The sequence below is a fragment of the Kitasatospora sp. NBC_00458 genome, assembly GCF_036013975.1.
In the GTDB taxonomy this organism is placed as follows: Bacteria; Actinomycetota; Actinomycetes; order Streptomycetales; family Streptomycetaceae; genus Kitasatospora.
On record NZ_CP107904.1, the window covers coordinates 4385977 to 4501319 of the forward strand.

At 74.1% G+C, this 115343-nt stretch carries 89 protein-coding genes, 7 tRNA genes and 3 pseudogenes (2 of these 99 only partly in view); 49 read left to right on the top strand and 50 right to left on the bottom strand.

The window, feature by feature from the left end:
• Positions 1-161 carry the 5' portion of a hypothetical protein gene (locus OG550_RS18015; protein WP_327678791.1) on the bottom strand. The gene continues 34 nt to the left of window position 1, outside the view, so the window shows 161 of its 195 coding nt (coding positions 1-161); its start codon is at positions 159-161; the stop codon falls past the left edge of the window.
• Positions 162-455: 294 nt separating this feature from the next.
• On the opposite strand from OG550_RS18015, the gene OG550_RS18020 reads away from it, so the two are divergent.
• Positions 456-1421: an aldo/keto reductase gene (locus OG550_RS18020; protein WP_327678793.1), complete on the top strand. Its 966-nt coding sequence runs from the start codon at positions 456-458 to the stop codon at positions 1419-1421.
• 87 nt (positions 1422-1508) lie between these two features.
• Here the strand turns inward: OG550_RS18020 and OG550_RS18025 are convergent, their stop codons facing one another.
• The 3 genes from OG550_RS18025 to OG550_RS18035 all read right to left on the bottom strand — a co-directional run bounded on the left by OG550_RS18025 (position 1509) and on the right by OG550_RS18035 (position 7632).
• A complete protein-coding gene (locus OG550_RS18025; RefSeq protein ID WP_327678795.1) occupies positions 1509-2630 on the bottom strand; it encodes a C40 family peptidase in 1122 nt (373 codons plus the stop codon).
• Entirely contained in the window at positions 2627-3901 is a 1275-nt protein-coding gene (locus OG550_RS18030) for an SPFH domain-containing protein (protein ID WP_327678797.1), read from the bottom strand. The genes OG550_RS18025 and OG550_RS18030 overlap by 4 nt, the downstream gene beginning before the upstream one ends.
• 185 nt (positions 3902-4086) lie before the next feature.
• Positions 4087-7632 (bottom strand): Ig-like domain-containing protein, encoded by a 3546-nt coding sequence (locus OG550_RS18035; protein WP_327678798.1) that lies wholly within the window; start codon positions 7630-7632, stop codon positions 4087-4089.
• 311 nt (positions 7633-7943) lie between these two features.
• Between OG550_RS18035 and OG550_RS18040 the strand changes: the two genes are divergently transcribed.
• A complete protein-coding gene (locus OG550_RS18040) occupies positions 7944-8360 on the top strand; it encodes a globin domain-containing protein (RefSeq protein WP_327678800.1) in 417 nt (138 codons plus the stop codon).
• Positions 8361-8371: 11 nt separating this feature from the next.
• Positions 8372-9592 (top strand): globin domain-containing protein, encoded by a 1221-nt coding sequence (locus OG550_RS18045; RefSeq protein WP_327678802.1) that lies wholly within the window; start codon positions 8372-8374, stop codon positions 9590-9592.
• A gap of 63 nt (positions 9593-9655) precedes the next feature.
• On the opposite strand, the gene OG550_RS18050 is transcribed toward OG550_RS18045, so the two are convergent.
• The 3 genes from OG550_RS18050 to OG550_RS18060 all read right to left on the bottom strand — a co-directional run bounded on the left by OG550_RS18050 (position 9656) and on the right by OG550_RS18060 (position 10238).
• A tRNA-Arg gene (locus tag OG550_RS18050) sits at positions 9656-9731 on the bottom strand.
• Positions 9732-9762: 31 nt separating this feature from the next.
• Positions 9763-9838: transfer RNA gene (locus tag OG550_RS18055), tRNA-Arg, on the bottom strand.
• 309 nt (positions 9839-10147) lie between these two features.
• A tRNA-Ser gene (locus OG550_RS18060) sits at positions 10148-10238 on the bottom strand.
• A 179-nt stretch (positions 10239-10417) separates the two neighbouring features.
• On the opposite strand from OG550_RS18060, the gene OG550_RS18065 reads away from it, so the two are divergent.
• The gene (locus OG550_RS18065; protein WP_327678803.1) at positions 10418-14254 is read left to right on the top strand and encodes a response regulator; all 3837 of its coding nucleotides are present in this window, start codon (positions 10418-10420) and stop codon (positions 14252-14254) included.
• Between the two features lie 163 nt (positions 14255-14417).
• On the opposite strand, the gene OG550_RS18070 is transcribed toward OG550_RS18065, so the two are convergent.
• Positions 14418-16079, bottom strand: coding sequence for a long-chain fatty acid--CoA ligase (locus OG550_RS18070; protein WP_327678805.1), 1662 nt, complete (start codon positions 16077-16079; stop codon positions 14418-14420).
• An 873-nt stretch (positions 16080-16952) separates the two neighbouring features.
• Positions 16953-17831: a DUF1906 domain-containing protein gene (locus OG550_RS18075; protein ID WP_327678806.1), complete on the bottom strand. Its 879-nt coding sequence runs from the start codon at positions 17829-17831 to the stop codon at positions 16953-16955.
• 152 nt (positions 17832-17983) lie between these two features.
• Between OG550_RS18075 and OG550_RS18080 the strand changes: the two genes are divergently transcribed.
• Positions 17984-19051, top strand: coding sequence for an EamA family transporter (locus OG550_RS18080; RefSeq protein WP_327678808.1), 1068 nt, complete (start codon positions 17984-17986; stop codon positions 19049-19051).
• A 130-nt stretch (positions 19052-19181) separates the two neighbouring features.
• Here OG550_RS18080 and OG550_RS18085 read toward each other — a convergent pair whose 3' ends face one another.
• The 8 genes from OG550_RS18085 to OG550_RS18120 all read right to left on the bottom strand — a co-directional run bounded on the left by OG550_RS18085 (position 19182) and on the right by OG550_RS18120 (position 28904).
• Positions 19182-19814, bottom strand: coding sequence for a pyridoxine/pyridoxamine 5'-phosphate oxidase (locus tag OG550_RS18085; protein WP_327678809.1), 633 nt, complete (start codon positions 19812-19814; stop codon positions 19182-19184).
• A gap of 742 nt (positions 19815-20556) precedes the next feature.
• Positions 20557-20886 carry a hypothetical protein gene (locus OG550_RS18090; RefSeq protein ID WP_327678811.1) on the bottom strand — a complete coding sequence of 110 codons (330 nt, stop codon included), beginning with the start codon at positions 20884-20886 and terminating at the stop codon, positions 20557-20559.
• 483 nt (positions 20887-21369) lie between these two features.
• Positions 21370-22734: an FAD-binding oxidoreductase gene (locus tag OG550_RS18095; RefSeq protein ID WP_327678813.1), complete on the bottom strand. Its 1365-nt coding sequence runs from the start codon at positions 22732-22734 to the stop codon at positions 21370-21372.
• Positions 22735-23134: 400 nt separating this feature from the next.
• A complete protein-coding gene (locus OG550_RS18100; protein ID WP_327678814.1) occupies positions 23135-24547 on the bottom strand; it encodes an MFS transporter in 1413 nt (470 codons plus the stop codon).
• A gap of 58 nt (positions 24548-24605) precedes the next feature.
• A complete protein-coding gene (locus OG550_RS18105; RefSeq protein WP_327678816.1) occupies positions 24606-25436 on the bottom strand; it encodes a MerR family transcriptional regulator in 831 nt (276 codons plus the stop codon).
• Positions 25437-25580: 144 nt separating this feature from the next.
• Entirely contained in the window at positions 25581-26690 is a 1110-nt protein-coding gene (locus OG550_RS18110; protein ID WP_327678818.1) for a peptidoglycan-binding protein, read from the bottom strand.
• Positions 26691-26911: 221 nt separating this feature from the next.
• Positions 26912-26999: transfer RNA gene (locus OG550_RS18115), tRNA-Ser, on the bottom strand.
• Positions 27000-27065: 66 nt separating this feature from the next.
• A complete protein-coding gene (locus tag OG550_RS18120) occupies positions 27066-28904 on the bottom strand; it encodes a S1C family serine protease (protein ID WP_327678820.1) in 1839 nt (612 codons plus the stop codon).
• A 607-nt stretch (positions 28905-29511) separates the two neighbouring features.
• Here OG550_RS18120 and OG550_RS18125 point away from each other — a divergent pair.
• The 4 genes from OG550_RS18125 (at position 29512) to OG550_RS18140 (ending at position 34086) form a co-directional block, all read left to right on the top strand.
• Positions 29512-30810 (top strand): purine-cytosine permease family protein, encoded by a 1299-nt coding sequence (locus OG550_RS18125; protein WP_327678823.1) that lies wholly within the window; start codon positions 29512-29514, stop codon positions 30808-30810.
• Between the two features lie 113 nt (positions 30811-30923).
• Positions 30924-31748, top strand: coding sequence for a glycerophosphodiester phosphodiesterase family protein (locus OG550_RS18130; protein ID WP_327678824.1), 825 nt, complete (start codon positions 30924-30926; stop codon positions 31746-31748).
• Positions 31749-32153: 405 nt separating this feature from the next.
• Positions 32154-32756, top strand: coding sequence for an ATP-binding protein (locus tag OG550_RS18135; protein WP_327678826.1), 603 nt, complete (start codon positions 32154-32156; stop codon positions 32754-32756).
• Positions 32757-33099: 343 nt separating this feature from the next.
• On the top strand, positions 33100-34086 hold the full coding sequence (locus tag OG550_RS18140) for a DUF5926 family protein (RefSeq protein WP_327678828.1): 987 nt from the start codon (positions 33100-33102) through the stop codon (positions 34084-34086).
• Between the two features lie 226 nt (positions 34087-34312).
• Here OG550_RS18140 and OG550_RS18145 read toward each other — a convergent pair whose 3' ends face one another.
• On the bottom strand, positions 34313-34966 hold the full coding sequence (locus OG550_RS18145) for a bifunctional DNA primase/polymerase (RefSeq protein WP_327678830.1): 654 nt from the start codon (positions 34964-34966) through the stop codon (positions 34313-34315).
• Positions 34967-35745: 779 nt separating this feature from the next.
• Here OG550_RS18145 and OG550_RS18150 point away from each other — a divergent pair.
• From OG550_RS18150 to OG550_RS18165, 4 genes are all read left to right on the top strand, one after another.
• A complete protein-coding gene (locus OG550_RS18150; protein WP_327678832.1) occupies positions 35746-37350 on the top strand; it encodes a PP2C family protein-serine/threonine phosphatase in 1605 nt (534 codons plus the stop codon).
• Positions 37351-37623: 273 nt separating this feature from the next.
• On the top strand, positions 37624-39126 hold the full coding sequence (locus OG550_RS18155; protein ID WP_327678835.1) for an aminopeptidase P family protein: 1503 nt from the start codon (positions 37624-37626) through the stop codon (positions 39124-39126).
• Positions 39127-39422: 296 nt separating this feature from the next.
• Positions 39423-40460, top strand: a complete 1038-nt coding sequence (locus OG550_RS18160) for a DJ-1/PfpI family protein (RefSeq protein WP_327678836.1) — start codon at positions 39423-39425, stop codon at positions 40458-40460.
• A gap of 318 nt (positions 40461-40778) precedes the next feature.
• Entirely contained in the window at positions 40779-41786 is a 1008-nt protein-coding gene (locus tag OG550_RS18165; protein ID WP_327678838.1) for a hypothetical protein, read from the top strand.
• Between the two features lie 82 nt (positions 41787-41868).
• Here the strand turns inward: OG550_RS18165 and OG550_RS18170 are convergent, their stop codons facing one another.
• Entirely contained in the window at positions 41869-42666 is a 798-nt protein-coding gene (locus tag OG550_RS18170) for a MerR family transcriptional regulator (protein WP_327678840.1), read from the bottom strand.
• Positions 42667-42843: 177 nt separating this feature from the next.
• On the opposite strand from OG550_RS18170, the gene OG550_RS18175 reads away from it, so the two are divergent.
• The gene (locus tag OG550_RS18175; RefSeq protein ID WP_327678841.1) at positions 42844-43596 is read left to right on the top strand and encodes an aquaporin; all 753 of its coding nucleotides are present in this window, start codon (positions 42844-42846) and stop codon (positions 43594-43596) included.
• 15 nt (positions 43597-43611) lie between these two features.
• Here OG550_RS18175 and OG550_RS18180 read toward each other — a convergent pair.
• The 8 genes from OG550_RS18180 to OG550_RS18215 all read right to left on the bottom strand — a co-directional run bounded on the left by OG550_RS18180 (position 43612) and on the right by OG550_RS18215 (position 51178).
• Positions 43612-44462 (bottom strand): IS5 family transposase gene (locus OG550_RS18180; RefSeq protein ID WP_442906156.1). Its coding sequence is split into 2 segments (ribosomal slippage): positions 43612-44126 and positions 44126-44462, totalling 852 coding nucleotides; the frame shifts between segments, so codons are not numbered across the junction.
• Between the two features lie 31 nt (positions 44463-44493).
• Complete coding sequence (locus OG550_RS18185) at positions 44494-45675, bottom strand: hypothetical protein (RefSeq protein ID WP_327683952.1); 1182 nt, start codon at positions 45673-45675, stop codon at positions 44494-44496.
• A gap of 282 nt (positions 45676-45957) precedes the next feature.
• Positions 45958-47256, bottom strand: coding sequence for an LPXTG cell wall anchor domain-containing protein (locus tag OG550_RS18190; protein WP_327678844.1), 1299 nt, complete (start codon positions 47254-47256; stop codon positions 45958-45960).
• 358 nt (positions 47257-47614) lie between these two features.
• Entirely contained in the window at positions 47615-48199 is a 585-nt protein-coding gene (locus tag OG550_RS18195; RefSeq protein WP_327678846.1) for an NAD(P)H-dependent oxidoreductase, read from the bottom strand.
• A gap of 204 nt (positions 48200-48403) precedes the next feature.
• A complete protein-coding gene (locus OG550_RS18200) occupies positions 48404-49330 on the bottom strand; it encodes an NAD(P)-dependent oxidoreductase (protein ID WP_327678848.1) in 927 nt (308 codons plus the stop codon).
• 193 nt (positions 49331-49523) lie between these two features.
• On the bottom strand, positions 49524-49949 hold the full coding sequence (locus OG550_RS18205; protein WP_327678850.1) for a YunG family protein: 426 nt from the start codon (positions 49947-49949) through the stop codon (positions 49524-49526).
• A gap of 43 nt (positions 49950-49992) precedes the next feature.
• Complete coding sequence (locus tag OG550_RS18210) at positions 49993-50409, bottom strand: PPOX class F420-dependent oxidoreductase (RefSeq protein ID WP_442906157.1); 417 nt, start codon at positions 50407-50409, stop codon at positions 49993-49995.
• Between the two features lie 208 nt (positions 50410-50617).
• The gene (locus tag OG550_RS18215) at positions 50618-51178 is read right to left on the bottom strand and encodes a GlcG/HbpS family heme-binding protein (RefSeq protein WP_327678854.1); all 561 of its coding nucleotides are present in this window, start codon (positions 51176-51178) and stop codon (positions 50618-50620) included.
• A gap of 255 nt (positions 51179-51433) precedes the next feature.
• Here OG550_RS18215 and OG550_RS18220 point away from each other — a divergent pair, with 255 nt between their 5' ends.
• From OG550_RS18220 to OG550_RS18230, 3 genes are all read left to right on the top strand, one after another.
• A complete protein-coding gene (locus OG550_RS18220; protein ID WP_327678856.1) occupies positions 51434-52933 on the top strand; it encodes a sensor histidine kinase in 1500 nt (499 codons plus the stop codon).
• The gene (locus tag OG550_RS18225; protein WP_327678858.1) at positions 52930-53574 is read left to right on the top strand and encodes a response regulator transcription factor; all 645 of its coding nucleotides are present in this window, start codon (positions 52930-52932) and stop codon (positions 53572-53574) included. Before OG550_RS18220 ends, OG550_RS18225 begins: the two co-directional genes overlap by 4 nt.
• 490 nt (positions 53575-54064) lie before the next feature.
• Positions 54065-54736, top strand: coding sequence for a TetR/AcrR family transcriptional regulator (locus OG550_RS18230; protein WP_327678859.1), 672 nt, complete (start codon positions 54065-54067; stop codon positions 54734-54736).
• Between the two features lie 235 nt (positions 54737-54971).
• Here the strand turns inward: OG550_RS18230 and OG550_RS18235 are convergent, their stop codons facing one another.
• Together OG550_RS18235 and OG550_RS18240 are read right to left on the bottom strand one after the other, a co-directional pair.
• Positions 54972-57458: an ABC transporter permease gene (locus tag OG550_RS18235; RefSeq protein ID WP_327678861.1), complete on the bottom strand. Its 2487-nt coding sequence runs from the start codon at positions 57456-57458 to the stop codon at positions 54972-54974.
• On the bottom strand, positions 57455-58189 hold the full coding sequence (locus OG550_RS18240) for an ABC transporter ATP-binding protein (protein ID WP_327678863.1): 735 nt from the start codon (positions 58187-58189) through the stop codon (positions 57455-57457). The genes OG550_RS18235 and OG550_RS18240 overlap by 4 nt, the downstream gene beginning before the upstream one ends.
• Positions 58190-58275: 86 nt before the next feature.
• Between OG550_RS18240 and OG550_RS18245 the strand changes: the two genes are divergently transcribed.
• Positions 58276-58884 (top strand): response regulator transcription factor, encoded by a 609-nt coding sequence (locus OG550_RS18245; protein WP_327678865.1) that lies wholly within the window; start codon positions 58276-58278, stop codon positions 58882-58884.
• 115 nt (positions 58885-58999) lie between these two features.
• Here the strand turns inward: OG550_RS18245 and OG550_RS18250 are convergent, their stop codons facing one another.
• Positions 59000-61171 carry a sensor histidine kinase gene (locus tag OG550_RS18250; protein ID WP_327678867.1) on the bottom strand — a complete coding sequence of 724 codons (2172 nt, stop codon included), beginning with the start codon at positions 61169-61171 and terminating at the stop codon, positions 59000-59002.
• 177 nt (positions 61172-61348) lie between these two features.
• A complete protein-coding gene (locus tag OG550_RS18255) occupies positions 61349-61942 on the bottom strand; it encodes an MBL fold metallo-hydrolase (protein WP_327678869.1) in 594 nt (197 codons plus the stop codon).
• Between the two features lie 145 nt (positions 61943-62087).
• Between OG550_RS18255 and OG550_RS18260 the strand changes: the two genes are divergently transcribed.
• The 4 genes and pseudogenes from OG550_RS18260 (at position 62088) to OG550_RS18275 (ending at position 66137) form a co-directional block, all read left to right on the top strand.
• Entirely contained in the window at positions 62088-62996 is a 909-nt protein-coding gene (locus OG550_RS18260) for a GlxA family transcriptional regulator (protein WP_327683954.1), read from the top strand.
• 1216 nt (positions 62997-64212) lie between these two features.
• A pseudogene (locus OG550_RS18265) lies at positions 64213-64812 on the top strand (replication initiator); the annotation flags it as partial.
• Positions 64797-65009: an excisionase family DNA-binding protein gene (locus OG550_RS18270; RefSeq protein WP_327678872.1), complete on the top strand. Its 213-nt coding sequence runs from the start codon at positions 64797-64799 to the stop codon at positions 65007-65009. The pseudogene OG550_RS18265 and the gene OG550_RS18270, both read left to right, overlap by 16 nt.
• Positions 65010-66137, top strand: a complete 1128-nt coding sequence (locus OG550_RS18275; protein ID WP_327678874.1) for a tyrosine-type recombinase/integrase — start codon at positions 65010-65012, stop codon at positions 66135-66137.
• A gap of 80 nt (positions 66138-66217) precedes the next feature.
• Here the strand turns inward: OG550_RS18275 and OG550_RS18280 are convergent.
• A tRNA-Gly gene (locus OG550_RS18280) sits at positions 66218-66291 on the bottom strand.
• A 267-nt stretch (positions 66292-66558) separates the two neighbouring features.
• Between OG550_RS18280 and OG550_RS18285 the strand changes: the two genes are divergently transcribed.
• A complete protein-coding gene (locus OG550_RS18285) occupies positions 66559-66795 on the top strand; it encodes a hypothetical protein (RefSeq protein WP_327678876.1) in 237 nt (78 codons plus the stop codon).
• A gap of 82 nt (positions 66796-66877) precedes the next feature.
• Positions 66878-67453, top strand: a complete 576-nt coding sequence (gene dcd, locus OG550_RS18290) for a dCTP deaminase (protein ID WP_327678878.1) — start codon at positions 66878-66880, stop codon at positions 67451-67453.
• A gap of 132 nt (positions 67454-67585) precedes the next feature.
• Here dcd and OG550_RS18295 read toward each other — a convergent pair whose 3' ends face one another.
• The 4 genes and pseudogenes from OG550_RS18295 to OG550_RS18310 form a co-directional block, all read right to left on the bottom strand.
• Positions 67586-68476, bottom strand: a complete 891-nt coding sequence (locus OG550_RS18295; protein WP_327678880.1) for a metal-dependent hydrolase — start codon at positions 68474-68476, stop codon at positions 67586-67588.
• 153 nt (positions 68477-68629) lie between these two features.
• Positions 68630-69640, bottom strand: a complete 1011-nt coding sequence (locus tag OG550_RS18300; protein ID WP_327678882.1) for a Yip1 family protein — start codon at positions 69638-69640, stop codon at positions 68630-68632.
• A gap of 214 nt (positions 69641-69854) precedes the next feature.
• A pseudogene (locus OG550_RS18305) lies at positions 69855-70928 on the bottom strand (sugar phosphate nucleotidyltransferase); the annotation flags it as partial.
• Positions 70929-71284: 356 nt separating this feature from the next.
• A complete protein-coding gene (locus OG550_RS18310; protein WP_327678884.1) occupies positions 71285-73504 on the bottom strand; it encodes a (Fe-S)-binding protein in 2220 nt (739 codons plus the stop codon).
• Positions 73505-73965: 461 nt separating this feature from the next.
• On the opposite strand from OG550_RS18310, the gene dnaK reads away from it, so the two are divergent.
• From dnaK to OG550_RS18340, 6 genes are all read left to right on the top strand, one after another.
• Positions 73966-75804, top strand: coding sequence for a molecular chaperone DnaK (gene dnaK, locus OG550_RS18315; protein ID WP_327678886.1), 1839 nt, complete (start codon positions 73966-73968; stop codon positions 75802-75804).
• On the top strand, positions 75801-76445 hold the full coding sequence (grpE, locus tag OG550_RS18320; RefSeq protein ID WP_327678888.1) for a nucleotide exchange factor GrpE: 645 nt from the start codon (positions 75801-75803) through the stop codon (positions 76443-76445). The genes dnaK and grpE overlap by 4 nt, the downstream gene beginning before the upstream one ends.
• A gap of 143 nt (positions 76446-76588) precedes the next feature.
• Positions 76589-77740: a molecular chaperone DnaJ gene (gene dnaJ / locus OG550_RS18325; protein ID WP_327678890.1), complete on the top strand. Its 1152-nt coding sequence runs from the start codon at positions 76589-76591 to the stop codon at positions 77738-77740.
• Between the two features lie 7 nt (positions 77741-77747).
• The gene (locus OG550_RS18330) at positions 77748-78275 is read left to right on the top strand and encodes a heat shock protein transcriptional repressor HspR (protein ID WP_327678892.1); all 528 of its coding nucleotides are present in this window, start codon (positions 77748-77750) and stop codon (positions 78273-78275) included.
• A gap of 194 nt (positions 78276-78469) precedes the next feature.
• The gene (locus tag OG550_RS18335; protein ID WP_327678894.1) at positions 78470-79474 is read left to right on the top strand and encodes a helix-turn-helix domain-containing protein; all 1005 of its coding nucleotides are present in this window, start codon (positions 78470-78472) and stop codon (positions 79472-79474) included.
• 512 nt (positions 79475-79986) lie between these two features.
• Positions 79987-80613 carry a hypothetical protein gene (locus tag OG550_RS18340; protein WP_093861139.1) on the top strand — a complete coding sequence of 209 codons (627 nt, stop codon included), beginning with the start codon at positions 79987-79989 and terminating at the stop codon, positions 80611-80613.
• A 7-nt stretch (positions 80614-80620) separates the two neighbouring features.
• On the opposite strand, the gene OG550_RS18345 is transcribed toward OG550_RS18340, so the two are convergent.
• The 6 genes from OG550_RS18345 to OG550_RS18370 all read right to left on the bottom strand — a co-directional run bounded on the left by OG550_RS18345 (position 80621) and on the right by OG550_RS18370 (position 87336).
• Positions 80621-81619, bottom strand: a complete 999-nt coding sequence (locus OG550_RS18345) for a LuxR C-terminal-related transcriptional regulator (RefSeq protein ID WP_327678897.1) — start codon at positions 81617-81619, stop codon at positions 80621-80623.
• The gene (locus tag OG550_RS18350; RefSeq protein ID WP_327678898.1) at positions 81612-82583 is read right to left on the bottom strand and encodes a LuxR C-terminal-related transcriptional regulator; all 972 of its coding nucleotides are present in this window, start codon (positions 82581-82583) and stop codon (positions 81612-81614) included. The genes OG550_RS18345 and OG550_RS18350 overlap by 8 nt, the downstream gene beginning before the upstream one ends.
• A complete protein-coding gene (locus OG550_RS18355; RefSeq protein ID WP_327678900.1) occupies positions 82576-83544 on the bottom strand; it encodes a LuxR C-terminal-related transcriptional regulator in 969 nt (322 codons plus the stop codon). The genes OG550_RS18350 and OG550_RS18355 overlap by 8 nt, the downstream gene beginning before the upstream one ends.
• Positions 83537-84463 carry a LuxR C-terminal-related transcriptional regulator gene (locus tag OG550_RS18360; RefSeq protein ID WP_327678902.1) on the bottom strand — a complete coding sequence of 309 codons (927 nt, stop codon included), beginning with the start codon at positions 84461-84463 and terminating at the stop codon, positions 83537-83539. Before OG550_RS18360 ends, OG550_RS18355 begins: the two co-directional genes overlap by 8 nt.
• Positions 84450-85493, bottom strand: coding sequence for a helix-turn-helix transcriptional regulator (locus tag OG550_RS18365; RefSeq protein ID WP_327678904.1), 1044 nt, complete (start codon positions 85491-85493; stop codon positions 84450-84452). The genes OG550_RS18360 and OG550_RS18365 overlap by 14 nt, the downstream gene beginning before the upstream one ends.
• Positions 85494-86205: 712 nt before the next feature.
• Complete coding sequence (locus OG550_RS18370; protein WP_327678906.1) at positions 86206-87336, bottom strand: TDT family transporter; 1131 nt, start codon at positions 87334-87336, stop codon at positions 86206-86208.
• 70 nt (positions 87337-87406) lie between these two features.
• Here OG550_RS18370 and OG550_RS18375 point away from each other — a divergent pair.
• From OG550_RS18375 to pyrE, 8 genes and pseudogenes are all read left to right on the top strand, one after another.
• Positions 87407-88312: pseudogene (locus OG550_RS18375) on the top strand (LysR family transcriptional regulator); the annotation flags it as partial.
• Positions 88313-88573: 261 nt separating this feature from the next.
• Positions 88574-91180, top strand: a complete 2607-nt coding sequence (gene clpB / locus OG550_RS18380) for an ATP-dependent chaperone ClpB (protein ID WP_327678908.1) — start codon at positions 88574-88576, stop codon at positions 91178-91180.
• Positions 91181-91431: 251 nt separating this feature from the next.
• The gene (locus tag OG550_RS18385; protein ID WP_327678911.1) at positions 91432-91995 is read left to right on the top strand and encodes a YbjN domain-containing protein; all 564 of its coding nucleotides are present in this window, start codon (positions 91432-91434) and stop codon (positions 91993-91995) included.
• A 140-nt stretch (positions 91996-92135) separates the two neighbouring features.
• Positions 92136-93296, top strand: coding sequence for a pyridoxal phosphate-dependent aminotransferase (locus OG550_RS18390; protein WP_327678912.1), 1161 nt, complete (start codon positions 92136-92138; stop codon positions 93294-93296).
• A 475-nt stretch (positions 93297-93771) separates the two neighbouring features.
• Positions 93772-94299, top strand: coding sequence for a DUF2617 family protein (locus OG550_RS18395; protein ID WP_327678914.1), 528 nt, complete (start codon positions 93772-93774; stop codon positions 94297-94299).
• A gap of 136 nt (positions 94300-94435) precedes the next feature.
• Complete coding sequence (locus OG550_RS18400) at positions 94436-96082, top strand: polyamine aminopropyltransferase (protein WP_327678916.1); 1647 nt, start codon at positions 94436-94438, stop codon at positions 96080-96082.
• Between the two features lie 131 nt (positions 96083-96213).
• On the top strand, positions 96214-97491 hold the full coding sequence (locus OG550_RS18405; RefSeq protein WP_327678918.1) for a hypothetical protein: 1278 nt from the start codon (positions 96214-96216) through the stop codon (positions 97489-97491).
• Positions 97492-97572: 81 nt separating this feature from the next.
• On the top strand, positions 97573-98109 hold the full coding sequence (pyrE, locus tag OG550_RS18410; protein ID WP_327678919.1) for an orotate phosphoribosyltransferase: 537 nt from the start codon (positions 97573-97575) through the stop codon (positions 98107-98109).
• A 153-nt stretch (positions 98110-98262) separates the two neighbouring features.
• Here pyrE and OG550_RS18415 read toward each other — a convergent pair whose 3' ends face one another.
• Complete coding sequence (locus OG550_RS18415; protein ID WP_327678921.1) at positions 98263-98982, bottom strand: DedA family protein; 720 nt, start codon at positions 98980-98982, stop codon at positions 98263-98265.
• 435 nt (positions 98983-99417) lie between these two features.
• On the opposite strand from OG550_RS18415, the gene fbaA reads away from it, so the two are divergent.
• The 4 genes from fbaA (at position 99418) to OG550_RS18435 (ending at position 103013) form a co-directional block, all read left to right on the top strand.
• A complete protein-coding gene (gene fbaA / locus OG550_RS18420) occupies positions 99418-100440 on the top strand; it encodes a class II fructose-bisphosphate aldolase (RefSeq protein ID WP_327678923.1) in 1023 nt (340 codons plus the stop codon).
• A 57-nt stretch (positions 100441-100497) separates the two neighbouring features.
• Complete coding sequence (locus tag OG550_RS18425) at positions 100498-100911, top strand: DUF3151 domain-containing protein (protein WP_327678925.1); 414 nt, start codon at positions 100498-100500, stop codon at positions 100909-100911.
• 446 nt (positions 100912-101357) lie between these two features.
• Positions 101358-102182 (top strand): DUF3152 domain-containing protein, encoded by an 825-nt coding sequence (locus OG550_RS18430; protein ID WP_327678927.1) that lies wholly within the window; start codon positions 101358-101360, stop codon positions 102180-102182.
• Between the two features lie 75 nt (positions 102183-102257).
• The gene (locus OG550_RS18435) at positions 102258-103013 is read left to right on the top strand and encodes a hypothetical protein (RefSeq protein ID WP_327678929.1); all 756 of its coding nucleotides are present in this window, start codon (positions 102258-102260) and stop codon (positions 103011-103013) included.
• A gap of 87 nt (positions 103014-103100) precedes the next feature.
• Here the strand turns inward: OG550_RS18435 and OG550_RS18440 are convergent, their stop codons facing one another.
• The 4 genes from OG550_RS18440 to purS form a co-directional block, all read right to left on the bottom strand.
• Positions 103101-103928 carry a maleylpyruvate isomerase family mycothiol-dependent enzyme gene (locus OG550_RS18440; RefSeq protein WP_327678931.1) on the bottom strand — a complete coding sequence of 276 codons (828 nt, stop codon included), beginning with the start codon at positions 103926-103928 and terminating at the stop codon, positions 103101-103103.
• A 65-nt stretch (positions 103929-103993) separates the two neighbouring features.
• Positions 103994-106249, bottom strand: a complete 2256-nt coding sequence (purL, locus tag OG550_RS18445) for a phosphoribosylformylglycinamidine synthase subunit PurL (protein ID WP_327678933.1) — start codon at positions 106247-106249, stop codon at positions 103994-103996.
• Complete coding sequence (gene purQ / locus OG550_RS18450) at positions 106249-106926, bottom strand: phosphoribosylformylglycinamidine synthase subunit PurQ (protein WP_327678935.1); 678 nt, start codon at positions 106924-106926, stop codon at positions 106249-106251. The genes purL and purQ overlap by 1 nt, the downstream gene beginning before the upstream one ends.
• Positions 106923-107177, bottom strand: coding sequence for a phosphoribosylformylglycinamidine synthase subunit PurS (purS, locus tag OG550_RS18455; protein WP_327678937.1), 255 nt, complete (start codon positions 107175-107177; stop codon positions 106923-106925). The genes purQ and purS overlap by 4 nt, the downstream gene beginning before the upstream one ends.
• Before the next feature lie 466 nt (positions 107178-107643).
• Here purS and OG550_RS18460 point away from each other — a divergent pair, with 466 nt between their 5' ends.
• From OG550_RS18460 to OG550_RS18490, 7 genes are all read left to right on the top strand, one after another.
• The gene (locus OG550_RS18460) at positions 107644-107961 is read left to right on the top strand and encodes a histone-like nucleoid-structuring protein Lsr2 (protein ID WP_327678940.1); all 318 of its coding nucleotides are present in this window, start codon (positions 107644-107646) and stop codon (positions 107959-107961) included.
• 131 nt (positions 107962-108092) lie between these two features.
• Positions 108093-108165, top strand: a tRNA-Gly gene (locus tag OG550_RS18465).
• Between the two features lie 40 nt (positions 108166-108205).
• Positions 108206-108281 (top strand) — tRNA-Gly (locus OG550_RS18470).
• Between the two features lie 178 nt (positions 108282-108459).
• A complete protein-coding gene (locus OG550_RS18475; protein WP_327678942.1) occupies positions 108460-109461 on the top strand; it encodes an ABC transporter ATP-binding protein in 1002 nt (333 codons plus the stop codon).
• Positions 109458-110291, top strand: a complete 834-nt coding sequence (locus OG550_RS18480; protein ID WP_327678944.1) for an ABC transporter permease — start codon at positions 109458-109460, stop codon at positions 110289-110291. The genes OG550_RS18475 and OG550_RS18480 overlap by 4 nt, the downstream gene beginning before the upstream one ends.
• 92 nt (positions 110292-110383) lie before the next feature.
• Positions 110384-111610, top strand: coding sequence for a sensor histidine kinase (locus OG550_RS18485; protein ID WP_327678946.1), 1227 nt, complete (start codon positions 110384-110386; stop codon positions 111608-111610).
• A gap of 26 nt (positions 111611-111636) precedes the next feature.
• The gene (locus OG550_RS18490) at positions 111637-112257 is read left to right on the top strand and encodes a response regulator transcription factor (RefSeq protein ID WP_327678948.1); all 621 of its coding nucleotides are present in this window, start codon (positions 111637-111639) and stop codon (positions 112255-112257) included.
• Between the two features lie 40 nt (positions 112258-112297).
• Here the strand turns inward: OG550_RS18490 and OG550_RS18495 are convergent, their stop codons facing one another.
• From OG550_RS18495 to OG550_RS18505, 3 genes are all read right to left on the bottom strand, one after another.
• Positions 112298-113197 carry a phosphoribosylaminoimidazolesuccinocarboxamide synthase gene (locus tag OG550_RS18495; RefSeq protein ID WP_327678950.1) on the bottom strand — a complete coding sequence of 300 codons (900 nt, stop codon included), beginning with the start codon at positions 113195-113197 and terminating at the stop codon, positions 112298-112300.
• A 106-nt stretch (positions 113198-113303) separates the two neighbouring features.
• Entirely contained in the window at positions 113304-114845 is a 1542-nt protein-coding gene (locus tag OG550_RS18500; RefSeq protein WP_327678952.1) for a N,N-dimethylformamidase beta subunit family domain-containing protein, read from the bottom strand.
• A gap of 222 nt (positions 114846-115067) precedes the next feature.
• Positions 115068-115343 carry the 3' portion of a hypothetical protein gene (locus tag OG550_RS18505; protein WP_327678954.1) on the bottom strand. Its footprint extends 1296 nt past the window's final position, so only the last 276 of its 1572 coding nucleotides appear in the window; its start codon lies beyond the right edge, outside the window; the stop codon is at positions 115068-115070.

The window sequence follows — 115343 nt, forward strand, 5'->3', positions numbered from 1 at the left end:
ACGACGAGGGCGACGACGGCGACCAGCGCGATCACGCCGGTGCGGTTGTTGCTGGTGCCGTAGGTGTTGACGGAGCCCGGCGCCTGGGGTGCCGGGGTCTCGTCGACGAAGGCCCGGAACATCTGGGTGCTGCCGGCGGGGTCGTAGTCGTTGTCAGCCATGGCACGGACTCTAACGAATCCCGGGACCCGGCCGACACCCCGGTGTGCCCTCCCGGGCAGTCCCGGTGCGGGGCTCCGGCCGGACCCGCCCCGCACCACCCCGGCGCCGGGCCCGCGTCCGGCCCGCGTCCGGCCCGCGTCCGGCCCGCGGCACACCCGCGGCACGCCCGTGGCAGGGTCCCAGGCCCGTGCCACGGGCGTGCGCCACGGGCATGCGCTACGGGCGTGCGAAAAGCCTGTGAAGTCTGCCGGACCCGCGGAATGACCGCCCACCCGATCCGGTTGACTCGGATCATGACCGGAATCCACAGCGACGCCCCCCGTTATGTGCGGCTCGGCACGTCCGACCTCTCGGTGTTCCCGATCTCCCTCGGCGGCAACGTCTTCGGCTGGACCGCCGACGAGTCGCAGTCCTACGCCGTCCTCGACGTCTACGCGGAGGCCGGCGGCAACTTCGTCGACACCGCCGACACCTACTCCTCCTGGGTGCCCGGCAACGCCGGCGGCGAGTCCGAGACGATCATCGGCAACTGGCTGCGCAAGCGCGGCAACCGCGACTCCGTGGTCATCGCCACCAAGGTCGGCCTCCACCCCGAGGCCCGCGGTCTGAGCGCCGCCAACATCAAGGCGTCCGCCGAGGGTTCGCTGCGCCGCCTCGGCGTCGACCACATCGACCTCTACTACACCCACCAGGACGACGACACCCCGGTGGAGGAGTTCGTCACCGCCCTGGACGAGCTGGTGCGCGAGGGCAAGGTGCGCGCCGTCGCCGCCTCCAACATCGGCGCCGAGCGGCTCGCCGAGGCCCTCGACTTCGCCGGGCGCGAGGGCCTGGCCAAGTACTCCGCCGTCCAGCCGCACTACAACCTGGTCTCGCGCGGCACCTTCGAGGGCCCGCTGGCCGACGTGGTCGCCGAGCACGGCCTGGCCACCGTGCCGTACTACGCGCTCGCCTCCGGTTTCCTCACCGGCAAGTACCGCCCGGGCGGCGAGGGTGTGGACAGCGCCCGCGCCGAGGGGGCCAGCCGCTACCTGGCCGACGCGCGCGGCCCCAAGGTACTGGAGGCGCTGGACACGGTCGCCGCCGAGCAGGGCGTCGAGCCCGCCTCCGTCGCCCTGGCCTGGCTCGCCGCCCGCCCCACGGTCGCGGCCCCGATCGCCAGCGCCCGCACGGTCGGGCAGCTCCCGCCGCTGCTGGCGGCCGCCTCGCTGGAGCTGACCCCCGCGCAGACCGCCCTGCTGGACGCCGCCTCCGCCTGAGCGCCGCGGCCTCGACAGCACGGAGGCTGTGGACGGACCCGCACGGGGCGGCGGGCCCGTCCACAGCCTGTGGACGACGCGGCCGCGCTACGGCCGACCGAAGTGGGTCGGGTGGAAGCCGCTGCTGATCGTCGACACCCGGACCGTCCTGCCCGGCCGCGGCGCCTCGACGAACTTGCCGCCGCCCAGGTAGATCCCCACGTGGTGGATGCCCGAGGCGCGGCCGCTGTCCGACCAGAACAGCAGGTCACCGCGGCGCAACTGGCCGGCCGTGATCGGCGTGGTCGCCGCGTACTGGTCGTCGGCCACCCGCGGCAGGCGGATGCCCGCCCGCCGGTACGCCTGCTGCACCAGTCCCGAACAGTCGTAGCCGGACGGGCCGTTGCCGCCCCAGACGTACGGCTTGCCGAGCTGGGCGAGCGCGTAGTCGAGCGCCGACTCGACGTTCCCGGAGGCCTGCGCGGCGTCCGGGAACGGCCGGGGGGCCGGTTTCACGGGTGCCGGCGACGGTGCCGGGCCGCCACCGGACAGGCCGGTGCGGCTCAGGTAGACGTCCAGGTGGCTGGTGTACCGCCACTCGCCGGCGCTGTTCTTGAACCAGTACTTCGACCCGTCCCAGCCCTGCCGCACCCCTGGGGCCCCGGCCGCCGGGCCGTTGGAGACGATCGCCTTGCCGCTGGCCCCGGACGCCGGGCCTGAGCCGGCCGCGGCCCCCGGACCCGACCCGGAACCGGCCTGGGCCGCTCCGCCGGAGCCGCCCGTCTTTCCGGTGCGGCCGAGGTAGACCTCGTAGTGGCTGGTGTACCGCCACTCACCGCTGCCGTTCTTGAACCAGTACCTCGAACCGTCCCAGCCCTGCTTGCCGGGCGCCGCGTGCGCGGCCCCCGCACCGGCGGTCAGGCCGACCACCCCGGCGCCGGCCAGCACGGTGGTGGCCAGGCAGGTACCGCGCACCGCGCGGTGTATTCGCCCGCCGCCGGACGACTCCGCCACCCGGGCACCGCGCGGCCGGACCGCGCAGGCCGGGCAGGCACAGCCCGCGACCGCCGGGCCGCTGCCGAAGCTCTCCTCGAAGCCGATCAGCGCCGCGTCCGCGTCGAACGCGGACCCGGAGTCGGCTCCAGGGGCGGGGGCGGGGGCGAACCCGGAGTCGGCTCCGGGCCCGGGACCGAGGGCGAATCCGGCGTCCGGGCCGGTGGCTATCCTCATGCCGGTCGTCCTTCCTTCCGCCCGGCCCTGACGGCCGGGGACGGTACCGAGGCGGCCACTCCGGCCGGGGCGACGAAGGCGACCAGCAGCTGCTCCATCAGCGCGCTGCGGGCGGACTCGTCCAGTTCGTGCGCGGTGGCCCGCTCCAGCCGGCGGACGGCGAGTGCCGCCGCCTCGACCGCGTCGTCCACCAGCACCGTGCGCAGACCAGCGTCCAGATCGGCCAGCCGGCGGCGGCGCATCGACTCGGCCACCTCCGGCGCGTAGTCCAGCGCCAGGGGCTGCGCCGAGTACACCTCCAGCCCGGCCGGGGCGACCTCGGCGGCCAGCGCCCGGGTCAGCTCGTCGGCGAACCACTGGCCGTCACGCAGCGCCGGGCCGGGAGCGGCGTTGCTGTCGCACGGCAGCGTGGAGGCGGTCCGGGTGAGCACCGCCTGGACCTGCTCGCGCAGGTAGCTCTCGTGGTCCTCGATCGCCAGCATCGCGCGGGCGGTGTCCTTGACCCGCCAGACGATCAGCAGCCGGACGACGATCGGGGTGCCGGTGCGGTCGACGACCTTCACCGGCTCGCTGCGCCAGTGCCGCAGCCGGACGTCCACCCGGCGGCGGCGCAGCAGCGGGTTGACCCAGACCAGGCCGGTGCGGCGGACGGTGCCCCGGTAGCGGCCCCAGCGGGTGAGCACCCGGGTCTCGCCGCCCGCGTTGGCCAGCAGCCCGGCCAGGGCGAGGACCACCAGCAGCCCGGCGGCGGTGACGGCGGCCACCGAACCGGTGCTCACCCCGGCCGTGCCGCCGGCCCGGACGGCGGCGGTGCGCAGGTCGGGGAGCGTGTCCCAGTACGGGATGACGCCGTCGCGCAGCAGCACCAGCAGGACGGCCGCCGTACCGAGCAGCAGTCCGAACAGGGCGACCCAGCCGGGCAGCGCGGCAGCGGCGTGCTCGCGCAGCGCCTGGTCCGCGCGCGGGGGACGGCGCGCGGTACCGGCGGTGGGCGCGCCCACGGGGAGCACCTCCGGCTCGACCGGGCCGTCCGGCCCCGTGTACTCGGCCGCCTCCAGCGGATCGCGCAGGTCGACCGGCACACCGGCCGGTCCCGGGACCACCGCCAGCGGAGTGGTGGCCGGTCCGTTGTCGACCGGCCCGGCGGGCTTCGGCGGCTTGGGCGCCCTGACCAACGGGCTGGAGCCGGAGGCGGAACGTTCCGGCAGCACCGGGGGGAGTGCCTTGGGCGGGTTGTCGGGTCGCTGCGAAGAATCGCGGGTGACGTCCATGCACGGATCCTCAGGTTCAGTGTGTCGCGCAACGGGCGGCCCGGATCTGACGGGCAGTGCCAGAGTCAGGCTAAGTTCATACGTCATCAAATGCGACATTTGAGCTACTGCGTGTCGACATTTACTGACGAATCATCTGAAGCCGGACCTGACGCGCAGGCACGTGAGCGGATGGTGGGAGCGGTTCAGCGCCGTCGGGCGCCGGGACCGCGGGCGAGCACCCGGCGGGTGATCAGCGCGACGCCGGTGAGCACCAGCAGGACTCCGGCGAACGCGCCGCGCCAGCCGTCCGACCGCTGCCGGTCGGACACCGCGGACGACGACGCGCCCGGCCCGGCGGGCGGCTGCTGCTGCTGTTCCCGCGCGGGAGGCGCGGCCAGTGCCCGGCCGGCACCGGTGGAGGCGTCCGCCTCGGCGGACACCTGCCCGGCGCCCCGCGCCTCCGCGACCCCGGCCGCCGGGGCGGACGCGGTCTCAGGGGCGGACGCGGCGGCCGTGGGCGCCGGGGTGACGGACGGGATCGGGGACGGGGACGAGGAGGGGACCGGGGACGAGCCCTGCGACGGGGACTGGGTGTGCGACGGGGAGTGCGACGGGGAGGGGGATGGCGAGTGGGACTGTGAGGGGACCGCGGACGGGGACGGGACGGACGAGCGGGACGGGGACGCGGTCGGGGACGGGCCGGCGGTCGGGCTCGCCTTGGCCGTTCCGGCAGCACCCGCCGTTCCGGCCGCCCCGGCCGCCCCGGGCACGGAGGTCACCGAGGGCGACGCCGTCACGGGGTGCGCCGAGGGCGACGCCACCGGCCCGACCCCTCCACCCGTGACCGGCGGGACGACGATCGGCAGCAGCCCCGGTGGGACGGAGTCGAAGACCGGCTCCGCCGTGGGTGCGGACGAGGCCCCGGGAGAAGCCGCCGAGGTCGGCACGACCGGGGACGGGGACGGGGACGGCGTGGGAGCCGTGGGTGTACCGGTCGGCCCCGACGGAGCGGGTGCCGACGGCGAAGGGACGCCCGGCGTCGGTGCCGCCGGAGCCGCCGGCCCCGACGAAGGTGCGGGGGAGGAAGGGACGGCCGAGGGCGAGACCGTCGGAGGCGAGACCGTCGAAGGCGCGGGTGCACTCGGCGCACCGGTGGTCGGCGCGACCGGCGACGGCGCCCCGGCCGACGGCGTGGCGGCCGTGGGAGCCGCCGGTGCCGGTACGGACACCGCCCCCGTCGACGGCGCGGCCGACGGCGACGCCGGGGCCGACACCTCCGCACCCGGTACGGGAGCCTGCGTGGGCACCGCCGTCGGCACCGCGGTCGTCGGCACGGCGGTCGCCGTCGATGCAGCGGTCGCCGTCGGCGTGGCCGTAGCCGTAGCCGTAGCCGTCACCGTCGGAGTGCCCGTCACCGTCGGCGTGGCCGTCACCGTGGGTACGGCCGCCGTCGGCACCGCGGTCGCCGTCGGCGTGGCCGTCGGGGTCGGCACGGCCGTCGGCACCGGGACCGTCGGCGGCTGGACGGCCGCCGCCTCCACCCGGACCGCCACCGCGTCACCCGCCGTCCCGTTGCCCGCCTGGTCGGTGGCCGTGACGACCAGCCACTGGTCGCCGTCCGGCAGGTCGCGGTTGGCCGTGCAGGTCCAGCCGCCGTCGATGGCGGCCGTCGCCCCGCAGGCGACGATCCGCTCGGTCGAGGCCTCGCTCCCGGAGCGCGCGGTGACGATCACCCGCGTTCCGGGCTCCGCCTTACCGGCGAGCCGGGGCCGGGCGGCCCTGACGGTCTCTCCGGCGGCCGGCTCGGTAAGCACCGGGCGGTCCGGCGACACGGTGTCGACGATCAGCGTGACCGTCCGTCCGGCCGTCCGGTTCCCGGCGAGGTCGGCGGCGGCGGGGGTGAGGCTGTGCCGCCCGTCGGCGAGGTTCTCCACCGGCAGGCAGGACCAGCCTCCGTCGGGGCGGACGGCCGTGCCGCACAGCTCGGCCGCGTCGGCGGCCGGTGCGCCGGCGGGCCGGTCGGTGATCGTCACGGTGCTGCCCGGTTCACCGGTGCCGGTCAGCTGCAGCCCCGGGTCGTTGGTGAACTCGGGGAGGGTGAGGTCGGGCGCGGCGGGGGGCGCGGTCTTCACGGTGATCCGGACCGGTTCGCCGCGCAGCACCAGGCCGCCGGCGGTGGTCTCGACCGGGGTGAGGCTGTGGGCGCCGCCGGAGAGCGCGGTGTCCGGGCGGCAGGACCAGCCGCCGCCCCGGGCGACCTTGCTCCGGCAGACCGCCGTGTCGCCCTCGCGGATCTCCACCGTGGCACCGGCCACCGCACCCTCGCCCGAGATCCGGGGGCGGGTGTCGGCGGTCGCCGTGCCGTCGACGGGTTCGGCGATCTCCGGCCGGGAGGCGCCGACGGTCAGCCGGATCCGCTGGTCGGAGACCTGCCCGGAATCGGCGAAGCCGCCCGCCGCGACCAGTTGGGCGGCGTCCCGGCCGATCCTCAGCCGGGCCCAGGTGTCGCCGGACGCGGCGTTGCCGGGGACGGTCCACTCCAAGGTGGCGCTGCGCCCTCCGGCGGCGACCTCCGTCTGCACCCGCTCGACCGGGTCGAACCGCCCGTTGCGGTCGAAGTCGACCCAGCCGGCCAGGGTGGCGGACGCGTCCCCGACCGCGACCGGGACGGCGAGCCGGTAGTAGTGCCCGATCCCCGCCTCCGTCGGGTAGCCGACGGCCGGGTCGGCGCCCTGGTACTCGCCGCGACCGGGCTGGAGCTGGGGCGGCGGCGGGCTGGACCAGACGCTCCGGCCGTCCTCGCCGTGCTCGGTGCGGACCAGCGGCTCGCCCGCCCGGTCCGCCGGCTGCTCCCCGGCCGGTTCCCCCGCCGGAGCTCCGGCGGGCCCGCCCGCGCGGCCGGCGTCGGGCTGCTGGAACACCCGGACGGGCCGTCGGGCGTCGCGGGCCGCCTGGGTGGCGTCGCTGCCCAGGAAGAGGTCGGTGACCAGGTGGGAGGCGTTGCCGTAGCGCTGCGGGGCGGTGCCGACGCCCTCGTCCAGGGTGACGGTGGAGGCCAGGGTGAGCGGGAGGGGTGCGGTGGTGGAGCCGGCCCGCGCGGTGGAGCGCTGTTCGACCCGGAAGACCGCCGAGGTGAAGGTGCCGGCGAGTTCCAGGCTGCCCTCGGAGGCGGACCCGGCCGCCCCGTCCGCCGTGCCGTCCGCGCCGGCGGGGGCGAGCACGTTGCCGTCGACCGTCCAGCCGGGCCAGTCGGTGCGGTTGACCAGGGTGGGTCCGCTCGGCGTTCCGCCGGTGAGGGTCAGCCGGGTCGCGGTGCTGGTGCTGCCGGATTTCCCGGTGGCGATTCCGGCCAGTCCGCTGAGGTGCAGCCGGGGATTCCGGACGGCCCGGGAGAATGCCAGCCGGAGCGTTCCGACGGTCCGCCAGGAACCGTCCGCCTGCGGACGGTTCTCGGAGATCCGGAAGGTCTGCGCGGGATCTCCGGGCCGGACTCCGTCCGTGTAGAGCGCGGCGGAGCGGCCGCCGCCCCTGCGGTCCGCCAATTCGCCGGGTTCGGCGGTCACGGCCGTCCCGGGCGAGGCGGAGAGGTCCAGTTGGACGGAGAGTCCGGAGGGCAGCACCGCGCGGTGCTCGCCCGACCAGGCGCCGGGCGACTGCTGGGCGGCCGAGGGCGGCGGGTTCCAGCCGATCAGCAGCCCGGCCGCGAGGACCACGGCGGCGCCGGCCGCGGCCGGGAACTGTCGCCTCATCCGGCTCTCCTTCGGTATCGGCTGCCGGCATCGCCGTGATCACCGGGCAGTCTGGACACAAGATCTGACAAAACGGAATCACGATCCTGGGCCGGTCATACTGCGACACCTGCACCATTGGCCGTATGACACCCGATTGGCGGCCCTCCGACCGGCAGGACGGGATGTACCCGAAAGGGCTGTATTTCATCCATTAGGCGGCGTATCGCGGGGAATACCGACGAATCCAGCCGGCGGTCACGGCGCAGTATCTGACCATTCATCGGACAACTCTGTTCGAATTACCGGCACGCTCAGTAGAGTCGGGGCCCGTGACCATCAACCCCGTTCTCATCAAGAGCAGTTTCGCGGTCGTCGAACCGCACGGCGTCGTCGTCGCCGAGTACTTCTACCAGCACCTGTTCGAACACAGCCCCGGGGTCCGCGGGCTCTTCGCCGAGCACATCGACGAGCAGCGGGACCGGCTCTGGGCGGCGCTCGGCGTGGTGGTCGCCCACCTGGAGGAGACCGACACCCTGGTCGGCGTCCTCCGCGACCTCGGCGCCCGGCACGCCCGCTACGGGGCGCTCGTCGAGCACTTCCCCGCCGTCGGCGCCAGCCTGCTCGCCACCCTGGCGCACTTCGCCGGGGAGGCCTGGACCGAGGAGACCGAGGCGTCCTGGACCGCGGTCTACGGCGTGATCACCGACACCATGGGCCAGGCGCTCACCACCGCGCAGAACGCCTAGGGCGCGCCGCGGTGCCCTTCGACCCCGCGGTCATCCGCGCCAGCTTCGCCGTCGTCGAGCGCCGCGCCGACCACATGGCCAAGTACTTCTACGCCCACCTCTTCGCCCACAACCCGGGCGTGCGGGCACTCTTCCCCCGGGAGATGGCCGAACAACGGGACCGGCTCTTCGCCGCGCTCACCCAGATCGTCCTCCGGCTGGAGGAGCCCGAGCAGCTCACCGGGTACCTCCGGGCGCTCGGGCGCGACCACCGCAAGTTCCAGGCCGCGCCCGAGCACTACCCCGCCGTCGGGGCCAGCCTGATCGCCGCCCTGCGGCACTTCTCCGGACACTCCTGGACACCCGGGATCGAGAAGGCCTGGACCGAGGCCTACACCGTGATCGCCCAGACGATGGCCGGGGCCGCCGCCGAGACCCGCCCCGAGGCCCCCGCCTGGTGGGAGGCCGAGGTGGGGGCCCGCCGGCGGGCCGCCCCCGACATCGTCGTGCTGACCCTGGTGCCGATGCGCCCGTACCCCTTCGTCCCCGGTCAGTACCTCACGCTCAGCAGCCCCCGGCTGCCACGGGTCTGGCGCCCCTACTCGATCGCCAACGCACCGCGCTCCGACGGCACCCTGGACGTGCACGTCCGCCGGGTGCCCGGCGGCCTGCTCAGCACCGCCCTGGTCGAGGACGCGATGCCCGGCGAACTGCTGCGGCTCGGTCCTCCGCTCGGCGACGCCGTGCTCGACCCGGACTCGCGCCGCCCCCTGCTCGCGGTGGCCGGCGGCACCGGCTGGGGCCAGGTCCGGGCGCTGCTGGAACAGCTCGCCGCCGGCCCGGCCGAGCGCGACGTCACCGTGCTGCTGGCCGCCCGCTCGGAGGCCGAGCAGTACGACCTGCCCGCGGTGGAGCGGCTGCTCGCCCGGTACGGCCGGCTGCGGGTGTTCCCGACCTCGCCCGCGCGGGGCCACGGCCGGGGGCACGACCGGTGGCACGAGGACGCCGCCGCCCCGGTCCGCGACGCGCTCACCCGGCACGGCCACTGGTCGGGCTGGGACGTCCACCTCAGCGGGCCGCCGGGCCTCGCCCCCGCGCTGGCCGCGCTGCTCACCGACCTGGGCGCCGACCCGGACCTGATCCGGTACGACCCGGCACCGGTGACCTTCAACCGGGCCAGACCGCTGACCTCCTCGGAGTGGTTCCTGGACCGGCGCGACGTCCCCTGGATCAACCGGACCGAGCTGGGATGACCGCCGCCCCGGCCCGGCGGCGGAACGCCAGGAGCCCCCGGCCGATGGCCGGGGGCTCCTCACTGGTGCGCTCAGCAGGATTCGAACCTGCAACCTCTTGATCCGTAGTCAAGTGCTCTATCCGTTGAGCTATGAGCGCAAGTACCGGGCGGACCCGGTCTTGCGGGGTTTGGTGCGCTCAGCAGGATTCGAACCTGCAACCTCTTGATCCGTAGTCAAGTGCTCTATCCGTTGAGCTATGAGCGCTCGCCCTGGTGAACGTGCCAGCGGGGCGTTGCGGGGACAACATTACATGACCTGTGACGCGGGGCGAAATCGATTGATCCGGGCGCCGGACGCGCGGCCGGCCCCCGGCGCTTCCGCGCAGCACCCCCGGCACCCGGGAGCCCCACCGGCAGCCCCGCGGGCGACCCCGCCGTGAGACGCCCAGGGACGGCCGGGGGAACGGCCGGCAACCGTCCGGGGAATCCGCTCCGGGAAACCCGGAACGGCCGGAACCGGGCCCGGAGACGCGAAGAGCCCCGCCGACGTGACCGTCGACGGGGCTCCCGGCTGCGGAGGCTGAGGGATTTGAACCCTCGATCAGGAATAACCCCGAAACCGCATTAGCAGTGCGGCGCCATAGACCGGACTAGGCGAAGCCTCCTCCACATGGAGCAAGCCCGCGTGCGCGGACCCGTTCCTTGTGCCTGTGATGATGCCACAACCCGGGGGCCCGGCACCAACCGCCGACAACGTTACTAGGCGGGTCGTCCCCGCCGCAAAGAAGAATGAGATACTGCCTTCTCCGGAGAGAGCTGCCCTGAGCCGAGGAGACCTGTCGACGTGAGCAGCAGGCCGATCCGAGGCGCTGCTCGCCTCGCCGCCATACTCGACGCCCTGCCTGACGCATTGCTGCTGGTGAACAGCAACGGCACGGTCGTCGACGCCAACAACGCGGCCGTGCACGCGCTCCAGACGCCCGGCACCTCGTTGGTCGGGATGGGAGTGCTGGACCTCCTGCCCGAGTTCGACCCGAGCCGGATCCCCGGTTCCATGCGGCCCGCCGCCCGCGAGGACGACGCCCTCGACCGGCCGGTGCGGATGACCGCGCGCCGCACCGACGGCAGCACCTTCCCGGTCGAGGTCTCGGGCAACGACTTCGACGACGACGGCAGCGGCGGCAGCGACGGCCGGGGCTACGCGCTCTCCCCGCTCGCGCCCTACGACCCGTACCGCGAGGGCTCCCGCTCCTCCGACCTGCTCCTGCTGCTGGTCCGCGACCTGTCCAGCCGGCTCGGCGTCGAGGCGGAGCTGCGCCGGCAGCACAAGCAGACCGAGATGATCCTGCGGGCCGCCGCCGAGGGCGTGCTCGGCGTCGACCTCGAAGGCCGCTGCGTCCTGGTCAACCCGGCCGCCGCGCACATCCTGGAGTACCGGGCCAGCGAGCTGGGCGGGCGCGAGCTGCACCCGCTGATCCAGCACTCCCGGGCCGACGGCACCCCGCTGGCGCTGGAGGAGTCCGCACTCCTGGACACCCTGACCTCCGGCCGCAAGCACCGGGTGCGCGGCACCGTGCTCTGGCGCAAGGACGGCCGGCCGGTCACCGTCGACCTCACCACCGCCCCCGTCCGGGACGGCGACCAGCTGGTCGGCGCGGTGATGACCTTCACCGACCGCAGCCGCGAGCTGGCCCTGGTCGCCCGCAACGAGCACCTCACCGCCGTTCTGGAGAGCGAGCTGGGCGGTGCGCTGACGGCGCTGCACCGGCGGATCGACGCGCTCGCCGCCGACCCGGCCGGACAGCTCTGGCCGGAGGCGAACTGGACCCTGCGCCGGCTGGCCGACGAGTGCCGCCGGTTCGGCAAGCTGATCGACGGCGTGCTCGCCCACCAGCGTTCCGAGGCCGGCGAGTGGGCCCACGCCTCCGGTGCCGCGGGCGGCGGCCCCCTGGGCTCCGACGGCCCCGGCTCCGCCGCCGAGGGCAAGGCGGAGGACAAGACCGGGAAGAAGGCCGCCGACCGGGTGCCGGTCGCCCTGGACAAGGTGGTCCGCCGCGCGGTCGAGCACGCGGGCGAACTGGTCGGGGCCGGCCGGGTGCGGTTCTCCGTGCACGCCGCCGCCGTCGAGGTCATCGCCGACGAGCAGCGGCTCGCGCAGGCGCTGGCCCACCTGGTCGCCGACGTCAGCGGCGTCGGGCTCTCGCTGGACGCCGACCCCGGCCACCCCTCCCCCGGCCTGGCCGGCCCCGGGCTCGACCCGGCCGGCGGCGCCGCCCTGCCCCCGGGCGGCGGGGAGGCTCCGATGGTGGTGCTCGCGGCCGCCCAGCGCGGCGAGGTCGCCCGGGTGGAGATCCGCGGCCCCGGCCGCGGCGGCAGCCCCGTCCACCTGCCGATAGCCCGTGCGGTGGTCGAGCGGCACGGCGGCGTGCTCCAGCCCCACGAGCTGCCCGGACGCGCCGGCACCACGTACGTCGTCGAGCTGCCGCTGGACCCGGCCGCGGCGAAGGCCGCCGCCGAGCGCGCGGGCGCCGAGGGCCGGTCCGACCGGCCCAAGGAGAGCGACAGCGCCGTCCTGCCGGACCTGCCCGGCATCCCGCAGCTGCCCACCGCGCGCGGCGAGGAGTCCGCCGCCGAGCCGGCGGCCGGAACACCCGGTGCCGAACCGACGGCGGAAACCGGGGGCGGCGCCATCGCCCTGCCCGCCGGACCGTCCGGGCCCACCGACCCGGCCGGACCCGCCGGACCCGAGCGGGCCGCCGAGGGTGCCCCGGCCGAGGAGCCGCCCGCCGAACGGCGCGGACGCCGCGGCCGGCCCTCCGCCGAGGAGGCCCCGGCGGACCGGACCGCGGACCAGTCGCCCCCCGGGCACGCCCCGGGACAGCCCGACCAGCCCTCCGAACGGCTCACCGAACGGCCCGCGGGCCAGGACGGCGCACCCGGCGACGCCCCGGGCGCTTCCGCCCCCGTCCCCTCCTCCGCCGCCGTCCCGGCCGACCAGTGGCCGAACGCCCCGGCACGCATCGAGCGGGCCGTCCCCGAGCAGTGGAACGGCACCGGGAACGACCCCGCGTACGGGCGGCAGGGCCTCGGCGGCCCGGCCGGCCCCGACAGCGACCCGTGGGGCAAGGACGACGGCCGCTCCGGCACGGCGTACGCGGTGCCGGTCGGCGCCGGCCGCTCCGACGAGCACACCGAGGGGCACGCCGAACGGCGCGGCGACGGCCGTGGGCCCGGCGGCGACACCGCTCCGCGCGGCCCGTTCGCCCTCGGCCCGGGCACCGGCGCGACCGGTGCCGACGGCCCGACCGGCGCCGACGGTGCGGCGACCGCGCCCGCCGGTCCCGGCCTGCCCGGTGCGCCCGGTGCGCCGGGCGGCCCGGAAGGCGAGGCCGGCCAGGAGCCCAAGCCGTCCGGGCGGCGCCGGGCGCTGCCGGGCGCCGAGGACTCCTCCGGCGGGTTCGCCCTGCCCGGCGTCACCGACACCCCCCTCTACCCGGGCCTGGAACACGCCCTGCCCGTCGGCCCCGCGCCCGTCCAGCCCGAACCGGCCGCCGCGCCCACCGGCCGGCGCCGCCGGCTGGCCGTCCCGCCCGGCCCCGGCGCCGAGACCGCCGGTGCACCGGACGCCGCCCCGGCCAACCCGTCCGCGCTGCCCGCGCTCCCCCCGGCTCCCCCTGCCGCCCCGGCCCCCGACGCCCAGCGGGAGGACGGCCCCCGCCCGGTCGGCACCGGACTCGGCGAGCTGACCCCGCCGCGCCCCCTCGGCGCGCCGGGCCTCCCCGCCCCCGGAGCCACCCCGGTCGGGCCCGTCGCCATCGCCCCCGACGCGCCCCAGCCCGCCGCGGAGAACCGGCCGGTCCCGCGCCCGATGGCCGAGCTGCCCGCCGCGCCGAGCTCCCGCGACGAGGCCGGCGGACACACGCCGATGCCCACCCCGGCCCCCGACGGCGGCCCGCGCCGCCTGCTGGTCTGGCCCGAGCCCGACCCCGCCACCCGGCAGGCGCTCCAGGAACGCGGCTACCACCCGGTGATCGTCCGCTCCCGTGAGGAGGTGGACGCCCAGGTCGCCGGATTCCCGGCCGCGCTCTTCGTCGACCCGCTGACCGGCCCGATCACCCGCACCGCGCTGCAGTCGCTGCGCACGGCGGCGCTCAACAGCCGCGTCCCGGTGCTGGTCACCGCCGGCCTCGGCCAGGCCACCCGGGACGCCGCGTACGGCGCCGACCCGGCCGTCCTGCTGCGCGCCCTCGCCCCGCGCGACGGCGAGAACCACGCCCCGCGCGTCCTGCTGGTCGAGGGCGACCCGGACATCGCCGCCGCCATGATCGGCAGCCTGGAGCGGCGCGGCATGCACGTCGAGCACGCGGTGGACGAGAACGACGCCGTCGCCCGGGCCAGCAGCGTGCAGCCCAACCTGGTGGTGATGGACCTGTTCCAGATCCGCCGCCGCCGGGTCGGCCTGCTCGACTGGCTGCGCGCCAACGACCGGCTGCACCGGACCCCGCTGGTCGTCTACACCTCGGTGGACCTCGACCCGCGCGAACTGCCCCGGCTGCGCACCGGCGAGACGGTGCTCTTCCTCGCCGAGCGCTCGACCGGCGCCGACGTCCAGTCCCGGATCGTCGACCTGCTCGGGCGGATCGGCACCATGGGCGAGGCGGGCGTCGCCGCCGCCGGCTGACCTGCCGAGCGGATCCCGCCCCTCGTGTCCGGCCCCTCGTGTCCGGCCTGTCGTGTCCGGCCCCTCGGGCCGGTCGCAGGGCACTGCCGGGAACGGCGAGGGCCGGCCGCCCCGGTCGGGGTGGCCGGCCCTCGCCGGTCGGGTCGCCGCCCGCCGCTCCGGACTACTCCTTGCCGAGCAGGGAGACGTCCAGCCGCTCCGCCGCGTAGTCGGCGCGGATCACCTTCTTGTCGAACTTGCCGACCGAGGTCTTCGGCACCGCCTCGACCAGCGCCCAGCGCTCCGGCAGCTGCCAGGAGGCGATCCGGCCCGCCAGGAACGCCCGCAGCTCCGCGAGACCGGCCGTGGCACCCGGGCGGAGCACCACGGTGGCCAGCGGCCGCTCGCCCCACTTCTCGTCCGGGACCGCCACCACCGCGGCCTCGGCGACCTCGGGGTGGGCCATCAGGTGGTTCTCCAGGTCCACCGAGGAGATCCACTCGCCGCCGGACTTGATCACGTCCTTGGCCCGGTCGGTGAGGGTCAGGTAGCCGTCGGCGGTGATGGTGCCGACGTCACCGGTGCGCAGCCAGCCGTCCTCGGAGAACTTGTCGTCCGGGCGCTCCGGGTCGTTGCCCGCGCCCCCGTAGTACGCCCCGGCGATCCACGGCCCGCGCACCTCCAGCTCGCCCGCCGAGGCGCCGTCGTGCGGCATCCGCTCGCCGCCCGGGCCGATCAGCCGGGCCTCGACGGAGGCCGGGAAGACGCCCTGGGTGACCCGGTACGGCCACTCCTCCTCCGGGGTGAGCCCGCCCGGCGGCTGGGCGAAGGAGCCGAGCGGCGAGGTCTCGGTCATCCCCCAGGCGTGCACGACCCGGATCCCGTGGCGCTCCTCGTAGCCCTGCATCAGCGACGGCGGGCAGGCCGAACCGCCGATGACCACCATGCGCAGGCTGGACGTGTCGTAGTCGCCGGCGTCCAGTTCGTCCAGCAGGCCGCTCCAGATGGTCGGCACCGCGGCGCTGACGGTGGGCCGGACCGCGGCGATCATCGCGGCCATCGGCTTGGGCTGGAGGAAGCGGTCCGGCATCAGCAGGCTCGCGCCGGACATGAAGGCGGCGTGCGGGATGCCCCAGGCGTTGACGTGGAACATCGGGACGACCGGCAGCGCGGTGTCGCGCGGGGTGAAGGCGAAGTTGTCGCCGGTGTTCACCTGGAGACAGTGCAGGTAGACCGAGCGGTGGCTGTAGAGCACGCCCTTCGGGTCACCGGTGGTGCCGGAGGTGTAGCAGAGCACGGCGGCCTGGCGCTCGTCGAGGTCGGTGAGCCACGGGTAGGAGGCCGGCCGGCCGGCGATCAGCTCCTCGTAGTCGTGCACGGTGCCCGCGAAACCGTCCAGCACGGAACGGTCGCCGGGGCCGCTGACCACGATGTGCCGCAGCGTCGGGTTGAGCTCCGGGAGGACCGCGGCCAGCAGCGGCAGGACGGTGCCGTTGACGATGACGACCCGGTCGGCGGCGTGGTTGACGATGAACGACAGCTGGTTCGGCGGGAGCCGCAGGTTCAGCGTGTGCAGCACCGCGCCCATCGCCGGCACCGCCAGGTACGCCTCCAGGTGCTCCGCGTTGTTCCACATCAGGGTCGCGACCCGGTCGTCCGCCGTCACGCCGAGCTCGTCCCGCAGCGCCCACGCCAGCTGCGCGGCCCGCGCGCCCACCTCCGCGTACGTGCGGACCACCGGGCCGGTCCCGTCCCAGGTGGTGACGGTCGAGCGCCCGTGGATGGTCGACCCGTGCTCCAGGATCCTGGCGACGGTGAGCGGTACGTCCTGCATCGTGCTGAACACGGGTCCTCCTCGACCTGGGCGGCACTGCGGCTGCTGCTGCCCCTGACTCCCGCCCCCGGCCGCCGGGCGGCTACTGGGCGGTAATGCGGGCAACCGAGCCCGATTGTGCCCGGCCACCTGCCCGATGTCAGCATCCCGGCCCCGTTGCCCCCGTCACGACTTCATCCCGGTCGCCGCGGGCCGACCGCTGCCCGGGGTCCGCGGACCGCCGCGCCGCAGCCGTCCCACCGCCTGCGGCGCCGGGGGCCGGGGCCCGGGCGGAGCCGCTCGGCGCCGGGGGACCGGGGTACGCGGCCCGGAGTCCGCGGCCCCGGGCGCACCGCACCTCCCCTCCCCTCCCCGGTTCCGATACTCCCGGCACTCCGACCGGAGGGGGCCGAGGTGCGGGCGGAACGGGCGGGATACTGGGGCCATGGGTGACGGACGTGGCGAAAGACGGGCGGGGCGGGGGCCGGTCGACTTTCGGATGCCGTGCCCGTGCTGCTCGGGCGGGATGCGGACGCAGGCACGGGTGGGGGTCCGAGGGGACCGGACCGGGACGGGCTACATCCCGGAGACCTGCCGCTACTGCGAGGGACGCGGCTGGCTGACCCTCGCACTGAAGGAATGACGGGCCGACAGGCGGCCGGACCGGCAGGCGACTCGCGACCGTCGCCGTCGGCGGCCCGCGGCTGCCCGCGTCGGCGCCCGGGCCGCACTCGTACGCGGTGATGACCGGCTGAAGCCCGGGCCCGGAGTTCTGGGTCCGGAGTTCTGGGTCCGGCGCCCACGAGCAGACGGCCGAGGTGGAGGCGCCCACGGAGCCCGGCACCTCGCGCTCCCGCCCGGTCGCCCCGTCGCGCCCCGGCGGGGCGACGGCGGGGCGACGGCCGGTCAGCCGGCCAGCGGCGCGTCGACCTGGTTGCGGTCCACGGTGAGCGTCGCGCCGCCGTACGTCTCCTCGACGTTGCCGCGGTACTGGTGGACGCGCTGGTGGTCGGCCCAGAGCTCGGGGCTGAGCGGCCCGCCCCCGACGGTGTCGGCGTGGTCGTCCCAGCGCGCGTACCAGAGGGTGTCGGGCAGCGGCGAGCTGCCGGCCCGCGCGGCCGCCGCGAGGTCGGCGATGCCGGAGTCGAGGCTGGAGTAGAAGCCGGACCGGTAGCCGGCCGTGTGCAGGCCCTGGGTCCAGCCGAGGGTGAAGTCGACGACGGCCTGACCGCAGGCGGGGTCGCTCATCGGGTAGGCCTCGATGTCCAGGAAGACCGGGCTGCCCCCGCCGAGCCCGACCGCCTGCAGGCCGCCGACCGCCTCGGCCGCCTCCTCGCGGCCCTGCTGGACGGCGCGGGCCGGGTCGATCCGCTTCGGCTTGCGCTTCAGGTCGCTGCACGGCGCCTGCAGGCCGACGTGGACGGGCAGGAACCGCCACCCCATCTCGCGGGCCTGCCGGACCCAGTCGGCGGTGAGCCGCGGCTGGGTGCAGCCGCGCTGGCCTCCGCTGGTGTAGATGCCGAGCGCGCCGTACGGCGAGGCTCCCCGCCAGGCGCGCAGGGTCTCCAGCGGCGGCGCGGTGCAGGCGTCGAAGGCGGCGCCGGTGTAGAGGTCACGGGTGCGGAGGGCGGGCGGCCCGAACCGGTCCGGGAGGAGGGTGGGGCGGATGCGGGGGACGGCGGCGGCCGCCGGGGCGGCCTCGTCGGCGCTCGCGCCCGGCCCTCCGGCGGCCAGCAGGAGGACGAGGGAGGCGGCGGCGAGGGCCGCGGGGCGGAGATAGCGCACGCCGCCTTGATACTGACGGACCGTCGGGCGTGCCCGGCTGCCGCGCCGCACGCGCCCCGGAAGCTCACCCTTTCGGACGCACCCGTCCGTATCCGTCCCGATTTTTGTAACGAGCTTGCCGCCTAGTGGCTCCTTACGGCAAACTCGCCACTATGCCCACGCCCAACCCCAGCGAAACCGCCGCCCCGATGTCGGCCACAGCCGTCGCCGAGGCCCTTGCCATGCCGCCCGCCCCCAAGGGCGAGCCCGCCGGCGAGCGCGGTGGCTGGCGACGAGGCGAGGCGCCCGGCGACGGGCTGCCACCGGACGCACGACCCGGCCGACCGTCCGACCGACGGTTCCCGAACTTCCTGCGGCGCCCGGAGCGAATCCCGGCGCCGCTTCTCTGTCTGACCGCGATGTTCCTGGTGCAGACCGGGATCGCCTTCTCCAAGCCCCTCTTCGGCCCGCTCGGGGTGAGCGGCACGACCTTCCTCCGGCTGAGCTTCGCGGCGGTCATCCTGCTGGCCGTCACCCGGCCGCGGCTGCGCGGTCGCCGGCCGCGCGACCTCGCGGCCGCCGCACTGCTCGGCATGGCCTCGGCCGGCATGACCCTGCTGTTCGCCGGGGCGATCGACCGGCTGCCGATGGGCACCGCCGCGACCATCGAGTTCCTCGGCCCGCTCGCGGTGGCGCTGTTCTTCGCCCGCCGCGCCAGCCATCTGCTGTGGGCGCTGCTCGCCGCCGGCGGGGTGGCGCTGCTGACGCTGCTCGGCGAGGGCGGGGAGGGGGCCGGGCTCGACCCGGTCGGCCTGGTCTACGCCTTCGGGGCGGCCGCCTGCTACGCCGCGTACATCCTGTTCACGGACAAGGTCGGGGCCGCGTTCCAGGGCTTCCAGGGGCTGGCCGTGTCGATGACGGTCGGCGCGCTCGCGGTGGCGCCGTTCGGGCTGGGCGAGGCCTGGGACGGCCTGACCGAGCCGGGCGCCTCGCCGCTGACGCTGCTGCTCGCGGTCGCGGGGGTGTCGCTGCTGCTGCCGGTGATCCCGTACGCGCTGGAGATGACGGCACTGCGGCGGATGCCGCAGCGGGTGTTCAGCGTGCTGGTGAGCCTGGAGCCGGCGGTCAGCGCGCTGGTCGGACTGGTCGTACTGGGGCAGCTGCTGGGAGCGTCGCAGCTGGCCGGGATCGGGTGCGTGGTGGCCGCGAGCGTCGGCGCGACGCTCACCGGGCGGCGCTGAGACGTCCGGAGGCGACGAGCGAGGAGGGGCGCGTACCGAGCCGGTACGCGCCCCTCCTCGTCTGCGGTGGCACCCCGGGGGCGCCGCCGCCCCACGGCCTGCGGCCCTATGGCCCTGCGGCACTGCCGTCCTACGGCCAGAGCAGGGTGCGCGACCACTCCGGGGTCCGGACGGGGCCGGTCCGGGTGTAGCGGAGCCGGACGTGGTGGCGGTCCGCGTGCCCCTGCCAGAACTCCACCTCGTGCGCCCAGAGCGTGAAGACGGCGTGCCCGGCGGCGACCGTGTCCGGGGTGGCCTCCAGCCTGCGCCGGGCGACCGCCACCGCCTCCTCGTACTCGGCCGGTGAGGCCAGCGGCTCGCTCTGCCGGCCGACCAGCGCACCGATCCGGGCGGCCGGGGAACGCGTCGCGAACTCGGCGGCCGCGACCTGGTCGGCGGCCCGCTCGACGGTGCCGCGGACCCTCACCTGGCGGCCCAGCTGCGGCCAGTACACGGTGATCGCGGCAGCCGGGTGGTCACCGAGCTGGCGGCCCTTGGGGCTGTCGGCGGCGGCGGAGAAGACCCAGCCGGTGCCGGAGGGGTCGACGTCGCGCAGCACCAGCACCCTGGCGTCCGGCATGCCGTCGGCGTCGACCGTGGAGAGCGTGACCACCTGCGGGTCCAGCACTCCCGCGTCGAGCGCGGTGGCGAGCCAGTCGACGAAGAGCGGGCCGGGCTCGGCCGGGGCCGCCTCGGCGTCGAAGACCGGCAGCGGACGGGTCATCGGCGGCCGGCCGAGCATGAGCTCGGGTACGGACCTGGGCTCGGTGCGGTGTTCCGCGGTCGGCGCAGGGGCCGGTGCAGGGGCCGGCTGCCCGGACGGCTCCACCGCCGACCCGGGGGTCGGCTCACGGCCCGACTCAGGGCCCGGTGCCGGCCTGGTCTCGCCCGGGCCGGTCAGGCCCTCCTCCTCCGCTGCCATCGCGCCCTTCCCTCCGGTTGCCGCGGTCGCAGCCCCTCGCCGGGCGGGCCACCGGGGCCCCGGGCGCGGGGGTGCGCTGTCGGAGCGCAACCGTACCGCCGCCCGGTGACGGACACGGGCGCGGGCCCCTCGACCGGGGCTCGGCCCGGGGCCCCGTCCCGGTCCCGCGGCGGCGGCCGCTCCCCGGGGAGGCCCGGACCCCGCGGCGGCCCGGCCGGTCCTGCGGCGGCGGCCGGGCCTCCCGTGCACCGCCCGGGTCCTCCGTGCACCGCCCGGGGCCTCCCCCGGACCGGCCGGGTCCTCCCGACGGGCGGCCGGACGCGCCCGTGGGCGGCACCGACCTGCGGTGCCGCCCACGGGACCGGTTCGCGGTGACCCTTTCCGCTACCCGGTCGTGCATTTCGCGATCCGTTCCGACCGCTTCGCTTCGATCCGATGTCACTGTCTGTTTCGAACCCCGCCGTGGATGCTCAGCTCATCCTCGGCCGCCCCTTCGCCGGCGCCCCCGCCGGCGATGGTTCCCTGGTTCCCGGTCGACCGACGCTCAGTGGAAGATCGGGGCGAAGACGACGTTGAAGTTCTTGTTGGACTGGCCGGCCAGGATGGTCCCCGAGTTGTCCTTCACCGCGAGGGTGTTGGCCTGGTTCGAGGCACCGGCCCCGGTGGCCGTCTGCTGGTTGGAGACGTAGTTGCCGTCGACCGAGCCGAAGATGTTGCCGGTCCCGATGTTCGACACCACGCCGCTGTTGGACCCGTCGTTGGCGAGCGCGCCGTTGTCGGCGGCGGCGACGCCGGCACCGGCGAGCAGCAGCCCCGCCGCGAGCGGAGCAGCCACCAGAAGACCGGCCACCTTGCGGGAGCGGATGCGAGCCATGAGAGCCTCCAAGAAACGGTAAATCGTGCAATGTGTGCGGGAGTTCGCCGGCCAGACGAACACCTGCGGGCTGCGACGCCGAGGGAAAGACTTCCGCAACAAATCGACAAAGCACCACCTCCCGGCGGCCTTTTCGCCCTTTAGCGTGATATCCAGCAGCCCGGCGCATAACCGGAGCAGAAACGGAAAGCGCGCCGACACACCGCCACCCACCTGGCATGTCGCCCGAACGGTCGGACACGACCGAAGATCCTCCGGCGGCGTGAAGGGGAGCACACGGACGACCCGGCGCACCACCCTGGCGCACGACACCGGCGAACACGCCCCCTAAAAGTTCGGTCGCGCCACCATGTCGACAAATCAAGCCATTCCGCGACAGTCCTAAAATACGGTGATCAGCAGATCCACCGAGCCGCTGAGCGGCCGATTCATTGAGTGGCCGAGTCATCGAGTGACTGATATTCAGATCTGCCGAGAATACGGTCAGACCGCCTTACCCGGGTTGAGAATGCCCAACGGGTCGAAGACCGCCTTCAGCTGCCGCTGCAGCTCCGACGCCACCGGGCCGATCTCCCGCGCCAGCCACTCCCGCTTGAGCAGGCCCACCCCGTGCTCCCCGGTGATCGTGCCGCCCAGCTCCAGCCCCAGCGCCATGATCTCGTCGAAGGACTGCTGTGCCCGCGCCGACTGCTCGGCGTCCGCCGCGTCGAAGATGACGATCGGGTGGGTGTTGCCGTCCCCCGCGTGGCTCACCACCCCGATGGTCAGCCCGTGCCGTTCGGCGATCGCCGCGACGCCGGTCAGCATCTCGACCAGCCTGGACCGCGGCACCGCCACGTCGTCGATCATCGTGGTGCCCAGCCGGTCCAGCGCCGGCAGCGCCAGCCTGCGCGCCTCCAGCAGCATCTCGGACTCCGCCTGGTCCTCGGCCGGCACCACCTCGGTCGCCCCGGCCGCCCGGCAGATCTCCCCCACCTCGGCCAGCCGGTCCACCCGGTCCGGACCGTCGAAGGCCACCAGCAGCAGCGCCTGGGTGGACTCCGGGAGACCCATCTTCGCGAGCTCGTTGACCGCCCGCACGCTCACCGCGTCCATCAGCTCCATCAGCGACGGCGCGAACCCGCGCGCCATCACCTCGCAGACCGCTTCGCCCGCCGCCGCCGCGCTCGGGAACTCCGCCGCCAGCGCCAGCTGCGGCTCGGGCGCCGGCCGCAGCGCCACCACCGCCCGGACCACCACGCCCAGCGTGCCCTCCGAGCCGACCAGCAGCCGGGTCAGGTCGTAGCCGGCGACGCCCTTGGCCGTCCGGCGCCCGGTCGACAGCAGCCGGCCGTCCGCCAGCACCACGTCGAGCCCGAGCACGTACTCGCTGGTCACGCCGTACTTGACGCAGCACAGCCCGCCCGCTCCGGTCCCGATGTTCCCGCCGATCGTGCAGGACTCCCAGCTCGACGGGTCCGGCGGGTAGGCGAGCCCCGACGCGGCGGCGGCCCGGGAGAGTTCGGCGTTCACCACTCCGGGTTCGACCACCGCGATCCGGTCGACCGGGTCGAGCTCCAGGATCCGGTTCATCTTCACCATCGAGAGCACGATGCAGCCGTCCACCGCGTTGGCCGCGCCGGACAGACCCGTCCGCGCCCCCTGCGGGACCACCGGGACGCGCAGGGCCGTGGCGGTCCGCATGACGTGCTGCACCTGCTCGACCGTTTCCGGGAAGACCACCACGGCCGGGGTGCCGGCCGCGCAGAAGCCCGCCATGTCGTGGCGGTAGGCGGCCGTCACGTCCGGGTCCACCGCCAGCGCGCCGGGCGGGAGCCCCTCCGCCAGTCGGTCCGTCAGGTCACTCATCCGCCGCCTCCGTTCACGCCGCCCGGTCCTACCGCACCGCTGCCGCCGTTGTCGCCGCTTCGCTTCCGTGCCGCTGCTGCCACCGACGCGTCCGCCGCCGAGCCGCGGCCGTCTCCGTGCTGCCCGCACCGCACCGCCGGTACCGCCGGTACGGTCGGCACCGTCGGCGGCCGCGCCACCGCGCTGCCGCCGCCGTGGACGTCCGGGTCGCGGAACGAGGCCACCGGCCCGAACCAGTCGGGCGGCCGCGTCCGGCTCTCGCACTCTGCCCGGCACCCGGCCGCCCGGCAAGTACGCCGCGCCCCACCGGTCCCCGGGGACGCTCGGGCACGGGGCGGGGCAGGCGGCCCGGACGGGACGCAGCGGGCGTCCGCGTCCCGCCCGCTACTCAGCCCCCCGCTCAGGCCCGCCGCAGCCTCCGGGCGCTCAGCGCGACGAGTCCGGCCGCGCCGGTGGCCAGCGCGCAGAGCACGGTCGGCAGCCGGGCCCCGGCCGCGTCGGCGAGCAGGCCGAGCATCCCCGTCGAGGCCACCAGCGCCGCACTCTGCACGAGCGTCAGCAGTGCCTGTACCCGGGCGAGATGCCCTTCCTGTGCGCTGCCCAGCACCAGCGGGCCGATCCGGCAGGCGAACAGCCCCGTGCCCACGCCCGTCACCACCCCGCCCGCCGCCGCCAGCAGCGGACCCGGCGCCCAGGCCAGCAGCGCGGTGCCCGCCGCCGCCGTACAGAGCCCGGCTGCCGCACCGGCCCACGCACGCCCCCACGCCCCGCTCCGCGCACCATCCCGGCGCCGGCCCCCGTCACCGTCCTCATCGCCGTCCCCACCAGTGCGCCAGGAGAGCAGGGCCGCGACCGCCAGGACCCCCGCGCCCTGCCCGCCCGTCACCAGCCCGGCCGGTCCGGCGCCCCACCCGCGTTCCCGGGCCAGCAGCGGCACGAGCAGCGAGACCACCGGCAGCAGCGCCCCCGCCGCCGCCCCGGTGAGCAGCAGCGCCGCCCGCAGCCGCCGGTCCCGCACCGCCAACCGCACCCCCGCGACCGCCTCCCGCAGCAGCCCGGGCGCGGCAGCCGCGCCCGCCGGGGCCTCCTGAGCCGAGGACTGCGGAGGAACGTCCGGGGACGTCGCCGGGGCTGCCGCCCCCTCGGCCCGGACCCGCACCCCCACCCGCAGCAGCACCAGCAGGAGGACCGCGAAGCTCACCGCGTCCGCCAGCGCCACCCCCGGCAGCCCGCCCGCCGCGACCAGCGCCCCGCCGAGCGGCGCCCCCAGCAGGTTCGCGGTCTGCGCTCCCGCCTGACGCAACGCCAGCGCCCGCGGCAGCTGCCCGGCACCCACCAGCAGCCGCGGCATCGCCCCGCTCGCCGGGAGGTAGAACGCGTCGACCACCCCGATCACGGCCGCCGCCACGACCAGCAGCCAGAGCGGCGTGCCCCAGCCGCCGGCGGCGCCCGCCAGCGCGAGCGTCGCGGCGAGCATCACCGTGTCCCCCGCGAGCATCACCCGGCGGGCGCCCAGCCGGTCCGCCAGCGCGCCGCCCAGCAGGACCAGGGCGGTGCGAGACACCGTGATCACCGTGAGCACCAGGCCGGCGGCGCCGCCCCCGTGTGCCGTGGCGGCCCAGCCCAGGGCGAAGTACATGGCGGCATCACCCAGGGCCCCGGCCTGGGCACCGGCCAGCCAGAGCAGGTAGGGCCCGGGCAGCCCCGCCCGGCCCCGGCGTCCGGCCCGCGCCGTGCGGGCCGGACGGCCGCCCCGTGCCGTGCGGTCGTCGCGGTCGGCCGCCCCGGGCGTGGTGGCCCCGTTCATCGTCATGTCGGCCGACGCTAGGACCCTCGACCCGGTCGAGGGCAAGCGCCACACCGTGGCCCGACTACCCCCGGACCACCGGCTCCTGCAGCTCGGTCACCCACCCGGCCCGGTCGTCCGGGCACTCCAGGTAGAGCTCCCGGGCGTACCCCGCCGAGCGGTAGCCGTTCTCGTCGATGAACCGCGCCAGCGCCTGGACGGAGCCCAGCGTGTCGTCCATCGACCCGCGGTGCACCACGGTCGCCGCCTCCTCGATCGCCGGCAGGTCGACCACCGCGAAGCCGTGCCTCCCGTCCGCCTCCACCGCGGCCCCGACCGGCACGGCCACCCTGACCAGCACCGCGCCGTCCCCGTCCGGAACGTCCTCGTAGCGGGCGACGGACGGCCCGGTCTCCGCGACCCCGGCCGCGGCCAGCAGGCCGCAGAGCTCCTCGAAGAGCGGACCGATCACCGGCCCGACGTCCTCCGGCCCGTAACTCGCCGCGACCGCCGTCAGTTCGGCCGCCCGCACCGACGGCACGCGCTTCACCACGACATCGTGCGTGGACATGGTCCCCTCGCTCTCGATCGTCCGGAGCCTCGCCTCGACCCGGGTCAGCCGCTCCGCGTCCGCCGCCATCGCCGCGGCGAGTTCGGCCCGCCGCAGCCGCAGCATCCCGCGCAGCTCCGCCGCGTCCACCTCCTCGTCCAGGACCGCCCGCACCTGTTGCAGCGAGAAGCCGAGGTCCTTGAGGGCGATGACGCGGTTGAGCCGGGCGAGCTGGGCGGCCTCGTAGCAGCGGTAGCCGCTGACCGGATCGACCCGGGCGGGGCGGAGCAGCCCGATGGCGTCGTAGTGCCGCAGCATGCGGACCGACACCCGGCCGTGTTTGGCGAAGTCTCCGATGTTGAACATGATGCCTCCAGTGCAGACCCTCACACCGTGTCATGGTCAAGCACCGGAGCTCCGCCCTCCGCTCGCCGGCCGCCCCGACGTCCCCCCTCCGCCCCTCCGCCCCTCCGCCCCGCCGGTCACCCGGTCACCCGGCCGCCCCTCCGCTCAGTCCGTCACGTCGAACCCCCGCCGGTCGCCCAGCACCCGCAGGCTCCGCTGTCCGGGGATCCCGTTGGCGTCCGTGCCCGAGTAGCCGAGGCTGCGCTGGAACGCGGCGTACGCCTGCACCGTCCGGGTGCCGAGCGACCCGTCCACCCAGCGCTGTTCCAGGAACCCCTCGTCGGCGAGCGCCTGTTCGACGATCCGGACCTCGCCGCCGTACGTCTGGTGGCCCTGCTCGGCCCCCGGGTCGGTGCGCGCCGCCGCCGCCACGTGGGCCGCCGAGACCCGCCGCGGCGAGGGCAGCCGGCCGAGCAGCCGACGCAGCGACCCCTCCCCCGGCACCCCGTCCGCGTCGGGGCCGGAGTAGCCCAGACTCTGTTGGAAGTCCTGGTAGTTGAGGGTGTCGGCGTCCCGCCAGTCCTGGTCGGGCCCGGACTGGTAGTGCCGCCCGAAACCCTGCCGGACCAGCGCCTGCCCCACCTCCAGGACCTGCGGCCCGTGCGCTCCGTAGCCGTACTCCAGGCCGTTGACCGTCACCCGGTAGCGGGCCGGCCCGGTGTCCGCGCGCGGCGGGGGCAGCGGCGCGCCGCCCGAGGCCGCGGCGATGCCGGGCAGCACGACCTCGCGGAACTGCCGCGCCCGGACGTCCCCGGGGCAGGCCGTCCCGCCGTCCGACCACTCCGGGAACATCCGGTGCACCCCGAACCCCGGCGCGTCCCAGGACGGGCAGACCCGCAGCGGGACGCCGTGCCGCTGGTGCAGCCAGACCCCGAGCGCGACCAGCGCCCCCACCTGCGCGTCCGTCCACGGGTCGGTGCTCCGGTCGTCGCTGGCCGACTCGATGCTCACCGCGCCGGTGCCGTCGGCGCGGCGGTTCGCGTGCATGTTGGCGTCGGCCCGGGTCTCGGTGCCGACGAACTGCCCCACGCTGCCGTCGTACCCGACCCCGAAGTGCGACTCCAGGTTGGTGGAGTCCCGCCAGTACTCGTACATCCGCCGCGGCGTCCACGGCGCCGCCACACTGTGGAAGATCACCTGCGTCGGCGTGATCGCCGTCTGCTCGTCCGACTCGGGCTGGAGCTCCATCTTCTCCGCGCCGGGGTACCAGGCCATCCGTCTCTCCTCGCCAGGCCCAGGGCAGTCCGCCCCTTGCTCCCGGCTAAACGAGACCCACACCCCCACACGAGGACACCTCGTCCCCAAACCCCCCGTTCAGGTGAAACCGGACACTCCGTACCCGTCCCGCCCCACCTCCACCCGCCCCCGAAAACACCGAAGGCGGGTGCCGGCGTGATGCCGGCACCCGCCTTGAGCAGGTGGTTTTCTCCAACCAGCGGAGAGCGTGGGATTCGAACCCACGGTACGGGGTCACCGCACGACAGTTTTCAAGACTGTTCCCTTAGGCCGCTCGGGCAGCTCTCCAGGCGGAGGTCAGCCTAACGGGTCCGGCGGGGTTCGGTGCACCGGGTTTTCGGGGGCGGGCGGGGGTCAGTCGCCGACGCGCTCGGCGAGGGTGACCTTGGTGTTGAAGGTCTGGCCGTTGCGGGTGTACTCGACGTCGACGATCTCGCCGGGCTTGTGCGTCCAGATCTTGCTGACCAGGGCCGGGCCGTTCTCGATCGGGCTGCCGCCGAGCTTGGTGATGACGTCGCCGGGCTTGAGGCCCGCCTTGTCCGCGGCGCCGCCGGGGGTGACGGCGGGGGTGCCCTGGATGTCGCGGGTCTGGATCTGGGCGCCGTCGCCCTTGTAGTCGTCGTTGCGCAGGACGTCCAGCTTGGCGTAGACCGGCTTGCCGGTCTTGATCAGGGTCTCGGCCACCCACTTGGCCTGGTTGACCGGGATCGCGAAGCCCAGGCCGATGGAGCCGGCCCGGCCGGTGCTGGAGGTGTTGGACTGGATCGCCGAGTTGATGCCGATCACCGCACCGCCCGAGTCGAGCAGCGGGCCGCCGGAGTTGCCGGGGTTGATGGAGGCGTCGGTCTGCAGGGCGTTCATGTAGGAGGACTGGGCTCCGGTCTCGTCGCCGGAGGCGACCGGGCGGTCCTTGGCGCTGATGATGCCGGTGGTGACGGTGGACTCCAGGCCGTACGGGGCACCGATGGCGATGGTGGAGTCGCCGACGTTGACCTTGTCGGAGTCGGCCAGCGGAAGCGGCGTCAGCTTGCCCTTGGGCGGGCTGTCGAGCTTGATGACCGCGACGTCGTAGCCCTCGGCGCGGCCGAGCACCGACGCGTTGTAGGAGGAGCCGTCGGCGAACTTGACGGTCAGTTTGCCGCCGCTGGACGCGGGCGCCACCACGTGGTTGTTGGTGAGGATGTGGCCCTCGGTGTCGAAGACGAAACCGGTGCCGGTGCCGGACTCGCCGTTGCCCTGCGCCTTGATGGTGACGACGCTGGGCAGCGCCTTCTGCGCGATGCCGGCCACCGAGCCGGGGGCGGCCTCGTTCTTCTGGGAGTTGTTGGCCTGGACGGTGGTGCTGGTGCGGTCGGCCGCGGCGCTGACGCGGTCGTCGTCACGGTCCGCGACGACCACGCCGACCGCGCCGCCGGCCACGCCGGCGACCAGGGCGACGGCCGCCACCAGGGCGATCAGGCCGCCGCGCTTCTTGCGCGGGCCGCCGGGCGCGGGGGCGCCGGGGTACTCGGCCGGGTAGCCGAGCGGGCCGCCGGGGCCACCGGGAGCGCCCGGGCCGCCGGGGGTGATGTCGTGCCCGCCCCAGCCGCCGAGCGGCTGGCCTGCGCCGAACGGGTGGTGCTGGCCGGTCGCGCCGTGGGCGTGCGGCGCGGCCGGGGCGCCGTACGGGTCGTGGGCGGCGAGGGCGGCGAGGGCGGCGAGGGCGGCCGGCGGGACCGGGGTGCCGGGGGCGGGGGTGGCGTACGGGTTGCCGACCTGCGCGGCGGGCGCCGGGGCGGCCGGGGCCGGCGCGGCGGGCGGCAGGACCGGCGGCGGGGCGTCGAGGTAGCCGGTGTCGGCGACCGGGGCCGCCGGAGCCGCCGGAGCGGCCGGGGCCGCCGGAGCCGGCTCGGGCGCACCGACCTTGCCGAAGGCCAGGGTGGGCGTGAACCCGCCGTTACCGCCCTCGGCGGGTGCGGCGCCCGGTGCGGCCTGGCCGGACGGGTACTGGCCGGACGGGTACTGATCGGACGGGTACTGATCGGACGGGTACTGATCGGACGGGTACTGGTCGGCAGCGGGCGTCGCCACGGGGGCGTGGCCGGCCGCGGACTGCTGCGCCGGACCGTCGGGAGCGGGAACCGCCACCCCCTGGCCGCCGGAGGGCTGCTCCCCCTGCGGCCCGGTGGACCCAACCTCGCGCTCGGTGCTCACGGACGACCTCCATAGCTGACAGGACCAACAACCATAGTTTTTCGCACACTCGATTCGATTGCCGTAAGGACCCTTCTGAAGAAGTCATAAGAATCCTTAGCCCGGCCAGACAGAGCCTGCTGGAAAGCCTCGCCCGGCGGGGCTCCGCGCGCTGCGGCGGCGCACCCGGGAGCGCGGTCGCCCCGCACCCCCGCGACACCTCCGCCGCACCCGTCGGCCCCCTTCGACCCCCCCGTGCGCGGTCCTCTGGCCTTGGCGTTCTCCGCCCCGCCCGCTAGCCTGTCGCTCCAAACTGACACGCGGGAGCTTGGACCCACCAGGCTGAGAGTGCGCCGGTCGACCGTACGCCACGGGATCCGTGGGCGGGGCGTCGAGGGGGCGCAGACCGCCGGAACCTGTCCGGGTAATGCCGGCGTAGGGAGTATCGGCCATGCCGCCTGCTTCGCCATCCTCGTCCCCGGGTGCGCCCTCCTCCGAGGGTCTCCCCCCGTCGTCCGACGCCGGGGGCGCCCTCCCCGGTTCCCGGACGGCCTCCGCCGGTTCCGCCGGCACCGCCGTCCTGGACCGCCCCGGGGGCCCGGCCGGCGCCCGTGTCGAGGCACCGCTGGTGCTGGACACCGAGCCGCCGCGCACGCTCCGCTTCCGCGACCACTTCGCGCTCTGGATGAACCTCGGCGTCTCGCTGATCGGCTTCACCACCGCCGCCACCGTGCTCGGCGCCCCGGGAAGCGAGCTGTCGCTGGCCGCCGCGGTGACCGCGATCGTGGCCGGCACCGTGGTCGGCACCGCGATGCTCGGGGTGGCCGCCCTGATCGGCGCGCGGACCGGCGCGCCGGCCATGGCCAACCTGCGCGGGCTCTTCGGGACGCGGCTGTCGTACGTGCCGACGGTGCTCAACATCGTCCAGTGCATCGGCTGGGGCGTGTACGAGCTGCTGGTCATCGCGATGGGCGCGCAGACCGTCGTCGGCACCGAGGGCTACCGCTGGATCTTCGTCGTCCTGGCGGGCGCCGTGACCACCGCGCTCACCATCTGGCCGCTCGGCGCGATCGCGGTGCTGCGCCGCTTCGTCGCCGCCGCGGTGGCGGTCGCGATGGTGTACTTCACCGTCCAGCTGGGCCGCAACGGCGTGTCCGACCCGGGCGCGGGCAACTGGCACGGCTTCCTGAAGGCGACCGACGCGATGATCGCAGTGTCGATCTCCTTCGTGCCGCTGGCCGCCGACTACACCCGGCACTCGCGCACCCCGCGCTCGGCCTTCTGGGGCAGCTTCTCCGGCTACACCGTGGCGCAGGTCTGGTGCTACGTGCTCGGCCTGTTCGCGCTGCTCCAGGCGGACGGCGACGCCACCCGGATCTTCGACTCCTTCCTGGGCGTCTGGGCCGGCTGGCTGTTCCTGCTGGTCCTGGTGCTGCGCGAGACCGACCAGTCGTTCGCCAACGTGTACTCGACCGCGATGTCGATCCACAACCTGCTGCCGAAGGTCGACCGCCGGGTGCTGACCGGCGGCACCGGGCTGCTGATCACCGTGCTGGCCCTGCAGATCACCGAGTTCACCGACTCGTACTACGCCTTCCTCGGCCTGATCGGCTCGGTCTTCGTGCCGATGTTCGCGGTGCTGGCGGTCGACTTCTTCCTCGGCGCCGGGCGGCGCGGCTGGAACCTCTCCGCCGACGCGCCGTCCCGCTGGCTGATGCTGCTGCCGTGGGTGCTCGGCTTCGCCGTCTACCAGCTGATCGCGCCGACCGCGATCGCCGGCTGGTGGACCGACTTCTGGACCTCCGCGCAGGAGGCGCTGCACTTCACCCCGCAGGAGTGGACCTCGGCCTCGCTGTTCGGCTTCCTGGTGCCGGCCCTGGTCACCTGGGCGCTCACCCCGCTCACCCGGGGCGCCGCCGCACGCTGACCACCGGGTGTGACCACGGCGCGTGACCACGACCGCGACCGTGCCCGAAGACGGCCCCACAGGTTGGGGCCGTCTTCGTCTCCGTGTCACTTCCGCGGCCTATCGTGGAGGGCGTGACCAGCCCTGACCTCTCGCCCGCGACGGCACGCACCGCGTCGCCCGTCCAGGTGATCGCCCACCGCGGTTCCTCGCACGCCCTGCCCGAGCACACGCTCGCCGCCTACCGCCGGGCCCTCTCCGAGGGCGCGGACGCGCTGGAGTGCGACGTCCGGGTGACCGCCGACGGGCAGCTCGTCTGTGTGCACGACCGGCGGATCGGCCGGGTGTCGGACGGCCGGGGCACCGTCTCCGCGATGACGCTGGCCGAGCTGGAGGCGCACGACTTCGGCGCCTGGAAGACCGGCCGGCCCAGCGAGGACCCGGAGCTGCGCGGAGTGCTGCGGCTGGAGAGCCTGCTGGAGCTGGTCAGCGACTGCGGGCGCCCGGTGGACCTCGCGATCGAGACCAAGCACCCGGTCCGGTTCCGCGGCCGGGTGGAGTCCGAGCTGCTGCGGACGCTGGACCGGTTCGGGATCGGCGGCACCGGGGAGGGCGGGCGGGCGCGGGCCCGGATCATGAGCTTCTCCTCACTGGCCCTGGCCCGGGTGGGCGCGGCCGCGCCGGAGTACCCGCGGGTGTTCCTGTTCGAGCGCGGACTGGCGCTGCGCGGGCGGCTGCGCCCGGGCGCGCCCCTGCCGGGCGGCGCACGGATCGCCGGTCCCGGCATCGAGCTGGTGCGGGCCCGGCCGGGGCTGGTGACCAGGCTGCGCGAGCTGGGCCACCAGGTGCACGTCTGGACCGTCGACGAGCCGGCCGACGTCGAGCTCTGCCTGGAGCTCGGGGTGTCCGCGATCATCACCAACCGCCCGGCGGAGGTGCTGGCCCAGCTCGGCCGCTGACGGGTCCGGCTGCCGACGGGTCCGACCGCTGACGGTCCGGGCTCTGACGGTTCGGGCCGCCGCCGGGTCCGGCCGGCGACCGGTCCGGCCGCCGCCGGAATAGGTGATCGGGCCGCACGGAACCGTCCGGTGAACCGTTCAACCACCCGGCTCCGTTGATCGTCTTGGTAGGGACTCAAACCTTCCGGTGGCGATTTCTGACGCAATTACGGCACTTTCACGACGCAGGGTGAGTATCGAATCACCTGTCGCGCACCGTCTGTCGACCGGCTTGAAATGTCCGTGCGGGATCGCCGTCCGGTCGTTTCCGACGTATTGCCAAGGGGCATCCATCCCTCGGCATACGCTGAAGGAGGTCCGGGGGTGGCGTTGATGGTGGCGCGTGAAGTGCCGACTTCATCGACCATGGCAGTGCCGCACGGCCCAGCGAGCGTCGGGGCCGCGCGGCGCCGACTGCGTCGAGATCTGGGTGACCGGCAGATACCGGAACCGGTCATCGATGATGCTGTTCTGATCCTTTCCGAACTGCTGAGCAACGCGTGTCGTTACGCGCGACCGCTCGGCCCGCTGCCCGCGCTCGGTCACGGCGCCCGGGCCGAGGTCGTGGAGCCGCTCCTGGTCGGCGTGCCGTCCCGGACCGCCGGGGCGGGCGAGAGCCGGTCCGCGGTCCCGAGCGGCACCGGCGGCGGCACCGGCGGCGGCAGCGGGGACGGCAACGGCGGCACGGGCGGCAGCGGGGACGACGGGGACGGCGGTGTCCTGGTCCGCTGGCAGATGCACGCGGACGGCGTGCTCACCCTGGAGGTGACCGACGGCGGGGCGCAGACCCGGCCGTCGCCGGCCAGTCCGTCGCTGACCTCGCACGGCGGTCGCGGGCTGGGCATCGTGGACCAGCTGGCCAGCGACTGGGGCGTGCGCGACGCGCCCGGCGAGGTGACGGTGTGGGCGGCCCTGCCCGCCCGGGCCCGCCACGCGAGGCGGACCGGCGGCGCACCGCGCAGCGCCTGAGCGACCGCGGCACCCCGGCAGCCGAACGGCACGCACCCGCCGCGACCGCGGCACCCGCCACGCCGCACGCCGGCCGACCGGCGGGCGTGCCACTGCCCCCCGCGCACCGGTCCGGCCACCGGGTTCCGGCCACCCGGCCCTCCCGCGCACAGGCACCCGGCGGGCCCCGAAGCGCCCCGGCACCCCGCCGCACCCCCGCCCGCCCGGCCGTGCCGCACCCCGCCGGACCTGCGACGGCGCCACCCGGCCGAGCGCCCCCGCACCCCGGCGTGCGCCCACACGCCCGGAGAACGTCAGTAGGCTGCCCGGAGCACAACACCACCGTCCCCGGGAGAGCCGCACCATGGGCAAGAAGGCCGCCAAGAAGGCGCCGCAGCGCAGCCAGTCCACCACCGCCGTCACGGGTGAGGTCCCCGTGGTCGGGGCCCGCGAGAACTGCCCCTGCGGTTCGGGCCGCCGGTACAAGGCCTGTCACGGCCGGGAGGCCTCGCACGCGGTGCAGGAGCTGGTGCACCGCCCGTTCGAGGGCCTGTCGGGCGAGGCCGACTGGGTGGCGCTGCGCGAGCTCGTCCCGGCCGCGACCGTCCCGCTGACGCTGGCCGAGGGCGTGGCCGCCACCGCCAACGGCGAGGTGCCGTCGGTGACGCTGGCGACCGTCCTCCCGCTGGCCTGGCCGGCGCTGCGCCGCCAGGACGGCTCGATCCTGCTGGGCCTGCAGACCCAGTCGGCCTCCGGCGACCTGAGCCGCGACCTGGCCGACGCCTTGGAGCTGGCCCTCGCCGCCGAGCCGGGCAGCCCCGTGCCGGCCCGCCGGACCGTTCCGGGCGGCCGACGGCTGCAGGACCTGCTCGACGCGGACGCCCCCTTCGAGCCGGCCGTGCACACCGGCTTCGAGTTCTGGCTGGAGGACGCCGAGACCGCCACCGGCGAGGTCGCCGCCTCCCTGGAGCGCGCCAACGCCTCGGCCATCCCGACCGAGAAGCTCACCGGCGTCGACTCCGCCTACTGGTGCGGCACCCCGGACAAGAACCACCTGCGCTGGGTGATGACCGTGCCGGAGGAGCAGCTGCTGGACGCGCTGGCCCGGCTGACCGCCGCCGAGCGGTCCTCGCTCGGTCAGGACACCCGCCTGGTCGGCTCGTTCCGCGCGCACGGCCTGACCGTTCCGGTCTGGGACCTGCCGCTGACGATGACGGCGGCCGACTGCGAGAAGCCGGCCGCCGAGTTCGCCGAGCGCCTCGCCGAGACGCTCGCCGACCCCGCTCCGCTGACCGCCGAGGAGCGGCGGGCCCGGGCGAACCTGGTGAACCGTCAGGTCACCTTGAACTAAAGGTGTACGGAAGGCGGACGGGCCGCGCGGAGATCCACGTGATACGCGTCACATTGTCCGCCGCGACCCGCAATTTCCGGGCTGCGCGGGCGTCTTGGAAATTGGCGCGGGCGCGGATCCTTGTTACTGTCTAAAGAGTCCGGTCGCTGGTGCATCCCCCGTCGCCAGCGGCCGGATCTTTTGTTTTTCCGGACGACACTCCCCGGAACGGGTGGGCCGTGCCCGATCAGTACGTGGACCGACCACTGTCCAGCTGGACCGCCGCCGCCACCAACTCGCCCAGCAGCGGCCCGACCTGCGGCAGCCAGACGCCGCCGTCGGCACCCTGACGGGGCGGCAGCACCCAGCGCACCCGGTCGCCGGCGCCGCCGCCGGGCGGCAGCGGCAGGAAGCCCCCGCTCCCGTGGTAGCGCAACGAGCCCGGCACCCAGGGGAGTTGGGCCAGCATCTCGCCGAGTGCGTCGAGCGAGTAGGGCGCGACCAGCATCGCGTACCGGCCGGGCATCGCCATCACCGGCCCCAGCGGCAGCCGGAGCGCGGCGAGGAAGGCGAGCGCCCGGGCCCCGGCCGCCGCCGGCAGGCTGACCGCCGAGACGGTCCTGCCGGTGGCGACCAGCAGCGGGGCGTCCGGACAGCGCTGCTCCCACCACCAACGCACCATCCGGGCATCGGTGGTGGCCGCGAGCAGCGGCGGGTCGTGCGGGTGCGCGCCGGGCACGGGGCAGTCCGGATCACCGCAGGAGCACTGACCGCCGACGGCCAGCGTGCCGGGGACGACAGGCCAGCGGTGCTCGGTGGCGGCCGTCAGGGCCGCGGCCAGCCTGGTCGCCCGGGCCGCCGACCGGCTCCTCGGGTTGTCGCGCATGGGGTTGTCACGCATTGGCACCCGTTCCTTTCCGTGACCGCTCGGTTGGCTCCGGACCGCGGGCTCCGGGACCGGCCCGCCGGCGCGCGTCCGGGAACGCCGCACCGGCCCGGATCCGGGCGGCGGGCAGGGCGAACGGCAGGGTGAACGGCGGTGCGGGCGTGGAGCACGCAGTGGAGCAGGACGTGAAGGGCCGTGGATTAGAACAGCCCTTGGAACGAGAATCCCGTATGCGACCGGATGGACGCCGCCCGGGCGCGGTTGGTTCCACCGTACGAGTGAGTCACTTCCGGCCGACCCGGCCAGCGGACGGCGAAAGCATACGATCCGGACGGCCGCCGGACCGTCCTCACGGTTCTGCCCGCTCCCCGGTTGCTCCATGCCCGGACGGCGGGGCCGTCGCGCTCGGGAGACGGGACGGTCACACCCCGTCGCGCCCACGGGCGGGGCGGGGCGGGGCGCCGGGAGCGCGACCGGGCGAGGACCGGACCGCGACCGGACCGCGACCGGACCGCGACCCGCTGGCGCCCCGGGGCGAAAGACCGGCGCGCGCACGAACCGAACACGCCCCCAGGCCGGGCCCGGGAGCACGGCGAACCGGCCACCAGCCTTGTCATGGCTCTGGACATGCCCCGAATGGCCTGTGTAGAAGTGGTGGCATTGCTGTCGATCAATGACGAGTAGTAGCGAATCGAGGCGAAACGCGCCCTTTCGGCCGTGATCGCTCCAAACGGCCGTACATGGGGGTTCCGCATGATCCGCGTGACACGTACCACCGCGTCAGGAGTGGCGGCATGACCGAGTCCCACCCCCCGTCGACCTCCTCCGAGCCCGCCGACCCCGGCGGCGCGAGCGGGCTCTCGGTGCTCGACCCACCCGGCTTCGCCGGCCCGGTGCCCGGCACCGCGGAACCCGGCGGCCCCGACGGAACGTCCGACGGCCGGACCACGGCCGACGGCCACGCCCCGACGGGCGGACCGGACGGACCGGACGGACCGGACGCGACCGGTGAGCCGGGCTCCTCCGGCGACCGGGTCCCGGCCGGTGCGCAGGGCACCGCCGGTGCACAGGGCACGTCCCCGTCCGCCGTGCAGGACCGTTTGGCCGGACGGCTGTCCGATTTCACCAGCCTGCACGAGCACACCGAGCTGCTCGCCCGCGCCCGCGGCCTCGACGCCACCCTCGCCGCCGTACTGGCCTCCGGCACCGCGCTGCTCGGTGCCCGCCGCGCCCTGCTGGTCAGCCGGCTGCCCGGCGGCGGCCCCAGCCAGCCGCTCGGCCTCGGCCTGGACCGCGCCAGCCTCGGCTCGCTGGAGACCGTCCCGCCCGACCAGAGCCTGGTCGCCCGGCTGCTGCGGGAACACGACCGGCCCGCCGAACTGCGGTCCCGCGACCTCGCCCGCGACCCCGTCGTCGGCGCCCGGCTCCGCGAGCTCGCCGGCGGCCTCGGCCTGGGCGGCTGCTACGGCCTGCCGCTCGTCACCGAGGAGGACGGGCCGCTCGCCGCCGTCCTCTGGTTCTACGACGAACCCGCCGAGCCCACCGACCGCCAGCGCGAGCTGGCCCGCCGGTACTGCGAGGTGGCCGCCCCGCTGCTGGCCAAGCAGCTGGACGCGGAGAAGGTCCGGCGCACCACCGAGGCCCTGCGCCGCGGCCTGCTGCCCGACCGCCTCCCCCAGCCCGCCGGCCTCCGGCTGGCCGCCCGGCTGGTCCCGGCCGGGCTGGACCGCTCCTCCGGCAGCGACTGGTACGACGCCATCCCGCTGCCGGACGGCACGGTCGGCCTCACCGTCGGCTCCGTCTCCGGTGACGGACCGGGCGCCGGCCCGGGCGCCGCCCCCGGCGCGGCCGCCGCGATGGGCCGGGTCCGGTCCGCGCTGCGGGCGTACGCGGTGCTGGAGGGCGAGGACCCGGTGTCCGTCCTCGGCGACCTCGAACTGCTGCTCAAGACGACCGAGCCGGCCCGCAGCGCCACCGCCGTCTACGCCTGGGTGGAGCCGGAGGAGCGCCGGATCACCCTGGCCGGGGCAGGCCACTGCCCGCCGGTGCTGGTCACCCGGCACGGCGCCGAGTTCGTCGAGACCTCGCTCTCCGCGCCGCTCGGCATGCTGTCCTGCTGGGAGGCGCCCGGTGTCGAGCTGACCGCCGAGCGGGGCGACTCGCTGGTGCTCTACACGGAGGGCCTGGCCCGCCGGTTCGGCCCGACCCTGCACGCCGGGCAGGCCAACCTGCGGCGGGCCGCGGCCGACGCACCGCGTGACGTCCGGATCGACCCCGACCGGCTCTGCGCGCACCTGCTGGCGGTCTGCGCGGGACGCGAGGCGTCGGCCCGCCCGGGCTCCCCCGCGCCCGGCCCGGCCACCGACGACCTGATGCTGCTGGCCGCCCGGTTCGAGTGACGCCGGCCGGGCCGGAGCACCCGGCCGGACCGCTCCGGCCGACGCGGCGCACGGCTCCGGCCGACCGTCGCCGCAGCGCTCCGGCCGACGCGGCGGGGCCGCCCGGCACCCGGCCCGGTGGCCGGTCCGGACGGCCCCGAACGGACCCGAACGGCTCCGAACAGCCCCGAACAGTCGAGCGGCCGGGCGTCCGTACCATGGACGCACGGCCGCCCACGGGTGTCGCGATCCGACATGACCGAGGCGGCACCACCCCGCAAGGAGGCGACGTACGTGACCGAGGACCGCACCCCGGCGGTGGCCGAGAACCCCGAGGCCGCCGGCGGCGACGAGGAGCCCCAGCAGTTCAAGGGCCGCAAGAACGGCCTCTACTCCGAGGTCTCCGACGAGCTGGCCGCCTCGATGAAGTCCGGCTGGGCCGACACCGAGCTGCACGGCCTGACCCCCGTCGCCCAGGCCCCCTACGCCGCCGAGCGCCGCGCCCGGCTCTCCGCCGCCTACCCCGGCGAGCGCCTGGTGATCCCCGCCGGCACCCTCAAGATCCGCTCCAACGACACCGACTACGGCTTCCGCGCCGCCAGCGAGTACGTGCACCTCACCGGCGACCAGACCGAGGACGCCGTGCTGGTCGCCGAGCCCACCGGCGACACCGGGCACGAGTTCGGCCTCTACCTGCTGCCCCGCTCCGACCGCGAGAACGGCGAGTTCTGGCTGGACGGCTACGGCGAGCTGTGGGTCGGCCGCCGGCACAGCCTCACCGAGCAGGAGCAGCTGCTCGGCCTGCCCGCCCGCGACGTCCGCAAGGCCGCCGACGAGCTGGCCGGGCGGGCCAAGGACGGCAGCGCCCCGACCCGGATCGTCCGCGGCTACGACGCCGGCCTGGAGGCCGCGCTCGGCGAGGTGCTGGACGCCGACCGGGACGCCGAGCTCAAGGAGTTCCTGAGCGGCCTGCGGCTGGTCAAGGACGAGTGGGAGATCGGCGAGCTGCGCGCCGCCTGCGCCGCCACCGTCAACGGCTTCACCGACTGCGTGCGCGAGCTCGGCCAGGCCGTCGCCACCTCCGAGCGCTGGATCGAGGGCACCTTCTGGCGCCGGGCCCGCGTCGAGGGCAACGACGTCGGCTACGGCTCGATCTGCGCGGCCGGCCCGCACGCCACCACCCTGCACTGGGTCCGCAACGACGGCGACGTCCGCCCCGGCGAGCTGCTGCTGCTCGACGCCGGCGTCGAGACGACCACCCTCTACACCGCCGACGTCACCCGCACGCTGCCGATCGACGGCCGCTTCGACGAGCTGCAGCGGAAGATCTACGACGCGGTCTACGACGCGCAGGAGGCCGGTATCGCGGCCGTGAAGCCCGGCGCCCGCTTCCGCGACTTCCACGACGCCTCGCAGCGCGTGCTCGCCGAGCGCCTGCTCGCCTGGGGCCTGCTGGACGCCTCGGTGTACGACGTCGAGAAGGTCCTGGAGCTGGGCCTGCAGCGCCGCTGGACCCTGCACGGCACCGGCCACATGCTCGGCCTGGACGTCCACGACTGCGCCCACTCCCGCACCGAGGAGCACGTCGACGCGCTGCTCGTGCCGGGCATGGTGCTCACCGTCGAGCCCGGCCTGTACTTCCAGCTGGACGACCTGACCGTCCCCGAGGAGTACCGCGGCATCGGCGTCCGGATCGAGGACGACATCCTGGTCACCGCCGACGGCAACGAGAACCTCTCGGCCGGCCTGCCGCGCCGGGCCGAGGACGTCGAGGCGTGGATGGCCTCGCTCGCCTGAGCCCGCCCGACCGCACACCCGGCCGCGCGCCCGACCGCGCGCCGGCCCGTGCACCCCGCCGCCCGACCGGCGGACACCGCGGGGCCCGGTTCACCTCTCCGGAGGCCGACCGGGCCCCGCTGCGCTGCCCGGCGGCACCGGGGGTCGCGGTCCGCAGGTCCGCGCAGGTCCGGGAAGGCCCGCGCAGGTCCGGGAAGGCCCAGGAAGGTCCGCGCAGGTCCGGAAAGGTCGGCTCTGGCCGGGACGACTACACTCACCGGCATCCCGCCAGCCGACGCCCAGCCCGAGGGGACCTCATGGCCGACCAGCAGACCACCGGTCCGGTGGCCGTCACGATCGGCCGGCGGCCGGAGCCGGTGCACGACGTCGCCGTGTACGCCTTCGACGGCATGACGCCGTTCGAACTCGGCGTGGTGGTCGAGGTGTTCGGGCTGGCCAGGCCGGAGCTGAACGGACTGCTCGCCGCCCCCTGGTACGGACTGAGGGTGTGCGCCGACCGGCCCGGCACCCCGCTCCGCTCCGTCGGCGGCTTCTCCCTCACCGCCGAGCACGGCCTGGACGAACTCGCCGCCGCCGACACCGTGGTGGTGCCCGGCGTGCCGAACGCCTTCAGCGGCGAGGTCTCCCCCGGCCTGGTCACCGCGCTGCGCACCGCGCACGACCGCGGCGCCCGGATCGTCTCGATCTGCTCCGGCGCCTTCGCGCTCGCCGCCGCCGGCCTGCTGGACGGCCGCGAGGCCACCACCCACTGGCGGTACGCCGACCTGCTCCAGCGGCGCCACCCGGCGGTCCGGGTCAACCCCGACGTGCTGTACGTGGACAGCGGCTCCGTGCTGACCAGCGCCGGCAGCGCCGCCGGGATCGACCTCTGCCTGCACCTGGTCCGCCGCGACCACGGCGCGCGGGTGGCCAACAGCGTGGCCCGCCGCTTCGTCGTGCCGCCCCACCGGGACGGCGGCCAGGCCCAGTTCATCGAGGCCGCCGTCCGGCCGGTCGAGGAGGAGGACGACGGGATCGCCCGCTCCATGCAGTGGGCCCTGGACCAGCTCGCCTCGCCGCTGACCGTCTCGCTCCTGGCCCGGGCCGCCCGGATGTCCGACCGGTCCTACCTGCGGCACTTCACCGCCCGCAACGGCACCAGTCCGATGCGCTGGGTGATCAGCCAGCGCGTCGCCGCCAGCCTGCCCCTGCTCGAATCGCCCGACGGCACCGTCGAGGAGATCGCCACCGCCGTCGGCTTCGAGAGCGCCGCCACCTACCGCCACCACTTCGGCCGGGTGATGCGCACCTCCCCGACCGCCTACCGCCGCTCCTTCGGCCGCGGCGCCGCCTGACGGCCACCGGCCGACGACCGACGACCGACGACCGCATCACCGGAGCCAGTCCGAGCCGTCGACCGTCCACCGCACGTCTCACCGAACTCGGCTGCGCCTCCTGGCGGGAACCGGCGGGTCGCCCGTTCCCGCCCTGCACGGCGGCCGTGCGCTGTCGGCTCCGAACGCACCCGGACGATCGGCCTCCGTCGGCGAACCGACCCCTTCGGCGAACCGACCCCTTCGGTCCCCGGCTTCCCGCTACGTTGGGCCGGGGCGGCTTCGAACCGGCTGCCTGACACCACGACACTCGGATCCCCAGGAGAGGAGATACGGACGATGCTGCGCAGGGAGGGCGACGGGGTCACGTGGTGGATCCGTCGGGAGCAGCTTGAGGGCCGCACCGGCGTGCCGCACCGGAGCCTCGTGCTGACGCTCGCCACCCGGGGCGGCGCCGACGAGCAGGCCCGACTCGGTTCGCTCCTCCTGGAGTTGCTGGAGGACGGGTTCCAGGAGGCCGGAGCTTCCGCCGTGTTCCGCGGGGCCGCCGTCACCCGGCACGACTTCGGCCGCGAGCCCTTCGGTGAACGCCACTTGCTGGACGGGCTGCTGGACGTGCTGGCCACCGGGGAGGTGTTCCAGAGCAACTGGCTCTGGACGGTGACCGGGACCGGGGTCGCGGAGGAGGCGAAGCCCGGCCACGTCGGACTGGACCTCCGGGGCGGCCGATTCGGGTCCGACATCTGGCAGTGGCAGATCGACGCCGGCGCGGAGACCGGATCGGACGCCTTCCTCGACCACCTGGCCGTCCTCTGGGCCGACAGCCTGCGGGTCGTCGGTGAGCGCACCGACCTGCTCTGGGGCGGCGTCTACCACGACGTCTACGCGATGAGCGAGCCCCCGTACGAGCGCTACCACGGCATCCTGCAAGGGCTGCAGACGGCCGACCGGCATCCGCGCGGCTACTACTGGTGCAACCACCTGTCGGCCGGTCAGCTCGACCGGCTCGGCGGGATCGACACGGTGGCGAGGCGCGCCGCCGAAGCGGGCCTCGCGGCCGAGCCGGTCCTCCGGGCCGGCGCACCGGCGGGGCTGCTGGTCACCGTGCGGGAGCCGGTGACCGCCCTCTCGGACGAGGCGCTCGCGGCCGTCCGGGACCTCGTGGCCCCGGCGCTCCACCCGCAGCCGTACCACTGGTACGGCGGCCCACCGCTGCGGGTGCTGAAGGAGCCGGGAACGGCGTTCCGACCGATCCCGGCGGACATCATCGAGCCCTGGTTCGAGAACGATCCGCCGATCGAGCCCGACGGCGGGATCGCCCGGCGGCTGGTACCCGACGAGGACTGAGCCCGGCCGGGAAGCCCGCTCGACCCACCGGCCCCGGTCGGACCCCACCCCGTGGGAGTCCGGCCGGGGCCGTGTCGTGCGGTCAGGCCTGTCCGCCGGTGCGGCGGGCGGCGTTGGCGAGGATGGCGTCGTGCAGCCACCGGGCGAGGCCCGGGGCGAGTTGCTCGTAGACGGCGGTGAAGCGCGGATCGGCGACGTACATCTCGGCGAGGCAGCAGTGCATCTCGTGGCCGCACTCGTAGAAGTTGCCGGTGATCTGCTGCCGGTGCTCCTCGGCGAGGCCGGTCGCCGGGCCGCCGTCGGCCGGTTCGCCGGCCGTGAAGGCCTCGACCAGACGGGCGTTGAGCGCGTCGCCCTCCGCCTTGATCCGCTCCCAGTCGGCCTTGTCGTAGCCGCCGGTGCGGCGCTGCGACTCCGCCCAGGCCCCGGTGGAGCCCCAGCGCTGTTCCGCCTCGGTCTCCCACTCCTCCCGGTAGGAGTCGCCGAAGACCTCGAACTTCTCCTCCGGGGTCAGCTGAATGCCCATCTTCTCTGCCTCCATGGCGTGTTCGACGGCCGCGGCCAGTTCCTGGAGGCGGGCGATGCGGTCGGTCAGCAGTCGGTGCTGGCGCCGCAGGTGCTCGCTCGGGCTCACCGAGCCGTCGTCCAGGATGGCCGCGATCTCCTCCAGGGGGAACCCGAGTTCGCGGTAGAACAGGATCCGCTGCAGCCGGTTGAGGTCGCCCTCGTCGTACCGGCGGTAGCCGGCCCGGGTGCGGCCCCGGGGGTTCAGCAGGCCGATCTCGTCGTAGTGGTGCAGGGTGCGGACGGTCACCTTGGCGAGCCTCGCCACCGTGCCGACCGCGTACCCCGCGCCGCCGGCTCCTTCGCCGCCGTTCATCCGGGTGCTCCCTTCGTGCTGACCACGACCCTCCTTCCTCCCGTTGCGTGAGGGTCAAGTCCAGTGTCACCGGGTCGGCCGGTGGACGAGTCTCCGAGCGGACCGGCCGGTCGCCGCTCCGGATTGGACGGTCCCGACGATTGCCGGGCCGTGCGGGCGGCCGTCAGCATGTGGCGCATGACCACTCCCCCCGCCCCGTCCCTGCGCCGACGGCTCGCCGCGGAGGCGGTCGGCACGGCCGTGCTGGCCGCCGTGGTGGTCGGCTCCGGCTTCCAGGCCGACGCGCTGACGACGGACGCCGCGCTGCGCTTCCTCGCGAACGTCGGAGCCTCGGCGGCCGCCCTGGCCGTGCTGATCGACCTGTTCGCCCCGGTCTCCGGCGGGCACCTCAACCCGTTGGTGACGGCCGGTGCCTGGTGGGCCGGGCGGGGCACGCCCGCCGGTCTGCCGCTGCGCGAGGCGGCCGGGTACGCCGCGGCGCAGGGCCTCGGCGCGGTCGCGGGCACGGCGCTGGCCGACGCGATGTTCGGGCATCCGCTGCTCGGGCCGTCCGCGGTGCCGCGCGACGGCGGTGCGCTCCTGCTCGGCGAGGCGGTGGCCGCCGGAACGCTGCAGCTGGTGGTGGCCTGGGCGACGGGCGGCGGGAGCGGGCGTCCGGCACCGGGGTCGGTCGGGCTGTGGGTCGGGGCGGCCTGCTGGGCGACCTCCTCGGGCGGCTTCGCCAACCCGGCCGTCACGTTCGGCCGGATGTTCACCGACGGCTGGACCGGCATAGCCCCGGGCTCGGTCCCGGGATTCCTCCTCGCGCAGGCCGCCGGCGCGGCGGCCGGGCTCGCGCTGGCGGGCCTGTTCTTCGGCGGCGGCGGCGGGCGGCGGAAGGCCGTCGACCGGCCGTGCGGGAGGGCCCGGGGCCGGACCGGCCCCGGCTAGACCCTTTCTTTTGGATCAGCGGGCGGACCAGATGAAGATGCCTGCGATGTGGAGTCCGGCCCGGTAGACGGTGGCAGTCTTCTCGTAGCGGGTGGCAAGGCCGCGCCAGTTCTTCAGGCGGTTGATGCACCGTTCGACGGTGTTGCGCTGCTTGTAGGCCTCGCGGTCGAAGGCTGGCGGGCGACCGCCTCGGCGGCCCTTGCGTTTGCGGTTGGCGATCTGGTCGGCGGGCTGCGGGATCACCGCCCGGATGCTGCGCCTTCGCAGGTGTTCGCGGATGGCCCTCGACGAGTAGGCCCGGTCCGCCAGGACCACGAGGGGCCGGGTGCGTGGTCGTCCGACCGGCCTGGGCACACGCAGGGCGGCCATGACGTGCTCGAACGCGGGCGCGTCGCCGGCCTGGCCGGGCGTGAGCACGAAGCACAACGGGCGGCAGCGGCTGTCCGCTGCCAGATGGATCTTCGTCGTCAGCCCGCCGCGGGAACGCCCGACGGCGTGGTGGGCGGGTTCGTCGGCCGGGGCCCCTTTTGACGGGCCCCGGCCGCGTTCTGGTGTGCACGAACGATCGTGGAGTCGACCGCCACGACCCAGTCCAGGTCGCCCTCGGCGTCGGCCTGCGCGAGCAGGGCGGTGAAGACCCGCTCCCAGGTTCCGTCGATCGCCCAGTTCCGGAGCCGGGTGTAGGCGCCCTTCCACGAGCCGTACTTCTCGGGCAGGTGCACCCACTGCGAGCCGGTCTGGAACTTCCACGCGATCGCGTCGATCACCTCCCGGTGATCACGCCACCGCCCGCCCCGCCTCGGCGTCCGGTCCGGCAACAACGGCTCTATCCGCGCCCACTGCGCGTCAGTCAACGGCACGACCAGACCAACGATCCGATGATCGGAAAGAAACGCCCTAGACCGCCACCGGTTCCCGGGTCTCCTGCGGCCCGGCGGAGCCCGTAACGCGCCGGCCCCGGTCACCTCGGCCCCGGTCACCCCGACCCCGGTCCCGGGGGCCGCGCCGCCGCTGGGTGGGCCAGAGCAGCACGTACCCGGCCGACACCACCACGAAGGCCACCCGGACCAGGCCGCGCGCCGAATCGGACGGGAGCAGCAGCGTGCCCCCGTACAGCGAGGCCAGGGCGATCCAGCTCCACCACGGCACCAGCCGCTGCTGGCCGACCGCGTCCCAGAGCAGCGTGCCGAGCAGGATCGACGCGGTGTAGTACGTGTAGACGCTCGGGTCGAGCAGGATCCGGGCGTCCGCCCCCAGCAGGACGACGGCCGGCCAGCGGCCGCGCCAGACCGCCAGGCCGCCCAGCGCGAGGCCGAGCGCGAACTGGGCCGGGCGGTCCCACCACGGGGTGGCCGGATCGGTCACCCCGAACCAGCGCAGCGCGGACGCGGGCTGGTTGGGGATGGTGAACTTGGCGGCCGCCATGGTGTCGAGGTCGCCCAGGTAGAACGGCAGCCAGGCGACGGCCACCAGTCCGGCGAACCAGAGCGCCGTCCGCAGCCAGGCGGGCCGGGGCAGGGCGAGGATCAGCGGCGCGAACGCGAGCGCCCACGGTTTGGAGTCCACCGCCATCGCCAGCCAGACGCCGACCAGCCAGGCCCGGCCCCGGCTCAGCTCGTGCACGGCGAGGGTGGTGAAGAAGAGCGCCAGCACGTCGTCCAGGTGCGCGAAGCGGACGGACACCTCGACCCACATCGGGATGAACGCCAGTCCGGCGATCAGCAGCCGCTGCTGGAGCCGGCGGTGGTTGGTGCCGGTGCCCAGGTAGTGCCGGGCGGCGGTGCGGCCGACCAGGACCAGCATGGCCAGGCCCAGTCCGGACATCACCGCTTCGGCGAGCAGCTCGCCGGTGTGCGCGGGGAACGGGTTGAAGAGCCGCGCCACGGCCAGGCTGACCGGGCCGATCTGCAGCTCGGGGTGGTGCGCGTAGAGCGAGAGGCCGCCGTCGGGGCGGTCGCTGAAGAGCAGTTCCTCACCCTGGCGGAGGTAGTGCCAGGAGAATCCGCCGCTCGGTTCGACCAGGAGGAACCAGAGCACCGTCCAGGCGAGCAGCAGCACGTGGTGTCTGCGGACCGGCAGGCCCGCGATCCGGCCGGTGGCCGCCTCGTAGTCCGTTCCGGCCCGTCCCGCACGCTCCGGACGCCCCGAACGCTCCCGGCGCCCCGCACCCCGTCCCCGCACTCCAGTACCTCGTCCGCCGTTCCGCCCCCGGCCGGTCATCCTAGGCGACCCGACGGAACCGCCCGTGCCCCCGGGGTTCGGGAGCACGGGCGGTTCCGTGTTCGGCGGTTCGCGTCGGCCGGGTGCGTCAGCGGCTCGCGTCAGCGGTGCGGCTCAGCGCTGCGACCCGGCGGCGCGGGCTCAGCCCTGCTGGGCGGAGCGGCGGCGGCGGAGCACCACCAGGGTGCCGACGCCGGCGGCGAGGACGGCGCCACCCGCGACCGCGATGGCGGTGGTGTTGTCACCGCCACCGGTGGTGGCCAGCGCCTTGTCGGCGTTGGCCTTGGCCTTGGTGACGGCCGCGGGGGTGATCGGCAGCGGCTTGATCACCGGGACGCTCACCGGGAAGTCGATCGGCTGCCCGGCGGCGGTGTCGTCCGCGGTCGGGGCGGGGCTCGACGGGACGGCGGGCGCGGACGCGCTCGGGGAGGCGGACTCGCTCGGCTTCGCGGTCGTGCTCGCCGACGGCGAGGCCGAGGCCGTGGTGGACGGCGTGGCGGTGGTCGACGGGGTCGCGGTCGTGGACGGCGTGGCCGTCGTCGACGGGGTCGCCGTGGTCGACGGCGTGGCCGTGGTGGACGGCGTCGCGGTCGTCGACGGGGTCGCGGTCGTGGACGGCGTGGCCGTGGTGGACGGCGTCGCGGTCGTCGACGGGGTCGCGGTCGTGGACGGCGTGGCCGTCGTCGACGGGGTCGCCGTGGTCGACGGGGTCACCGTCGGGCTCGTGCTGGGGGTGGTCGGCTTGGTCGTCGACGGCGTGGCGGTCGGGGTCGGCTTGACCGGGCCCTCGGCCACGATCTTGAAGCCCTTGCCGCGGATGCCGTCGCAGCTGAACTCGCCCTCACCGATCGGCGTGGTGCCCTCGGCCTTCGCCGAGAAGACCACCGGGACGACCCCGGCCTTGCCGAGCGGGGCGGCCTTGGTCACCGTGACGCGCACGGTGATCGTCAGGCTGCCGCCCTTGTTGACGGCCAGCAGCGAGTTCTCGTAGTCGGGGTTCCCGTCGACGAGCTTGCTGAGCAGGAACAGCACGCCGTCGTCGTCGGTCTCGCCACCGCCCGGCGCGGGGGCCGCGGGCAGCCACGTCTTGGTCTTGTCCAGGCCCTCGGGCAGCTGGTACTCGACCTTGAGGTGCTCCGCCTCCAGGCTGCCCTTGGCGTTCTTGAACTTGAGCAGCGGGTAGAAGACGAAGTCCGACTTGGTGTTGTTGTCGACCGTGAAGCTGAACTGCTTCGACTCGCCACCGGCGACGAAGGTGCCGGGCACTCCGTCCAGCGCCAGGTCGAGCTGGCTGTGGTCGGCCTTGGCAGCCTGCGGCGCGGCGGCCGAGGGCGAGCCCGTGGCGGCGGCGACCGCGCCCTGGGCACCGGTCAGTGCCATCGAGGCGGCCAGTGCGGCGGCACCGGCGAGAGCGAGACTGCGAGGTATGGAGATGGACAAGGGAAACCTCACGAGAGTGTCCGGGCAGGACCCGGGAGCGCGGGCGGACGCTGCTGTCCGAGCTGCATTCCCCCCGCGAAGCTGAAAGTCCGACGGAGACTACCGAAGGAACCAGCCACTCGGAAAGGCGGGTGCCGAGTTGTTCCGCAGCCCCGCCCGAAATCTGCCGAATTGATCCAACTCGCCCCCCTGGCTGGGCTTTTGCGATCTTCCGTCAGGTGCCCACGAAGTGACCGGTACACGCCCGGGGTGACCGTATCGCACGGGTTCGGTGGCTTGAACCCGATGCCTCCAACGCTTCCGGCCCCCGCCGGGTTCCGGGCGGGGCCGGACCGGCCGAGCCCCCGCCCCACCCCCGTCAGCAGGCGTCCGCGAAGAACGACTTGGCCTCGATCAGCGCCTGCTCGTCGCCGAGGACGTCCCCCGGCCTGGTCCCGTTGCCGAGCAGCGCACCGCCCCAGCGCATGCCCATGTAGTCGGCGCAGAGCCGCAGGGTGCCGATCAGCGGGTCCGCCTTGTCCGGCTCGGTGGCGTAGGCGGTGACGGCCCAGACGGTGCCGCCGGCCATCCGGGCCCGGAAGTCCGTACCGGGGACCCGCAGCCAGGCCGACCAATGGTCGAGGTAGAGCTTGGCGCTGGTCGGCAGTGCGTACCAGTACAGCGGGGCGACGAAGACCAGGTCGGTCGCGGCCAACGTGGCGTCCAGCAGGGTCCGTTCGTGGCCGGTCGGCTGCTCGTACCGGCCTTCGCCGCTGTGCCGGCGGTCCTCGAACGGGGACAGCGGGTAGTCGGCGAGCCGCAGCCACCGCTGCTCGGCCCCCGCGGGCAGGCTCGCCGCGGCGGCCAGCCGGGCGAGCTGCTCGGAGTTGCCCCCGGTCCGCGCACCGGCGTCGAGGAAGAGGAAGGAGCGCGGCGCGGCGGCACCGGCGTGGAGCTCGGACATTCAGGACCCCCGTGGGACGGCTGGACGGCTGGACGGCTGGACGGCTGCAGAACCGGACGGCCGGACGACCGGACGACCGGGGCCGGGTTCCGTTCCGTCACACCCGCCCCACCTGTTCCGGTGCTCCCCACCAACCGCGGGCGCCGTCGATCTGTTCCGTCGGCCGACGGACCGGCCGCCTCCCCGACGGCGCCGGAGCCGCCGCTACGCCGGCAGACCGGCCCGGCGACGGGCGACCGCCGCGACCGCCGCCCAGTCCTTCTCGCCGTCCCCGTGCGCCAGCGCGTCCAGGAAGGCGTCCCGCAGCACGCTGCCGAACGGCAGCGGGACGTGCGTCGCGGCGCCCGCTTCGAGGGCGAGGCCGACGTCCTTGAGGCCGAGCGGCAGCTTGAACCCGGCGGGCTCGTAGCGGCGTTCGGCCACCATCGAGCCGTAGCCGGTGTAGACCGGCCCGGGGAAGAGGGTGCCGGTGAGCATCTCGACCAGGTCGGTCGGCCGCACCCCGTTGGCCTCGGCCAGGCTGCACGCCTCGGCCAGCGACTCGATCGCGCAGGCCAGCAGGAAGTTGGTACTGATCTTGGCGGCGTTGGCCTGGGCCGGCCGTTCCCCGAAGTGCCAGGTGCGCCGGCCCATCGCGGCCAGCAGCGGCTCGACCGCCGCCAGTGCCCCGGCGTCCCCCGCGGCCAGGACGTCGAGCGCCCCGGCCGCAGCCGCCGGCGGCCGGCCGAGGACCGGCGCGGCGACGTACCCGATGCCGTGCTCCGCGTGCAGGGCGGCGGCGCGCTCGGCGAGCGCGACCGAGACCGTGGCCATGTTGACGTGCACGGTGGCGGCGGCGCCCGCCAGCAACTCCGGGTCGAGCAGCAGGGCTTCGAAGGCCTTGTCGTCCGCGAGCATCGACACCACCGCCTCGGCGGCGAACACGTCGGCGGGCCCGTCGGCCGCCTGCGCGCCCTGGGCGACCAGTTCGGCCACCGGTCCGGGCGACCGGTTCCAGACCCGGACGGCGTACCCGGCCTTCACGAGGTTGGCGGCCATGCCCCGGCCCATCCCGCCCAGTCCGACGAAGCCGACCGTCGTCCCGCCCATCACACACTCCCGCCGTCGCCCGGTGGCGGGTCGTCCGCCCACGATGCGCCCGACTGTACGTCAGCTGCCCGTCGCCCGGGCCCGGCCTCGTCGGCCCGACACGCGGACGTGCGGCCGCGGGCCCGCGGCCGCACGCGGCAGGGCCCGCACCGGATCGGCGCCAGGACCCGGCAGGGCAGCGCCAGCACAGCGACAGCGCCGGAACAGAGCCAGCACAGCGCCAGGCCGTGCCCGCTCAGGCGCAGGCCCGCTCCGGCAGCCGGGTGGCGGTGACCGCGCGACCGGCCTCCAGGTGCGCGACGACCCGGCCGCGCAGCAGCTGGTACTGGGCCTGGAGCCGGCCCGGGCGCTGCGGACGGGCCACCGGACGACCGGGCCCGACCCGTTCGTCCGGGCCGAACCGCGACCGGGTGAGGTCGACCTCGACGCCGGCGGCGGACCGGTTCCACCAGTGCAGGTCCGTCCGGACGCCGCCGACGTACACCTCGCCCATCATCAGTTCGCCGCCGAGCAGGTCGTGCACCACCAGGGCGGTCGCCCCGCACTGGCCGCGGGCGGGGTTGTCGGGACGCCAGTGGGCCAGGTCCTCGGGCGCGCAGGTGTCGACACCCCAGGAGGAGCGGATCGCACGTTCGATGTCGTTGAGGGTCCACGCCGTCATAGCGGGAAGCCTGCCACGCGGCACTGACAGCGGCACAGGCTTTTCAGTGGGCGACTCCGTGTTCTGCGCCGACCTTCTCGATCTTCACCCGTACGAGGAGCTCCCCGGGGACGCCGTTGCGGGCGCCGTACTGCTCGGCGAGGTCCTCCCCCATGTACCGGGCGGCGATCCGGGTGGCCCACTCCCGCACCTCGGGGAGGTCCTCGCTGAGCCGGGCCGTGCCCTGGACCAGCACGTAGGCGAACGGCGGCCGCTCGTCGTCCACGCAGAGCATCACCCGGCCGTCCCGGGCCAGGGTGCGGCCCTTGACGGTGGCGGCGCCGGTGTTGAAGACGATCTCGTCGCCGTCCAGCAGGAACCAGACCGGCGCCACGTGCGGGCGGCCGTCGGCCCGGGTGGTGGCGATCTTGGCGGTACGGGTGCCGGCGGTGAGGAAGGCCCGCCACTCGGGCTCGGTCATGTGTGCCATGCGCCCATCCTGGCCGGTCGGACGGCGCGGCGCACGGATGTCCGGCAAGCCCGTGCGCGCCGGAGTGCGCCCGAGCGCGCGGGCCCGCAGCGGCACCCGTACGGCCGGGGCGGGTGCACGGGCGGGGGCACGGGGCCGGTACGCGCCGGGGCGGTCGGGGGCCCGCCCCGGGCACGCACGTCCCTGCCGGGCGCCCCGGCTACTTGCCGAGCGCCGCGACGCCCGCCTGCGCGAACTGCTCGTCCAGGTCGCCGCTGGGCGCGCCCGCGACACCGATCCCCGCGATCGGCGCGCCCTTGGCCTGCACCGGGGCGCCGCCGGCCAGGAACAGCGTGCCCGGGATGTCCTTGAGGTTCGGCGCCTGCGCCAGCCGCTTGGCCAGCTCGGAGGTGGGCGCGTTCCAGGAGACCGCCGTGAACGCCTTCCGCTCGGCCGACTCCGGCGACTGCGGGCCGGCGCCGTCGCCCTTGAGCAGCACCCGGGTGATCCCGTCGCGGTCCACCACGGCGACCGAGACGTGCTGGCTCGCCTTGGCGGCCGCGTCCAGGGTGGCCTGGGCGGCCTTGGTGGCGGCCTCGATGGTCAGACCGGTGGTCTGGGTGAGGTTCCGGTTCTGGGTGTCCGCCTTGGCGGCGGCCGCGACGGCCGGGGTGTCGGTGGACTCGGCGCTGGCCGAGACGGCGCCCACGGTGGCGGCGGCCAGCGCGGCGGCGGCGACGGTGCCGGTCAGCACCTTGGCGCGAACGGAGGTCTTCTTCATGGGTCCGGCTCCTCGTCGGATCGGTGGTGGGGACGGGATCGATCCTCCGGCCCCGGCCCGCCCCGCCACATCGGCGTTCCGGACACCGCCCGCAGGCATCATGGACGACGGACCCGTCAGCCGATCGGTCGATGCGCGCCCGGGCCGGACGGGTCACCATCGAGGGATCGGCGCGACCCGGCGCCGTACCCGCGCGCGGCGACCGGGACCGGGCGGACGGACGGAACAGCAGCCGACGGAGTGAGGAGCGGGCCCATGGAGCACCACGGCCGCGCCCTCCGCGCCCCCGACCCGCGCGGGTCCCGCGCCCGGGCGCACGACCAGCACGGCCCGCACGGTCCGCTCAGCCCGAACGGCCCGCACGCTGCCGTGACCGGCGCCGCCCCGAACTCCGACCCGGACGCCGACCCGGACGCCGCCGACGCGCAGGGCGCCGGGCCGACCGCCGCGGGGCCGGACCCCCACCTCCCCGACCGGGAGGCCGGCCGGCTGGTCGTGCTGCTCGACTCCGCCTTCCTCCTCCTGCTCGCCACCTCGCTCAGCCGCTTCCTCACCCACCACCCCGGCAACCCGCGCATCCCCTGGGTGCTCGGCCTGAGCGTCGTCCTGGCCGTCGTCCAGCCGGTCGGCTCCTGGCTCGCCCACCACCGCCCGCCGGCCCCCGGGCACCGCCGCCGGCTCTGGCCGCTGACGGTGGTGACCGCGCTCTGGGTGGTCCTGGTGCTGGTGGCGCCGAGCTTCGCGTGGTGCGCCGTCCCGCTGGTCTACACGGCGCTGCGGACCCTGCCCGCCCGGGCGGCGATCCCGCTGGTCGCGGCACTGACCCTGCTGGTGGTGGTCGGCGAGGTGCGACTGCCGGGCGGGGTCGACGCCAACCTGCTGCTGCTGCCGCCCGCCGTCGCCGCGCTGGCCACCTCGGTCTTCCTGTACATGGAGCGGCAGGCCGAGCGGCAGCGGGCGCTGATCACCGACCTGGTCCGGACCCGGCGCGAACTCGCCGCCACCGAGCGGCGGGAGGGCACCCTGGCCGAGCGCGAACGGCTGGCGATGGAGATCCACGACACCCTCGCCCAGGGGCTCTCCAGCCAGCAGATGCTGCTCCAGGCCGCCGACCGCACCTGGGACGGCGATCCGGCGACCGCGCGCGCCCACGTCCGCACCGCCGCCGAAGTGGCCGCCCGGAACCTCGCCGAGGCCCGCCGCTTCGTCCACGACCTCGCGCCGGCCGAGCTCGCCGACGGCCGCACGCTCGACCAGGCGCTCCGCTCGCTCGCCGAGCGGGAGTCCGCCGAGAGCGGGCTGCCGGTCCGCTTCCACCTGGACGGCACGCCGGCCCCGCTGCCGGCCGCCGCCCAGTCCGCGCTGCTGCGGATCGCCCAGGGCGCGCTGGCCAACGTCCGGGAGCACGCGGGGGCGTCGGCCGCCGGGATCACGCTCTCCTTCCTCGGCGACCAGGCCGTGCTGGACGTCGCCGACGACGGCCGCGGCTTCGACCCGGACGCCCCCGGCACCGCCGCGCCCGCCGGAACCGCCGCGCCCGCCGACACCGCGACTGCCGCCGGACCCGCCACTGCCGCCGGCAACCGCGGCCACGGCCTGCCGGCGATGCGCGCCCGGCTGCGTCAGCTCGGCGGCACCCTGACCGTGGAGAGCGCCCCCGGCGAGGGCACCGTCGTCTCCGCCGCCGTCCCGCTCGCCCCCCGTCCGAACCCGGCCCCCGCCGACCAGCACCGACCAGCCCCGGAGCCCCGATGAACACCGACCCCTCCCCCGCCCCGGTCCGGCTGCTGGTCTGCGACGACCACGCCGTGGTCCGGGCCGGGCTGCTCGCCCTGCTGGCCAGCGCCGGCGACATCGAGGTGGTCGGCGAGGCGAGCAGCGGCGAGGAGGCCGTCGACCTGGCCGCCGGGCTCTCGCCCCAGGTGGTGCTGATGGACCTCCAGCTCGGCGGCGGCATCGACGGCGTGGAGGCCACCCGCCGGATCACCGCGGCCCCGGGCGCACCCCACGTCCTGGTCCTCACCACGTACGACACGGACGCCGACATCACCCGGGCGATCGGCGCGGGCGCCACCGGCTACCTGCTGAAGGCCGAGCGGCCGGAGGAGCTGTTCGCCGCGGTGCACTCGGCCGCGCAGGGCCGGACGGTGCTCTCCCCGCCGGTCGCGTCCCGGGTGATGGCACAGATGCGGGCCCCGGCTCCGCAGCTCACCGAGCGCGAGCTGGAGATCCTCGCCCAGCTGGCCCAGGGGCTCGGGAACCGGGAGATCGCCCGCGCGCTGTTCATCAGCGAGGCCACCGTGAAGACCCATCTGGGCCGGATCTACGACAAGTTGGGCGTCGACACCCGGGCGGGCGCGGTGGCCGTCGGCAAGGAGCGCCGCCTGCTGCGCTGAGCGTCCGGACGGTCCCGCTCCGTACCGGCGGCTGGTCGGAATGCCCGGTTCCGAGGCGCTCGGGCCGCCCCGCACCCGGCCTGGATCCGGCCGTTTCCCGCCCCGTGCCCCCCTTCCCCGTGCGAACGATCCTTTCTCCCGAAGGTCTTCCCCACTCCGGCCTCCACCCGTCAGAATGTGGATGTTTCGTGGACTCGGCTATTGACAAACCAACCATGCGGTTTGTTACCGTAACGATCAACGACGCCCCGCAGAACGGGGAACCAGCCGGGCCTGTGCGGAGAGCTCTCGCCGGAGAGTGCGCCAGGGGGGACGGCGGGTGTCCTGGGGGGTCGGGGGGAGCGACGCATCGAGTCGCGCGAACGCGGCGCGGGGCGGGTCCGGGGGGACCCGCTCCGCGCCTCCCTGCATTTCCCCCGCGCCCCGCCGCGCCCATCCGGGTAAACTGCACCGAGTAGTGCAACACATGCCCGAGGAGGGGACCCGCCCGATGAGCGCAGCGAACCCGGCGTCCACCACCGGCTCACGCCGGATGCCGGAGAAACGGCAGGCCATCGCCCGCGCGGCGAGCACGGTGTTCGGGCGCGAGGGCTACACCCGGGCGAGCGTCGACGCCATCGCCACCGAGGCCGGGGTGTCCAAGCGCACCATCTACAACCACTTCGGCGACAAGGAGAAGCTCTTCCTCTCCGTCGCCCTGGAGACCGCCGGCGAACTCACCGAGATCGTCGCCGTCCTGGCCGACCGCCACCTGCACAAGATCGTCGACCTGGAGGCCGACCTGGTCGCCTTCGCCGTCGACCGCGCCAAGGCCGTCCTCGCCGCCGGCGAGCACTACGCACTCGGCCGGACCATCCGCGCCGAGGCCGGCAACATCCCGCCCGACGTCCTGAACGCCTGGCTCGCTGCCGGTCCGCTCGCCTCCCAGCGCGACCTCGCCGCCCACCTCGTCCGGCTGGCCGGCCAGGACCTGCTGACGGTCGACGACCCCGACCTCGCCGCCACCCACTTCACCCTGCTCACCTTCAGCGGCGCGGCCGACCAGTCCTTCTACGGGGCCGTCCCGATCTCCGACGCCGCCCTGCACGCCACCGTCACCACCGGCGTCCAGGCGTTCCTCCGCCTCTACCGCCGCGCCGCCCCGCGCCCCGCCGGCGCCTGACCCCGCCCCTGGACCCGTCCCGGCCCCGTCCCGGACCCCGCCATCGGGTCCCCTCGACCCGTACGCCCCCGCGCCCCGCGTCCCCGCGCGGGTGGTCCCGCGCGGCGCCGCCGCCCGGCTCCGGGCACGGAGAGAGCCGCAGGTCGGATGACCTACGGCTCCACCACGTCGAGCGGGCGACGGGAACCGGTCCCGCCGGGCCTTCGGGAACCCCCGCGCCCCGAAGGACGGCCGCTCAGGCCGACCGCTCCCGGTTCCTCAGCGCGGCCCGCGCCGGGACCCAGGTGCCCAGTCCGGCGAGCACCGCGCCGCCGGCGACCACGACCGCGAGCAGGCCGACCGGCACCACGACCGGGGCCGTGCCGCGGGTGATCCCCTCGGCGTAGGCGGTGAGCACCGCGAACGCGATCCCGAGGCCCAGCACCGTGGCGATCGCGACGGAGGCCAGGGTCTCCCAGCCGAGCATCCGGCGGACCTGCCGGCGGGTGGCACCGGTCAGCCGCAGGGCGGCGAACTCGTGGCGCCGGTCCGTGATGCTCATGGCCAGGGTGTTGAGGACCGCGATGGCGACGAAGGCGACGATCAGGCCGAGGGTGACGTAGCCGATCTGCTCACCCGTCCGGTTGCCCGTCGACAGGGCGGTGACCCGGTCCAGGACGCCGATGCCGGGCTCGGCCCGCAACGCCGCCGCCAGACCCTCCCGGGTGACACCCTCGCCCCGGACGAGCAGGTTGTCGTCGAGGGGCACGTCGACGTGCGCGGCGACCAGACCGTGCGCCAGGGTGAGGTCCCCGAAACCCATGCCCCGGGCGTACAGCGCCACGACGGTGACCTCGGTCGGGGTGCCGTCGGCGAGGGTGAGCCGGACCCGCTGGCCGACCCGGTACCCCAGCCCGTCCGCGGCCGCCGCCCTGTCCGTGCCCTCCGCCAGCCGGCCGAGGTCCCCCGCGGTCACGCCCAGGTCGAGGGTGTCCGACAGCCGCTCGGGCGTCACCGCCTGCACGGCGCGCTTCTCCAGGCCGTCCCGCACCTGGGTGTGCAGCACCCTGGTCACCGTCCGGACTCCCGGGACGGCGGCGACCGAGGCGGCGGCGGAGGCGGGCACGCGCGGCCCGACGACGAAGTCGGCGACGTTCCCGCGGTCGCGCTGCGCACCCGTGGCCCCGTCGACGGTGCTCCCGGTGAAGAGGATGGTGCAGGCCATCGCGACCAGCAGGGTCAGCGGGGTGACGACCGAGGCCAGCCGGTGCGCCGCGGCGCGCAGGTTGTGGGCGGCGAGGTAGCCGCCGACCCGGGACGCCCGCAGCGGCAGGCCCAGCACCGCGGCACCGGCCCGGGCGACCGGGGGGCCGAGCAGGGCGAGCGCCGTGCACCACAGCAGGACGGCGTTGAAGCAGACCGGGGTGGAGGACTGGTCCGAGTGCAGCACGGTGAGCAGGGCGGTGAGCACGACGGCCCCGGCGGTGGCGAGGACGCCGAGGACGATCCTGACCCAGCCGATGCGCGGCGGCTTCAGCTCGGCCTCGCCGAGGGCCTCGACCGGCTTGATGGCGGTGGCCCGGCGGGCCGAGATCCGGGCGGCGCCCCAGCCGGCGAGCAGGGTGGCGGCCGCCGCGGCGATCGCGGGGAACGGGGAGACGACCACCGGGAAGTTCGCGGGGATCACGTCCAGGGTGACGAACCGTTCGTGCAGCAGGCCGCCCAGCGGCAGACCCGCGGCGGCGCCGAGGGTTCCGGCGGCCAGGCCCACCGCGAGCGCCTCACCGCCGATCATCTTCCGGATCTGGCGTCCGGTCGCGGCGACGGCGCGCAGCACCGCGATCTCGCGCTGGCGCTGCTGGATCGACAGGCCGAAGGTGCCGACCACGACCAGCAGGGCGACGATCAGCGAGGTGCCCGCCAGGACCGCGCCCATGCTGATCAGGCGGACCTGGGCGTTGGCGGCGTCGGGGAACTCCACCCGGCCGCGGTCGTCGCCGGTGCGGACCACGGCGGCCGGGCCGCCCGCGGTCGCGGCGCCGCCGCGGAGCAGTGCCCTGACCTCGTCGGCGGCCGCGGGCGAGGCCGGGAACACGCCGATCGCGCTGACGGCGCCGTCGTGGCCGGCGAGCCGGCGGGCCTGCTCGGGGGCGAAGAACACCGCGGCCTGGCTGGCGAACCCCTGGGCGGTGACGCCGACGACGCGCAGCGGCAGCGTCCCGGTGGCGGTGCGGGCCTGCACCGTGGAACCGGCGGACAGCCGGGCCCGGTCGGCCGTGGTCGCGTCCAGCACGACCTCGTCGGCGGCCGACGGCGCGCTCCCCGAGGCCAGCGTCAGACCGGCCAGCGGCGCGGACTCCCAGCCGTGGCCCCACGAGTTGCGGGTGGGACCGCCGGGCAGCAGCACCGGGAACATCACCTCGGTGGCGACCGACCCCACCGAGGGCAGGGCCGCGATGCGCCCGGCCAGTGCGGCGGACACCCAGGCCCGGTCGGTGATCGGCTTGGCCTTCTCCTTGGTCTTCCCCTCGCCGCGGTCCTCGACCTGGTGGACGTCCTGGTCCCCGGTGACCACGATCGGGGCGGCGGCGTACCGTTCGGGCTCGACGCTGCCGAGGAGCCCCGTGGTCAGCAGCGTCCCGCAGCCGCAGACCAGGGCGGCCGCGCAGAACAGGGCGACGAAGGCGCCCGCGAATCCGGCCCTGCGGTGCCGGAGGGTGGCGAGGGCGAAGCTGAACATCATCGGTTCCACGCTCCCAGGCGGATCATGCGGTCGGCGACCTTGGCGGCGGTCGGTCCGGACATCGTGTCGGCGACCCGGCCGTCGGCCAGGAACAGGACCTCGTCGGCGTAGGACGCGGCGACGGGGTCGTGGGTGACCATGACGATGGTCTGGCCGAGCTCGTCGACGGTCTGCCGGAGCAGGGTCAGGACCTCACGGGCGGTCATGGTGTCGAGCGCGCCGGTGGGTTCGTCGGCGAAGAGGACCTCCGGGTCCGAGACCAGCGCCCTGGCGATGGCCACGCGCTGCTGCTGACCGCCGGACAGCTGGCCCGGGCGGTGTCCGGTCCGCTCCTGCAGCCCCACCCGTCCGACCAGTTCGGCCAGTCGGGCGCCGTCGGCCCGCCGGCCCGCGAGGCGCAGCGGCAGCGTGATGTTCTGCTCGACGGTCAGCGAGGAGATGAGGTTGAACGACTGGAACACGAACCCCGCACGCTCCCGGCGCAGTTCGGTCAGCTTCGTCTCGCTGAGCCGGGACAGGTCGGTGTCCCCCAACCGGACCGTCCCGGAGGACGGGCGGTCGAGGCCGGCCGCGCAGTGCAGGAAGGTGCTCTTGCCCGAACCGGACGGCCCCATCACGGCGGTGAACCCGCCCTTGGGCAGCCGCACCGTGACCTCCCGCAGCGCGGCGACGGCGCCCCGCCCCTTCCCGTAGACCTTGCTCACGGCTTCCAGACTGATCGCTTCGCTCATGGCCCCAAGCCTTCCGGCCCGGGGCCCGTGCGGGCAGGGACGGCGTCACGAGCCACCCGTGACATCGTCACGGGTAGGGTCGTCGCATGATCAGACTCCTGCTGGCGGAGGACCAACACGTGGTGCGCAGCGCGCTGGTGGCGCTGCTGGAACTGGAGCCCGACCTGGAGGTCGTCGCGCAGGCCGGCTCCGCCGACGACGTGGTGCCGCGGGCGATGGTCTTCACCCCCGACGTCGCGGTGCTCGACATCGAGATGCCGGGGCGGCTGGACGGCCTGCACGCGGCCGCCGCGCTGAAGGAGAGGCTGCCCGGCTGCCGGACGCTGATGCTCACCTCGAACGGACGGCCCGGACTGCTCCGCAGGGCCCTGGACGCGAAGGTCGACGGCTTCCTGCTGAAGACCGCGCCGCCGGAGGACCTGGTGGCCGCGATCCGGCAGGTGGCGGGCGGTGGGCGGGTGCTCGACCCGGGGCTCGCCGTGGCGGCGTGGGACCTCGCCGACAACCCGCTGACGCCGCGGGAGAACGACGTGCTGCGGGAGCTGGCCGGGGGCGCCGAACCGCCGGAGATCGCGGCGCGGCTGCACCTCTCGACCGGGACCGTCCGCAACGTGCTGACCGCGGTCGTCGGCAAGCTCGACGCCCGGAACCGGACGGACGCGGTGCGCATCGCGCGCGAGGCCGGGTGGCTGTAGCGCGGGCGGGTGCGCGGGCTTGCGGCCGTGCGCGAGGGTGAGGCGGCTCCCGCCGCCCTCACGACGACTGTGAGCCCACCCGCCGTACGTCCACCCCCCGTAGGCCAACCCGCCGTCAGCCCTGCGGCACCTCGGCGCGCAGCACGTACCAGCCGTCGTCCGGACCGGCCGCCAGGGTGCCGCCGATGGCGGTGAGGCGGACGGTCAGCCCGCCGACCCCGGAGCCGGGTGCGCTGACGCCGTCCGGCACCCCGTCGTTCTCCACCTCCAGCCGCACCCGCCCCCCGTCCGACGAGGTGGCGATCCGCACGTGGCGGGCCGAACTGTGCCGCAGGACGTTGGTGACGGCCTCCCGGAGCACCACGCTCAGCACGGCCCCCGCCGGCTCCGGCACCGGCTCGTCGTCGACCTCCACCGTGATCGCGGCCGCCTCCAGGACCGCCGCCGCGGACGCCAGTTCGGCGGCGAACGACAGTCGCAGGCCGTCGCTCGCCACCGTCCGCAGCTCGGTCTCCCCGCGCTCGGCCAGGCGCACGATGTCCCGCAGCTCGGCCCGGCTGCGGCCGGGATCGGCGGCCGCCAGCCGCCGGGCCAGTTCGGCCTTGAGCAGGATCGCGGTCAGCCCGTGGCCGAGCAGGTCGTGCAGGTCGCGGGCGGCACGCAGCCGCTCGGTCACCACGGCCGCCCGGGCCAGTCCCGCCCCCACCCGCTGGAGCTCCCGCACCAGCCGGACCAGGCGCAGCACCCCGTGGACGACGACGCAGCTGATCAGGACGTCGACGGCGGCGAACAGCCCCCGCGCCACTCCCCCGCCGGCGGCCGCGTCACCGCCGAGCGTGCCGCCGGCGATCGCCGCACCCGTGATCACCCCGCCGGCCGCCGCCGCGGCGGCCGCGAGCGCCAGGCCGGCCCGGAGCGGCGGGGCGGTCAGCAGCGTGCCGGCGAGGATGCCGACCGCGCCGATCCAGTTCCGCCCGAACCACGGCAGCGGCAGGAACGCGAGGGCCGCCGAGCCCAGCAGCAGCAGGCGGACAGGGCGCGAGCCGTCCAGCGACGAGAAGCGGAACTGGAGTCCGCAGAGCAGCAGCAGGCACGGAACACCGAGTCCGAGCAGCGGCGCCGGGATGAACAGCAGGGCCTTGACGCAGAAGGTGGCCAGGACGACGACGTACAGGCCGAGCACCGTCCGCAGCTCGGGCGGATCGGCGGAGTCCGCCGGCGCGGGGGTGGCCGCGACCGCCGCCTCGACGGCGAAGCGCCCGTCCGGTTCCAGACCCGCCGTCAGCGAGCCGCCCACCGCACGGACCCGGTCGGCGAGGCCGTCGAGCACCTCGGCCCCGAGCGCGGCCGTCGGCACCCCGTCGCTGACCACCCGCAGCACCACCTGGCCGGCCCGCTCGCCGGTGGCGATCTCGCAGTGCCGCGCGTCACCGACCCGCACGACCGCGGTGACCGCCTCGCGCAGCACCGTCGCCAGCACCGTCCCGGCCGGTCCGAGCGGCTCCGAGTGCCCGATGCGGAGGTCGGCGGCGATGCCGGCGGAGGTCAGCAGGGCCCGGGCGCTGGCCGCCTCGGGCGCCAGTGAGAGGCTGCGCAGCTCGGCCGCCGTGGCGCGGGTCGCCGCCAGGGTCCCGCGCGCCGTGGCGATGAGGGTGTCCAGCAGCGCCGGGTCGTCCCGGAGCGCCAGGCCGTGCACCTCCCGCAGGCCCTCGGCGAGGCCGCTCCGCAGGCTGGACGCGATGCGCAGGCGTTCGGCCGTCACCGCGGAGGCCGCCAGGGTGATCCGCGCGGCGTGCACCCGTGCCGCGAGCAGCGCGAGCGTGGTGACGGCGTAGAGCATGACCGCGCCGATCACCAGGATGAGCACCAGGTCGACGGTGACGCGCGCACTGCCCGACCGCACCGCCTCGGTCAGCGCCGCGGCGCCCCCGAGCAGCACCAGCGGCACGCGCCGGCGTTCCAGCAGCAGTGAGGCGGCCGGCAGGCACAGCAGTCCGATCGAGACGCCGAGCGGGACGACCGCCAGCCAGCCGACGGCCGCCTCCGCGACCGTCCAGACCACCGGCGCCGTCCGGGGGGCGATCCGCCGCAGCCCCGGCGAGACGTGACGCAGCTGCGCCGCCACCAGCACCGCGCACGCCAGGGCGACGGCGAGCCCGGCACCCGGCTCCGCCGGCACCCGTGCCAGCCCCTTCAGGAAATGCACCGAGGCCACGGCGGCGGCGACCCCGACCACCAGCGCACGTGACAGCCGCGACGCGACATCGCCGCCAGAGACCCCCTCCACCCCGGCATGGTACGCCGGGGAAGATCAACGCCGCCCCGGTGGCCGGCCGACCCCTGTACGGCCGGACACCGCCTGCACGGCCGAACACCCCTGCACGGCCGGACACCCGGCGGCCGTCGGCGCCCCGGCCCGCGTCGCGGCAGGGAGCGCGGCCCCGGCGACGGGCGCGACCGCGGCTCAGCGCGGTGCGGTGTCGTCGGCCGGGAAGGCCGGACCGTGGCCGGGCACGATCACGTCCGCCGCGTCCAGCACCCGGAGCCGGGAGGTCAGGAGCACGTCGTGGTCCGGCGCCACCGGGTCCTCCACCGGGCCGTTGGGCCGCCACCACAGGTCGCCCACGAAGGCGACGACGCCCGAGCCGGTGCCCGCCAGCAGCGTGATGTCCTCGACGCTGTGCCCGGGGGTGCGGATCAGCCGCAGGGACGGGGTGAGCTCGTAGCCCTCGGCGTCGCGGTCGGTCCACTGGTCGTCCCGGTAGATCGCCTTGTGGTCGTGCACGCGGGCCCGGCCGAACAGGCCGACGTTCATGGTGTTGTCCGGGTGGTGGTGGCTGAGCACCACGTCGGTGATGTCGTCGGGGCCGAGCCCCAGCTCGGCGAGCGGGCCGAGGATCCGGTCCCGGCCGGCCACCATGCCGGGGTCGACGATCACGTGGTGCTCCCCGTCGGTGACGTAGGAGACGGTGGCGGCGACACCGGGGCCGGTGGAGAGGGTGTAGCCGGTGGTCAGGATCGTGTACACGGCGCTGCGGCCGAGCGGGGCGTCTGTCATGCCTCCGAGTCTTCCGGGCGGGCCGCCCGGTCACGAGTGGCCGTGCTGCCACCGATCGCAGGAATCGTGCCAGCGGATTCGTGCCAGACTCCCCCACGTGCCGCCATTCGTGACCGTCGCCGCCTACGCCCCGCCCGGTGTGGGCATGCTCGCGGCCGGTATCGCCTCCGAGGTTTTCGACGCCCGGGGCCAGGGCCTGCCCGGCTTCGACTTCGCCCTCTGCACCGACCGGCCGGGACAGGTCCGCACCGACGTCGGACTCCCGCTCCTGGTCGGGCAGGGCCTCGACCGGCTGGCCGCCGCCGACCTGGTGATCGCCCTGCCCTGGGCGGACTTCCGTACCCCGCCGGCCCCCGCCGTGCTCGACGCCCTGACCGCGGCGCACGAGCGCGGCGCCCTGGTCGCGGGGCACTGCGTGGGCACCTTCGCGCTCGCCGCGGCCGGGCTGCTCGACGGCCTGCGCGCCACCACCCACTGGCGCTTCGCCGCCCTGCTGGCCGACCGCCACCCGGCCGTCACCGTCGAACCCGAAGCCCTCTACATCGACGAGGGCCGGATCATCACCGGCGCGGGCGCCGCCGCCGGCTTCGACCTCTGCCTGCACCTGCTGCGCCGGGAGCACGGCGCCGTGACGGCCAACGCGATCGCCCGCGACCTGGTGCTGCCCTCCCACCGCGACGGTGGCCAGGCCCAGTACCTGGCCACCCCCATCCCCGAGGACTGCCAGGACGAACGGCTCGCCGACGTCCTCACCTGGGCCCGGGAGAACCTCCACGAACCGCTCCCCGTCGCGGAGTTGGCCCGCCGGGCCCTGATGAGCAGACGCTCCTTCGCGCGCCGCTTCAACGCCGCCACCGGGACCACCCCGCACGCCTGGCTGCTCGGACTGCGGCTCAGCCGCGCCGAGGAGCTCCTGGAGACCACCGACCTGCCGGTCGAGGAGGTCGCCCGCCTGGTCGGCTACGGCAGCGCCGCCGTCCTCCGCGCCCAGTTCGTCCGCCGCCGCGGAGTCCCCCCGCGCTCCTACCGCCGCTCCTTCACCCGCACCCCGTGACCCGCGCCCGGGGCCGCCCCGGAGCGCCTCGCACAACGGAAAAGCCCCAGGTCATCGACCTGGGGCTTTCCTTCTGAGCGGGCGACGAGAATCGAACTCGCGCTATAAGCTTGGGAATCTCGTCAACCAGGCACAACTAGATACCTTCTGACCTGCGGATATGACCTCCAGAAGCCCTCGCGATGCCAGTCCACAGGGGCGGGAAGTAGCCGCCACTTACCGCCACTCTCCGCCGCTTGGGGCACAGGTAGGGCACAGGCTCCACCGACGTCGAAGCGTCGCCGGTTGAGCCTGCCCGCCCACGTTTTCAGACTCCGCCGCCGCCCACCAACGTCTCCTGACTGTCAGCAGACCGACGCATAGAAGAGCGCTCGTACAGCAGCAGGAAGGGCGCCACGTACCCCGACGCCTCGGGGACGGTGGCCTTGCCACTGCAGATCAGTACGATTCCGGCCACCAAGGCCAGTCCGTAGGCCAAGACGCTCAGCCATGCCGACGAACCCGAGCTTGAACCCTCGGAACCGCTGGGTAGTGTCATAGGTGACCTCTTCTGTCATACGCGATGGAGACTGGTCAGAGACGGCTCCCGCTGCAACGGGGGCCGTCTCTTTTTGACGGCCGCGCCTCCTGCCATTGATCGTGACAGAGCGTATAGACAAGTCCAAGACGGTTATCCACAGGCCATGTGCAGAACTCCCCTTCCCCTGGGGATAACTGACGCTTTTCGGTGGATGAATCTGTGGAGAAACCTGTGGATGCCGCAAGTCGGCACGACATCACATCGGGGCTGACCTGCGAAGACGTCAACTTTAGCCTGTGCATAAGAAATACTTCACAGCCCGGACAGGCATGTGCCACGAAATGCCACCCTGAGAGTCGGTCAGCAGTCGGGCAGATAGCTCAGATTGACTATGAGTCGATGGCCCAGCCGGGGGCCCGCATGTAGCGCTGCGGGCGGTGGAGCGGTTTTGGCCGGTGTCCTGCCTGGTTTGGGGTCGAGCATGATCGGGGGACCGTAAGCTGTTGCGACTCGGTCAGGGCTCCTTGGGCCTGACCGCAATTTGGCCGAGTGGCCCCCCGTTCTTGCTCGACTCGGGTCCCGAGCCTGGGAGGTGGGTAAAACCGTGGAGCCGCCCGTCCCCAGCCCCGGCAGGCTCTAACCCCGGCATCCCTCCCAGCCGCACGCTCGCGTGCGCGGCCGCCGCCGGAGCGGGGCGAAGACAGGGGCACGCAGGTGGACGTCCGGCCGATCGGGGCCTTCGCCGCCGGGGAGATCACGGAACGGGCTGTGGCCTCGTACGTCGCCAAGTACGCCACCAAGTCGGCCGAGACCACCGAGACCGTGGACCGCCGGATCCTGGAGCGTCACGAACTCGACCGGCACGACCTGCCCGCCCACACCCGACGCCTGATCGAAGCCTGCTGGGACCTCGACGGGCACTACCCCGGCCGCCTGCTCGCGCACTGGTCCCACATGCTCGGCTTCCGCGGCCACTTCTCCAGCAAGTCCCCCACCTACTCGACCACGCTCGGCGCCCTCCGACAGGTCCGCGCCGACTACCGCGCCGACCAAGCCCGCACCGAACTTCGGGAACGGCTCCTCACCGCCGGGCTCCCGGACCTGGATGACCTGCCCGACACCGAGACCATGGTCGTCGCCCACTGGTCCTTCGCCGGCGCCGGCAACTCCCCGGGTGAGTCCATGCTCGCCGCGTCGATCGCCCGGGACCTGCGCGAACGCCACAACACCGACCGACAGGAGATACGCGCACAACTCGCGCGAGAAGAGGGGGAAGCAGCATGGACCGCCTGCTGACAATCAAGGAGGTGGCCGAGCGCCGCGGCACCTGGGAGAGCAGCGGGGAGCGCTTCCCCCGCCGACTGGTCGCGGAGCGCCGTATCGCCTTCGTCAAGGTCGGTCGTCACGTCCGCATCACCGAATCGGCCCTCGTCGACTACGTGGCCGCCAACACTGCTCAGCCTCGGTCCCGCCGACTGCGGTCGGTGGCATAAGTGGCAAGCAAGCGACGGCAGTTCGGCCGTATCCGCAAGCTCCCTTCCGGCCGCTACCAGGCTCGATACCTCGGCCCGGACGGCCTCCTTCGGCCCCCGCCGGAGACCTTCGAGACCAAGACCGACGCGGACGACTGGCTGGCCGAGATGCAGACCACGATCCGCAAGAAGGACTGGCGCGGCCCTGACGCCGGGGCGGTCAACTTCGCCAAGTACGCCGATGCTTGGATCACAGAACGTGGGGTGATGCCGACCACCCTGGAGCTGTACCGCCGGCTGCTGCGACTGCACCTCGAACCGACTTGCGGGGACCTCGACCTGGACGAGATCACGCCGCCGCTGATCCGCGCGTGGCGGGCCGAACTCCGGGCCACCGGCAAGCACACCACTGCCGCGAAGGCATACCGCCTGATGAAGTCCATCATGGCCACCGCGACCGATGACGAGTTGATCCGCCGGAACCCGTGCCGGATCAAGGGTGCGGGCAAGGAGTCGGCGGAGGAGCGCGGAGTCGCCAGCATCGAGAAGGTCTACGAACTGGCTGAGCTCGTGGGGCTGCGCTGGCGCGCCATGGTCGTGCTCGCCGCCTTCACGACGCTTCGCCCTGAGGAGCTGGCCGAGCTGCGCCGCAAAGACATCGACCCCGTGTCCGGTACGGTCCGCGTCCGGCTCGCGGCCCCTGAACTCAACACCGGCCGGCGGGCGCTCGGGGACACAAAGTCCGACGCGGGCAAACGGGTCGTGACCATCCCGGCCGCGGTCCTGCCGGATGTCCGGCTGCACCTGGAGCTGTTCGCCGAAAGGGGGGATGAGGGCCTGCTGTTCGTCGGAGAGAAGGGCGCCCCGTTCCGCCGGACCACCTTCGGGCGAATCTGGCGCAAGGCACGCGCCAAGGCAGGCATGCCGGGGTTCCGCTTCTACGACCTCCGCCACACCGGCAACAATCTGGCCGCCGCCACCGGGGCCAGTCTCAAGGAGCTGATGGCCCGCATGGGGCACGCCTCCGTTCGGGCCGCGTTGATCTACCAACACGCGACCGGCGAGCGGGATCAGAAGATCGCGGACGGCATGGACGCAGCGATCAACGATGCCCTCGGCCGGGGCACGCCACCGTCCGAGGAGTCATAGGGGCACGCAGGGGGCACGGGAGCCCGAAAACACAAAAGGCCCGGGTCGGGGATCATGCCCCTGACCTGGGCCTTTACTGCTGGAGCGGGCGACGAGAATCGAACTCGCGCTATAAGCTTGGGAAGCTCATGTTCTACCATTAAACTACGCCCGCTTGACGGGCCGTCAGAGAGCGCCCGATCTGCCCTCACTGTACCCCATGCGTGACACCCGTTGCACAGGTGGCCCGGGGTCGTGGCGGAGCCGCCGGAGGCGGGGGCGGAGGCGTACTCTTTGGGCCGCGTGAGAGTGCCGCGGCGGGTGGGGCGCGGGGCGGCGAGCCTTGGTGTGGAATGTCCGGAACATCCCCTAATGTGACGCTGGTCCCGGGGGCTTTCGCCCGTTCGGGGCGCGACGAGTACGGGTGAGTACCGGGGTAAGGATGGGAAGGGGATCGATGGAGCAGCGCGCCGTCGTTCGTTGTGCCGAAGGGCACCTGTTCAGCACCACCACGTTCCCGATGCAGAATCTCGGGCCGGGCCGGCTCGGGCCCGGGCGGCTGATCCGCTGCCCGCAGTGCGGGCGGATGAGGAGTTCGGTGCTGGCCGACGTGCGGGAGCTGTCCGGGCCGCAACTGGCCCGGGCCCTGCGGCTGGAGGCCGCGGAGTTCCTGGCCTGACAGGGGCGACCGCGGGACGGGAGTGACAGGTGCGGCCCCGGGCGATTCGTCCGGGGCCGCGTCGTGCACGTAACCTCGAAGCGTGCTGCTCTCTGACAAGGACATCCGGACCGAGATCGACAAGGGCCGGGTCGTGATCGACCCGTACGACCCCGCGATGATCCAGCCCTCCAGTATCGACGTGCGGCTGGACCGCTTCTTCCGGGTCTTCGAGAACCACCGCTACCCGCACATCGACCCCTCCGAGGAGCAGCCGGACCTGACCCGGCTGGTCGAGCCGGAGGGCGACGACGCGTTCATCCTGCACCCCGGCGAGTTCGTGCTGGCGTCGACCTACGAGGTCATCTCGCTGCCGGACGACGTCGCCTCGCGCCTGGAGGGCAAGTCCAGCCTGGGCCGCCTCGGGCTGCTGACGCACTCCACGGCCGGCTTCATCGACCCGGGCTTCAGCGGGCACGTCACGCTGGAGCTGTCGAACGTCGCGACGCTGCCGATCAAGCTCTACCCGGGGATGAAGATCGGGCAGCTCTGCCTGTTCCGGCTCTCCTCGCCGTCCGAGCACCCGTACGGCTCGGAGCGCTACGGCTCGCGCTACCAGGGCCAGCGCGGCCCGACGCCGTCCCGCTCGTACCTGAACTTCCACCGCACCACCACCTGAGACGCGCGCCGCAGCAGGCGCGCGACAGCAGAGCAGACGCCGACGTGGGCGGTCACTCCGGAGTACCGGGGTGGCCGCCCACGGGCGTTCCAGGGGCGCCGCGCGCACCGCGCGGGTGCGGCGGCCCGTGCGTCAGGCCCGCTTCGGGCGGGTGACGGCGACCAGCTCGCTGCCGTCCTCGGAGAGCAGCAGCTCGGTGCGGAGCCCGGTCAGCTCGCCCAGGTGGTGCAGGTGGGTACCGCCGCAGGCGATCTGCGCCCCGCCCTCGGGCAGCTCGCAGTGCCACTGGCGGCGGGCGGTGAGCTCCGGGCCGGGGACGTCGATACGGACCGGGGCATCGGCGGCGACCCAGGCGGCCAGCCGCCGGTTGACGGCCTCGGTGAGGGCGGGGAGCGCCTCGGCGAGCGCCGGGTACTCCTCGGTGGCCTCGACGGTGAAGCCCTTCTTGCGGAGCGACTTGCCCAGCCGGTAGGTGTCGGTGCTGGCCTCGGTGTCCATCACGGAGCTCGCCATGGCGAGGCTGTCGAAGTCCGGGCGGCCGAAGGCGTCGGAGCGGCCCGGGTCCTTGCGCCAGCGCGGGGCCAGTGCCTCGTTGAGGGCCAGGGCCAGCAGGTGGCAGCCGCTGTGCGAGGCGCTGAGCGCGGCCCGGCGCCCGGCGTCGACGGTGAGAACGGCGTTCCGGCCGACGACCTCGCCCGGGTCCGCCGCCAGGACGTGCAGCACCAGCCAGGACCACTCCTCGTCGCCGCGCCGGACCGGGATGTCGGCACCGACCAGCAGCTCGCCGCCCTCGGGGCCGACGGCGCCGGTGAGGCAGTCGACGACGGCCAGGTCGGTGCCGTCGACGGTGAGGGTGCCGAGGTCGGCCGGCTGGTCGGGCCAGGTGTGGTCGAGCGGGTGGAACGGGGTGGCCGCGGTGACGACGGCGTGGCGGCCGCCGTCCAGCGGGTGCACCGCGAGCACCGTCGACTCGCCGGTCACCGCCCCGGCCGGGAAGCTGACGTGGGTGGTGGGGAGGGTCATGCCTGGCTCCGTGCGGGTGAGGGTGGGCGACTGCCGTGCGGAAATGCGGACGGGCCCCGTAGGCGGGGCCCGTCGACCATTCTCCCCCGGCCGCGGGGGCCGGGAGAGGCGGGAGAGGTGAGGAGGAGGGCGGGGAAGCGGGGGCGGCGGGGCTCAGCCCAGGGTCGGCAGCTTGATCAGCACCAGCAGCGCCAGCAGTTGCAGCGCCGCCGCACCGGCCGCCTTGCCCCACGGCAGGTCGTGCATCCGGCGGACCATGCTGGTCAGCAGGAAGGCGCAGAACAGCCAGGTGGCCCAGCCGACGACCTGGACGACGATGTTGTCGGCGGGCAGCGCGAGCGCCAGCAGCAGCCGGGGCGCGTCGGTGGTCCAGCCGATCAGCACGGCGAGGCCGACGGTCGACTGCCACGGGCCGTCCCCGCCGAACTGCCGGGCCAGCGCGTACGTCACCGCGCCCAGCATGGCGCCGGCCAGGGTGAAGCAGACCGCCGCCGCGAGCAGCGCGGTGAGCGCCACGGTGAAGGTCGAGTTGACCACGTCGTCGCGGGTCATGCCGATGCCGAGCACGGCGAGGGCGCCGTACAGCAGCGAGACGGTGACGGCGGGCAGCCAGACCTGGTGGTCGCGGGTGCGGTCGAAGATCGCGGTGGGGGTGCGGAAGAGGCCGACCAGCAGCTCGCGCCAGGTCGGCCGCGGGCCGGCCGCGTGCGGCCCGGACTGGCCGCCGGCGCGGTAGACGGCGACGTTGTCCTGGCCGCCGTACTGCTGCCCGTCGGGGTGGGCCTGCTCCTGCCCGTAGGGTTCCTGCCCGTACGGGGCCCGGTAGGGCCGGCCGTGCTCGTCGTAGTAGTAGGGCTCGCCCGCGTACGGGTCGCTGCCGGCCGGGAACGCCCGGGTGTGGCCCGGCTGGTCGGCCGCGTACGGGTCGTGCGGAGCCCGCGGTGCGCCCGGGCCGGGGCCCTGGGGCGCGTAGGGGCCCTGGGAGGCGTACGGGCCCTGAGGGGCGTAGGGGCCCTGCTGCGGAGCGTTCTGCGGGCCGGTGAAGTACTCCGGCCCGTCCCCCGGCCCGTACCCCCCGGGCGCTGCCTGCTGCTGCGGCGGAGGCGCCGACCACCCGCCACGGGGATCGGCGCCCTGACCGCTGTCGTATCGATTGCCAGCCACGTTCCGAAGGTACCCGCCCGGCCGGTTCCGTGGCGGCCGGGCACCGGACCGGGTCCGGTTTGCAGCGAGCCTGTGACGCCCGCCGCAACGGGCGCGGCCGGCGGGCCCGGGGGCAGGCGGCCGTCCGTCCGGCCGGCGGCTAGCGCTGGGCGCTGACCTTCGGGCCGTGCACCGCCGCCGCGGCGCTGGTGCCCGCCGGGCAGCCGCCGGGGCCGGCCGAGGTGCGGACGGCGCCGGCCGGGAGCAGGATGCCGCAGGCGACCCGGATGCCGTTCGGCAGTTCGTTGTCGGGCTCGACGATCGCGCCGTCGCCGATCACCGCGCCGTCCAGCGCGGTCCGCTCGCCGACCGCGGCGAAGGCGCCCACGATCGAGTCCTTGACCAGGGTGTCCGCTCCGATGACCGCGCCGGGCAGGATCACGCTGCCCTCGACGATCGCGCCGGCCTCGACGACCGCGCCCTCGGAGACCACGGTGCCGCCGCTCAGCACCGCGCCGCGGTGCACGGTGGCTCCGGGCAGCAGCAGTGCGTCACCGGTCGGGCCGGGGACGGCCGGCGAGTCGACCTTGCCGAGCACGAGGTCGGCCGAGCCGCGGACGAAGGCGGCCGGGGTGCCGAGGTCCAGCCAGTACGAGGTGTCCACGACGCCGCGCAGCAGCGCGCCGGTGGCCAGCAGCTCGGGGAAGGTCTCGCGCTCGACGGAGACCTCGCGACCGGCCGGGATGCGGTCGATGACCGAGCGGGTGAAGACGTAGCAGCCGGCGTTGATCTGGTCGGTGACGATCTGCTCCGGCGTCTCCGGCTTCTCCAGGAACTCCAGCACCCGGCCGTGCTCGTCGGTCGGGACGAGTCCGAAGGCGCGCGGGTCCTCCACCCGGGTGAGGTGCAGGGTGACGTCGGCCCCCGCGGCCACGTGGCCGTCGCGCAGGGCGGCGATGTCGACGCCGGAGAGGATGTCGCCGTTGAAGACCAGGACCGGCTCGTCGGGGCCGCAGGTCAGGCCGGTGGCGGCGTTGCGGATGGCACCGCCGGTGCCGAGCGGCTCGCGCTCGGTCAGGTAGACCAGCTCGATGCCGTACGGGGTGCCGTCCTGGAAGTGGTCCTCGAAGACCTCGGCCAGGTAGGAGGTCGCGAGCACCACACGGGTGACCCCGGCCGCTGCCGCGCGGGCCAGCTGGTGCGCGATGAACGGGACGCCTGCCACGGGCAGCATGGGCTTGGGGGTGTGGGTGGTCAGCGGACGCAGTCGCGTGCCCTTACCACCGACCAGCATGATCGCCTCGGTCATGGTCTGCGCTGTTCCCCTTGTGGTCTCTACGGCCCGGCCCGGCGGGCCGATACCTCCGTCGGTGGTCAGAAATGCCGTTCCGGGAGCCGGAACGGATCGACCGGCACGAGGGCCGGTCCGGCGCCTACTGTATTTCCTTCTGACAGGGACGCCGCCCGGCGGTCCGGCGGTTGGCACGCCGCCCGGCGGGTCCGCGCCCGAAAAGCCCGGCCCGGCGGGCGCTCGTGGCACCCGCCGGGCCGGGCGGTTGTTGCAGAACTGTCGAACAACTGGGCGTCAGAACAGTCCAGTTAGGCCTGTCGCCGACCCGGCCAGGCGTCGCCGACCCGTCACCCGTCCAGGCGTCGCCGACCCGTTCAGGCGTCGACGGTCTCGGCCTCGGCCTCGGCGGGCGGGGTCGCCTTGACCGAGTCGAGGAGGAGCTGGGCGACGTCGACGACCTTGAGGTGCTCCTTGGCCGCGCCCTCGTTCTTCTTGCCGTTGACGGAGTCGGAGAGCATCACGAGGCAGAACGGGCAGGCGGTGGAGACGATGTCGGGGTTGAGGGAGAGTGCCTCGTCGACGCGCTCGGTGTTGATCCGCTTGCCGATGCGCTCCTCCATCCACATCCGGGCGCCGCCGGCGCCGCAGCAGAAGCCGCGCTCCTTGTGGCGGTGCATCTCCTGCTGGCGCAGGCCGGGGACCTTGTCCATGATCTCGCGCGGCGGGCTGTAGACCTTGTTGTGGCGGCCCAGGTAGCAGGGGTCGTGGTAGGTGATGAGGCCCTCGACCGGGTTGACCGGGACGAGCTTGCCCTCGTCGATGAGGTGCTGCAGCAGCTGGGTGTGGTGGATGACCTCGAAGTGGCCGCCCAGCTGCGGGTACTCGTTGGCGATGGTGTTGAAGCAGTGCGGGCAGGTGGCCACGATCCGCTTGACCGGGGCGTCCTCCAGCGCGGCGTTCAGCGTCTCGACGTTCTGCGCGCCGAGCATCTGGAAGAGGAACTCGTTGCCGAGGCGGCGGGCGGAGTCACCGGTGCAGGACTCCTCCTTGCCGAGGATGGCGAACTGCACGCCGGCGGTGTGCAGCAGCTCGGCGAAGGCCTTGGTGGTCTTCTTGGCGCGGTCCTCCAGGGCGCCGGCGCAGCCGACCCAGTAGAGGTACTCGACCTCGGCGGGGTCGATGTCCTCACCGATGACCGGCACCTCGATGCCGGACTCCTTCTTGAGTTCCTTGACCCAGTCCAGGCGGGCCTTGGTGGCCATGCCCCAGGGGTTGCCCTTGTTCTCCAGGTTCTTGAGCATCGTCCCGGCCTCGGTCGGGAACGAGGACTCGATCATGACCTGGTAGCGGCGCATGTCGACGATGTGGTCGATGTGCTCGATGTCGACCGGGCACTGCTCGACGCAGGCGCCGCAGGTGGTGCAGGACCACAGCACGTCCGGGTCGATGACGCCGTTCTCCTCGGCGGTGCCGATCAGCGGGCGCTCGGCCTCGGCCAGTGCCGCGGCGGGGACGCCGGCGAGCTGCTCGGCGGTGGCCCGCTCCTCGCCCTCCGCGTCCTTGCCGCCGCCGGCCAGCAGGTACGGCGCCTTGGCGAAGGCGTGCTCGCGCAGGCTCATGATCAGCAGCTTCGGCGACAGCGGCTTGCCGGTGTTCCAGGCCGGGCACTGCGACTGGCAGCGGCCGCACTCGGTGCAGGTGGAGAAGTCGAGGATGCCCTTCCACGAGAAGTGCTCGACCTGGGAGACGCCGAACACCGCGTCCTCGGCCGGGTCCTCGAAGTCGATCGGCTGCCCGCCGCTGCTCATCGGACGCAGCTCGCCGAGGGCGACGCCGCCGTCCTCCTCGCGCTTGAAGTAGATGTTGAAGAAGGCGAGGAAGCGGTGCCAGGCGACGCCCATCGAGGGGTTGATGCCGATGGTGATCGCCCAGGCGAAGGAGGTGCAGATCTTCAGCATCGCGAAGAGGTAGACCAGGTTCTCCAGCGTGCCGTGCGACAGGCCCTTGAAGGCCAGCACCAGCGGGTAGGAGATCAGGTACTTCGCCTCGTACGAGCCGACCTGCTCCAGCGCGCCCTCCAGGCCGCGCAGGATCATGATGCAGAGGCCGATGCCGAGGATCGTGTACTCGACGTAGAAGGCCTGCCAGGCGATCGAGCCGGCGAAGCGGGACTTGCGGCCCGCCCGGCCGGGCAGGCTGAGCAGGCGGATCACGATCAGCGCCGCGATGCCGAGGGTGGTGAAGGTGCCGACCAGCTCGGTGAAGAGCTCGTAGGGCAGCCAGCCGCCGAGCACCGGCAGCACGAACTCGGCGTCGAACAGCTGGAAGAAGGCGGTCAGCAGGGTCAGGCCGAGCGTGAAGAAGCCGACCGCGACGAACCAGTGGGCGACGCCGACGACGCCCCAGCGGTTCATCCGGGTGTGGCCGACGAACTCGACCGCCACGGTCTTGGCGCGCTGGGCGGGCTGCCCGAACCGGGTCGCGTCCGGCTGGCCGGTCCGCACCACCCGGTAGATGTACAGCGCCGCACGGGCGGCGAGCGCGGTGCCGACCACGAACGTGACCAGCGAGATGACGATCGCTGCTAGCTGCATCGGCTCTCCGTCTCCTGCGGCTTGCTGGGGTTGCAGACTCTCGGGGGTGAGTGTACTCGCCGGTAACTTCCAGCACCGACGGGCCGGACATTACCGCTCGCCAACTCTTCTCCTGAAGATGCTCAAGGTATGGCGGCAGTCACGTAAGTGCACCCTGCCACCCGCCAAGTGCACCCCACGGCCACCACCCGCCGCACGGGACCCCCTCCCGGACGGCCCCCGGGAGACCCCATCGGCCCCCGCATCGGCCCCCGAACCGGCCCCCGGGCCGACCTCCGGGCCGACCTCCGAAGCGGCCTCCGAAGAGGTGGCCGCCCCGGCCCGGGCGGCCACCGCGGGCCCTCCGGCGAAAATCCGGCTCAGCAAAGTTGAGCGGGTCGGACTCATCCCTGTTGACGCTCCCCGGCCCGTCGTGCATCCTTGAGCCCGTAAAGCTCAACTCTTCCGTGGAGGTATCTACGATGGCACGCGCGGTCGGCATCGACCTCGGCACGACGAACTCGGTCGTCAGCGTTCTGGAGGGTGGCGAGCCCACCGTCATCACGAACGCCGAGGGCGCTCGGACCACGCCGTCCGTCGTCGCCTTCGCCAAGAACGGCGAGGTGCTCGTCGGCGAGGTGGCCAAGCGCCAGGCGGTCACCAACGTGGACCGCACCATTCGCTCGGTCAAGCGCCACATGGGCACCAGCTGGAAGATCGGCCTGGACGGCAAGGACTTCAACCCCCAGCAGATCAGCGCCTTCGTGCTGCAGAAGCTGAAGCGGGACGCCGAGGCCTACCTGGGTGAGACCGTCACCGACGCCGTCATCACCGTCCCGGCGTACTTCTCCGACTCCGAGCGCCAGGCCACCAAGGAGGCCGGTGAGATCGCGGGCCTCAACGTCCTGCGCATCGTCAACGAGCCGACCGCGGCCGCCCTGGCCTACGGCCTGGACAAGGACGACCAGACCATCCTGGTCTTCGACCTCGGCGGCGGCACCTTCGACGTCTCCCTGCTGGAGATCGGCGACGGGGTCGTCGAGGTGAAGGCCACCAACGGTGACAACCACCTCGGTGGCGACGACTGGGACCAGAAGGTCGTCGACCACCTGGTGAAGGTCTTCCAGGCCGGCCACGGCGTCGACCTGTCCAAGGACAAGATGGCCCTGCAGCGTCTGCGCGAGGCCGCCGAGAAGGCCAAGATCGAGCTGTCCTCGTCCTCCGAGACCTCGATCAACCTGCCCTACATCACGGCCTCCGCCGAGGGCCCGCTGCACCTGGACGAGAAGCTCACCCGCGCCCAGTTCCAGCAGCTCACCTCGGACCTGCTGGAGCGCTGCAAGGTCCCGTTCCACAACGTGATCAAGGACGCGGGCATCGCCCTCTCCGAGATCGACCACGTCGTCCTCGTCGGCGGCTCGACCCGCATGCCGGCCGTCGCCGAGCTCGTCCGCGAGCTGACCGGCGGCAAGGACGCCAACAAGGGCGTCAACCCGGACGAGGTCGTCGCCATCGGCGCCGCGCTCCAGGCCGGCGTCCTCAAGGGCGAGGTCAAGGACGTCCTGCTGCTCGACGTCACCCCGCTGTCCCTCGGCATCGAGACCAAGGGCGGCATCATGACCAAGCTGATCGAGCGCAACACCACGATCCCGACCAAGCGCTCCGAGATCTTCACCACGGCCGAGGACAACCAGCCGTCCGTGCAGATCCAGGTCTACCAGGGCGAGCGCGAGATCGCGGCGTACAACAAGAAGCTCGGCATGTTCGAGCTGACCGGCCTGCCGCCGGCCCCCCGCGGCCTGCCCCAGATCGAGGTCACCTTCGACATCGACGCCAACGGCATCATGCACGTCGGCGCCAAGGACCTCGGCACCGGCAAGGAGCAGAAGATGACCGTCACCGGCGGCTCCGCGCTGCCGAAGGACGACATCGAGCGCATGATGCGCGAGGCCGAGCAGTACGCGGAGGAGGACCACAAGCGCCGCGAGGCCGTGGAGACCCGCAACCAGGCCGAGCAGCTCGTGTACTCCACCGAGAAGTTCATCGCCGACAACGCCGACAAGCTGCCGGCCGACGTCAAGGCCGAGGTCGAGACCGCCATCGGCGAGCTCAAGGAGGCCCTGAAGGGCGACGACATCGCGAAGATCCGCGAGGCCTCCGAGAAGGTGTCCACCACCGCGCAGAAGCTCGGCCAGGCGCTCTACGCCAACGCCGACGCCGCCGGCGCCGCCCCGGCCGGTGACGCCGCCGGTGCCAAGGACGACGACGTCGTCGACGCCGAGATCGTGGACGACGAGAAGCCCAAGGGCGGTGCGGCATGACGGAGAAGCCGCAGGGTGCTGAGCCCGGCGACGACTCCGCCGCCGAGGAGGCCGTGATCAAGGCTGCCGAGGAGGCCGCCGCGGCCGGTGCCGACCAGGCCTCCGCCGCGGCCGGCGGGTCGGACGACCTCGCCACGGCCAAGCGCGAGCTGGCCGAGCGGACCGGTGACCTCCAGCGCCTCCAGGCCGAGTACCAGAACTACCGGAAGCGGGTCGAGCGCGACCGGCTGACGGTCCGCGAGATCGCCGTCTCCAACATCCTGGAGTCGCTGATCCCGGTCCTGGACGACATCGGCCGCGCCCGCGACCACGGCGAGGTGACCGGCGGCTTCAAGTCCGTCGCCGAGTCGCTGGAGACCGTCGTCGCCAAGCTGGGCCTGCAGCAGTTCGGCAAGGAGGGCGAGCCCTTCGACCCGACCATGCACGAGGCGCTGATGCACAGCTACTCCTCGGAGGTCACCGAGGACACCTGCGTCCAGATCCTCCAGCCCGGCTACCGGATCGGCGAGCGGATCATCCGCCCGGCGATGGTCGCGGTCGCGGAGCCCCAGCCGGGCACCCAGACCACGTCCGGCCCGGACGCCGACACCGCCAAGGGCGGCGAGAAGAAGGACCAGGCCGACGGTGGCTCGGACAGCTGACCAGCGGTGACAGCTGACAACCCGTGCGCTGCGGAGTCGAACGCCGGCCAGTACGGCGGCCGGCTCCGCAGCGCACTGTCGACGGGCCACGGCCGGCCCGTTGACAGCTCTGTGACGATGGACCTCGGGAGGTGGCGCGAGCCATGAGCGGCAAGGACTACGTGGAGAAGGACTACTACAAGGTCCTCGGCGTGCCCAAGGACGCCACCGCCACCGAGATCAAGAAGACCTACCGCAAGCTGGCGCGCGAGTTCCACCCCGACGCCAACAAGGGCGACGCCGCGGCCGAGGAGCGGTTCAAGGACATCTCCGAGGCCTACGACGTCCTCTCGGACGAGAAGCGCCGCAAGGAGTACGACGAGGCCCGCAGCCTCTTCGCCAACGGCGGCTTCCGCGCCGGGGCCCCCGGCAACGGCAACTACAGCTTCGACTTCGGCGACCTGTTCAACGGCAACCAGACCGGCAGCGGCGGCGGCCTCGGCGACGTCTTCGGCGGCCTGTTCAACCGCGGCGGCACCCGGCAGGCCCAGCCCCGGCGCGGCGCCGACGTCGAGACCGAGGTGACGCTCTCCTTCGAGGAGGCCGTCGACGGCGCCACCGTCCCGCTCCGGATGACCAGCCAGGCCCCCTGCCGCCTCTGCAACGGCACCGGCGCCAAGGCCGGCACGACCCCCCGGGTCTGCCCCACCTGCGTCGGCTCCGGCACCGTCAGCCGCGGCCAGGGCGCCTTCGCCCTCTCCGAGCCCTGCCGGGACTGCCGCGGCCGCGGCATGATCGTCGACGACCCGTGCACCGACTGCCACGGCAGCGGCCGGGCCAGCTCCGCCCGCACCATGCAGGTCCGGATCCCGGCCGGCGTCCAGGACGCCCAGCGCATCCGCCTCAAGGGCAAGGGCGCGCAGGGCGAACGCGGCGGCCAGCCCGGCGACCTCTACGTCACCGTGCACGTCGACGCACACCCCGTCTTCGGGCGGAAGGGCGACAACCTGACCGTGACCGTCCCGGTCACCTTCCCCGAAGCCGCGCTGGGGGGCACCATCGAGGTGCCGACCCTCAACGGACCCTCGGTGAAGCTCAAGCTCCCGCCGGGCAGCGCCAACGGCCTGACCCTGCGGGCCCGGGGCAAGGGCGCCACCCGCAAGGACGGCACCCGCGGAGACCTCCTGGTCACCGTGGAGGTCGTGGTGCCCCAGCACGTCACCGGAGACGCGCTGACCGCCCTGGAGCAGTACCGCGAGGCCACCGCCTCCGACGACCCGCGAGCCGCCCTGTTCCGAGCGGCGAAGGGAGCGTGACGACCAGATGATCCCCGACAACACCGGCGCGGGCCACGGCCCGATCGGCCCCGGCATCGGCGAGGGACTCCCCGGCAGCGGCACCCCGCGTGCCCGCCGGGCCGCCCCGCAGCCCCAGTACGTCCTGACCGAGGACACCCCGGTCTACGTGATCTCGGTGGCCGCCGAGCTCTCCGGCCTGCACCCGCAGACCCTCCGCCAGTACGACCGCCTCGGCCTGGTCTGCCCCGACCGGACCGCCGGCCGCGGCCGGCGCTACTCGGCCCGCGACATCCAGCAGCTGCGCGAGGTCCAGCGGCTCTCCCAGGACGAGGGCATCAACCTGGCAGGGATCAAGCGGATCATCGAGCTGGAGAACCAGGTCGCCGCCCTGCAGTCCCGGGTCGCCGAACTGGCCGACTCCCTCGAAGGCGCGGCCACCGCCCTCCAGCAGCGCGAGGCCACCATCCACGCCTCCTACCGCCGCGACCTGGTCCCCTACCAGCCGCCCACCCCGCACTCCAGCGCCCTGGTGGTCTGGCGCCCCCGGCGCTGACCCCCGCACGACGGCCGCCCGCCGCCGGTTTCCCTCTGGTCGGGGGGTGCCGGCGGCGCGGCGTTTGGTGAGAGAGTGCGCAAGTGGGTTCGCCCGGAGCAACCGCCACAGCGGAGCACGCCGATTGCATATCATCCGTAAAGCTCAGTGGCTACCAGGCGCTGCTCGGGACCTGACGTGGAGAGGAGCTACAAGTGAGCCCAGTCGCCAACGGGGACGACTTCCACCCCGGGGAGCAGGTCCTCTCCGACAACGCGCGAAAGCTCTACCTGGCCGCAGTGCATTCCGGCGGGCGTTTGACCGCCGACGCACAAGAAGACGCGAAGTCGGAGGTTCGGGAACTACTGGAACTCGGTCTGCTTGTGCAGGACTTGGACGATCACCAATCCCTCGTGGTGGCAGACCCCAATCGACTGTCAACGGCACTCAGCGCCACCTGGCAGCGGAAAGCACTACAACTGCTCTCCCGTTCCGCCCATCTGGTCAGCGAACTACAAGACCTGGGCGACGCCTACAACGAGCACACCAGGAAACCCGAGACGGGCGGCCCGATCGAATACATCAGCGGAAAAGTGCTGATCAATCAGCGTCTCGGCGCCCTGGTCGAGCGCTGCTCAACGGAGCTGCTGACCGCCCAGCCCGGCGGCGGACGCAGGCCGGAGACCGTCCGCACCGCCATGGAGCGGGACTTGGGCGTACTGCAGCGCGGCGGCACGATCCGGACCATTTACCAACCGAGTGCGCGATATTCCAGCCCTACGCTTGAGTACGTCGAGACCATGACCCATGAAGGCAGTCATGTCCGCACACTGGACGAGCCATTCAGCGTCATGATCGTGATCGACCGCAAAGTCGCCATCATTCCGGCCAGCGAGGACATGACCATGGCCGCATTCATCAGGGACACAGCGGTCGTGACGTATCTCGTCCAGACATTCGACGCCCTGTGGGAACGGGCGATCCCGTTTCCCGGCAGTCGCGAGGTGCCTCCGCAGGTGCTCTCCAGCCTGAGGCGCCAAGTCGTCAGGCTCATGCTCCAAGGCATCGGCCATCGCGTCATCGCGAGAAATCTCGGGCTCAGCGAAAGAACTCTGGCCCGGCACATAGCCGAGATGCGAGAGGATCACGGAGTCGACACGCTGTTCCAGCTGGGCTGGAAACTCGCCCAGCAGGAAGGCGGGGCCGGCTCGATCACCTGAGCAGGCCTACGCGGCGGACAAGCCCCACTGCGGTCTACTGCCAGCCACTGTCCGACATGGACAGTGCCACCGTCGTGGGGTTCGGGCCCTGCCAACCACTGTCCGAGTCGTCGAGCGAGGATCCGAAAAACAGCGCAAGGCCTATAAGGAGCGCAGAGACAATGAGGCGACGCGCGTAGCGCACGACAGCACTCCCTTCAGCGAGATACGGCAAACCTTCACCAGACGGCCAGTACAGGATAGATCCTGTCCTACCGCACAACAGTATGGATAGGCCGGGGAGTGTGTCATCTCGCTGCCATGCAGCGAGATGACATCTGGCGCCGCTGGACCACGGCATCGCAACAGATGGACGATCAGTTCGCTGTCGACGGGTCAGGTCGATTCGTTGCCTATGTACATTCAATTTCGGTCAGCGACTGCTCGACCCGACCTTGCTGATCACCTCACCACAACCCACAGGCCAGTCGGATACGCCCTCCTCTCGCCGACTACTCCCCCCCGGAGTCGACATGACCGAGCCCTACCTGCGTCACCACGACAGCCAGGCCCCTGAGGGCCGGCGTGCACGAGTCTTCCTGGCCGCGCCGCTCATGCGGCTGACCGGGCCGGCGGACAGTGTGGTGACGCTCGCCAGCCGGACGCGGCTGACGACCCTCCGCACCACCCTCCTCCGCAGTGGCGCCGCCGTGTACAGCGCTCACCACAGCGACGCGTGGACCGTGGCCGGCCGCGCCCCCGAGCCGCGCGTGCCGTCGGACTTCCGCGCGCTGCAGTCCGCCGACCTGGTCTTCGCCTACGTCGGCGCGCCCCTGTCGGCCGGAGTCAGCCTGGAGCTGGGCTGGGCGTCGGCGCTGCGGAAGCCGATCGTCCTGCTCGTCGACGAGGCCATCACCCACAACCCGCTGATCGCCACCATCGAGCAGGTCGCCCCCGTCCTGCCGCTGGTCTTCGACGACACCTGGTCCCAGGAGGCCCTCCACCACACCGTGGAGACCGCCCTCGACTGGGCCGGCATGGCGCTCTCCCTGCGCGAGGGCTTCTGGACCGCCCCCGGCGAGCAGTTCACCGTCCCCCGCCAGCAGCCCCCCGCCGTCGGCCCGACCGGCTACTGGCCCACCGGCGCGGCCACCGGCTGATCGCGGCTCACGCACCGGGCTCCCCCGCCCGGGCTCCGCGCATCTGCCATCCGAGCTGGAACAGCGTCTCCGCGTCGTACATCTCCCGGAGCCGGGAGATGTGCGCGGCCACCGTCCGCTCGCTCAGCCCCAGCCGTGAGGCGATCGTCCGCTGGGTCAGCCCCTGGGCGAGCAGCCGGCCGACCTTCTCGTGCACCGCGGAGTCGGCCGTACCGGCGGCCAGCGCGGCCCAGTTGACGCCTTCGGCGTGCTGCCAGTGCTGCTCGAAGGTGTCCACCAGGAACGCCACCACGGCGGGATCGGTCACCAGCACCGCCTTCGTCCCGTCGGCGCCCTCCGGCAGCACCGCCACCGAGCGGTCGAAGATCACCAGACGGGTGAAGTCGGCGGCCAGCATCCGGATCGCGCAACCGAGTCGCGTGACCTCCGCGGCGTAGCCGACCGTGGCCGGGTCGAGCCTGGCCGGCGGCTGGTAGATCGTCCGGATGCTGCCGCCCCTGCGCAGGTAGGCGGTGGTGTGGTGGAGCATGTCCGCGATGACGTCGGCCGGACGGGCGCCTCCCGGCTGCATGGTCATGGACTCGTGCGGGTACTCCTTCGCGAGGCAGGTCAGCAGCGAGCGGATCTCCGGCACCCCCTCGACGTGCTCCACCCCTCCCGTCACGTCGAGGTGGCGCGAGGTGCGTTCGTAGGCCTGGATGAGTTCGTCCAGACGGTCCGGCAGCCGCTCGGACTGCTGCAGCAGCCTGACCCCCTCCGCCCGCAGGTCCGCCGCCACGTGGTCGGCGAGCGCCCGCGGGCTCACGGCCACGTACGACGAGTCCAGGGCGTGCGACACCAGCAGGCCCAGGCGGAGCAGCGCCTCCAGCGCGCCCTGGTCCCCCGGGTCCACCTCGGCGGCCCGGATCCGGCCGCCCTCGCGGAGGACCGCGAGGTAGAACACCCGCGCCGCGTCGTCCGGCAGCGCGGCCGTCAGTACGTCGGACGGTGTCCGGGAATCAGGCATCGCGGGCTCCCCTCATCTGCCAACCGAGCTGGAACAGCGTCTCCGCGTCGTGGAGCTCCCGCAGCCGGGCGATGTGGCCGGCCACCGTCCGCTCGCTCAGCCCCAGACGCGAGGCGACCGTCCGCTGGGTCAGACCCTGCGCGAGCAGCCGGGCGACCTGCGTGCGCGGCTCACGGCCCGGTTCGGCATCGGGGACGTGTGCCTTCCACCGCACCCGGTCGGCGCGCTGCCAGTCCCGTTCGAAGGACTCCACCAGAAAGGCGACCACCGCGGGATCCTCGATGAAGGCCGCGCTGCTGTTGTCGTCCGACGCGGGGATGACCGCCACGCGACGGTCGTAGATCAGCACTCGTTGGAACGACTCGCCCAGGACGCGGTACCGGCAGCCGATCTCGGTCGCCGCGGCGGCGAACTCGCTGGTCGCCCGATCCGTCTCGGCCCCCGGCTCGTAGAGGCCGCGGGCCGTCCCGCCTCCGTCCGCGAGGCGCCTGAGCCTCGCCAGTGCGTCCGGAAGCCCCTCGGCCGGACGGGCTCCGCCCGGCTGGGCGGCGAGGAGTTCGGTCTCGCACTCGGCGTCGAGCTGGGCCAGCCTGTGCCGGATCGAGCCGAAGCCCTCCGTGTGCAGGAACCTGCCCGAGCGGTACACCCGATGCGGCGCGGCGTCGTAGGCGGCGGCGAGTTCGGCCAGCCACCTGGACGACTCGTCCGCGTCGGCCAACAGCCTGCTGCTGGCGGCACGCATTCCTGCGGCGAGACGTCCGATCGCCGCGCGCGGGTTCACCGCGGCGTAGCCCGCGTCCTCCACCCTCGGTACGACCAGGCCGAGATCGAGCAGTACGGCGAGCGACGCCTCGTCGGCCTGGTCGAGATCGGCTGCCCTGACGGTCCCGCCGTTTCCGAGGACTGCCAGGTAGAAGGCGTGGCAGTCCTCGCTCAGCAGGAGGTCGGCCCCCGGCTCAGGCATCACGGGCTCCCCTCATCTGCCAGCCGAGCTGGAACAGCGTCTCCGCGTCGTGGAGCTCCCGCAGCCGGGCGATGTGACCGGCCACCGTCCGCTCGCTCAGCCCCAGACGGGAGGCGACCGTCCGCTGGGTCAGACCCTGCGCGAGCAGCCGCCCCACCTGCTCGTGCACCGCGGCCGGATCGGCCGTACCCGCCGCCAGCGCAGCCCAGTTGACGCCCTCCGCCTGCTGCCAGTGCTGCTCGTAGGCGTTCACCAGGAAGGCCACCACCGCCGGGTCCTCCACGAGCGCCGCGACGGTGTTGTCCGGTGCCGCCGGGATGAGGGCAACCGTGCGGTCGAAGATCAGGACACGGTCGAAGGGGACGGCCAGGACCCGGACCGGGCAGCCCAGTTCCGTCGACCGCGCCGCGTACTCGGCGGTCGCCTGGTCCTGGCGTGCGGCCGGTTCGTAGATGGTGCGGATGACGCCTCCGCGCGCGGCGAAGCGGCGGGTGTGCTCCAGCGCGTCCCGCATGTGCTCGCGGGGCCGTGCTCCGCCGGGCTGGGCGGCCCAACTCTCCCTCGGGTGGTCCTCGATGAGCTGTGAGACGAGGTGCCGGATCTGTTCCATCCCGGCGATCCGCCGGACCCCGCCCACGAGGTCGTAGCGGCGGGGAGCGGCGTCGTAGGCCTGGGTCAGGTCGTCGAGCAGGTCCGGGACGGCTGCGGCCCGGGCGAGCAGCCGGGTGCTCTCGTTGCGCAGTTCGGCGCCGATCCGTTCGCCGACGGCACGGGGGTTCACCGCGCTGTAGATGCCGTCCGCGACGCGCAGGTGGAGCAGGCCGGTGTCGACCAACTGCCGCACACCGTCGGCGTCCTCCTCCCGGACGTCGGCGATGCGGAGGCGGCCGCCCTCGCGCAGGATCGTCAGGTACAGCTCGCGGGCGGCCTCGCCCGGCAGTCGGATGTCGTGTTCAGCCATGACCCTCCCCTCGCATCTGCCAACCGAGTTGGAAGAGGTTCCGGGCGCCGTGGCGGTTCCGTAGGCGGGAGATGTGAGCGGCCACCGTCCGCTCGCTGAGGCCGAGCCGGGTGGCGACGGCGCGCTGGGTGAGCCCCTGGACGAGCAGGTGGCCGACGCGGGCCGTGGTGGGGTGGGGGCCGGGACCGGACCAGTCCACGGCGGTGGCGCGGCCCCAGTCGCGTTCGAAGACGGCCACCAGGGACGCCACGGTGGCCCGGTCGGTGATGAACGCGGCGGCGGTGTGGTCCGGGTCGACGGAGACGACCGCCGCCGCCCGGTCGACGATGATCATGCGGTCGAAGGGTTCGTCCAGGACGCGGATCTGCGAGCCGTGGCGGGTGACGGCCTCCGCGTAGTCGATCACGGCCGGCTGGTGGCAGGCCGCGGGCTGGTAGACGGTCCGGATGCGGCGGCCGGCCTTCAGGAGGGGGAGCTCCTGGCGCAGGGCCAGTTGCAGGGTGGAGGCGAGGCGCAGGCCCGGCTGGGCGGCGAGGAGTTCCTGCCGGCAGTCGTCGAGCAGGAGGGAGATGCGGTGCCGGATGGCGTCGCGGCCCACGACCCGGGTGCCTTCGGCGGCGGGGTGCTGTGCGGCGTCGTAGGCGTCGGTGAGGGTGGCGAGGGCGGCGGGGAGCCCTTCGGCGCGGACGAGGAGGCGGGTGGCCTCGGTGCGCAGTTCGGCGCCCAGCCGGTCGCCGGCCGAGCGCGGGCTGACGGCGGTGCACCCGGCGGCCGTGCGGATGAGCAGGCCGAGGGCGAGCAGCCGCCGCAGGGCGGCCGGGTCGGCGTGCGCCAGGTCGGCGGGGGCGAGCCGGCCGCCGTTGGCCAGCGCGGTCAGGTAGAGGGAGCGTTCGGCCGCGGTGGGCTCATCCGTCGCCACGGCCGCCCCGCATCAGCCAGCCGAGCTGGAACAGGGTCTGCGCCCCGTACCGGTCGCGCAGGCGGGAGATGTGGGCGGCGACGGTGCGTTCGCTGAGGCCGAGCCGGGTGGCGACGGCGCGCTGGGTGAGGCCGCGGGCGAGCAGCCGCCCGACCCGGTCGGGGGCGTTGTGGGTGTTGTGGGCGGGGCCGTGGGTGAGCGCGGCGGTCCAGTCGGTGGCGTCGGCGCGGGCCCAGTCGCGTTCGAAGGCGTTGACGATGAAGGCGATCGCGGCGCGGTCGGTGATGAAGGCCGCGGTGCTGTGGTCGTCGCTCGCGGAGATCACCGCGACCGAGCGGTCGAAGATCATCAGACGCTGGAACGGCTCGTCCAGGGTCCGGATCAGCGAGCCGTACCGGGTGACCTCCTCGGCGTAGGCGAGGGCGGCGGGTTCGGAGATCGAGACGGGCTGGTAGATGGTCCGCAGGGTGCAGCCGCGCTGCAGGAGCTGGACGTCCTGGACGAGTGCGCCCTGGAGCGCGTCGGCGGGCCGGTGGCCGGGCTGGGCGGTGAGGACCTCGGTGCGGCAGTCGGAGACCAGCTGGGAGATGCGGTGCCGGATGTGGGTGTGGCCCTCGATGTAGACGGCGCCGCCGGAGCGCTGGGGCGGGCGGGGCATCGCGTCGTACGCGCGGGTGAGGGCGTCGAGGGTGCCGGGCAGGCTCTCGGCGCGGACGAGCAGGCGGGTGGCCTCGCTGCGGAGTTCGGTGCCGAGGCGGTCGCTGACCGAGCGCGGGCTGACGGCGGTGTAGCAGGCGTCGATCGGGTTGGGCATCAACAGGCCGATGGCGACGAGCTGGCGCAGGGCGGGCCGGTCCGGTTCGGGGACGTCGGCGACGGGGACGCGGCCGCCGTCGGCCAGGATGGCGAGGTAGAGCCGGCGGGCGGCCTCGTCGGGCTCGCCGCCGGACGCGGCCGGGCCGGGGACGGCGTCCGCCCCGGTGCCGGTCTCCGGAGCGGTCGCCGGATCCGCCGTCTCCTCGAACGTCACGTCGAACGCTCCCTGCCGGATGTCTCGCGGATGTGTGCTCCCCCGCGCGCCGTGCGCGGTCGCCGCGCACGTCCGCCGGGCGGGATCACGGTACTGGGAACCGGCGGGCCCCCGGACTCCGGGTGCCGTCGCACGCGGGCCCGGGGGCCGCCGGTCGTACGCCATGGTCACAGCGCTTCCTGCGAGGCGGAGCAGCAACGCCTCGCCGGCTCCGGTCCCGGGGGCCATCACCACACATGGCGTCCCGGCCGGCGCTCTTCCCCCCGATATGCAGGCACGTGCGGACGTACCGGTCGCATCCAGTAATGAAGAGCAAGTCACCGTCATCGGGCTGCGGTGCCCGGGCGACCTGGCGTGACTCCACCCTCACAGCGTGACGGCCGGTGAACAAGTGCCGCCCGACTGCATGTTCTCGCAATTGCAGGAACCTGCACCGCCGGTGCCGCCGGATGTGCGGGCGGCCGCTTCCGGTTTCTGCGAATGCCCAGGTCAGAGAGGTGCGACGGCGGGAATTCAACCGGTCGGCCGGTCGGTGGCGGACAACCGCCGCCCGGTCCGGCCGTGTTCGCTCGGTAACCGGGCGGATCCGGACGGGAACGCCGCGAGGCCGGGTGACGACGAACCGGAACCGCGCGGGGACGAACCGGAGCCGGCCGGGCGCCGGACGGGAGCCCGCCGTCGTGCCCGCCGTCGCGCCCGCCGGCCCCCGGGCTCAGCGGGCCAGCAGCCGCCCGCCGGCCAGTCCGGCCGCCGTCCCGGCGGCGGCGAGGGCCCAGAGGGCGAGCAGCAGCACGAACAGGCCGGTGGCGAGCCCGGTGAACCCGGGGAAGCCGGTGTGCCGGGCGAGCGCGGCGGCGCCGGTGACGCAGGTCCCCACCGGGAAGGTGTACGCCCACCAGGTCATCGCGAACGGCATGCCGGCCCGCCGGGCGCGCAGGTTGGCGGCGGCGGCGAGGACCAGCCAGAGCATCGCGACGCCGAGCACCGCCACCCCGTACAGCTCGGCGAGGGCGAGGGCGACCGGCGCGACCGCGGGGGTCACCGGGCCTGCGGCGTCGGCGAGCTGGTGGACGGCGGTGGTGGACTGGCCGAGCGGGCCGAGCACCAGGAACAGCGAGGGGGTGAGCACCAGGGTGGGCAGCTTGCTGTGCACCAGGCCGGTGAGCACCACCGGCAGCAGCGCCAGCGTCGCGAGCAGCCCGACCCCGAACAGCGCGCAGCAGCCGTAGAGCAGGGTCTGCCGGGCGGTGCCGGCGGGCAGGTGCGGGATCAGCGCGGGACCGCTGGCGGAGGCCACCAGCGGGGCGACCACCGGCAGCAGCCAGGTCGGGTTGGCCTGCAGCGGGGAGACCGCGTGCCGGGTGATCATCAGGTACGGGATGCCGACCGCGACCAGCAGCGCGTACCCGGTGCCCACCGTCCAGAGGACGGCGTCGAGGGCGACGGCCGGACCGGTGCCGATGACGCGCGAGCCGAGGGTCAGGGTGCCGAGCCCGACCGAGAGCAGTGCCATCGGCGGACAGCCGTAGAAGACGGCGGTGGCCGGGTTGTCGAGCAGCTGGGCGCGGGCGGCCTCCCGGTGGCGGGTCAGGTGGACCAGCCGGGCGGAGCCGAGCAGCAGCAGGCCGGCCAGTCCGAGCGCCCACATCAGCTCGCCGAAGCCGATCAGGCCGGGCAGCCGGAGCGGGAGGGCGGCCGCGCCGTTGCCGATGATCGCGGTCCCCATGACCACCGCGTACCAGTTGGGCCCGAGCTGTGAGAGGTCGAGGCGGCGGACGCGGTCCGACGGGCGGAGGCGGGGACGGGGGCGGGTGCTCGGACGGGGGCTGATCAGGGTGGCCATGGCACCACCGTCTCCCGGGCCGCCCCCGGCCGGTAGCGCCGCCTGCCCTATGAGGACATAGCCTGAATCTATGGCCCTCTCCCCGCGCGTCCCCGAACTCGGTGCACTGGAGCTGCTGCTCGCGGTGGCCCGGCTGGGCAGCGTCGGCCGGGCGGCGGCCGAGCTGGGGGTGAGCCAGCCGACCGCCAGTGCCCGGATCAAGGGCATGGAGCGGCAGATCGGCGTCCCGCTGCTGGACCGGTCCCCGCGGGGCTCCCGGCCGACCGAGGCGGGCCGGCTGGTGGTCGAGTGGGCGCGGCAGGTGGTGGAGGCCGCGCAGGCGCTGGACGCCGGCATCGACGCGCTGCGGGAGCGCCGGGACGCCCGGCTGGTGGTGGTGGCCAGCCTGACCGTCGCCGAGTACCTGATGCCCGGGTGGCTGCTGGCGCTGCACGAGACCAGCCCGGGGACGGCCGTGACGCTGCGCACCGCGAACTCGGCGGACGTGGCCGGGCACGTCCTGGCCGGGGACGCCGACCTCGGGTTCGTCGAGGGACCGTCCACCCCGCCCGGGCTGGCCGGCGCGGTGGTGGCGGCCGACCGGCTGGTGGTCGTGGTCGCGCCGGACCACCCCTGGGCGCGCCGCCGCTCCCCGCTGACCGCGGCGGAGCTGGCCCAGACGCCGCTGGTGCTGCGCGAGCCCGGTTCGGGGACCAGGGAGGTGCTGGAGATGGCGCTGGCGCCGTACGGGGGCGCGGCGCGGCCGCGGCTGGAGCTGGCCTCCTCGACGGCGCTGAAGGCGGCGGCGATGACCGGCGCGGGGCCGGTCTGCCTGAGCGAGCTGGCGGTGGTGGAGGAGCTGGCGACCCGGCGGCTGGTGGAGGTGCCGCTGGCGGACGGGCTGGACCTGCGGCGGCCGCTGCGGGCGGTGTGGCCGGCTGGCCGGCGGCCGAGCGGTCCGGCCCGGGAGCTGCTGACGCTGACCCGGCGCACGGCCGGCCCGCGGCGGGCGGCCGGGGCACGGCTGGCCACGGGTCCGCGCCTGGCGACGGGGTCGCGGCAGGCGGCCGCCGCGCAGCGGGCGGCCGGTGCGCGGCAGCCGGTGCCGCCGGCCGCAGGAGCCACGGCCGCGGGGGCCCGGAAGCCCGCCCCGCGCACCCGCCCCGATCGTTCATCCGAAAGTTGAGCGGAATAGACTCAACTTAGTGCATGCTGTAGACGGCAGAATCAGCGCACGACAAGGGAGGAAACCCCAGCAGTGGACGCCAGCAAGTTCACCACCAAGACGCAGGACGCCCTGTCCGCCGCGATCCGGCAGGCCGGGGGCTCGGGGAACCCGGACGTCAAGCCGGTGCACATCCTGACCGCCCTGCTGGAACAGCCCGAGGGCATCGCCAGGCCGCTGCTGGAGGCGGTCGGCGCGGACGTTCCGCGGATCGAGGCCGAGGCCCGCCGCCTGCTGGCCGGGCTGCCCAGCGCGATGGGCTCGACCGTCGCGGCGCCGCAGCTGGCCCGCGACACCCTGGCGGTGCTGACCGAGGCCGGCAAGCGCGCCGACGACCTCGACGACCAGTACGTCTCCACCGAGCACCTGCTGGTCGGCCTGGCCGCCGAGGGCGGTCCGGTCGCCGAGCTGCTGGTGCAGCAGGGCGCCACCCCCAAGGCGCTGCTGGCCGCGTTCAAGGACGTCCGGGGCAGCGGTAAGGTCACCTCGCCGGACCCGGAGGGCACCTACAAGGCGCTGGAGAAGTACGGCACCGACCTCACCCAGGCCGCCCGGGACGGCAAGCTCGACCCGGTGATCGGCCGGGACCAGGAGATCCGCCGGGTGGTCCAGGTGCTCTCCCGGCGGACCAAGAACAACCCGGTGCTGATCGGCGAGCCCGGCGTCGGCAAGACCGCCGTCGTCGAGGGCCTGGCCCAGCGGATCGTGGCCGGCGACGTGCCGGAGTCGCTGCGCGGCAAGCGCCTGGTCGCCCTGGACCTCGGCGCGATGGTGGCCGGCGCCAAGTACCGCGGCGAGTTCGAGGAGCGGCTGAAGGCCGTCCTGAACGACATCAAGCAGAGCGACGGCCAGGTCGTCACCTTCATCGACGAGCTGCACACCATGGTCGGCGCGGGCGCCGGCGGCGACTCCGCGATGGACGCCGGGAACATGCTCAAGCCGATGCTGGCCCGCGGCGAGCTGCGGATGGTCGGCGCCACCACGCTGGACGAGTACCGCGAGCGGATCGAGAAGGACCCGGCGCTGGAGCGGCGCTTCCAGCAGGTGCTGGTCGGCGAGCCCAGCGTCGAGGACTCGATCGCCATCCTGCGCGGCCTCAAGGGCCGCTACGAGGCGCACCACAAGGTGCAGATCGCGGACGCCGCGCTGGTCGCGGCGGCGACGCTCTCCAACCGGTACATCACCTCCCGCTTCCTCCCCGACAAGGCGATCGACCTGGTCGATGAGGCGGCCTCCCGGCTCCGGATGGAGATCGACTCCTCGCCGGTCGAGATCGACGAACTCCAGCGCTCCGTCGACCGGTTGCGGATGGAGGAGCTGGCCCTGGAGAAGGAGTCGGACCCGGCCTCGGTCGACCGGCTGGCCAGGCTGCGCCGCGATCTCGCCGACAAGAACGAGCAGTTGAGCGTACTCACCGCCCGGTGGGAGCAGGAGAAGAAGAGCCTGAACCGGGTCGGCGAACTCAAGGAGCAGCTGGACGACCTGCACGGTGCGCTCGAACGCGCCCAGCGGGACGGCGACTTCGAGCGCGCCTCCAAGCTGATGTACGCCGAGATCCCGGCCGCGGAGAAGGAGCTCACCGACGCCCAGGAGCGCGCCGCCGGGCAGGACAACTCCGCCTCGATGGTCAAGGAGGAGGTCGGCCCGGACGACGTGGCCGACGTGGTCGCCTCCTGGACCGGCATCCCGGCCGGCCGCCTGCTGGAGGGCGAGAGCGCCAAACTCCTGCGCATGGAAGAGGAGTTGGGGCGCCGACTGATCGGGCAGGCGGAGGCCGTCCAGGCCGTCTCGGACGCGGTCCGGCGCACCCGCTCCGGCATCGCCGACCCGGACCGCCCGACCGGGTCCTTCCTCTTCCTCGGCCCCACCGGCGTCGGCAAGACCGAACTCGCCAAGGCCCTGGCCGACTTCCTCTTCGACGACCAGCGGGCCATGGTCCGCATCGACATGAGCGAGTACGGCGAGAAGCACTCCGTCTCCCGCCTGGTCGGCGCCCCGCCCGGGTACATCGGCTACGAGGAGGGCGGCCAGCTCACCGAGGCCGTCCGCCGCCGCCCGTACAGCGTGGTGCTGCTGGACGAGGTGGAGAAGGCCCACCCCGAGGTCTTCGACGTCCTGCTCCAGGTGCTGGACGACGGCCGGCTCACCGACGGCCAGGGCCGCACGGTCGACTTCCGCAACGCGATCCTGATCCTCACCTCCAACCTGGGCTCCCAGTTCCTGGTGGACCCGACCACCCCGGAGGAGCGGAAGAAGGACCTGGTCCTGAACTCGGTGCGGGCCGCGTTCAAGCCGGAGTTCCTCAACCGCCTCGACGACATCGTGGTCTTCGACCCGCTCGGCACCGCCGAGCTGACCAGGATCGTCGACCTCCAGGTGGCCCGGCTCGGCGACCGGCTGCGCGAGCGGCGGCTCACCCTGGACGTCTCCGAGGCCGCCCGCGACTGGCTGGCGCTCACCGGCTACGACCCGGCGTACGGCGCCCGGCCGCTGCGCCGGCTGGTGCAGTCGGCGATCGGCGACCAGCTCGCCAAGGCGATCCTGGCCGGCCTGGTGCACGACGGCGACACCGTCCTGGTCGAGCGGGACGAGGACGCCGACCGCCTCACCGTCCGGGCCCGCGGACCGCTGGAGAAGTAGCGCCGCGGGGCGCCCCCCGACCCGGTCGTCCGGCCCCCGGAGCCCCCGGTGGCCGGACCCCGCGCACCCCCCGTGACCGGCCCTTGTACACCCCCGGTGACCGGGGCCGGTCACCGGGGGCCGCCACGATCCGGCCATGCCCGGCCGGACCGCGGCCGCCCCTGTGAGGCAGGGCCCCGATGAGGCAGGATGGGAGGTGGAAGGGCGGCCTCTCATTGCCGACCACCACGTGCACTGAGGAAGAGGACCCCATGAGCATCGACCCGTCGTCCATCCCGTCGTTCGGTGTGCCCCAGGGCGGCCAGCCCGGCGGCCAGGGCGGCCGTCCGGCCGGTCCGCCGCCGATCATCGTCCCGGACCAGGCCCTGGTCGGCCAGCTCCTCGACCAGATGCAGCTCAAGCACGTCGTGGACGAGGAGGGCGACCTCACCGCCCCCTGGGAGGGCTTCCGCGTCTACTACATGTTCCGCGGCGACCAGAAGGAGCTCTTCGCCGTCCGCGCGTTCTACGACCGCGCCTACCCGCTTGAGGACAAGGCCGAGATCCTCGACCTGATCGACGAGTGGAACCGCGAGACCCTCTGGCCGAAGGTCTACACCCACACCCACGAGGACGGCGTGGTCCGCCTGATCGGCGAGGCCCAGATGATCGTCGGCACCGGCGTCAACCTGGACTACTTCGTCACCACCACCGCCAACTGGACCCAGGCCGCGGTGGGCTTCGAGCAGTGGATCGTCGAGCGCCTCGGCCTGCAGAAGGAGATCGAGGGCGAGGACGGCGAGGAGAAGCCCTCCGAGGGCACCGACGAGGCCTGAGCCCGCCCCCCGGCCCCCCTCCACGGCCCGTCACCGGCACTCCGGTGGCGGGCCGCCCCGTTTCCCGGCGGGCCGTCCTTGTCGCGGACCCTCCGGTGGAACGAGGATGGGGGCCGACCGCCGAGGTGTGAGGAGCCGTGATGGGTGCGAGGCCGCTGCTGAACCGCCGGCTGGAGGGGCTCGGAACGACGATCTTCGCGGAGATGTCCGCGCTGGCCGTCGCGACCGGCTCGATCAACCTCGGCCAGGGGTTCCCGGACACCGACGGGCCCGCCCCGATCGCCCGGGCCGCCGCGGACGCCGTGCTGAGCGGCCGCGGCAACCAGTACCCGCCCGGCCCCGGCATCCCCGAGCTGCGCACCGCGATCGCCGAGCACCAGCAGCGCTTCCGCGGCCTCGCCTACGACCCCGACACTGAGGTACTGGTCACCGCGGGCGCCACCGAGGCCATCGCCGCCGCCCTGCTGGCCCTGCTGGAGCCGGGCGACGAGGTGATCGCCCTGGAGCCGTTCTACGACTCGTACGCCGCCTGCATCGCGATGGCGGGCGCCGTCCGCGTCCCGCTCACCCTGCGTGCCCCCGACTTCCGCCCCGACCTGGACCGGCTGCGCGGACTCGTCACCCCGCGCACCCGGCTGCTGCTGCTCAACTCGCCGCACAACCCCACCGGGCTGGTGCTCACCCCCGCGGAACTGCGCGCGATCGCCGAACTCGCCGTCGAGCGCGACCTCCTGGTCGTCACCGACGAGGTCTACGAGCACCTGGTGTTCGGCGGCGTGCACCACCCGATCGCGGCCCTCCCCGGCATGCGCGAACGCACCGTCTCCATCTCCTCGGCGGGCAAGACCTTCTCCTTCACCGGCTGGAAGGTCGGCTGGGTGACCGCCTCGGCGCCCCTGGTGGCGGCCGTGCGCACGGCCAAGCAGTACCTCACCTACGTCAGCGCCGGTCCGTTCCAGTACGCCGTCGCCGAGGCCCTGCGCCTGCCCGACGACTACTTCGCCGGCTTCCGCGCCGACCTGCTGCACAAGCGCGACCTGCTGGCGGACGGGCTCGCCTCCGCGGGCTTCCGCGTCTTCGTCCCCGAGGGCACCTACTTCATCACCACCGACATCACTCCGCTGGGCGAGAAGGACGGCATCGAGTTCTGCCGCACCCTGCCCGAGCGGTGCGGGGTGGTGGCGATCCCCAACGCGGTCTTCTACGACGACGCCGACGCGGGGCGGCCGCTCGTCCGCTTCACCTTCTGCAAGAAGGTCGAGGTACTGGAGGAGGCGGTCACCCGGCTCGCCCGGCTCTGACCGATCTGCGGGACCTCTCGCACGCTCCGACGATTCGTCAACTCACCTGACGGGCCGGGCCTTTCGATGCCAGTCGGGCAATCCGTCGTGCCCCCGCGGCAATCCCCGGACCGGGCCCGGCCCCGTGCGCCCGGCGCGTCCGTCCCAGGGGCGTACAGGTCGTGCGAACAGCGCATGACCAGCGCGCACGGCGTGCGATCCGGGGCGAGGGGCGCGCGCGGTGCATAGTCGCACACCGGGTCGATCAGGGCAGGGAAGCAGATGTGCCCGAAACGGTGAATGCTTGACAAAGTTGGGTAAATCACCGACGGACCCGGCGTATTCGTGCTTCTCTGCTGCTGAATCTCCAGCCGGAATCCTTCCTTCCACGGTCGGCCGCGCCCTGGACCGTACAGCCACGAACAGCCTCGCCCTTGCCTAGGCCAACTCGCTGCTGCTCGGCGGGCGCGCACGGAGCTGAAACGCGGAGCCGAGCATGCTCACCACTTTGCAGACCTCCTACACGGACACCCGCGCGGGTGACCTGGCCTGGTGCCTGGGCGGCGAACCGCTGCCCGCTCTCGCGGTCCGCGACCTGAGACTCGACGGCCCCGGCCACCCGGGCCCGCCCGGCACCCTCCAGCTGCGGCTGCTGGGCGCCTCGCACCAGGTGGTGATCACCGCGGGCCCCGGCCACTGCCTGGAGACCGTCGCCTGCCTGCCCGGCCGCAGAACGCCGCTGCCCGCCCGGGTGGCCAAACAGGTGGACGGGTGGGAGTACGAGTTCGCGGCCCGGATCGAGGCCCTGCCGCCGCACGACTTCGCGGCCCGCGCCCAGGAGTTGCTGGCGCTGGTCGAGGGGCACCCGCGCGGCCTGGCCGGCGTCTTCCCCGGCGACCCGAGCGCCTTCACCGCACTGGTCACCCAGGGTGGTGCGGACCGGCTGCTCTGGCGCACCTGGCACGCCTACCCGCAGGAGGGGCAGCTGGTCTGCACCCGGTCCTCGCTGGTGGTGTCCCGGTGACCGAGACGGCCGAACCCTCCATAGCCCGGACCGCGCGCCTTCATTCGTACGCAGGAACGATTCGTCAACCTGTCATGTTCAGCTGTCCGTCGAATGGGCGCAGCCGTCCGTCCCGAACGTCGCCTAGCGTTTGTTCGTGATCAACCATCCGGCCGGTCCGCCCCCCGCACAGCCGGGCCTCGACCTCGACGACGGCAGCCCACCCCGGCTCGGGCGGAGCCTGACCCCGCTGCCCGCACGCCGCCGGTCCCGGCTGCGCGCCCGCCCCAAGCTCGCCCGGCTGGCCGTCCTGCTGGCCGCGTTCGTCTGCGCGGCCTGCGGACTCGTCTACGAGCTGGAACTCGTGGCGCTCGGCGACTACCTGCTCGGCGACTCGGTCACCCAAACCTCCGTCGTGCTCTCCGTCATGGTGTTCGCGATGGGCCTCGGCTCCCTACTCGCCAAGCGGTTCACCCGCCGCCCGGCCACCGCCTTCGCCCTGGTCGAGTGCGCGCTCGCGCTCACCGGCGGCCTCTCCGTCCTGGCGCTCTACTCCTGCTGGGCCTGGATCGGCCGCTACCAGGCCGCCATGGTCGGGATGACCTGCCTGATCGGCGTGCTGATCGGCGCCGAGATCCCGCTGCTGATGACGCTCATCCAGCGGATCCGGCGGGAGGACGCCGGACGGGCCGCCGCCGACCTCTTCGCCGCCGACTACGTGGGCGCGCTGATCGGCGGACTCGCCTTCCCGTTCCTGATCCTGCCCGCCCTCGGGCCCGGCAGCGGCGCCCTGGTCACCGGCGCCGTCAACGCCGTCGCCGGCTCCGCCGTCGTGCTCTGGCTCTTCCGCGAGGAACCGGCCCCCAGGGTCCGGCTGCTGCTCTGGGGCGGCTGCGCCCTGGTACTGGCGGTGCTCGCCGCGGCCGCCGCCTGGTCCGGCGCCGTCGAACGCGCCGCCCGGCAGGCGCTGTACGGCGGGCAGGTGCGGTACGCCCACGGCCGGTACCAGGAGATCGTGCTCACCGGCCCGGCCGAGGGCCCGCTCCGGCTCTACCTGGACGGGCGGCTCGCGGTCTGCGGACCGGACGAGTACCGGGGCAGCGAGGCACTCGTCCACCCCGCGATGGGCGCCGGCCCGGACGGCCGGGTACTGCTGCTCGGCGGGGGCGACGGGCTGGCCCTTCGGGAGGTGCTGCGGCACAGCGGGGTCCGTTCGGTGCTGGTCGTCGACCCCGACCCGGCGCTCCCCCGGCTGGCCAGGACCGACCCGGGCCTCGCCGCGCTCTCCGGACGCTCGCTGGACGACCCCCGGGTCCGCACCGCCGAGGCCGACCCGCTGGAGTGGCTGCGCAGCGTCCGCCCCGCTCCCGGGCAGTCCTTCGACGTCCTCCTCGCCGACCTGCCCGCGCCCGCCGACGGCGGCCCGGCGAAGTTCCACTCCCAGGAGTTCTACGGCCTCGCCACCCGGCTGCTCGCCCCCGGCGGGCGGCTCGCCGTCCGGGGCGGCGAGGAGCAGAACGGCCGGCACGGCCTCTGGCAGGTCGAATCGGGACTGCGCGCCGCCGGACTGCGGACCGTCCCGTACGCGGTCGCGGGCAGTGCGACCGCCAGCTGCCGGCCCGGCCCCGAGGGCGGCCAGACCTTCCTGCTCGCCGCGGCCGCCCAGCCGCCGCTCTCCCTCGGCCCCGACGCGCCGCCGCCGCGCGCCCTCACCGCCGACGCCCTCCGCGCCTCCGCCGCCCGGCTCACCGCGGCCCGGCCGGCCCGGCCGCCCGCCGCCCTCACCCTGCTCGGCCCCCGGTGAGCCCGGGGGCCGGGCTCACCGGGGGCCGAGCAGGGGCAGGACGGGGGCAGGACGGGGCCGGGACGGGGCTCGGGAGGCAGTTAGGGGACAGGGCGGAGCCGGGAGCGGGTTCGGTCGGTAGGCTCCCTGGCATGGAGCATGAGGTTGTCGTCCCGATGCCGGCCGGGCTGGTCCGGCAGGCCCTGCAGGATCCGGCGCTGCTGGCGCGTTCCGTGCCGGGGCTGAGCACCGAACCGGCTGCCGTCGGCGGCGGCCCGGCCGACGAGATCGGCGGGCGCCTGAAGCTGCGGATCGGCACCTCCACCATCACCTACAAGGGCGTGCTGTCGCTGATCGAGGGCCGCGAGGGCGTGCTCACCGCCTTCGCCGAGGGCCAGGAGGCGCGCGGCAGCGGCGAGGCCACCGCCACCGTCCGGGTCAGCGTCGCCGACGGCGCCGAGGACGGCACCGCGGTGGTCCGCTTCACCGGCGACCTGACCGCCACCGGGCGGCTCACCGAGTTCGACGGCGAGACCCTCGCCGCGACCGGCCGCCGCCTGCTGGACCGCTTCGCCACCGCCCTCGCCTCCCCCGACGGCGCGCCGGAGACCGGCCCGGACGAGGACGAGGGCACGGACGTGGGCACGGACGTGGGCACGGACGCCGGCACGGACGCCGGCACGGGCACCGGCACCGCCGAGGAGGCGGACGCGGGCGGGAGCCCCGGGGCCGCAGCGGACACGGCCGGGGAGGCCGTCACCGAGGAAGCCGAGGAAGCCGAGGAAGCCGGGGACGCCGGGGAAGGCGAGAACGCCCCGGGGACCGGCGAGGCCGACGAGCCCGCCGACGAGCCCACCCCGGAGACCCGCGAGACCGACGAGCCCACCGACGAGGCCGACGAAGCCGACGAAGCCGACGACGAGTCGGGCACCGCCACCGTGGTGTTCCTGGAGGACCACCAGGAGGACCGCCAGGACGAGCCCGGCGACGACCTCGACGACGACCTCTCCGACCTGATCGCCTTCTCCGACGCCGACGCCGAGCGCTTCGGCCTCCCCGTCGGCGACGTCGACGGGCCCGCGGACACCGACGCCGCCGCGGCCGGGACCGACGACGCCGTCTCCGCCGACCTGCCCACCGAGCTGCCCTTCGACTACGAGCAGGAGCCCGTGCTCGGCGGCCCGGTCCGCCGCAGCATCGTCGGCCGCTCCGCCGAGGAGGTCGACCACGCCCCGCCGCGCGGCCCGTACGCGCCCGCGCTGCCGGCCCGCAGCGCCCGGGCCCGGGCGGCCTCCCGCTGGGGCGGCGACGCCGGCGGCATCGTGGTGCCGGGTGTCGGCGGCCGCAGCGCCGTGCCGTGGGTGATCGGCGGCGGCGTGGCCCTGCTGGGCGGCGCCGTGGTGCTGGTCAGGGCCCTGCGGCGGCGCTAGGGCCCGCCTCCCGGACCTCGTCGGACCGGGCCGTCGCGGCCTCGGCGGGGGCCCGGGAGAGAGGCCCTAGACTGGACGCTCATGAGCAACGACCGCGACGCCCTGCTGGCACAGATCAAGGACAAGGCCGTCGTCCACGGCAAGGTCACCCTTTCCTCCGGCAAGGAGGCCGACTACTACGTCGACCTTCGCCGGATCACGCTGGACGGCCAGGCCGCCCCGCTGGTCGGCCGGGTGATGCTGGACGCCACCTCCCACCTGGAGTACGACGCCGTCGGCGGGCTGACGCTGGGCGCCGACCCGGTGGCCGCCTCGATGCTGCACGCCGCCGCCGCGCGCGGGCGTGAGCTGGACGCCTTCGTGGTCCGCAAGGCGGGCAAGGCGCACGGCCTGCAGCGCCGCATCGAGGGCCCGGACGTCAAGGGCCGCCGGGTGCTGGCGGTCGAGGACACCTCCACCACCGGCGGCTCGGTGCTGACCGCCGTCGAGGCGCTGCGCGAGGCCGGCGCCGAGGTGGTCGGCGTCGCGGTGATCGTCGAGCGCGGTGCCGCCCCCGCGATCGAGGCCGCCGGTCTGCCGTACGTCACCGCGTACACCCTGGACGACCTGGGCCTCTGAGCCCCCGGCCGGCGCGTCCCGCGGCGGCCGCCGCACCTTCCGCAACGCAACGGCCGGGGCCCGGTCCTGTTTCACGTGAAACAGGACCGGGCCCCGGCCGTTCGTCGTCGCCGGTCCGGACTCAGCCGGTCCGGACCTCAGCCGCGCCGGACCTCAGCCGCGCCGGTGCCGGCCGCCGCCGGCCTGGACGGCCTCGTCGTCCTCGGCCGCGGCGCCGCCGGCCTTCTTCTTCCGGCGCTCGCGGACGACCTCGATCAGGATCGGCGAGATCGAGAGCAGCACGATCAGCAGCACCGCCGGGATCAGGTACTTGTCGATCACCGGGGCGAGCGCATCGCCGAAGAAGTAGCCGATCAGCAGCATCGACTCGGTCCAGAGCACACCGCCGATGACGTTCCACAGGAAGAACGTCTTCGCCGGCATCTCCAGGGTGCCGGCGACGGGGTTCAGGAAGGTCCGGACGATCGGCATGAAGCGGGCGAGCACGACGGCCTTGCCCGGCCCGAACTTGTTGAAGTACTCCTCGGCCTTCAGCACGTACTCGCGGCGGAAGATCTTCGACTCGGGCTTGTCGAACATCTTCGGTCCGACCTTCACCCCGATCTGGTGCCCGAGCTGGGCACCGACGATGGCGGCGATCGGGGCCCCGATCAGGAGCGTCGCGATCGGCAGCCGGGTGCCTTCGCCGAGCACCGACGAGGCGGCGTCCGAGGCGGCGACACCGGCGATGATGAGCAGCGAGTCACCCGGGAAGAAGAACCCGACCAGGAGGCCGGTCTCCGCGAAGATGATCGCGATCAGCCCGATGGCACCGAGGGACGAGATCAGTGATTTGGCGTCGAGCAGATTGACGGCCAGCTGGTTGTAGTCCACGGGCGCAGAATAGCGGGCCCGTCTTTACCAAAGCTTCGCCCCCGGGGTCGAGCGGGCCCTCATCCCTTCGTCGTACACCGCGCCGCACCCGCCGCACGGCGCCTCCGGGCGGCCTCCGGACGCCCCGCGGACGCCCTCCGGCCACCTCGCGGACGGCCTCCGGAACCCGCCGGGGAGCACCCCCGGAAGCCCGCCGTCCCGACTGGCGGGCCACATGGTGGAGCCGGTGGGCGTTCTGGGAAGATGGCACGGGCGCCCGGTCCGCGGTGGCACCACCCTCATGGCCGACCCGCGGCGGTCGCCTCGAACCCTGGTACCGGCAGGCCGCACCGCAGAGCCGCGCGGCGGCCCCGGTACCCCGGAGTCGTCACCAGGCGTACACAGCGTCGGACAGCACCGTCCGTACGCCGAAAAACCCGACAGGAGCGGATTCGCATGCCCATCGCAACTCCCGAGGTCTACAACGAGATGCTGGACCGGGCCAAGGCGGGCAAGTTCGCCTACCCGGCGATCAACGTGACCTCGTCGCAGACCCTGCACGCCGCGCTGCGCGGCTTCGCCGAGGCCGAGAGTGACGGCATCATCCAGATCTCGACCGGTGGTGCGGAGTTCCTGGGCGGCCAGCACAACAAGGACATGGTGACCGGCGCCGTCGCGCTCGCCGAGTTCGCGCACATCGTCGCCGCCAAGTACGACATCACCGTCGCGCTGCACACCGACCACTGCCCGAAGGACAAGCTGGACGGCTACGTCCGCCCGCTGCTGGCGCTGTCCGCCGAGCGCGTCGCCCAGGGCCGGAACCCGCTCTTCCAGTCGCACATGTGGGACGGCTCGGCCGAGACCCTGAACGACAACCTGGCCATCGCCGAGGAGCTGCTGGCCCAGGCCGTCGCCGCCAAGATCATCCTTGAGGTCGAGATCACCCCGACCGGCGGCGAGGAGGACGGCGTCACCCACGAGATCAACGACGAGCTGTACACCACCGTCAACGACGCCGTCCGCACCGCCGAGGCGCTGGGCCTGGGCGACCGGGGCCGCTACCTGCTGGCCGCCTCGTTCGGCAACGTGCACGGCGTCTACAAGCCGGGCAACGTGGTGCTGAAGCCGGAGCTGCTGCGCGAGCTGCAGGACGCGATCGGCAAGCAGTACGGCAAGACCGACCCGTTCGACTTCGTCTTCCACGGCGGCTCGGGCTCCACCGCCGAGGAGATCGCCACCGCGCTGGAGAACGGCGTCGTGAAGATGAACCTCGACACCGACACCCAGTACGCCTTCACCCGCCCGGTCGTGGACCACGTGTTCCGCAACTACGACGGCGTCCTGAAGGTCGACGGCGAGGTCGGCAAGAAGAACACCTACGACCCGCGCACCTGGGGCAAGCTCGCCGAGGCCGGCATGGCCGCCCGCGTGCTGGAGGCCGCGCAGCAGCTGCGCTCGGCCGGCAACCGCCTGAAGTAGGGTCCCCGCCCGACGGCAGGGTCTGCGGTCATGCCCCCCAGTGGTTGACTGGGGGGCATGACCATTCACCAGAACCTCCTCGGGGGTCCGCCCCCGACGCACCTGCCCGCCGAGCCCGCTCCGCTGGAGCTGCTGGCCGGCGGCGCCTCCCCGGCCGAGGTCGCGGCGAAGTACCCGACCTCCTCGCTCGCCTGGGCCCAGCTCGCCGACGACGCCTACGCCGCCGGCCGCACCGTCGAGTCGTACGCGTACGCCCGCACCGGGTACCACCGCGGGCTGGACTCGCTGCGCCGCGCGGGCTGGAAGGGCCACGGACCGGTGCCGTGGGAGCACGAGCCGAACCGGGGCTTCCTGCGGGCGCTGCACGCGCTCGGCCGGGCCGCCGCCGCGATCGAGGAGAAGGAGGAGGCGGAGCGCTGCGCGCAGTTCCTCCGGGACAGCTCGCCGACCGCCGCCGCCACGCTCGGCTGACACCCGGCCCCGGCTCCTCCCCCGCCACGCCCCCGCCCCGCCCCCGGCTGCGGCGCGCGCCGCGGCCGGCCGGCGCGGGCCGGCACCCCCGGAGCACTTCGCCCCCGTTGCCCGGAACGGCAGCGGGGGCGGCTTTTGTCCCGACCCTGCATACCCGGTACGTGGACACCCGCCGGTCCGCCGTGCCAGGGTGGGCCGACGAGGGGGCACCCACCAGTTCGAGCTACTGCGGCCCCACCGGTCGACAGGAAGCCCCCAGCGTGCCAGCAGCCAGCCCCGCCCCCCGCGGCACCCGCCCGCGCGGTTCCGGTGCGAGCGGCGCCCGCAGGGGCACCCGCACCGCCCCCGCCGCCCGGTCCGGCGCCGCACGGCCCGGCCCGGCAGGCCCCCGCCCCCGGTCGTCCCCGCGCCGCCGCCGCAGACCCCGCCGCCGGCTCGGACCCGGCATGATCGCCGCGCTGGTGGCCGCGGTGGTGATACTGGGCGGCACGGTGTTCGTGCTCAACCGCCCCGGCGTCCTGCCCGGCACCGACCGGACCGCCCAGGGCCGGGTCGCACCCGCCGACGGCGCCGCCCCCGCCCCGGCGGCGACCGCGGCACAGACCCAGGCCCCCGTCACCCCCGCCCCGGCACCGACGCCCACCCCGACACCCACCCCGGAGCCGACCGCCACGCCCGCCCCGGAACAGACCGCCCCGGACCCCGGACCCGTCAAGGGCGCCGGCACCTTCACCGTCGCCCAGGGCTCCGCCGCCCCGGTCGGCAAGGGCACCGTCCGCCGCTACCGGGTCGAGGTCGAGGACGGCATCGGGATCGACCCGCCGGCCGCCGCCGCCCAGGTCCAGGCGATCCTCGCCGACAAGCGCGGCTGGACCAACGACCGCAGGAACGGCTTCCAGCTGGTCTCCGGCGGCGCCTACGACTTCACCGTGAAGATCGCCTCGCCCGCCACCGTCGACAGGATCTGCGGCGCCGCCGGACTGGACACCCACGGCGAGGTGAACTGCAACGTCGGCAACCAGGTGCTGGTCAACGTCAAGCGCTGGACGATCGGCTCCCCGCAGTTCAGCGGCCCGATCGACGAGTACCGGGCGCTGATCGTCAACCACGAGGTCGGCCACCGGATCGGCCACGGGCACGAGAGCTGCCCGGGCCAGGGCAAGCCGGCACCGGCCATGATGCAGCAGATCTACGGACTCAAGGGCTGCGTCTCCAACGCCTGGCCGTACAGCGCCGAGGGGAACTACCTCGGCGGTCCGGCCGTCCCCTGAACCAGGCCCGGACGGTACGGAGTTGATACCCGGTCGGTGCACCACCGGGACGGCACCCCGCCTAGGCTGGCCGGCATGACCAGCACGAGCGACCCGACCACCGCCCGCCCTGCGACGCGGCGGCCCGGGCCCGGCCGCCACCGGCTGCTCGCCCTCGCGGGCACCGCCGGGCTCCTGCTCGGTGCGGCCGCCTGCGGCTCCGACGGCGGCACCGGTACGGCCGGGGCGGGCCGGCTCTCCTACGACCAGGCCCGGTCCACCGCCGGCGACCTGGCGAAGTCCGGGTCCGGCCCCTGCCCGTTCGGCCTGGACCTCGCGGCGGCCCTCAAGGCTGCAGGCGTCGACCGCCCGGTCAGCGCGGGCGGCAAGGACCGGCGGGTGACCGAGGCCGATCTGGAGGAGGAGATCCCGGCGCAGCCCTGGCCCTCCGGGGCCACTCCGCCGCCGTCGATGCCCACGATGCCGGCCACGCCCGCGCGCGCCTGGGTGACCTGCCACTACACGGTCGGCGCCACCCCGGTCCGGATCGACCTGATCGCCGTCGCGGACCACGGCCCGGCGGTGGGGCTGATGCTCCCGCACATCCAGCGGTTCGGGAACCTCGGGGTGGACCAGTTGACGGACTTCGCCGAGCACCAGCCCACCACCGGCCGGACCGCGGTCACCCCGGGAGCGGGGCTGGTCGGCGTCGCCCGCCCGGCCGTCCGGGGCCGCGGCGACCTCGCGCTGACCCTCACCCAGGACACCCAGGACGCCCCGGCCGAGTCCGCCCTGACCGGCGAGCCGCTGCGCAGGGCCACCGAGCGGCTGGCCGCGCAGCTGCGCGGTTGAGGACCGCCCGGCAGGGCACGGGCGCCGGTACCGGCGCGCGACGGCGCGCGACGGCGCGCGGACCCGCAGGCACACCGGCCGGCGGGATCAGCCCAGCACCGGCAGGTGACCGCTCAGGTCGCTGCGCTCGCCGCTGGCCGACACCGCCGCGGCGTCCACCGCCTCCGCCCAGCCGGTGCGGCCGGTGGCCAGCCGGATCCAGGTCAGCGGGTCGGTCTCGACCACGTTCGGCGGGGTCCCCCGGGTGTGCCGCGGGCCCTCGACCGCCTGCACCACCGCGAACGGCGGCACCCGCAGCTCCACCGCTCCCCCGGGGGCCCGGTCGGCGAGCGCGTCGGCCAGCAGCCGGGTGACGGCGGCCACCGCCTGGCGGGCGTGCGGGAAGTCGGGTCCGCCGAGCGCGGCGGCCAGGTCGTCGGCGTGCACGACCGTCTCGACCAGCCGGGTCACCAGCATGTCGGTGAGCGTCATCGAGCCCAGCCGGATCTCGAACCGCCGGCCCGGGTCGCGGGCGTCGTCCCCGGCCAGCACCGCGACCAGCCCGTCCGCGGCCCGGCCGAAGGCCGCCGCGACCGAGGCAGGGTCCCCGCCGAACTCGCCCGCCGCCTTCCCCCTGGCCTGCTCGTCGAGCAGCGGCGCGACCGTGCCGACCCGGGCGACCCACTGCAGCAGGTCCAGCGGGGCCCGGCCCTCCAACGGATCGCCGAGGTGCGCGGGCACCCAGCCGACCTGCACGGCGAGGTGCGCGACCAGCTCGCGCACGGTCCAGTCCCCCAGCCGGGTCGGCCGGGCGAGCAGCTCCGCCGCGTCGGGGCGGGTGCACAGCTCCCGGACGGCCTCCCGCAGGGCGGTGGTCTGCTCCACGAGCGCTGCGCTGACCTTGGGGTGCTGGTACGTACGGGACTTGGCGGGCATGCGCCCCAACATACGCCGGGGGGCGGACGGTTCCGAAGAACCGTCCGCCCCCCGGGGCGTCCGCATCAGGCGAGCAGGGCCTCGATGACGCCGGTGTGGGCGTCCTTCAGCTCGGCCAGCGTGACGGTGAACTGCCCCTGGACGTCCAGCGCATCGCCGTCGACCACGCCGATCCGGGTGGCCGGCAGGCCGCGGGCGGTGCACATGTCGTTGAACCGGAGCTCCTCGCTGCGCGGCACCGCGACGACGGCGCGTCCGGCCGACTCGGAGAACAGGAACACGAACGGGTCCTGGCCCTCGGGCACGATGATCCGGGCACCGTGGCCGCCCTTGAGGCAGCTCTCCACCAGGGCCTGGCCCAGGCCGCCGTCGGAGAGGTCGTGCGCGGCGTCGATCATGCCGTCGCGCGAGGCGGCGATCAGGATGTCGCCGAGCAGGCGCTCGCGCTCCAGGTCGACCTTGGGCGGCAGGCCGCCCAGGTGCTCGTGGACCGCCTGCGACCAGGCCGAGCCGCCCAGCTCGTCCTCGGTGTCGCCGAGCAGGTAGAGCAGCTGCCCCTCCTCGGCGAAGGCCACCGGGGTACGGCGGGTGACGTCGTCGATGACGCCGAGCACCGCGACCACGGGGGTCGGGTGGATGGCGGTCTCGCCGGTCTGGTTGTAGAGCGAGACGTTGCCGCCGGTCACCGGGGTGCCGAGGGTCAGGCAGGCGTCGGCCAGGCCGCGGGTGGCCTCGGCGAACTGCCACATCACGTCCGGGTCCTCGGGGGAGCCGAAGTTGAGGCAGTCGGAGACGGCGAGCGGCTTGGCACCGCCGGCCGCGACGTTCCGGTACGCCTCGGCGAGGGCCAGCTGGGCGCCGGTGTACGGGTCCAGCTTGGTGAAGCGGCCGTTGCCGTCGGTGGCGACCGAGACGCCGAGGTTGCTCTCCTCGTCGATCCGGATCATGCCCGAGTCCTCGCCGACCGAGAGCACGGTGTTGCCGAGCACGTAGCGGTCGTACTGGTCGGTGATCCAGGACTTGGAGGCCTGGTTCGGGTGCGAGGCGACCTTCAGCAGGTCGGCCCTGAGGCCCTCGCCGGTGGTCGGGCGGGCCAGCCGGTCGCCGGTCGGGGCGTCGGCCTGCAGCGCGTCCTGCCAGCTCGGGCGGGCGTACGGGCGCTCGTAGGTCGGGCCCTCGTGGGCGACGGTGCGCGGCGGCACGTCGACGACGAGCTCGCCGTGCCAGAAGATCTCCAGGCGCTCGCCGTCGGTCACCTCACCGATGACGGTGGCGATGACGTCCCACTTCTCGCAGATCTCCAGGAAGCGGTCGACCTTGCCGGGCTCGACGATGGCGCACATGCGCTCCTGCGACTCGCTCATGAGGATCTCCTCGGGCGAGAGCGTGTGGTCGCGCAGCGGCACGGTGTCGAGCTCGATCCGCATACCGCCGGAACCGGCCGAGGCCAGCTCGCTGGTGGCGCAGGACAGGCCGGCGCCGCCGAGGTCCTGGATGCCCTTGACGAGCTTCTCCCGGAAGATCTCCAGGGTGCACTCGATCAGGAGCTTCTCCTGGAACGGGTCGCCGACCTGGACGGCCGGGCGCTTGGCCGGGCCGGTGGCGTCGAAGGTCTCGGAGGCGAGCACCGAGACACCGCCGATGCCGTCGCCGCCGGTCCGGGCCCCGTACAGGATGACCTTGTTGCCGGCGCCGGAGGCCTGCGCGAGGTGGATGTCCTCGTGCTTCATGACGCCCACGCAGAGGGCGTTGACCAGCGGGTTGCCCTGGTAGCAGGAGTCGAAGACGACCTCGCCGCCGATGTTCGGCAGGCCCAGGCAGTTGCCGTAGCCGCCGATGCCCGCGACGATCCCGGGCAGCACGCGCCGGGTGTCCGGGTGGTCGGCCGCGCCGAACCGCAGCGGGTCCATCACGGCGACCGGGCGGGCGCCCATCGCCAGGATGTCGCGCACGATGCCGCCGATACCGGTGGCCGCGCCCTGGTAGGGCTCGATGTACGACGGGTGGTTGTGCGACTCCACCTTGAAGGTGACCGCGTAGCCCTGGCCGACGTCGACCACACCGGCGTTCTCGCCGATGCCGACGAGCATCGCGTCGGTCTCCGGCTTCTTGTCGCCGAACTGCTTCAGGTGGACCTTGGAGCTCTTGTACGAACAGTGCTCGGACCACATGACCGAGTACATGGCGAGTTCCGCGCCGGTCGGACGGCGGCCGAGAATCTCCCGGATCCGCGCGTACTCGTCCTCCTTGAGGCCGAGTTCGGCCCAGGGCTGACCGGCGTCCGGGGTCTGCTCGGCGTTCTTGACGGTGTCGAGGCTCATCAGGCGTTCACCAGCTGCTTCAGGACGGAAGTGAAGAAGCCCAGGCCCTCGGTGGTGGGACCGGTGAGCGGCTCCACGGCGTGCTCGGGGTGCGGCATCAGGCCGACGACATTGCCGGCGGCGTTGCTGATGCCCGCGATGTCGCGGTACGAACCGTTGGGGTTGAGGTCCAGGTAACGGGCTACCACCCGGCCCTCCGCCTCCAGTTCGTCGAGGACGTGCGCGTCGGCGACGAAGCGGCCCTCACCGTTCTTCAGCGGCACGACGATTTCCTGGCCGACCGAGTAATCCCGGGTCCAGGCAGTGCCGTTGTTCTCGATCCGCAGCTTCTGGTCGCGGCAGACGAAGTGCAGCGAGTCGTTGCGGGTGAGGGCGCCCGGCAGCAGGTGCGATTCGCAGAGCACCTGGAAGCCGTTGCAGATACCGAGGACGGGCATTCCCAGCTTCGCCTGCTCGATGACGGTGTCCATCACGGGCGAGAAGCGGGAGATCGCACCGCAGCGCAGATAGTCGCCGTAACTGAATCCGCCCGGCAGGACGACCGCGTCGACCTGGTGGAGATCCTTGTCACGGTGCCAGAGCGCGACCGGCTCGGCGCCGGCCAGGCGGACCGCACGCTGGGCGTCGCGGTCGTCGAGGGAGCCGGGGAAAGTGACGACGCCGACGCGGGTGGTCACTTCGCCTCCTCCTCGACCCGGACTGTGTAGTCCTCGATCACGGTGTTGGCGAGAAAGGTCTCGGCGGCTTCGCGGATACGGGCGAGCGCGGCGTCGTCGACCGGGCCCTCCAGCTCCAGCTCGAAACGCTTGCCCTGGCGGACGTCGGCGATCCCGGTGAATCCGAGACGGGGCAGTGCGCGCTGCACCGCCTGTCCCTGGGGGTCGAGGATCTCCGGCTTGAGCATGACGTCGACTACGACGCGTGCCACTGGCACTCCCGGTGGTGTCTTCGTGAGGCGGGGGAACTCCAGACTACCGGGGGTTTCGGGCGGGATTGCTGGCCGGGGAGGGCGACGCGCGTAGACCCGGGACCCTTACGCGGCAAGGGCTCCGACCGCCGGGCACCCCCCGCACACCGTCCCATTTCGCCGGATTCCCGGACCCCAGCGAGAACACCCGAAGAGCACGCGAATACCGCCACTCCGGGACAGATCCCCCAGCCGAGTGCACGGGTATCCGACGTGACGACGAAGACACGTGAATATCCGGAAAAGAAAGCCGGACTCTTCGATTTCTCCCCGCTTCGGGTGCAGAATAGGGCCACCTGCTGCGGCAAGTGCTGCGTATCCGGCATGCCATCGGGCCTGCCCGTATGCGCTTGCGCTAGCGGTGCACATCAGGCCCCGGAGCGCACCCGCGCCCTGCCGGCCGAATTGCCCGAGAGGATTGACACCCATGGCTCAGCGTGTAGTTGTCACGCTCTCCGACGACCTGGACGGCGGCTCCGCCGCGGAAACCGTCCACTTCGGCGTCGACGGGAAGTCGTACGAGATCGATTTGTCCGTGGACAACGCGGAAAAGCTGCGGGAGGCCCTCGCCCCGTTCGTCGCGGCCGGCCGCCGCCAGAGCCGTACCGGGAAGTCCTTCCGGCGCACCGCGCTCACCCCGGACCCCGCCGCCGTCCGTGCCTGGGCCCAGTCCCGCGGCATGGAGCTGCCGGCCCGCGGCCGCATCCCGAAGCACGTGTACGAGGCGTTCGCCGAGGCGAACTGACCACCGCGGCACCCGGTCGTCCCGCCCGGCCCCAAAGGGCGGGACGACCACCCCGACGGATGCTGTAGAGTATTCCTCGTCGCCGCAACGGAGAGATCCGGAGAGGCGGCCGGTGCCCCACCAGGCACCGTGCGGACGTGGCTCAGTTGGTAGAGCATCACCTTGCCAAGGTGAGGGTCGCGAGTTCGAATCTCGTCGTCCGCTCGCAGTGCGCGAGCACAGCACAACTCAATATCTCCATCATGCGGACGTGGCTCAGTTGGTAGAGCATCACCTTGCCAAGGTGAGGGTCGCGAGTTCGAATCTCGTCGTCCGCTCCAGTACGAAGGGTCCTCTCGGTCGAGAGGGCCCTTCGGCGTTCCCGGCATTCCCCGGTCCGCTTCCGGGGCACCCGCGCTCCGGCCGATGACATTTGTCATGGCCGACCCGTGGATCCGCACCCCGTTCCGGTGAGGCCGTGCACTGCCTGCGGCGCCCCGGCGACGGGAGGCTTGGAGCATGGAAACCAGCCAGCCCGTCCACGGCGAGCACGTGATCGAGGTCACCGACCTCCACCGTCACTACGGCACCGGAAGCTCCCGCTACCACGCGGTCCGCGGCGTCGACCTGACCGTCGGCCGCGGCGAGCTGTTCGCCCTGCTGGGTACCAACGGGGCCGGCAAGACCTCCACCATGGAGCTGATCGAGGGGCTCGCCGCCCCGAGCGACGGCAGCGTCCGGGTGCTCGGCCACGACCCGCACCGCGAGCGGGACGCCGTCCGGCCCCGGATCGGCATCATGCTCCAGGAGGGCGGCTTCCCCGGCGACCTCACCGTCGCCGAGACCGGCCGGTCCTGGGCCGGGATGACCAGCAACGCCCGCCCGCTGGACGAGGCGCTGGACCTGGTCGACCTCACCCACCGCCGCAACGTCCGGGTCAAGCAGCTCTCCGGCGGCGAGCGCCGCCGGCTCGACCTGGCGATGGCCCTGCTCGGCCGGCCCGAGGTGCTCTTCCTGGACGAGCCGAGCACCGGCCTCGACCCGGAGGCCCGGGTCGCCGTCTGGCGGCTGGTCCGCGAGCTGCGCGCCCAGGGCACCACGGTGCTGCTCACCACGCACTACCTGGAGGAGGCCGAGGAGCTGGCCGACCGGCTGGCGATCATGCACGGCGGCCAGGTGGTCACCACCGGCACGGTGGCCGAGGTGATCGCCGGGCGGCCCTCCCGGATCTCCTTCGAGCTCCCCGAGTACTCCGGCACCTCCCTGCCGCAGCTGGCCGGTGCCACCCTGGCCGCCGACGGCCGGAAGATCACCGTCCAGACCCCGCGCCTCCAGGCGACCCTCACCGACCTGCTCGGCTGGGCCAACCACCACGGCATCGAGCTGGGCGCGCTCGACGCCCGCAGCGCCTCCCTGGAGGAGGCCTTCCTCGCCATCGCCTCCGAGGCCGCCCACCGGCCCCCGGCCGACACCCCCGCCGCCCCCTCCGCCCGCCGCCGCCTGATGGGACTCGCCCGATGACCACCGCCACCGTCCCCGCCACCGCCGCCGGCCCCCGGAGCACCGTCACCCGGCGGCTGCTGGCCCTCGGCCGGGCCGAGGGCGTCCTGCTGCTGCGCAACCGGACCGCCCTGTTCACCGCCCTGCTGCTGCCCCTGCTGCTGATCGGCGGGCTGAAGAGCGTGCTCGACCAGCAGGCCGAGACCACCCCCGGCCTCGACGTCGACTCGCTGCTGGTCAACGGCGCCGTCGGGATGGTGCTGGCCTTCGTCGTCTACTACAACCTGACCGCCGCCTACGTGGCCCGCCGCGGCGAGCTGGTGCTCAAGCGGCTGCGCACCGGCGAGGCCCGGGACATCGAGATCCTGGCCGGCACCGCCGTCCCCTCCGTCGCCCTGGCGCTGCTGATGTGCACGGTGGTCGGCATCGCCGGCGCCTCGGTGCTGAAGCTCACCGCGCCGGTCAACCCGCTGCTGCTGCTCGTCGGCCTGGTCCTGGCCGTCGGCACCCTGATGGCCCTGGCCGCCGTCTCCAGCGCCTTCACCAAGACCGTGGAGAGCGCCGGCATCACCACCATGCCGGTCCTGATGCTCTCCCAGTTCGGCTCCGGCCTGTTCTTCCCGCTGGAGGTCATGCCCGACCGGGTCGCCGACATCTGCCGGCTGCTGCCCACCACCCCGGCCTTCCAGCTGATCCGGGTCGGCTGGTTCGGCACCGACGGCTCGGCCGCCGCCACCGGCTTCGCCGGCACCTGGTCCACCGCCGCCCCGCACCTGATCACCGGCTCGGTCTGGCTCGCCCTCGCCGCCTGGGGCGCCGTCCGGTACTTCCGCTGGGAGCCGCGCCGCTGAGCGGCGGGTGCCCGGAAGCGAAGGCCCGCTCCCCGCTCCACCTCTGATAAGAAGGCAGCAGCACGATCATGGTCGGACGGGGAGGGGAACAGATGGACGTCGTGAACCCGGTGCGCAGGTGGCGGGGCCTCGGCAAGCCCCAGCGCTCCGAGCTCTACCTCCGCTGGTCGCTCTACCTGATGGCGCTCGCCCCGCTGCCGGCCGCCCTGCTGAGCAGCGTCTCCGCCGCCCCGGAGAGCCGGGAGTACCCGGCCTCCGTCCAGGTCAGCCTGGTCATCGGCCTCGCCCTGATCCTGGTGACCCTCCGCGCCTACCGCACCTCGCTGGACCACTACCTGAAGCGGCCCGGCGACCACCCCCGCTGGCTCCTGATCACCGGGGGCGTCACGGTGGCCGGCTCCTGGGCCGTCATGCTGATCGGCCCCCGGACCGGCGACGGCACGGAGAGCGTGCCGTTCACCGCCTCCATCGTGGTCGCCATGCTCTTCTCCTCCTTCGGCCCGGCCGCCGTGGGACTGCCGCCGCGCACCGCGGCCCTCGCCGGACTCGCCGCGCTCCTGGCCGTCGCCCCCGCGCTCATGCTGGCCGGCGTGGACCTGGCGACCACCTGCGGGATGCTGGTGTTCACCGCGGCCACCATGGTCTTCATGGGCTGCAGCTGCCGCAGCTTCGCCTGGCTGCAGTCGGTGGTCTGGGAGCTGGACACCGCCCGCGAGGCCCAGGCCCGGCTGGCCGTCGCCGAGGAGCGGCTGCGGTTCTCCCGCGACCTGCACGACGTGATGGGCCGCAACCTCACCACCATCGCGCTGAAGAGCGAGCTGGCCGTCCAGCTGGCCCGGCGCGGCCGCCCGGAGGCCGCCGCCCAGATGGCCGAGGTGCAGAAGATCGCCCAGGAGTCCCAGCGCGAGGTCCGGGACGTGATCCGCGGCTACCGCACGGCGGACCTGCACGCGGAGGCGATCGGCGCCCGCGCGGTGCTCCGCGCGGCCGACGTGGCCTGCGAGATCGACCTCGGCGAGCACGCCCACGAGCTGCCGGCCGCGGTCCAGTCGGTGCTCGGCTGGGTGATCCGCGAGGCCACCACCAACGTGCTGCGGCACAGCGAGGCGGCCAGCTGCTCGATCCGGCTGCGCCGGGAGGACCACCGGGCGGTGCTGGAGCTGGAGAATGACGGGGTGCCGGCCGTCCCGCTGCCCTCCCAGGGCAGCGGCACCGGGCTGCGCGGCCTGCGCGAGCGGCTCGCCGCCCACGACGGCGAGCTGACCCTGCCGGACGCCGGACCGGGCGGCTTCCGGCTGCTCGCCAGCGTCCCGATCTGAACCGCTCCCCCCGGAGGGCACCACCGATGACCGACACCGCGCCCGTCCGCGTCCTGCTCGCCGACGACGAGCACCTGATCAGGGGGGCGCTGGCCGCGCTGCTCGCGCTGGAGGAGGACATCACGGTGGTCGCCCAGGCCGCCTCCGGTCCGGAGGCGGTGGCGATGGCCGAGGCGCACCGGCCGGACGTCGCGGTGCTCGACCTGCAGATGCCCGGGCTGGACGGCATCGAGGTGGCGACCCGGCTGCGCGCCCTGCTGCCCGACTGCCGCTGCATGATCGTCACCGGCCACGGCCGGCCGGGCTACCTGAAGCGGGCGCTGGAGGTCGGGATCCGGGGCTTCCTGCCGAAGACCGTCTCGGCGGCCGACCTGGCCGGGATCATCCGCACGGTGCGGGCCGGCGGCCGGTACGTGGACCCGGAGCTGGCGGCGGACGCGATCGCCGCCGGGGAGACCCCGCTGACCCCGCGCGAGACGGACGTCCTGGAGCTGGCCGCCGACGGCACCCCGATCGCGGAGATCGCCGTGCGCGCGTCGCTCTCGCAGGGCACCGTCCGCAACTACCTCTCCTCGGCGGCGGCCAAGCTGGGCGCCGAGAACCGCCACGCGGCGGTGCGGATCGCCCGCGAGCACGGCTGGATCTGAGCCGGAGCCGATCAGCCGCGCCCGCGGGCGCCGCAGAGGGTCAGACCCAGCTGAGGCCGGTCAGCCGCTCGTAGGCCTCGACGTACTTGGCGCTGACCTTCGCGACCACCTCGGCGGGCAGCTGCGGCGGCGGCTGCTCGCTCTTCCGGTCCCAGCCGGAGGCCGGGGAGGTCAGCCAGTCGCGGATGATCTGCTTGTCGTAGGAGGGCTGGGCGTGGCCCGGCTCCCACCGGTCGGCCGGCCAGAACCGCGAGGAGTCCGGGGTGAGCACCTCGTCACCGATCACCAGCTCGCCGTCGAGCAGCCCGAACTCGAACTTGGTGTCGGCCAGGATGATGCCGCGCTCGCGGGCGATGTCCCGGGCCCGGGAGTAGACGGCCAGCGTGGTCTGCCGCAGCTGGGCGGCCAGCTCCGCGCCGATCCGGCGGGCGGTCTCCTCGTAGGGGACGTTCTCGTCGTGCTCGCCGACCTCGGCCTTGAGCGCCGGGGTGTAGATCGGGGCGGGCAGCTCCGAGCCGTCCACCAGGCCCTCGGGCAGGGCGATCCCGCAGACCGTGCGGGAGTCGCGGTACTCCTCCAGGCCGGAGCCGGCCAGGTAGCCGCGGGCCACGCACTCGACCGGGACCATGTCCAGGCTGCGGCAGATCAGCGTCCGGCCCTTCCAGTCGGCGGGGGCGCCGGCCGGGACGTCGGTGGAGATCACGTGGTTGGGCACCAGGTCGGCGATCCGGTCGAACCACCACAGCGAGAGCTGGGTCAGGATGCGGCCCTTGTCCGGGATCTCGTTGGGCAGCACCCAGTCGTAGGCCGAGGTGCGGTCGCTGGCGACCATCACCAGCTCGCCGGACTCGGCCCGGTAGAGGTCGCGCACCTTGCCGGTGTGCAGGTGGACCAGGCCGGGCACCTGGACCGGCTCGGGCTTGGTGACAAATCCGCTCAAGGTCGTCTCAGTCCTCAGGGGTCGTTCGCGGGCGTGGGGCGCGAAAGGGGAGGTCACTGGGGTCGAGTCTGTCACGACCGCCCGCGCGGCCCCCTGCCCGGGCGGCTCAGCCGTTCTTGCAGAGACGGTCGAGCAGGTTGGCGGTGGCCCGCTGGATCCGCTCGTCGGTGAGCCCGGGGCGGTCGAGGGCGGGCGACCAGGCGAAGGTGCCGGAGGCGAAGACGTACGCGCCGCTGGGGGCCCGGTAGAGCGAGGTCTCCTGGTAGCGCGTCCGGCCCGCCGGGTCCCGGTACGGGGAGTGCGAGAGCAGCACCCGGTCGGTGTGCGCGGGCAGCGCGACCTTGGGGTAGTAGCGGTCGGCCTCGCCGGCCACCAGTCCGGGCAGCTGGTCGCCCTCCTGGACGCCGGTGCCGTCCCAGAGCCAGTGGCCGGTGTGCCGGGCGACCAGCGGGACGGGCGCGGCGACCCGGCCGGAGTACTGCAGGCCGAGCAGGTGCTGCTCGGGCTCGCCCGCGTCGCGCCAGAGGGCGCTGGCCGCGCCGGGCACCCCGGTGGCCGGGCTGCCGGGCTGGACCTTCTGCCGCTTGCGGCAGTTGAGCAGCCGGTTGGGCTCGCCGGAGGGCGCCGCGCTCAGCTCGACCCGCCAGTACATGGTGTTGGCGGAGAGGAACACCAGCGAGGTGCCGCCGTCCCTGGCCCGTTCGGCGGCCCGGCGCATCGGCTCGGACCAGTACTCGTCGTGGCCGGGGAAGACCAGTGCCTTGTGCCGGGAGGGGTCCACCAGACCGGCGTGCAGGTCGGTGGCGGTGGCGTAGGAGAGGTCGTAGCCGTACCGCTCGGCCCAGCGGATGAAGTCGTAGGCGTGGCCGACGTGCAGCGGCAGGCCGGCGGTGGCGTGCGGGCGGTCGAAGGAGACGGTGACGGCCGCCTCGGGCTCGCCGACCAGCCCGCCCCCGTCGTCCCAGGCGTGGTAGAGGCTGGCGCCGCTGCGGCCGTCCTCGGGGAACAGGTTGTACGCCTGCCAGGTCACGTCGGGGACCACCAGCAGCAGTTCGGCGGCGCCCGTCCGGTCCTCGAAGTCCCGGACCGTGAAGGGGATGTGGCTGCGGTGCAGCATGTCGGCGGTGGTGAGCACGGCGACGTAGGCGCCGGGCCGCCAGTGGGCCGGGATCTGCAGCCGCCAGGTGTGCCACCAGTGGTGGCAGGAGACGGTCCGGCCGGCGACCAGCGGGGCGGGCTGGACCATGCCCGCGATCAGCGGACTGGAGGTCATGTGGTGGGCGCCGTCCCCGGCGTAGTGGCCGATCCGGTAGACGTCGACGGTGAACTCGCGGGGCGGGTTGACGGTGACCCGGAAGTCCACCGAGCCCCCGGGGCGGACCACGCCGGCCGAGGCGAAGCCCTTGATCTGCTGGTCCCCGTCGTTGGAGCTGAGCGGGGTGCCGACCGGCGGCTTGCCGCGGAGGCCGGCGGACAGCGGCCGCTGCCCGGGGGCGTCCACCGACACGTACCAGGGGACGGCGCCCTCGGCGCCCGCGAGGTACTGCTCCGGGCTGCGCAGCCAGGGCAGCGGGCCCTGGCCGAAGGGGTCGGCGACGCTGTGCGCGTGCGTCCCGGACTCCCAGCGGCGGTTGAGTTCCGTCCCCACGCGCCCCTCCCAGGTGCACCTCCGCCGGTTGGCATGTGCCTCCCGGATGTGCGTGCGGTCTAATACACCACACAGTGCTGGCGCTGCGTCACCCTACGGTAGCAACTAGTGGTGATGAATCTCCCGGCCGGCCGCCGGAGGGCCTCCGGCCTGCGAAGACCCGGGGCGGCCGACCGGGCCGGGGGCGCTCACCCCGGGGGCACGCGCCCCCGGGTCCCGGCCTCAGAGCCGGACGGGCTTCTCCAGCCGGACGCCCGCGGCGTCCAGCCAGGCCCGCAGCGGACCGTCCTGGCCCTGCTCGACGGCCTGCGCGACCGGCTCGGCCAGGTCGGTGCGGCGGACCCCGCCGAGCTGCAGCACCGGACCGTCCAGCCAGTCCAGTCCGGGCACGGCCCCGGCGGTGTCCACGGAGGCGCAGCAGACCATCGCGGTGACGTGGTCGACCAGCACGTCCCGCCCGCTGCGGACGGGTTCGAGCAGCGGTGCGGGGGCGGCCGT

Bases quoted from the DNA above. Each gene is read 5' to 3' on its own strand.
- OG550_RS18020 (WP_327678793.1), top strand. From the start codon at position 456: ATGACCGGAATCCACAGCGACGCCCCCCGTTATGTGCGGCTCGGCACG.
- OG550_RS18025 (WP_327678795.1), bottom strand. From the start codon at position 2,630: ATGAGGATAGCCACCGGCCCGGACGCCGGATTCGCCCTCGGTCCCGGG.
- OG550_RS18030 (WP_327678797.1), bottom strand. From the start codon at position 3,901: ATGGACGTCACCCGCGATTCTTCGCAGCGACCCGACAACCCGCCCAAG.
- OG550_RS18035 (WP_327678798.1), bottom strand. From the start codon at position 7,632: ATGAGGCGACAGTTCCCGGCCGCGGCCGGCGCCGCCGTGGTCCTCGCG.
- OG550_RS18080 (WP_327678808.1), top strand. From the start codon at position 17,984: ATGCCCACGCCCAACCCCAGCGAAACCGCCGCCCCGATGTCGGCCACA.
- OG550_RS18085 (WP_327678809.1), bottom strand. From the start codon at position 19,814: ATGACCCGTCCGCTGCCGGTCTTCGACGCCGAGGCGGCCCCGGCCGAG.
- OG550_RS18090 (WP_327678811.1), bottom strand. From the start codon at position 20,886: ATGGCTCGCATCCGCTCCCGCAAGGTGGCCGGTCTTCTGGTGGCTGCT.
- OG550_RS18095 (WP_327678813.1), bottom strand. From the start codon at position 22,734: ATGAGTGACCTGACGGACCGACTGGCGGAGGGGCTCCCGCCCGGCGCG.
- OG550_RS18100 (WP_327678814.1), bottom strand. From the start codon at position 24,547: ATGACGATGAACGGGGCCACCACGCCCGGGGCGGCCGACCGCGACGAC.
- OG550_RS18105 (WP_327678816.1), bottom strand. From the start codon at position 25,436: ATGTTCAACATCGGAGACTTCGCCAAACACGGCCGGGTGTCGGTCCGC.
- OG550_RS18110 (WP_327678818.1), bottom strand. From the start codon at position 26,690: ATGGCCTGGTACCCCGGCGCGGAGAAGATGGAGCTCCAGCCCGAGTCG.
- OG550_RS18135 (WP_327678826.1), top strand. From the start codon at position 32,154: ATGGCAGTGCCGCACGGCCCAGCGAGCGTCGGGGCCGCGCGGCGCCGA.
- OG550_RS18140 (WP_327678828.1), top strand. From the start codon at position 33,100: ATGGGCAAGAAGGCCGCCAAGAAGGCGCCGCAGCGCAGCCAGTCCACC.
- OG550_RS18145 (WP_327678830.1), bottom strand. From the start codon at position 34,966: ATGCGTGACAACCCCATGCGCGACAACCCGAGGAGCCGGTCGGCGGCC.
- OG550_RS18150 (WP_327678832.1), top strand. From the start codon at position 35,746: ATGACCGAGTCCCACCCCCCGTCGACCTCCTCCGAGCCCGCCGACCCC.
- OG550_RS18160 (WP_327678836.1), top strand. From the start codon at position 39,423: ATGGCCGACCAGCAGACCACCGGTCCGGTGGCCGTCACGATCGGCCGG.
- OG550_RS18165 (WP_327678838.1), top strand. From the start codon at position 40,779: ATGCTGCGCAGGGAGGGCGACGGGGTCACGTGGTGGATCCGTCGGGAG.
- OG550_RS18170 (WP_327678840.1), bottom strand. From the start codon at position 42,666: ATGAACGGCGGCGAAGGAGCCGGCGGCGCGGGGTACGCGGTCGGCACG.
- OG550_RS18175 (WP_327678841.1), top strand. From the start codon at position 42,844: ATGACCACTCCCCCCGCCCCGTCCCTGCGCCGACGGCTCGCCGCGGAG.
- OG550_RS18195 (WP_327678846.1), bottom strand. From the start codon at position 48,199: ATGTCCGAGCTCCACGCCGGTGCCGCCGCGCCGCGCTCCTTCCTCTTC.
- OG550_RS18205 (WP_327678850.1), bottom strand. From the start codon at position 49,949: ATGACGGCGTGGACCCTCAACGACATCGAACGTGCGATCCGCTCCTCC.
- OG550_RS18210 (WP_442906157.1), bottom strand. From the start codon at position 50,409: ATGACCGAGCCCGAGTGGCGGGCCTTCCTCACCGCCGGCACCCGTACC.
- OG550_RS18215 (WP_327678854.1), bottom strand. From the start codon at position 51,178: ATGAAGAAGACCTCCGTTCGCGCCAAGGTGCTGACCGGCACCGTCGCC.
- OG550_RS18220 (WP_327678856.1), top strand. From the start codon at position 51,434: ATGGAGCACCACGGCCGCGCCCTCCGCGCCCCCGACCCGCGCGGGTCC.
- OG550_RS18225 (WP_327678858.1), top strand. From the start codon at position 52,930: ATGAACACCGACCCCTCCCCCGCCCCGGTCCGGCTGCTGGTCTGCGAC.
- OG550_RS18230 (WP_327678859.1), top strand. From the start codon at position 54,065: ATGAGCGCAGCGAACCCGGCGTCCACCACCGGCTCACGCCGGATGCCG.
- OG550_RS18235 (WP_327678861.1), bottom strand. From the start codon at position 57,458: ATGATGTTCAGCTTCGCCCTCGCCACCCTCCGGCACCGCAGGGCCGGA.
- OG550_RS18240 (WP_327678863.1), bottom strand. From the start codon at position 58,189: ATGAGCGAAGCGATCAGTCTGGAAGCCGTGAGCAAGGTCTACGGGAAG.
- OG550_RS18245 (WP_327678865.1), top strand. From the start codon at position 58,276: ATGATCAGACTCCTGCTGGCGGAGGACCAACACGTGGTGCGCAGCGCG.
- OG550_RS18255 (WP_327678869.1), bottom strand. From the start codon at position 61,942: ATGACAGACGCCCCGCTCGGCCGCAGCGCCGTGTACACGATCCTGACC.
- OG550_RS18260 (WP_327683954.1), top strand. From the start codon at position 62,088: ATGCTCGCGGCCGGTATCGCCTCCGAGGTTTTCGACGCCCGGGGCCAG.
- OG550_RS18270 (WP_327678872.1), top strand. From the start codon at position 64,797: ATGGACCGCCTGCTGACAATCAAGGAGGTGGCCGAGCGCCGCGGCACC.
- OG550_RS18285 (WP_327678876.1), top strand. From the start codon at position 66,559: ATGGGAAGGGGATCGATGGAGCAGCGCGCCGTCGTTCGTTGTGCCGAA.
- OG550_RS18295 (WP_327678880.1), bottom strand. From the start codon at position 68,476: ATGACCCTCCCCACCACCCACGTCAGCTTCCCGGCCGGGGCGGTGACC.
- OG550_RS18310 (WP_327678884.1), bottom strand. From the start codon at position 73,504: ATGCAGCTAGCAGCGATCGTCATCTCGCTGGTCACGTTCGTGGTCGGC.
- dnaK (WP_327678886.1), top strand. From the start codon at position 73,966: ATGGCACGCGCGGTCGGCATCGACCTCGGCACGACGAACTCGGTCGTC.
- grpE (WP_327678888.1), top strand. From the start codon at position 75,801: ATGACGGAGAAGCCGCAGGGTGCTGAGCCCGGCGACGACTCCGCCGCC.
- dnaJ (WP_327678890.1), top strand. From the start codon at position 76,589: ATGAGCGGCAAGGACTACGTGGAGAAGGACTACTACAAGGTCCTCGGC.
- OG550_RS18330 (WP_327678892.1), top strand. From the start codon at position 77,748: ATGATCCCCGACAACACCGGCGCGGGCCACGGCCCGATCGGCCCCGGC.
- OG550_RS18340 (WP_093861139.1), top strand. From the start codon at position 79,987: ATGACCGAGCCCTACCTGCGTCACCACGACAGCCAGGCCCCTGAGGGC.
- OG550_RS18345 (WP_327678897.1), bottom strand. From the start codon at position 81,619: ATGCCTGATTCCCGGACACCGTCCGACGTACTGACGGCCGCGCTGCCG.
- OG550_RS18350 (WP_327678898.1), bottom strand. From the start codon at position 82,583: ATGCCTGAGCCGGGGGCCGACCTCCTGCTGAGCGAGGACTGCCACGCC.
- OG550_RS18355 (WP_327678900.1), bottom strand. From the start codon at position 83,544: ATGGCTGAACACGACATCCGACTGCCGGGCGAGGCCGCCCGCGAGCTG.
- OG550_RS18370 (WP_327678906.1), bottom strand. From the start codon at position 87,336: ATGGCCACCCTGATCAGCCCCCGTCCGAGCACCCGCCCCCGTCCCCGC.
- OG550_RS18385 (WP_327678911.1), top strand. From the start codon at position 91,432: ATGAGCATCGACCCGTCGTCCATCCCGTCGTTCGGTGTGCCCCAGGGC.
- OG550_RS18390 (WP_327678912.1), top strand. From the start codon at position 92,136: ATGGGTGCGAGGCCGCTGCTGAACCGCCGGCTGGAGGGGCTCGGAACG.
- OG550_RS18395 (WP_327678914.1), top strand. From the start codon at position 93,772: ATGCTCACCACTTTGCAGACCTCCTACACGGACACCCGCGCGGGTGAC.
- OG550_RS18405 (WP_327678918.1), top strand. From the start codon at position 96,214: ATGGAGCATGAGGTTGTCGTCCCGATGCCGGCCGGGCTGGTCCGGCAG.
- pyrE (WP_327678919.1), top strand. From the start codon at position 97,573: ATGAGCAACGACCGCGACGCCCTGCTGGCACAGATCAAGGACAAGGCC.
- fbaA (WP_327678923.1), top strand. From the start codon at position 99,418: ATGCCCATCGCAACTCCCGAGGTCTACAACGAGATGCTGGACCGGGCC.
- OG550_RS18425 (WP_327678925.1), top strand. From the start codon at position 100,498: ATGACCATTCACCAGAACCTCCTCGGGGGTCCGCCCCCGACGCACCTG.
- OG550_RS18430 (WP_327678927.1), top strand. From the start codon at position 101,358: ATGATCGCCGCGCTGGTGGCCGCGGTGGTGATACTGGGCGGCACGGTG.
- OG550_RS18435 (WP_327678929.1), top strand. From the start codon at position 102,258: ATGACCAGCACGAGCGACCCGACCACCGCCCGCCCTGCGACGCGGCGG.
- OG550_RS18440 (WP_327678931.1), bottom strand. From the start codon at position 103,928: ATGCCCGCCAAGTCCCGTACGTACCAGCACCCCAAGGTCAGCGCAGCG.
- purL (WP_327678933.1), bottom strand. From the start codon at position 106,249: ATGAGCCTCGACACCGTCAAGAACGCCGAGCAGACCCCGGACGCCGGT.
- OG550_RS18460 (WP_327678940.1), top strand. From the start codon at position 107,644: ATGGCTCAGCGTGTAGTTGTCACGCTCTCCGACGACCTGGACGGCGGC.
- OG550_RS18475 (WP_327678942.1), top strand. From the start codon at position 108,460: ATGGAAACCAGCCAGCCCGTCCACGGCGAGCACGTGATCGAGGTCACC.
- OG550_RS18480 (WP_327678944.1), top strand. From the start codon at position 109,458: ATGACCACCGCCACCGTCCCCGCCACCGCCGCCGGCCCCCGGAGCACC.
- OG550_RS18485 (WP_327678946.1), top strand. From the start codon at position 110,384: ATGGACGTCGTGAACCCGGTGCGCAGGTGGCGGGGCCTCGGCAAGCCC.
- OG550_RS18490 (WP_327678948.1), top strand. From the start codon at position 111,637: ATGACCGACACCGCGCCCGTCCGCGTCCTGCTCGCCGACGACGAGCAC.